Source organism: Streptomyces sp. E-08, assembly GCF_049913095.1.
Classification (GTDB): domain Bacteria; phylum Actinomycetota; class Actinomycetes; order Streptomycetales; family Streptomycetaceae; genus Streptomyces.
This window is the reverse complement of the sequence record NZ_CP183971.1, coordinates 6,739,976-6,853,266: the sequence shown is the minus strand read 5'-3', so window position 1 is coordinate 6,853,266 and position 113,291 is coordinate 6,739,976. Positions and strand designations below refer to the sequence as shown.

The following is a 113,291-nucleotide window of genomic DNA, read 5'->3' as shown; positions in this document are numbered from 1 at the left end:
CCGGCGCGGCGCGGCGGCGGCCCGCTGCTCCGGCGGGGTGCCGTCGTCGGGGGGGCCACGGACACCGCCCGGGCCGTGACGCGCCGGCGGCGGCCTCGCGCGCCACCCGATCGGCGGCCCTCGAATCGGGCGAAACATCGCCAAGGGGTGCGTATAGGCTGTCGGCCGCAGCTGAAGTTGTCGACCTTCCGGAGAGCTCTCGGTGACCATCGCCTTCACCCCGTCCGAGTCCGCGCCCGTCGAGACCGAGCCCGCCGTCGTTCCCGGGCCCGCCGGTTCCGTCGTCGTCCCCGAGCCCTCCGGGCCCCTCATGGCGGAGGAGCCGGAGTTCTGGGAGCCGTCGGCACCCGAATCCGAGGAGGCCTCCGAGCCCCGGGAAGTCTCGGAATCCCGGGAGGCCCCGGATTCCCGGGAGGCCCTGGAATCCCAGGAGACATCCGAGGCCCAGGAGACCTCCGACCCCCAGGAGGACCACCCGCACGACCCCGTCGTCGTCCGTGACGCCCTGGACTTCGGGGTGTACGCGCGGACCGGTGGCTGGGCGTTCGCCCTGAAGGTGGCCCGGAGCGTCCGGCCCGGCGGGCAGGCCGCCGAGGGCACGGCCCGCACGAAGGTCTCGGCGAAGGCCTTCGCCGAGCTCGCCGGGTGCTCGCCCGAGCGGGTCATGCGCTACTACAAGGCCTGGGACATGGCGGCCGACGACGGTCTGGTCCCGCAGTTCGAGGTGCTGGTCCCCGGCGAGGACATCGAGCTCCCGGACGCGGACGTCTGGCTGTCGTACTACACCTCCCGCAACAGCGCGTCCTCCGTGCGCGGCCAGGCGATCAGCGCTGCGGCCGAGGCGGAGGGCATCCGGCCGACGAAGGCCCTGGAGGTCGCGGAGAACCCCACGGCGCTGCGGGCGGCGATCCTCGCCGACCCCGGGACGGCGGAGGCCGCGCGCGGGGCGCTGCTCGACCGGATGAAGGAGGACCCGGCCCTCCAGACCGAGATGGCCCGGGCCTTCGCCCGCACGGACGACCTGAAGAAGGCGGTGGCGAGCGAGGCGAAGGCGGCCGACCGCATCGGGTACGTCCGGCAGATCGTCGAGAACGGCCAGATCAAGACCCCCGCCGGGCAGACCGTGGAGGCGCCGGCCGAGCTGCGGGCCGAGGCCGAGCGGCATCTTTCGCTCCTCGACGAGCTGGACGACTCGGAGGAGGCGGGCGAGTGGGCCGGCGAGGCCTACGACACGGTGAAGGGCCTGGTCGCCAAGGCGGTCGAGGAGGATCCGGCGCTGCGCGTCCAGGAGCGGCGGACGAAGTTCTACAACAGCCTGCAGAAGGCCACGAAGGTCTTCGAGGAGCTGACCCTCGACGAGGTGATGGAGGAGGACATCTACGAGGCGGACATGCTCCAGCGCCTCGAAGCCCTCCAGGAGGCGATCGGCACCTGCATCAGCGCGCTGCGCAAGGCGACGACCACCTCCTGAGCACGGCCGGTCAGTCCTGGTGGCCGAGCTGCAGGTCGCGCTCGGTGCGGCCGCCGCCGGCCACCTGGAGGACGGTGGCGACGGGCGGGTACCCGGCGGCGATGACCGTGTACTCGCCGGAGGACAGGTCGATGAAGCGGAAGCTGCCGTCGGCGCCGGTGGTGAGGGTGTCGACGACGTTGCCCGCGGCGTCGAGGAGGGTGACCCGGGCGTCCTCCACGCAGCGCCCTCCCCCGGCCCGTACGGTGCCGCGCAGCACCGCGCCGCCGGCCAGTTCGATGTCCTGGCGGGTCTCGCGGGAGGACTGGACGCTGACGGGCAGCGCGGCGGGCCGGAAGGCGGGGGCGCTGGCGGCGAGCGTGTACTCGCCCGCGACGAGCTCCCCGATGACGTACCCGCCCTCGCGTCCGCTGCGGGTGGAGGCGACGACCTCGCCGCGCACGTCGGTGAGGGTGACGGCCGCGTCCCGTACGGGCGTGCCGTCGGCGGTGACGACGCTGCCCGCGAGCCGCCCGGCGCCGCCGAGGACGACGTCGAGCTCCACCGGCCGGTCGCCGACGGTGACGGAGACGGCCTGCGGCTGGTGTCCGCCGGCCGCGGCGATCAGGACGTACGCGCCGCCGCCGGGGACGCTCAGGGCGTACCGGCCGTCCTCGCCGCTCGCGCCACGGCCGATCTGCCGGCCCTGGACGTCGATGAGGGTGAGCGCGGCCCGGGGGACGCGGCTGCCGTCGTGGTGCTGGACGGTGCCGCACACCGGCACCCCGGAGTGCGGAGGCGGGGTGGCCCCGGCGGGGGCGGGGGCCGCGTGGCGGGCGTGCGGGAACGCCTGCGCGGCGCCCAGGTCGATGGCCTCGGTGGCCTCGGTGAGGGGGCTGTGGTGGGACACCAGCGGTTTCTCCTTGAGGAAGAAGGCGAGGACGAGGCCGAGTACGAGGACCGGCACGAGGTAGAGGAAGATCCGCGGCATCGCGTCCGCGTACGCCTGGATGTACGCGTCGCGCAGGGCCGGCGGCAGGGTGTGGACGGTCCCCGGTGTGATCGACTCGGCCGGCGGCGGGGACGCGGGGCCACCCTGCGCGAGGACGCCGGCGAGGCGGTCGCCGAGTGCGTCGTCGAGGCGGGAGGCGAAGAGGGTGCCGAAGACGGCGGCGCCGACGCTGCCGCCGATCTGGCGGAAGTAGGTGTGGGCGCTGGTGGCGGTGCCGAGGTCGGCGGGGCGGACGGAGTTCTGCACGGCGAGGACGAGCACCGGCATGACGAGGCCGATGCCGGCGCCGAGGACGGCCTGCCACAGGCTGAGCTGGAGGCGCGGGGTGTCGGTGCCCATGCGGGAGAGCAGCCACATGCCGAGGACGGAGACGGCCCCGCCGATCACCGGGTAGATCTTGTAGTGGCCGGTACGGCTGATGAGCTGGCCGGAGACGACGGAGGCGATGACGATGCCGCCCATGAGAGGCAGCATCAGGAGGCCGGACTCCGTGGCGCTGGCGCCCTCGACCATCTGCAGGAAGCTGGGGAGGTAGCTGGCGGCGCCGAAGAGCGCGATGCCGACGACGGCGCCGACGAGGGCGGTCACGGTGAAGACGGAGTCGCGGAACAGCCGCAGCGGGATGAGCGGTTCGGGCGCGAAGTGTTCGACGGTCAGGAAGAGCAGGGTCGTTCCGGCGGCTCCGCAGGCCAGGGCGAGGATGACCCGGGAGTCCCAGGCGTACTCGGTGCCGCCCCAGCTGGTGAGCAGGACCAGGCAGGTGGAGGCGGCGGCGAGGAGCAGGGCGCCGAGGACGTCGAAGCGCGCGCGTGCCGTGGGCTTCGGGAGCTTGAGGACGGTGGCGACCACGGCGAGGGTGACGAGCCCGAAGGGCACGTTGAAGTAGAAGCACCAGCGCCAGGAGACGTGGTCGGTGAAGAAGCCGCCGAGCAGCGGTCCCGCGACGGACGCGAGGCCGAAGGCGGCGCCGATGAGCCCCATGTAGCGGCCGCGTTCCCGGGCCGGGACGATGTCGGCGATGATCGCCTGGACGCCGATCATGAGGCCGCCGGCGCCGGCGCCCTGGACCGCGCGGAAGGCGATGAGTTCGTCCATGGTCCGGGACCAGCCGGCGAGGCCGGAGCCGATGACGAAGACGACGATCGCGAAGAGGAAGACGCCCTTGCGGCCGAGGAGGTCGCCGAGCTTTCCGTAGACGGGCAGACCGATGGTGGAGGTCAGCAGGTAGGCGGTGATCGCCCAGGACATCCGGTCCAGGCCCTGGAGTTCGCCGACGATCTTCGGCAGGGCGGTGGCGACGATCATCTGCTCGAGCGCGGCGAGGAGCAGCGCGAGCATGAGGCCGCAGAAGACGAGCCGTACGCGGCGGGGGTCGAGGGCGGCGGGCCCCGGTCCGGCCGGTGGGGCGGGGTCGGTGGGCGGAGCGTCCAGGGGTTCCGCTTCCCCCGTGGCGCCCTCGACGCCTTTCACGATCGTGATCGCACCCACGTACCTGCTCCCCTCGTCGCGGCGTCTGCGCCGCGCCATTCTTCGCATTGCACGCGAAGGGGGAGCAAGTCGGGCGGTACGGGAGGGAGGTGGCGCTCCAGGGGGTGAACGTCCCTGCACTACGGCGCACTTGGGTCGCTCATCAGCGCGTTTACGAGAAGGCCCGCGCCCCCCGGTGCGCGGGAGCGCCGGTACGGGGGGTGCGGGCGATCCACTCGAATCGGTGAACGCTCCGGGCGTTACTTCTCGACCTCGTCCGCCAGCTTGGCGAGGACGGCGTCGTAGATGCGGCCGAGACCCTTGGGCGCGAACGTCTTCTCGAAGAAGCCGCCGATGCCGCCTGCGCCGTTCCAGACGGTGGTCACGACGGCGCGGGACTTGCCCTCACCGGCGGGGGTCACGGTCCAGGTGGTGACCATGGAGGAGTTGCGGTCCTTCTCGACGAGCTGCCCCTCGGTGGGCTCCGTGACCTCCAGGAGGCAGTCGCGGACGCGCTTGCTCGTGGCCTGGAGCTTCCAGTGGACGAGGGTGCCCTCGCCGTCGCCGCCCTCGCGCACCTCGTACTCGCTGAAGTGCTCGGGGAGCACCTTCGCGCGCGTACCGCTGTAGTCGGCCAGCGCGTCGAACACCGTCTCCGCGTCCGCGGCGATGATCCGTTCCGTGGTGGCCTCGACCTGCGCCATTGACTTCCTCCAGCTCGTGATTCCTCGGGGGTGTGGCCCAAGCGAACCACGTGGGCTCCGGGGGGCGAAATCCGGGTTGCAACGATCAAGGGAACAGGTGTTCTATTCTGGGCGAACGGTCGAGGCAGAGCCACCGAGGAGGCGTCCATGCGCTGGGACAATCTGGGCGACACCCCCACCGCCCCCGCCGACATCCCCCTGTTCGGCACGGACGCGGTCACGACGCGGACCTTCGACACCCCCGAGTTCCGGGGCATCACCTTCCACGAGGTCCGGGCCCGCTCGATCCTGAACCGGGTGCCCGGCGCCTCCCGGATGCCGTTCGAGTGGACGGTCAACCCGTACCGCGGCTGCACGCACGCGTGTGTGTACTGCTTCGCCCGCAAGACCCACAGCTATCTCGACCTCGACACCGGCCTCGGCTTCGACTCCCAGATCGTCGTCAAGATCAACGCCGCGGAGCTGCTCGCCCGGCAGCTCGCCTCCGCCCGCTGGCAGGGCGCGCACGTCGCCATGGGCACCAACGTCGACTGCTACCAGCGCGCCGAGGGCCGCTACCGGCTGATGCCCGGCATCCTCACGGCGCTGCGGGACCGGGCCAACCCGTTCTCGATCCTCACCAAGGGCACCCTGATCCTCCGCGACCTGGAGCTCCTCACCCAGGCCGCCCGGGTCACCGAGGTCGGCATCTCCGTCTCCGTCGGCTTCACGGACCAGGAGCTCTGGCGGACGATCGAGCCCGGCACCCCCTCACCGCAGCGCCGCCTCGACGTCGTCCGCACCCTCGGGGAGCACGGCATCGACTGCGGGGTCCTGATGGCGCCCGTGGTGCCCTTCCTCGGCGACCGGCCCGAGCAGCTGCGCGCGACGGTCCGCGCGATCGCCGAGGCCGGCGCGAGCTCGGTCACCCCGCTCGTCCTGCACCTGCGGCCGGGCGCCCGCGAGTGGTTCATGACCTGGCTGCGCGCGCACCACCCGGGCCTGGTGGGACGGTACGAGCGGATGTACGCGGACGGGGCCTACGCGCCGACCTGGTACCAGCGCCGGATCACCCGTCAGGTGCACGAGCTGGCGGCCGAGTTCGGCATCGGGCCCGCACACCGGGGCGCGGGCCGCCGGATCCCCGTGCCGGAGGAGCCCTCCCTCGCCGCGGCCCCCGAGCAGCTCACGCTGCTGTGAGGCGCCCCCTCTGAGCCCCCTGAGCCCCCTGAGTCCCCTGAGTCCGAGTCCGAGTCCCCCGAGTTCCCCTCCGATCATCGGACCGGTCACCTGACACGCCGTCGGATCCGCCTCCGTTCGGGTCAACTCTCGACGAAACAGGACCTCTCCGCGCCGGTTCGGGACACAAACGCCCTATGACCCCACGCGCAGGAATGCTGATCGCCGCTGGAGCGCTGGTCGCCGGGACGGTCACCGTCCTGCCCGCCGCCCCCGCGGACGCCGGTGAACCGACCCCCCGACCGCTCCCCCCGCTCGCCTGGACCGAGTGCGCCACGAAGGCGTACCCCCGGCTCCAGTGCGCCACCCTGAAGCTGCCGCTCAACCACGACGACCCCGCCGGGCGGAAGATCACCCTCGCCCTCACCCGGGTCCCGCACACCGCGAAGACCTCCCAGGGCCCGCTGCTCGTGAACCCGGGCGGACCCGGCGGCAGCGGGCGCGGGATGGCCGGGTACGTCGCGGCCTCGCTGCCCCCGAAGGTGGCCGCCGAGTACGACGTGATCGGCTTCGACCCGCGCGGGGTCGGCAAGAGCGAGCCCGCGCTGGACTGCGAGCCCGGCCACTTCGCGCCCGTGCGGGCCGACTCGGTGCCGGCCTCGGCCGCGGCCGAGCGGGCCGCCGTCGAGCGGGCGCAGACCTTCGCCCGGGCCTGCGGCAAGAAGTACGCGGACGTACTGCCGTACATCGACACCGTGAGCACCGCACGGGACCTGGACGCGATCCGCCACGCGATCGGCGCGCCGAAGATCAACTACCTCGGCTACTCGTACGGGACCTACCTGGGCGCCGTGTACGCGCGCCTGTACCCGGACCGGGTGCGGCGGATGGCGCTCGACTCCGTGGTGAACCCGCACGGCGTCTGGTACGAGGACAACCTCGCGCAGGACTACGCGTTCGACGCCCGCCACAAGGACTTCATGGCCTGGGTGGCCCGGCAGAACGCCGTGTACAAGCTGGGCACCGACCCGGCGGCGGTCGAGGCCGCCTGGTACCGGATGCGCGACGCGCTGCGCGCCACCCCCGCCGGCGGGAAGGTCGGCCCCGGCGAGCTGGAGGACACCTTCCTGCCGGGCGGGTACTACAACGGCTACTGGCCCCGCCTCGCGAGCGCCTTCGCGGCCTACGTCAACAACGCGGACCCGAAGCCGCTGACGGAGGCGTACGAGCGGTACGGCGAGGCCGACGCGGCGGCCGACAACGGCTACTCGGTCTACACGAGCGTGCAGTGCCGGGACGCGGGCTGGCCCCGCGACTGGAACGTGTGGCGCAAGGACAGCTGGGACGTGCACGCGAAGGCGCCGTTCTCGACCTGGAACAACGCCTGGTACAACGCGCCCTGCGCCTTCTGGCCGGTGGACTCCCTCACCCCGCCGGACCTCACCAACGACCAGCTGCCGCCGGTCCTCATCCTCCAGGCCACGGACGACGCGGCCACGCCGTACGAGGGCGGGGCCGCCCTGCACCGGCTGACGCGCGGCTCCAGCCTCGTCGTCGAGGAGGGCGGCGGGAACCACGGGGTGACGCTCGGCGGGAACGACTGCCTCGACGAGCACCTCGCCGCCTACCTCGCCACGGGCAAGGTCCCGCGCGGTGAGGGCGACACCGAGGTGGACGCGGTGTGCGCCGCGCTCCCCGAGCCCGAGCCCGAGCCGGTGACCGCGGCGGCCCCGACGACCCCGGACGCCTCCGGCAAGCGGGCCGGCACCCTGCGCGCGGAGCCGGCCGGCGTCGCCCTCCACGGCCTCCTGGGCCACGTCCGCTGAAGCCGGTACCGAAGGGGCTCCTGGTGGGCCACGTCCACTGACACCAGTACCGGCCGGCCCCCTGGGCCACGTCCACTGACACCAGTACCGGCGGGCCCCTGGGCCACGTCCGCTGACACCACTCCCGGCCGGCCTCACCACCGCCACCGTGCCCGCGCCCCGCAAGGGGTCGCGGGCACTGTCAGTGGCGTGCGCGAGGATGTGGGGCATGACGAGCCACCTCACCCACGTGCCCGCCCCCGACGGCCTCGCACCCAGCCCCCAGTACAGCCACGTCGTGTGGGGCACGGGCCGGTTCGTGGCGATATCCGGGCAGTGCGCCTTCGACGCCTCCGGGGCGGTGGTCGGTGAGGGCGACGCGGCCGCCCAGGCCCATCAGGTCTTCGCGAACCTGGAGCGCTGCCTCGCGGCGGCCGGCGCGGGCTTCGGGGACGTGGTGAAGCTGACGTACTTCGTCACGGACGTGGCCCACCTCCCGGCCGTGCGGGACGCCCGGGACGCGCACTTCGCGGGAGCGCCGCTGCCGGCGAGCTCGGCGGTGCAGGTCTCCGCGCTGGTCCGCCCGGAACTGCTCGTGGAGATCGAGGCGTTCGCGCTGGTCCCGGAACAGGCCGGGACGGCACCCGGCGAGGCCGGGGCGGAGCTCCGTTTGCTACGTTGACGCGCATGTTCCTCTTCCGTGCGTAGGAGTCGGCGATCCGACGACCGTGCCCACCCGGCGCGGTGTCCCGCCGACCCCGCACGCCCCGACGCCGCAGGCCCTGGAGGGTGTCTCGTCGAGACACCCTCCCGCCCGGCGTCCTCCGACGAGGAACTCCGTCATGACCGTGATCTCCCCTGCCCACCCGCCCGCGCCCACGTACGCGGCGGTGCTGCGGGCTCCGTACGCCCGCCGCACCTTCGGCGCGGGCCTGCTGGGACGGCTGTCCAACGGCACCGCCCCGCTCTCCCTCATCCTCTCCGTCAAGGACGGCACCGGTTCGTACGCCGTGGCCGGCACGGTCATGGCCGTGTTCGGACTGACCGGTGTCCTGCTCTCCCCCGCGCGGGCGGCCCTGGTCGACCGCTTCGGGCCGCGCCGCGCCCTGGTGCCCCTGGCCGCCGCGTACGCGCTGCTGCTCGTCGCGCTCGCGGTGGCGACGGCCCGGCCCGGCACCCCCGCGGCCTCCCTGATGGTCCTGGCCGCCGCCGCGGGGGCGCTGCCGCCGCCGCTCGGCCCGGTGACGCGCGCGATGCTGAGCGCGACGCTGACCGACCGGGACCTGCTGCGGCGCGCGTACAGCCTGGACACGGTGGCGGAGGAACTCCTCTTCGTCACGGGTCCGTTGCTGGTGGGGCTGCTCACGCGGTTCGCGTCGGCGCCGGCCGGCCTCGCCGTGAGCGCCGGGCTCGTGCTGACCGGCACCCTCGCCCTCGTCGCCTCGCCGGCGGTCCGGCGCGGCGCCGGGGAGCGCGGGTCCGGTGCTCCGGGGCGGACGCCGGGCGTCCCCGATGTCCCCGGTCCCGGGCTGCTCAGGGCGGTGGCCGTGGCGGCGGCGGTCGGCATGTGCCTGGGCGCCGTCGAGCTGCTGGTGATCGCGTTCGCCGACGGGCACCACAGCCCCGGTGCGGTGCCGTGGGCGATGGCGGCCCTGTCCGCGGGCAGCGCGATCGGCGGGCTGGTGTACGGCGCCGTGCCGTGGCGGGTCCCCACCGGTGTACGCCTGTCGGTGCTGGCCCTCGGCCTCGGTGCGGTGCTGGCGTCGGCGGGACTCTCCCCGCATCCGTACGCGATGGTCGGCTGGGTGGCGCTCGGCGGTCTCTTCCTGGCGCCGGCGATCACCAGCGCCTACCTCCTGGCCGACGAGTCCGTCGGGGAGGGGCGGCGCACCCGGGCCGGTGCCTGGGTCAGCACCGGGTTCAACGCGGGCACGACGGTGGCGACGGCCGGCGCGGGCCTCCTGGTGGGGCGGCTGCCGATGCCGCTGTGCTTCGCGCTGGCGGCGCTCCCGGCGGTTCTCACGGCGGTCGTGACCCTGCTGCCGGCCGGGGCGCGCTCGCGCCCCGGATCAGCCGGCCGGGTCGAGGCGGGTCAGTGACCGCCGGGCCGCTTCCCCGAGCCGGGGGTGCGGGAGCGCGGCCTCCAGGGCGGGGCGGGCCCGCGGGTCGCCGAGGGTGCCCAGGCCCTCGACGCAGGCGAGGCCGACCCGCCAGTGGGGGTCGTCGGCCCGGAGGCGCCGTTCCAGGACGGTGATCAGGGCCGGCGCGGATTCCGGCGCCCGGAGCTCGGCGAGCAGCCGCACGGGCAGCAGGGCGTAGGCGACGCGGAGTTCGTTGGTGGCGAGGGCGGCGGCCGCGCGCGCGGTGCGCGGGTCGCCGAGCCGGGCCAGGGCGTGGGCCGCGGTGACGCAGCGCTCCGGGTCGCGGTGGTTGAGGAGGAGGACGAGGGCCTCGAAGGCGCGCGGGTCGCCGGCGACGCCGAGGCCGTAGGCGGCGATCTCGCGGGCCCAGAGGGGCTGTCCGGGAGCGGTGAGGAGGCGGTGCAGTTCCTCGGGATCCTCCGTCGCGGCGAGTTCGTCGAATGCCGCCGGGACTTCTCCGGTGTCATTCCCGATCTCTTCCCGCAATCGATCGATCATCGAGCAGAATTCCGGGTCCTCGGACATTTCCATGAATCCGACCCTATCCGCGATCCAGATCACACTTTCCCAACTTCCCGGGACTGGCGCGCTCGTTACCGGCCGGTTAGTCTCAGGTGAGCGGGCACCACCCGCACTTCTCACAACGGCCTGGTGACGCAGCCGTTGTGTTCGCTAGTCGGTTCGGCAGTTTCGACGTGGCTCCGGGACAGAGTCCGTCGCCCCTTTCTCCAGGGCACCGCCCTGCTTTCCGGGCATCGCCCTCGCACTTTCCCGCGCCTTTCGTGCGCGCACTGCCCTCAGTCGTCACTCTTCCTCTGGAGTCCCCTGATGGACACCCCTCTCTCCACCATCGCCGTCGTCGGTCTCGGCACCATGGGCGCGGGCATCGCCGACGTCCTCGTCCGGGCCGGCCGCGAGGTCATCGGCATCGACATCAGCGACGCCGCCGCCGCCCAGGCCGTCGCCGCCCTGGAGGCCTCCACCGCCCGGGCCGTGGCCCGCGAGCGGATCACCGAGGAGGAGCGGCAGGACGTCCTGGCCCGCTTCCGTACCTTCTCCGACCTCCAGGCGGCCGCCGAGGCCGACCTCGTGATCGAGGTCGTCCCCGAGTCGTACGAGGCGAAGCAGGAGGTCTTCCGGACCCTCGACGGCATCGTGCGGCCCGACGCGATCCTGGCCACCGGCACCAACGCCCTCTCCGTGACCCGGCTCGCCGCCGACTCGGCGCACCCCGAGCGGGTTCTCGGTCTGCACTTCTTCGCCCCGGTCCAGGCCATGAAGCTGGTCGAGGTGGTCTCGTCCGTCCTGACCGACCCGCGGGCCGTCGACGCCGTCACCCGGCTCGCCCAGGACCTCGGCAAGGAGCCGGTGGCGGTCGGCGACCGGGCCGGCTTCATCGCGGACGGCCTGCTCTTCGGTTACCTGAACCAGGCCGCCGCCATGTACGAGGCCAAGTACGCCTCCCGCGAGGACATCGACGCGGCGATGAAGCTGGGCTGTGGCCTGCCGATGGGCCCGCTGGCGCTGCTCGACCTGATCGGCGTCGACACGGCCCGTACGGTCCTTGAGGCCATGTACGCGGCCTCGCACGACCGGCTGCACGCGCCCGCCCCGATCCTCAAGCAGCTCAGCGAGGCCGGTCTGACGGGCCGCAAGGCCGGCCGCGGCTTCTACACGTACGAGGCGCCGGGCTCCGGTGAGGTCGTGCGCGACGCCCTGACCCCGCTGACCTCCGCCGGGAGCGGCACCGGCCGCGAGGTCGCCTCGGTCGGCGTCGCCGGCTCGGGCACCATGGCCTCCGGCATCGCCGAGGTCTTCGCCAAGGCCGGGTACACGGTCGTGCTGGCCGCCCGCTCCCAGGAGAAGGCCGACACCGCCAAGGCCCGGATCGCCAAGTCGCTGGCCCGCTCGGTCGACAAGGGCCGGATGACGGCCGAGGCCCGCGACACGACGCTGAGCCTGATCACCCCGGCCGGCTCGCTCGACGCCTTCGCCGAGGTCGACCTGGCCGTCGAGGCGGTCGCCGAGGACCTGGCGGTCAAGCAGGAGCTGTTCGCGCGGCTCGACAAGATCTGCAAGCCGGGCGCGGTGCTCGCCACCACGACCTCCTCGCTGCCGGTCATCGCCTGCGCCCGGGCCACCACGCGCCCGCAGGACGTCATCGGGATGCACTTCTTCAACCCGGCGCCGGCGATGAAGCTGGTCGAGATCGTCCGTACGGTCCTGACCGGCGACGACGTCCACGCGACCGTCCGCGAGGTCACCGCGAAGATCAGGAAGCACCCGGTGGACTGCGGCGACCGCGCCGGCTTCATCGTGAACGCGCTGCTCTTCCCGTACCTGAACAACGCGATCAAGATGGTCCAGGAGCACTACGCCACCCTGGACGACATCGACGCGGCCATGAAGCTGGGCGGCGGCTACCCGATGGGCCCGTTCGAGCTGCTCGACGTGGTCGGCCTGGACGTCTCGCTCGCGATCGAGCAGGTGCTGCACCGCGAGTTCCGGGACCCGGGCCTCGCCCCGGCCCCGCTCCTGGAGCACCTGGTGGCGGCCGGCTGCCTGGGCCGCAAGACGGGTCGCGGCTTCCGCGAATATGCCCGACGCTGAGCCCCGCACCGCCGGCTGGGGCGGTCTTCTCAGTTCCCCGGGCACCGTCGGTGTCCCGGGGGCCTCCCCGCCCCCACCTGGGCACACTCCCACTCCGATGCAGTACGTTCGGACCATGCCCAAGGCCGCGAAGACACCCCGTGCCACGTCCCCGTCCGACGCTCCGGAGAGCACGGCCGGCACTCGTGCCGCCGCGCAGCGGCTCAAGATGCGCCGGGAGCTCGCTGCCGCGGCGATGGAGCTCTTCGCGACCAAGGGGTACGAGGCGACGACCGTCGACGAGATCGCGGCCACGGCCGGGGTCGCGCGGCGGACGTTCTTCCGGCACTTCCGGTCCAAGGAAGAGGCGATCTTCCCCGACCACGACGACACCCTCGTACGGGCGGAGGCGGTGCTGAACGCGGCACCGCCGCACGAGCACCCGCTCGACACGGTGTGCCGCGGCATCAAGGAAGTCATGAAGATGTACGCGGGGTCCCCCGCGGTCTCCGTGGAGCGCTACCGGCTCACCCGCGAGGTGCCGACCCTGCGCGAGCGGGAGATCGCCTCGGTGGCCCGCTACGAGCGGCTCTTCACCCGCTATCTCCTCGGGCACTTCGACGAGCGGGACCACCACGACGGCAACGACGACCCGCTGCTCGCCGAGGTGGCGGCGTCGGCGGTCGTCACCGCCCACAACCACGTGCTGCGCCGCTGGCTGCGGGCGGGCGGCCAGGGCGACGTGGAGGCCCAGCTCGACCACGCCTTCGCGATCGTCCGGGAGACCTTCGGCACGGGCATAGGCGGCCGGCCCGCCCCCGCCTCCGCGCAGACCGGTCAGGCCGGCCAGGGGGCGCAGACCGCGGCGGACACCTCCGCCGAGGCGCCCGTGGCGCGGGTCTCCACCACCGGTGACGTGGTGGTCGCCGTGGCTCGCACGGACGCTCCGCTCGACGAGGTCATGCGCACGATCCAGCAGGCGCTCAAGGAGGCCTGAGCACCGCCGGCACCGCTTCGCGAAGGAGGGCCGCCCCCGGATTCCGGGGGCGGCCCTCCTTCGCGTTCCCGCAGCTCACGGGCCGTTTCGATCGATCATCGCTCATCCGTGACGGGCAGATTGCATCTGAGTGAAATTGTTGGCACGCAGTGCCTTGTCAGGTGACACGGCGTGCCATACGTTGATGTTGTCCGGGCGGTCGGCGCGCAGAGAACACACCTCGTGCGCCGGCTGTCCCCACCGACCGACGGCCGGTGTGCCCGGACGCCTGCGTCACAGGCACCCTCGCGCTCCACCACACAGCGCCGCCACCGCACCACCCAGCCGAACCGACGGCACACCTCCACAGCAGCACGTTCCGCCGTAACCCTCAGGCGTCCCTCCCTCAGGACGCTCACCGCCGGAGGCAACCCGTGAAGGAAATCCTGGACGCGATCCAGTCCCCGGACTCCACGTCCGCCGACTTCGCGAACATCAAGCTGCCCGAGTCGTACCGGGCCGTCACCGTCCACAAGGACGAGGCGGAGATGTTCGCCGGTGTCGCCAGCCGCGACAAGGACCCGCGCAAGTCGCTCCACCTCGACGACGTCGCGCTCCCCGAGCTCGGCCCGGGCGAGGCGCTCGTGGCCGTCATGGCGAGCTCCGTCAACTACAACTCGGTCTGGACCTCGATCTTCGAGCCCGTCTCGACCTTCGGCTTCCTGGAGCGCTACGGCCGGCTCTCCGAGCTCACCAAGCGCCACGACCTGCCGTACCACGTCATCGGCTCCGACCTCGCGGGCGTCGTCCTGCGCACCGGCCCGGGCGTCAACGCCTGGCAGCCCGGCGACGAGGTCGTCGCCCACTGCCTCTCGGTCGAGCTGGAGTCCTCGGACGGCCACAACGACACGATGCTCGACCCCGAGCAGCGCATCTGGGGCTTCGAGACCAACTTCGGCGGCCTCGCCGAGGTCGCCCTCGTCAAGTCCAACCAGCTCATGCCGAAGCCCGGCCACCTGAGCTGGGAGGAGGCGGCGGCCCCCGGCCTCGTCAACTCCACCGCCTACCGCCAGCTGGTCTCCAACAACGGCGCCGGCATGAAGCAGGGCGACAACGTCCTCATCTGGGGCGCGAGCGGCGGACTCGGCTCGTACGCCACGCAGTTCGCGCTGGCCGGTGGCGCCAACCCGATCTGTGTCGTCTCCTCCCCCGAGAAGGCCGACATCTGCCGGTCCATGGGCGCCGAGGCGGTCATCGACCGCAACGCCGAGGGCTACAAGTTCTGGAAGGACGAGAACACCCAGGACCCGCGCGAGTGGAAGCGCTTCGGCTCCAAGATCCGCGAGCTGACCGGCGGCGAGGACATCGACATCGTCTTCGAGCACCCGGGCCGCGAGACCTTCGGCGCCTCCGTGTACGTCACCCGCAAGGGCGGCACCATCACCACCTGCGCCTCCACCTCGGGCTACATGCACCAGTACGACAACCGCTACCTGTGGATGTCGCTGAAGCGGATCATCGGCTCGCACTTCGCCAACTACCGCGAGGCGTGGGAGGCCAACCGCCTGATCGCCAAGGGCAAGATCCACCCCACCCTGTCGAAGGTCTACTCCCTGGAGGAGACCGGCCAGGCCGCGTACGACGTCCACCGCAACCTGCACCAGGGCAAGGTCGGCGTCCTCGCGCTCGCGCCGCAGGAGGGCCTGGGCGTCAGCAACCCCGAGCTCCGCGCCCAGCACATCGACGCCATCAACCGCTTCCGGAACATCTGAGGTCCCGAAGATGACTGAGCGCCAGAAGGACCGGCCGTGGCTCATGCGGACGTATGCCGGTCACTCGACCGCCGAGGCGTCCAACGAGCTGTACCGGCGCAACCTCGCCAAGGGTCAGACCGGCCTCTCGGTCGCGTTCGACCTGCCGACGCAGACCGGGTACGACCCCGACCACATCCTCGCCCGCGGCGAGGTCGGCCGGGTCGGTGTCCCCGTCTCGCACCTCGGTGACATGCGCCGGCTGTTCCAGGACATCCCCCTGGAGCAGATGAACACCTCGATGACCATCAACGCCACCGCCATGTGGCTTCTGGCGCTCTATCAGGTGGCCGCCGAGGAGCAGGGCGCGGACATCACCAAGCTCCAGGGCACCACCCAGAACGACATCGTGAAGGAGTACCTGTCGCGCGGGACGCACGTCTTCCCGCCCGGCCCCTCGCTCCGCCTCACGACGGACATGATCGCGTACACGGTCAACCACATCCCGAAGTGGAACCCGATCAACATCTGCAGCTACCACCTGCAGGAGGCCGGGGCCACGCCGGTCCAGGAGATCTCGTACGCGATGGCCACCGCGATCGCGGTCCTCGACTCGGTCCGGGACTCCGGCCAGGTCCCCGAGGAGCGCTTCGGCGAGGTCGTCGCCCGCATCTCCTTCTTCGTGAACGCGGGCGTCCGCTTCGTCGAGGAGATGTGCAAGATGCGCGCCTTCGGCCGCATCTGGGACAAGATCACGCTGGAGCGGTACGGCATCGAGAACCCCAAGCAGCGCCGCTTCCGCTACGGCGTCCAGGTCAACTCGCTCGGCCTGACCGAGGCGCAGCCGGAGAACAACGTCCAGCGGATCGTCCTGGAGATGCTGGCCGTCACCCTCTCCAAGGACGCCCGCGCGCGTGCCGTGCAGCTCCCGGCCTGGAACGAGGCCCTCGGCCTCCCCCGGCCCTGGGACCAGCAGTGGTCGCTCCGCATCCAGCAGGTGCTCGCCCACGAGTCCGACCTGCTGGAGTACGAGGACATCTTCGCCGGCTCGCACGTGATCGAGGCCAAGGTGCAGGCCCTCGTCGAGGAGTGCCTGGCCGAGATCGACCGGATCCAGGAGATGGGCGGCGCGATGGCCGCCGTCGAGTCCGGCTACCTCAAGTCGCAGCTGGTCTCCTCGCACGCCGAGCGGCGCGCCCGGATCGAGGCCGGCGACGACAAGATCGTCGGCGTCAACATCTTCCAGTCGACCGAGGAGAACCCCCTCACCGCCGACCTGGACACCGCCATCATGACGGTGGACCCGGCGGTCGAGGCCCGGGTCGTCGGCTCGATGAAGACCTGGCGCGACAACCGCTACCAGCCGCCCTTCAACCACCCGCGGCCCTGCAAGGCCCTGGAGCGCCTGAAGGAGGCCGCCAAGGGCACGGACAACCTCATGGAGGCCACCCTGGAGTGCGCCCGCGCCGGGGTCACCACCGGCGAGTGGGCCGGGGCCCTGCGCGAGGTGTTCGGCGAGTTCCGCGCCCCGACGGGCGTCTCCTCCGCCCCGGTCGCCGTGACGGCCGAGGCGGGCACCCCGCTCGCGCTCGTCCGGGAGAAGGTGGCCCGCACCGCCGAGGAGCTGAACGTCGGACGGCTGCGCCTCCTGGTCGGCAAGCCGGGCCTGGACGGGCACTCCAACGGTGCCGAGCAGATCGCCGTACGCGCGCGTGACGCCGGTTTCGAGGTGGTCTACCAGGGCATCCGGCTGACCCCCGAGCAGATCGTCGACGCCGCCCTGGCGGAGGACGTGCACTGCGTGGGCCTGTCGATCCTCTCCGGCTCGCACTCCGCGCTGGTCCCCGACGTCCTCGACCGCCTCCGCGAGGCCGGCGCCCTGGACATCCCGGTCATCGTCGGCGGCATCATCCCCAACGCCGACGCCGCGGAACTGAAGCGTGCGGGTGTCGCCGCCGTCTTCACACCGAAGGACTTCGGCATCACGGAGATCATCGGCCGTATCGTCGACGAGATCCGCACAGCTCACAAGCTCAGCCCCCTTGAAAGTACGGAGGTCCTCGCATGACCAGCCCTGTGAACCGGCTCCGCCCCCGCCGCTCCTGCCTCGCGGTCCCCGGCTCCAACCCGCGCTTCCTGGAGAAGGCCCAGGGCCTCGCGGCCGACCAGGTCTTCCTGGACCTGGAGGACGCGTGCGCCCCGCTGGCCAAGCCCGAGGCCCGGCACACCATCGTGAAGTTCCTGAACGAGGGCGACTGGACCGGCAAGACCCGCGTGGTCCGCGTCAACGACTGGACGACCCACTGGACCTACCGTGACGTCGTCACGGTCGTCGAGGGCGCCGGCCAGAACCTCGACTGCATCATGCTGCCGAAGGTCCAGGACGCCCAGCAGATCGTCGCCCTCGACCTGCTGCTCACGCAGATCGAGAAGACCATGGGCTTCGAGGTCGGCAAGATCGGCATCGAGGCGCAGATCGAGAACGCCCAGGGCCTGACCAACGTCAACGCGATCGCGCAGGCCTCCCAGCGCGTCGAGACGATCATCTTCGGCCCGGCCGACTTCATGGCCTCCATCAACATGAAGTCCCTCGTCGTGGGCGAGCAGCCGCCCGGCTACCCGGCGGACGCGTACCACCACATCCTGATGAGCATCCTGATGGCGGCCCGCGCCAACAACCTCCAGGCGATCGACGGCCCCTACCTGCAGATCCGCAACCAGGAGGGCTACAAGGCGGTCGCGCGGCGCGCCGCGGCCCTGGGCTTCGACGGCAAGTGGGTGCTGCACCCGGACCAGGTCGCCGCCGCGAACGAGATCTTCTCGCCCTCGCAGGAGGACTACGACCACGCCGAGCTGATCCTCGACGCGTACGACTACTACACGTCCGAGGCCGGCGGGAAGAAGGGCTCCGCGATGCTCGGCGACGAGATGATCGACGAGGCCTCCCGCAAGATGGCCCTGGTCATCTCCGGCAAGGGCCGCGCCGCCGGCATGCAGCGCACCAGCAAGTTCGAGATCCCGGAGGCCTGAGAGCGATGCAGTTCGGCCGCACCTATGAAGAGTTCGAAGTCGGTGCCGTCTACAAGCACTGGCCCGGAAAGACGGTCACCGAGTACGACGACCACCTTTTCTGTCTGCTGACGATGAACCACCATCCGCTGCACATGGATGTGAATTACGCCGAGAACACGACGGACTTCGGCAAGAACGTCGTCGTCGGCAACTACATCTACTCGCTGCTGCTCGGCATGTCCGTGCCCGACGTCTCCGGCAAGGCCATCGCCAATCTGGAGATCGAGTCGCTGCGGCACGTGGCGCCGACCTTCCACGGCGACACGATCTACGGCGAGACCACGGTGCTCGACAAGACCCCGTCGAAGTCGAAGAACGACCGCGGCATCGTCTACGTCGAGACCAAGGGCTACAAGCAGGACGGCACCCTCGTGTGCGTCTTCCGCCGCAAGGTGATGGTCCCCACCGAGACGTACATCAAGGAGCGCGGCGGCGAGCAGCCCGGCCGCCCCGAGCTCAAGGAACAGGGGAAGTAGTCATGGCGCGACTCGCCCAGACCCACGGTCTGACCGATGTCCAGCAGGAGATCCTCGCCACCGTCCGGGACTTCGTCGACAAGGAGATCATCCCGGTCGCGACGGAGCTGGAGCACCGCGACGAGTACCCGCAGCAGATCGTCGACGGGCTCAAGGAGCTCGGCGTCTTCGGCCTGATGATCCCCGAGGAGTACGGGGGCCTGGGCGAGTCGCTGCTGACCTACGCGCTGTGCGTGGAGGAGATCGCCCGCGGCTGGATGTCGGTCTCCGGCATCATCAACACGCACTTCATCGTGGCGTACATGCTCAAGCAGCACGGCACCCAGGAGCAGAAGGAGTACTTCCTTCCGCGGATGGCGGCCGGCGAGACGCGCGGCGCCTTCTCGATGTCGGAGCCGGGCCTCGGCTCGGACGTGTCCGCGATCACGTCGAAGGCGGTCAAGGACGGCGACGAGTACGTCCTCAACGGCCAGAAGATGTGGCTGACGAACGGCGGCACGTCCACGCTGGTGGCCGTTCTCGTCCGAAGTGACGAAGGACACCCGGAGGGCACGGCCCCCCACAAGTCGATGACGACCTTCCTCGTCGAGAAGGAGCCCGGCTTCGGAGAGGTCCGCCCCGGCCTCACGATCCCCGGGAAGATCGACAAGATGGGTTACAAGGGCGTCGACACGACCGAACTCATCATGGACGGACTGCGCATTCCGGCCAATCGCGTCCTCGGCGGGGTCACCGGCCGAGGGTTTTACCAAATGATGGACGGCGTCGAGGTCGGCCGCGTCAACGTGGCGGCCCGTGGCTGTGGCGTCGCGCAGCGTGCTTTCGAACTGGGTGTCTCTTATGCCCAGCAACGTCACACTTTCGGCAAGGCGATCGCCCAGCACCAGGCGATTCAGTTCAAGCTGGCCGAGATGGCTACCAAGGTCGAGGCCGCGCATGCCATGATGGTGAACGCAGCACGCAAAAAGGACTCCGGGGAACGAAACGACCTCGAAGCAGGGATGGCGAAGTACCTCGCCTCCGAGTACTGCAAGGAGGTCGTCGAGGATGCCTTCCGCATCCACGGTGGATACGGGTTCTCGAAGGAGTACGAGATCGAGCGCCTCTACAGGGAGGCCCCGATGCTGCTCATCGGTGAAGGTACCGCCGAGATCCAGAAAATGATCATTGGTCGGCGACTGCTCGAGGAGTACCGATTCCAGGGCTGATTGTCGGGTTTGGGTCGATTGGGCCGCGAAGAAGATCACACCCTGTGTTCGTCTTCCGGCCGTCGACTCTGTTCCTGGCTTGCCCAGTTGCGGCCCGCAACCGATAGCATCGCCGGAAAGCCGCCGTCCCCCTGTTGCCAGTGCGGCATCATCCGCTACGAAGGTCATCCATGCCCCACAGCCAAACCTCTGCACACCGCGACAGCCCCAAGGGCGTACGCATCGCACGCGGAGCATCGCCGTGGCTTCTGCCGACCGTCGCCACCGCGGCGCTCAGCCTCGTGCGCGCCCGGAAGTCGAAGCGCGCCGCGGCCATCGCCGTGCCGACCACCGCGCTCGCGGCCGGCATGCTGTGGTTCTTCCGCGACCCCGAGCGCGAGATCGCTCAGGGCCGGGTCATCTCCCCCGCCGACGGTGTGGTGCAGAGCATCATGCCGTGGAAGGACGGACGCACCCGGGTCGCCATCTTCATGAGCCCGCTGAACGTCCACGTCAACCGCGCGCCGCTGGCCGGCACGGTGACGTCGGTGGAGCACATCCCCGGCGGGTTCGTTCCGGCGTTCAACAAGGAGAGCGAGAACAACGAGCGCGTTGTCTGGCACTTCGACACCGAGCTCGGCGACATCGAGATGGTCCAGATCGCGGGCGCCGTCGCCCGGCGGATCGTCCCGTACATCCCGCAGGGGACGAAGGTCGAGCAGGGTGACCGTATCGGTCTGATCCGCTTCGGCTCGCGCGTCGACATCTACCTCCCCGAGGGTGTCGAGGTCGCGGTCGAGGTCGGCCAGGCCACCACAGCGGGGGTGACTCGCATTGACCGTGATTGATCCCGACACACGGGCCGCCGACTGGGTCGCCGACGGCGAGTCGGAGACGGCGGAGGACGCCGAGGAGATGCCGCTGTCGTTGAGGCTGTCCATAGCGGACGCCCTCACTCTCGGTAACGCCACGTGCGGCTTCATGGCGGTGTACTTCACCACCACCGGCATCCTCATCCCGCACCTGACGGGCAGCAGCGAGACCGGCATGGCGCGCAACAGCGCCGCCACCGCCGTGATCCTGATGCTGGCCGCGGCGATCTTCGACCTCTTCGACGGCATCGTGGCGCGCAAGCTCCGCAGCTCGCCGATGGGCGCCGAGCTCGACAACCTGTCGGACCTGATCAGCTTCGGTCTCGCCCCGGCCTACTTCGTACTCGTGTACGGCATGGTCGCGGACGACGCGCAGCAGAAGGTCTCGGCGGTGGCCGCGATCGTGGTCCTGCTGGCCGTGGTGCTGAGGCTCGCGAGATTCTCGTGCGTGACCATGAAGGACGGCATGTTCCAGGGCATGCCGAGCCCGTTCGGCGCGCTGACGGTCGTCTCGATCGTGCTCTTGGAGCTGCCCTTCATCCCGACGCTGCTCGCGATCATCGGAGTGGCGTGGCTGATGGTCAGCCGGGTCGAGTACCCGAAGCCGAGGGGCGTCCTCGCGGTGGCGATGCTCAGCTGGATCGTCGGCGCGATGGCCATGCTGGCGGCCTGGGCGTTCGACGCCCCGGGCGGGGCGTTCCTGCTCCAGACCGGCTGCGCGCTCCAGGTCGTGCTGGGCGCCGTGATCCCCCTCTTCGCGACGGCCCGCCGGGTGAACACCTTCCGCGGCAACCGGCGTGAGAGCCGGGAGGCGCGGGCGGCACAGCTGCCGTAGCGGAAGACGTACGAAAGGGCCCCGGGAGGCGACGAGCCTCCCGGGGCCCTTTCGCGTGCCCGGGGCAGGACACCTAGGGCAGGCGCTTGTAGTAGAGCGTGGTGGCACGCAGGGTGCCGGACGGGTCGGCGGCGAAGTCCGGGATCGTCCCGGCGGGGGTCCAGCCCGCCCCCCGGTAGAGGCGCTCGGCCGGGCTGTCGGTCTGGGTGTCCAGGACGAGCAGGCGGAGGCCGGTGGCGGCGGCGTGGGCCTCGGCCGTGGCGAGCAGCCGGCGCCCGAGACCCCGGCCGCGGGCGGAGCGGTGGACGAGAAGCCGGGCGATCTCGCCGCGGTGCCGGCCGTTGGCCGCGCCGACGCGGACGAGGGTGACGACTCCGGTGAGGCGCCCGTCGGGCCCGTGGGCGGCCCAGACGTCCCGTACGCCCCTCGCCGCCTCCTCGGCGACCCCGGTCCACCAGGAGGCCGCCTCGGCCGGGTCCAGGGGCCCCGGGAAGCCGACGGAGGCCCCGCCGTCCACGGCGTCCACGAGGAGCTCGGCGAGTCCGGCCGGGGCGTGGGCGCGTACGGCCTCCGGCGAGAGCCGCTCGACCATGTCGAGCGGGCGCTCCAGGCAGAGCAGGTCCGGGCGGTCGTCCCAGGAGGCGACGGTCTCGAAGCCGAGGCTCCGGTAGAGGGCGAGCGGCTCCTCCCGCCAGTTCCAGACGGTGAGGCGTACGGCGGAGGCACCGGATGCCGCGGCCCGGCGCAGCGCCTCGGCCATGAGGGCCTTCGCGAGCCCCTTCCGGCGTGCCCCGGGCTCCACCCAGAGCCGCTTGATCTCGGGCGCGCGGCCCTCGCGGGGGGCCTTGAGGACGACACAGCCGGCCGGCTCGTCCGCGCCGGGCGCAGTGGCGAGCAGGACGGCGTCGGCGGCGAACGCGGCGGCCGGGTCCTCGGCCTCGGCCCGGTATACGGCCGGGAGCTCGCCGACGGACGCCACGACCGTGCCCTTCTCGGCCTGGTTGCCCAGGTGGTAGGCGCCGAGCAGGGCGGGGAGGCGGGGGTGGGAGCGGTTCTCCTCGATGTGTGGGGCAGTCATCATGGGGAGAGCCTCACACCGCGGTGTTTCCGGCAGGTGACGATCTCCCCACCGCCGCCGTTGGCTGCGCCCCACCCCGTCGTGGGCTGCGCCCCGCCCCCCGTTGTGGGCAGGCGTTCCGCAAGGGGCGATGGGGGTCCCCCCTGCTCGAGCGAAGCCGAGAGCTTGGGGGAGGGTGGGCACAACGGAACGGCGCCCTTGCCGGCGCCAGAGGCTTACGCGCCCGGACCCGCACCCCGTGCACCGTCACTGAGGTGCGGGTCCAGGCCCAGGGAGCGGAGGCGCCGCAAAGGGCGCCGTCCCGTGTGCCCACCCGTCCCGCCCCAGCGGGACGATTGCCCACACGGCGGTGGGCGACGGCCCCACACGGCAGCTGGCGCGGGCCGCACACGGGGCGCGTCGGGGCGCCGTCCCACCGGACGCGGGCGCACGCGGGCGCGGGCGCGCCGCGCAACCCCCGCGCGGGCCCGCGTGGGGGCGGGTTACGACAGGAAGTCGCGGGCCAGGTTCGATGCCGCTTCTTCGAGCAGCGGGCCCGCGTTCGCCATGGACTTCGCAGGGTCCGGCTCCAGGTCCGCGAGGGCGTACGCGCGGCGGATGCCCGCCGTGCCCAGGGCCTCGGGCGGCAGGGCGAGGCGGCCGCAGACCGCGACGACCTCCTTGCCGGCGGCGCGGGCGGCGGCGGCGACGCCGGCCGGGGCCTTGCCGTGGAGGGTCTGTTCGTCGAGCGAGCCCTCGCCGGTGATGACGAGCGTGGCCCGCTCCAGGGCGGGCGCGAAGCCGAGGACCTCCAGCATCAGCTCGATGCCGGGCCGGAAGCTCGCTCCGAGGATGAGCGCGCCGTATCCGATGCCGCCCGCACCGCCCGCGCCGGGCGCGACGGCGGCCTCGGCGGCCCGGGGGCCGACGGCCTTCTCCAGGACGGTGGCGAAGTGGGCGAGGGCCGCGTCGAGGGTGCGGACGTCGTCCGGGGTGGCGCCCTTCTGGGGGCCGTAGACCGCGGGGGCGCCCTTGGGGCCGGTCAGCGGGTTGTCGACGTCGCTCGCGAGGATGAGGTCGACGGAGGCGAAGCGCGGGTCGAGGCCGCTGAGGTCGGCCGTGGCGAGGTCCGCGAGGGGCGCGCCGCCGGGGCCCACGGGCTCACCGGCCGCGTCGAGGAAGCGGGCGCCGAGCGCGGCGAGCATGCCGGAGCCGCCGTCGGTGGTGGCGCTGCCGCCGACACCGAAGACGAGCGTGGTCGCACCGGCGTCGAGGGCGGCGCGGAGCAGCTCGCCGGAGCCGTACGTCGTCGCCGTCAGCGGGGCGAACACACCGGGCGGGAGGAGCTGGAGGCCCGAGGCCTCCGCCATCTCGACGACCGCGGTGGTGCCGCGCAGCGCGTACGCCGCGGTGACCGGCTCGCCGAGCGGGCCCGTCACCAGGACCTCGCGCCGCTCGAAACCGGCCGCGACGGCCGCCGCGACGGTGCCGTCGCCGCCGTCCGCCACGGGGAGGGTCTCCACCGTGAGCTCGGGGACGACCCGTCGCAGTCCTGCTGTGACCCGCTCCGCGACCTGCACGGCCGTGAGCGAGCCCTTGAACTTGTCGGCCGCCACGAGCACGTGAGCGACCTGAGTTGCTGCTCCGTCCGTCACCTTGCATCCCTTGCTTTCGAACGTGCAGTCGCGCCGAGGGGGAGCCTATCCGTACCGCCAGACGGCGTGCCACCCCCTGATGAGGCGATATTCCGCACCATAGTGGGGTCGCATGAGCGCGGAAGAGATCATTCCTGATGGCGGGCCCGGCAGCGGGCACGACGGCAGGCCCGACGGCACGGTCATCGGGATCGGCATCGCGGCGGTCGTCGCCGTCGTCGGCTGGGCGGCGCTGGGCGAGGACTCCTTCGACAGCGCGTCCTCCTCCGCCCTGAAGTGGGTGCTGGCGAACTTCGCCTGGCTGTTCGTGGTCGCCGCGGACACCTTCCTGGTGCTGTGCCTGGTGATCGCGCTGAGCCGCTTCGGCCGGATCAGGCTGGGTGCGGACGACTCGGAGCCGGAGTTCACGAACGTCGCGTGGATCGCGATGATGTTCAGCGCGGGGATGGGCATCGGCCTGATGTTCTACGGGGTCGGGGAGCCGCTGACGCACTTCCTGTTCCCTCCCCCGGCCAGCGGGGTCGCGCCGGGGACGGGCGCGGCGGCCCGGACGGCCCTGGAGTACTCGTTCTTCCACTGGACGCTGACCCCGTGGGCGATCTACGGCATCGCGGGCCTCGCGCTCGCGTACGCCGGCTTCCGCAAGGGCCGGGGGAACCGGCTCAGCTCGGCCTTCGTGCCCTTGATGGGGGCGCGCCGGGCGGCCTCCTGGCCGGGCAGGGCGATCGACCTGCTCGCCGTGTTCGCGACGGTGTTCGGCACGGCGACGAGTCTGGGCCTGGGCGCCCTCCAGGTCGCCGAGGGGCTGAACCTGACGATGGACGTGGAGAACACCACGGCCACGCAGCTGATCATCATCGTGGCGCTCTCGGCGGCCTTCGTCCTCTCGGCCTTCTCCGGGCTCCACAAGGGCGTGAAGTGGCTGTCCACGCTGAACATCGTCCTCGCGGCCTGCCTGATGCTGTTCGTGTTCCTGCTCGGCCCGACCGTGTACATCCTGGACACGATCCCGGCGTCCGTCGGCGGCTATCTGGACCAGCTGCTGCCGATGGCGAGCCGGACCGGCGCGTTCACCGACCGTGAGTGGGCGGGGGCGTGGACGATCTTCTACTGGGCGTGGTGGCTGTCCTGGGCGCCGTTCGTCGGCACGTTCATCGCCCGGATCTCGCGCGGACGGACCATCCGGGAGTTCCTGGTGGGGGTGCTGCTGGTGCCGTCGGGGGCGACGGTGCTGTGGTTCTGCGTGATGGGCGGGACCGCGATCCGGCTGCAGTCGACCGGCGCGGCGGACCTGGCGACGGCGCTGAAGGACGGCGCCGAGGCCTCGCTGTTCACGATGCTGGACGCGCTGCCGATCGGGACGGTCACGTCGGTGATCGCGATGCTGCTCGTGATGACGTACTTCATCACGAGCGCGGACTCGGCCTCGCTGGTGATGGGTTCGCTGACGAGCCGTGGCTCGCTCCACCCGCCGACGTGGCTCGTGGTGACCTGGGGCGTCCTGATGGCCGCCGTGGCGGCGGTGCTGCTCGTGGCGGGCGGCCTGTCCTCGCTGCAGACGGCGACGATCCTGGTGGCGCTCCCGTTCGTGGTCGTGATGCTGGTGCTGTGCTTCGCGCTCCTGAAGGAGCTGCGGGAGGACCCGGGGGCGGGCCCGGCCCGGCACCACGCCCTGCACGGGCTGCGGGACGCGGTGCGGACGCTGGTCGGTGAGGCGATGACGGAGCGGGGCGGAGACCTTGACGACCGGCTGCGGCGGGCGCCAGTGGCAGGTGCCGACGGAGAGCCTCCCGAGGGAGGGCGCTGAGTCCCGGCGCGCGCTCCCACGCCCGGTTCGGTACACCGGAGGTATGGCCTTCGCGCACGGAGAACTCCGGGACCGGATCCTGGGCGGCTGGACGGGCCGGATCGCCGGGAACATGCTCGGCAAGCCCGTGGAGCGCGGCGACCACTGGACCCGGGAGCGCATCGACGCGTACCTGCGGCTCACCGGGGCCCTCCCGCTGACGGACTACCTCCCTCCCCCGCCGCCCGGGGCGGAGGGCTTCGAGCTGCGGCCCGAGTGGGAGCGGTGCGTGCGGGGCGGGATCGACGGAAGCTGCCGGGACGACGACGTCGACTGGTCGGTCCTGGGCCTGCACCTCCTGGAGACGTACGGCTCCGCGTTCACCACCGAGCAGGTCGGCGAGGAGTGGCTGCTGCGGCTGCCGTACCTGCAGACGTTCACGGCGGAGCGGGTCGCCTACCGGAACCTCGCCGACGGGCTGCGGCCGCCGCTGACGGCCACGTACGACAATCCGTACCAGGAGTGGATCGGAGCGCTGATCCGCGCCGACGTCTACGGCTGGACCTGCCCGGCCGACCCGCGCCGGGCGGCCTCGCTCGCCCGCCGGGACGCGGTCCTCTCGCACACCGGGAACGGCGTGTACGGGTCGATGTGGGCGGCGGCGCTGATCGCGGCGGCCTTCACCGCGCCGGACGTGCGCTCGGCCCTGGAGACGAGTCTGGAGCGGGTGCCGGCGGGCAGCCGGCTCGCCCGGACCGTACGGGGCACGATCGCGCTGTACGAGTCGGGGCTCGGCTGGGCGGAGACCCTCGACGAGCTCGCGGAGCGGACGGCGGGCCTCGGCTGGATCCACGCCGTCCCGAACGCGGGCGTGCTGACGGCCGGACTCCTTCACGGGGAGGGCGACTTCACTCGCACGATCGCCCTGACCGTCCGCGGCGGCCTGGACACCGACTCCAACGGGGCGACGGCGGGCTCGGTCGCCGGGGTCCGCTGCGGCGCGGCCGCGATCCCTCCGCAGTGGTCGGAGCCGCTGCGGGACCGGGTGCGCAGTGCCGTCTTCGGCTTCGACGGCGTACGGATCAGCGAACTGGCGGAACGGACGCTGGCGTTGGCCGAGCGGGCGGGGTGACGGACGGCTCCGGGTCCACGGGGCGGTCGCCGGTCAGCCCTGCGGGGGCTCCGGCGGGACGATCTCGCCGGTGCGCTGCGGTTCGTCGCGGCTGACGGCCCGCGCCTCGGTGCGGTGGCCGCGGGCGATGTAGTCGCGGACCACTGCCTCGACGGCGTCCTGCGGGTTGCCGATGCCGGCGAGAACCATGACTTCCACGACGAGTTCGGCGTCAAGACCGATGTTCACCTTGGCCATGGCGGGAACCTAGCACCGGGAAACCCGCTCGCGGGAGCGGTTCCGCGGTGCCTAGGGTCTCCGCATGACGATGGTCGCGATCTTCACCGGTGCCGGCATCTCCACGGACTCGGGCATCCCCGACTACCGGGGCCCGAACGGCGTGTGGCGGCAGGACCCCGAGGCCGAGCGGCTCGTCACGTACGGGCCGTACATGGCCGACCCCGAGATCCGCCGCCTCTCGTGGCGGATGCGGCTCGACGGTCCGGTGCTGGGCGCCGAGCCGAACGGGGCGCACCGTGCGATCGCCGCGTACGAGCGGACGAGCGGCAACGCGCTGCGGGTGATCACGCAGAACGTGGACGGGCTGCACCAGGCCTCGGGGGTGTCCGCCCGGAAGGTCCTCGAACTCCACGGCTCGGCGCGGTCGGTGGTGTGCACGGCCTGTCACGCGCGGTCGTCGATGGAGGAGGCGCTCGACCGGGTGCGGGCCGGTGAGGACGACCCCGCGTGCCGGGCGTGCGGCGGGATCCTGAAGGCCGCGACGGTGATGTTCGGGCAGCGGCTCGATCCGGTGGTGCTCGGCACCGCCCTGTCGATCGCCAAGGCGACCGAGGTGTTCGTCGTGGTCGGCAGCAGCCTCCAGGTGAATCCGGCGGCCTCCCTCGCGGGGATCGCGGCCGAGCACGGCGCCCGCCTGATCATCGTGAACGCCGAACCCACCCCGTACGATCCCGTCGCCGACGAGGTCGTGCGCGAGCCGATCGGGACGGCGCTGCCCGCGCTGCTCGACCGGCTCCGCTAGGGGGCGTCTCGTCGATCACGCCGCGAGCCCGGCCTGATCGACAGGGCCCCCTAGAACAGGGCGTCCGGTTCCGCCGTACCCGATTCGAAGGCGAGGAGCCGCTGCTTGCGGTCCAGGCCGCCGCCGTAGCCGGTGAGGCCGCCGCTCGCCCCGATCACCCGGTGGCAGGGGACGATGATGCCGACGGGGTTCTTGCCGTTGGCGAGGCCGACGGCCCGGGACGCGCCGGGGCTGCCGAGCTCCTCGGCGAGTTCACCGTACGTCCGGGTCTCCCCGTACGGGATGCGGAGCAGCTGCTCCCAGACCCGCAGCTGGAACGGCGTACCGATCAGGTTCAACGGCAGTTCGAACGCGGTGAGTTCGCCGGCGAAGTAGGCGTCGAGCTGGCGGATCACCTCGCCGAAGGGGCGCGGGTCGGGTTCGCCGAAGGTCTCCTCGGGCGGGCGGTGGCGCTGTCCGGTCATGTGGAGGCGGCTGAGGACCCCGTCGACGGCCACGAGGGTCAGGGGGTCGTACGGGCTGTCCACGACGGTGTGCTGGATGGCGGGCATGGAGCGGGGTCCTAACGGTCCGTTACGCGGGCAGGAGGTTGATCGGGTGGTCGTCGGTCGCCCAGAGGTACTGGACGGCGTAGGCGCGCCAGGGCCGCCAGTGCGCGGCGCGGGCGGTGAGCGCGGCCGGGGTGCCGGGCAGGCCGAGCCCTTCGGCGGCGCGGCGGACGCCGAGGTCGCCGGGGAGGAAGGCGTCGGGGTCGCCGAGGGCCCGCATGGTGATGATCTCGGTGGTCCAGGGGCCGAAGCCGGGCAGGGCGAGCAGCCGGGCGCGGGCCTCCTCGCGGTCGTCGGCGGGGCCGAGCGGCAGCGAGCCGTCGGCGAGGGCCCGGACGAGGGTGAGGAGGGTGGTGCGGCGGCTGCGCGGCAGGGCGAGGGTCTCGGGGTCGAGGGCGGCGAGCGCGTCGGGGCCGGGGAAGAGGTGGGTGAGTCCGCCCTCGGGGTCGTCGACGGGGACGCCGTGCGCGGTGACGAGGCGGGCGGCGTGGGTGCGGGCGGCGGCGGTGGAGACCTGCTGGCCGAGGACGGCCCGGACGGCGAACTCGGCGGGGTCGACGGTCCCGGGCACCCGGCGGCCGGGTGCCTTGTCGACGATCGGGGCGAGCAGCGGGTCGGCGCGGAGCCGTTCGTCGACGGCGACGGGGTCGGAGTCGAGGTCGAGGAGCCGGCGGCAGCGGCTGATCGCGTGGGTGAAGTCGCGCGGATCGGTCAGGGAGAGCCGGCAGGCGATGTGGCCGTCGCGGGGGGCGAGGGCGACGATGCCGTGTCCGTACGGGAGGCTCAGGGTCCGCCGGTAGGCGCCGTCGCGCCACTCCTCCACGCCGGGGACGGCGGTCGCGGCGAGGTGGCCGAAGAGGTTGGAGGGTTCCAGGGGGGCACGGAACGGCAGCCGGAGGTTGGTGACGCAGAGGGCGCCGGCCGGCTGGGCCGGTGGGCGGCGGGAGGCGCGGGCGCGGAGCTCGCCGGGGGTGACGGCGAAGACCTCGCGGACGGTGTCGTTGAAGGTGCGGATGGAGGAGAAGCCGGCGGCGAAGGCGATCTCGCCGAAGGGCATCGGCGTGGTCTCGATGAGCAGCCGGGCGGTCTGGGCGCGCTGGGCGCGGGCCAGGGCGAGCGGTCCGGCGCCCAGTTCGGCGAGGAGCTGGCGTTCGATCTGGCGGGTGGACCAGCCGAGCCGCCGGGCCAGGCCGGGGACGCCCTCGCGGTCGACGACACCGTCCTGGATGAGCCGTACGGCGCGGGCGACGGCGTCGGCCCGGACGTTCCACTCGGGCGAGCCGGGGGTGGTGTCGGGCCGGCAGCGCTTGCAGGCCCGGTAGCCGGCGCGCTGACAGGAGGCGGCGCTGGGGTGGAACTCCATGTTCTCGGGCTTGGGCGGGACGGCCGGGCAGCTGGGGCGGCAGTAGATCCGGGTGGTGCGGACGGCGGTGAAGAACACGCCGTCGAAGCGGGCCTCCTTCGACTGGACGGCCCGTACGCAGCGCTCGGTGTCGGTGTGCATGGTTCCAGGATCGGGGACGGACGGCGCACGGGCTGGCGAGAAAACGACATGGACGTCCGCCCCCGGTCGTCGCGTGGTCAGGCGGTGACGGTCCGGTAGTGGGTGGTAAGACGGCCGTCCTCGCCGAGGACGTGGAAGGCGAGGGCGGGCGGCAGGTCGAGGTGGACGTGCGGGTTCTCGCGGCCCGGGTGCTCCCAGGGCAGCCGGAGGGCGGAGACGACCCCGGGGGCGACGAGCAGCGGGCGCCCGGCGAAGGTCGTGGCGGCGGCCGTGTGGGCGTGGCCCGCGAGGAACGCCGTCAGGTGGGGGTGGCGGCCGGCGAGGGCGGCGAGCCGCTCCTCGCCGAACTGCCGGATCCCGTCCACGTACGGGGTGTGCAGCGGGACCGGCGGGTGGTGGAAGGCCACCAGGACGGGCACCTCGTGCGGGGTGGAGGCGAGGACGCCGTCGAGCCACTCCAGCGTCTCGTCCTCCAGGAGGCCCTGGTCCTCGCCCGGTACCGAGGAGTCGCAGAGGGCGATGACGAAGCCCTCGCCGCGGAGCACCTGGTTGACGGGGGCGTGTCCTCGTACCGGCGTCTCCTGCGCGAGGAGGCCCTTGCGGAAGGCGGCGCGGTCGTCGTGGTTGCCGGGACAGACGAGCAGCGGGTGGCGCGAGGTCAGCAGCTCCCGCGCCACCGCGTACTCGTCCGGGGTCCCGTGGTCGGCGACGTCCCCGGTGACGAGGACGGCCGCCAGGTCGTACGGCAGCTCCTCCAGGTAGCGCAGGACGGCGCGGGTGCGGTCCTGGCTGCGCCGCTCGCCGTCGATGTGGACGTCGCTGACGTGGGCGATGACGATCATGCGGAAGGGCCTCCGTGGGTGCGCGGGAACGGGCGTTCACGCGACCGTACGGTGATCACGAGGCGGCCGGGAAGGGCCGCTTCGGGACGGGTGGACCGCTCACGACCGGCCGTCTCCCGCGACCGCTCGTCCGGCGTCTACTCGAAGCGGGTGGTGTCGCCTGCGCCCCGGCGGACGATCTCGGGCTCGCCGCTGGAGAAGTCGACGACGGTGGTGGGTTCGGTGCCGCAGTCGCCGGAGTCGAGGACCGCGTCGACCTGGTGGTCGAGCCGCTCCTTGATCTCCCAGCCCTGGGTCAGCGGTTCGGCCTCGTCGGGCAGGAGCAGGGTGCTGGAGAGCAGCGGTTCGCCGAGTTCGGCGAGGAGCGCCTGGGTGACGACGTGGTCGGGGATGCGGACGCCGACGGTCTTCTTCTTGGGGTGGAGGAGCTGGCGCGGCACCTCCTTCGTCGCCGGGAGGATGAAGGTGTACGCGCCGGGCGTGGACGCCTTGACCGCGCGGAAGACGTCGTTGTCGATGTGCACGAGCTGGCCCAGCTGGGCGAAGTTCGCGCACATCAGCGTGAAGTGGTGCCGGTCGTCGAGGTCGCGGATGGAGCGGATGCGGCTGATGCCGTCGCGGCTGCCGAGCCGGGTGCCCAGCGCGTAGCAGGAGTCGGTCGGGTACGCGACGAGCGCCCCGTTCCGGATGGAGTCGGCCACCGCGCCGATGGTGCGGGGCTGGGGATTGTCGGGGTGCACGTCGAAGTACTTGGCCATGGGGGGCAGTCTATTTTCGCAGGCTCCGCCATACGGCCTTCGCCGCGTTGTGCCCGGACATGCCGTGCACGCCGGGACCGGGCGGGGTCGCGGAGGAGCAGAGGAAGACCGCCGGGTGCGGGGTGGCGTAGGGGCGCAGGGAGAGCGTGGGGCGCAGCAGGAGCTGGAGTCCCCGGGCGGCGCCGCAGGCGATGTCGCCGCCGACGTAGTTGGCGTTGCGCTCGGCGAGTTCGGCCGGGCCGGAGGTGGCGCGGGCGAGGACGCGGTCGCGGAAGCCGGGGGCGAAGCGCTCGATCTGACGCTCGATCGCCTCGGTGAGGTCGCCGCGCCAGCCGTTCGGGACGTGGCCGTACGCCCAGAAGACGTGCTTGCCCTCGGGGGCGCGGGAGGGGTCGACGAGGCTGGGCTGGGAGGTGATGAGGAAGGGCGCGTCGGGGGCGGTGCCGGAGGAGGCCTCGCGCAGGGCGGTGCCGATCTCGCCGGCGGTGGGGCCGACCTGGACGGTGCCGGCCCGGCGCGCCTCCTCGGCGGTCCAGGGCACGGGCCCGTCGAGCGCGTAGTCGATCTTGAAGACGGCGGCGCCGTACTTGTAGTGGTCGTAGTGCCCGCCGAAGCCGGCGATGCGGGCGAGGGCGGTGGGCGAGGTGTCGAAGACGTAGGCGCGGGCCGGCGGCAGGTCGTCGAGCCGCTTGACCTCGAAGTCGGTGTGGACGGCGCCGCCGAGGTCCTTCAGGTACGCGGCGAGGGCGTCGGAGATGGACTGCGAGCCGCCCCGGGGCATCGGCCAGCCGCCCGCGTGCGCGGCGAGCGCGAAGACCAGGCCGACGGCGCCGGTCGCGAACCCGCTGAGCGGGGCGATGACGTGGCCCACCAGTCCGGCGAGGAGCGCGCGGGCCTTCTCGTCCTGGAACCTTCGCATCAGCCATGTGGACGGCGGGAGTCCGGCGAGACCGAAACGGGCGAGGGTGACCGGATCGCGGGGCAGCGCGGTGAGCGGCAGCTGCATGAAGTCGCTCGCCAGGGTGTCCCACTTGCCGAGGAACGGGGCGACGAGCCTGCGGTACGTCCCGGCGTCACGGGGGCCGAAGGAGGCGGCGGTCTCGGCGACGGAGCGGGCGAGCACGGCGGCGGTGCCGTCGTCCCACGGATGGGCCATGGGCAGTTCGGGGTGGAGCCACTCCAGGCCGTACCGGTCGAGCGGCATCGTCTTGAAGACGGGCGAGCCGGCGCCGAGCGGGTGCACGGCGGAGCACGGGTCGTGACGGAAGCCGGGGAGCGTGAGCTCCTCGGTCCTGGCGCCGCCGCCGATGGTGGACTTGGCCTCGAAAACGGCCACGGAGAGGCCGCGCCGGGCCAGTTCGACGGCGGCCGTCAGTCCGTTGGGCCCCGCCCCCACGACGACGGCATCGAGCATCGACGTCTCGTTCGTCACCTTCGGACTCCTTCGTCAGCCGATGGCCAAGGATTCCAGGATAGGCGGGTGGCGGGACGCTCCTCACGCGCCCCCGAGGAGCGTCCTGATCCGTTCGGCGGTCGCCGCGTCCCGGGCCGTCGTGAACGGCAGCGCGTTCCCCCCGGCGATGCGGAACGGCTCCCCCGCGACCGTCGTGGTCGCGCCACCCGCCTCGGCGACCAGGAGCAGTCCTGCGGCGTGGTCCCAGGCGTACTCCCAGCTGAAGGCGGTGCCGTCCAGCGCCCCGCGCGCGATGGCGAGGTACTCCAGACCGGCCGAGCCGCAGGGGCGCGGACGGACACCGTCGACGGCGAGGCCGAGCAGGGCCCGCTTCTGGTCCGGGGTGGTGTAGTCGGGGTGCGAGGTGGCGACCTCGATGACGGCGCCGGGCGCCGGGGAACCGGACCGTATCGCCCGGCCGTTGAGCGTGGCGCCGCGGCCGCGCACGGCGACGGCGAACTCCTCCAGGGCGGGGGCGAAGGTCCAGGAGGCGAGGATCTCGCCGTGGTGGGCGAGGGCGACGAGGGTGCAGAAGGCGGGGTCGCCGTGGACGAACTGACGGGTGCCGTCGACCGGGTCCACGATCCACACGGGGGCGTCGCCGCGCAGCGCCTCGTACACGGCGGGATCGGCGTGGACGGCCTCCTCACCGACGACCACGGAACCGGGCAGCAGGGCGGTGAGGGACGCGGTGAGGTGGGCCTCGGCGGCCCGGTCGGCGACGGTGACCAGGTCGTGCGGCCCGTTCTTCTCGACGATGTCGTCGGCGGTGAGCTGCCGGAACCGCGGCATGATCTCGGCGGCGGCCGCCTTGCGGACGGCCTCCTCCACCTCGGTCGTACGGCCGCCGAGCACGTGTTCAAGGAAGTCTTCGATCATGCGCCCAGCTAAGCACGGGGCGCTGACAACCGGAATGCCGCACTTGTCACCCTCCGTTTCCCGGGGGAGTACCCTTTGGCCGAGTTCACCCCTTACACGCAGGGAGGGTTCCGTGCACGGCGCGTACCACGGCGAGTACAAGGTCCCCGGCGGAAAACTGGTGGTCGTCGACCTCGACACCGAGGACGGGGTCCTGCGGAACGTCCGGGTCGCGGGCGACTTCTTCCTGGAACCGGACGAGGCGATCCTCACGATCGACGGCGCCCTCGAAGGCGCGCCGGCCGACACGGACGCCCCGGGGCTCGCGGCGCGCATCGACGCGGCACTCCCGCCGGGCACGCACATGTTCGGCCTCACCACGGAGGGCGTCGGCATCGCGGTACGGCGCGCCCTCGCGCACGCCACGGACTGGACCGACTACGACTGGCAGCTGATCCACGAACCGCCGCAGTCCCCCGCGCTGCACATGGCGCTCGACGAGGTCCTGACCGCCGAGGTGGCGGCCGGCCGCCGCCCGCCGACCCTGCGGGTCTGGGAGTGGGGCGCGCCGGCGGTGGTGATCGGCAGCTTCCAGTCCCTGCGCAACGAGGTCGACCCGGAGGCGGCTCATCGGCACGGCATCCAGGTGGTGCGCCGGATCAGCGGCGGCGGGGCGATGTTCATCGAGCCCGGCAACACGATCACCTACTCGCTCTCCGTCCCCGACGCCCTGGTCCAGGGACTGTCCTTCACGGACAGCTACGCCTACCTCGACGACTGGGTGCTCGGCGCGCTCGGCGACATGGGGATCTGCGCCTGGTACCAGCCGCTCAACGACATCGCCACGGACGCGGGCAAGATCGCGGGAGCGGCGCAGAAGCGGCTCGTGGCGGGCGAGGGCGCGGTGCTGCACCACGTGACGATGGCGTACGACATCGACGCGGACAAGATGACGGAGGTACTGCGCATCGGCCGCGAGAAGCTCTCCGACAAGGGCACGAAGAGCGCGAAGAAGCGCGTGGACCCGCTCCGCCGCCAGACCGGTCTCCCGCGCGAGACGGTGATCGAGCGGATGATCGCCTCCTTCCGGAACCGCTACGGCCTTACGGAGGGGCGCGTCACGGAGGACGAACTGACCCGCGCGAAGCACCTGGCGGAGTCGAAGTTCGGCACACCGGAATGGACGTCCCGGGTGCCGTAGCCGCGTAGGCCCGCGCGGGGCGGGGCGGTGCCCCGCTGCCGAGTGGGCCCGTTGCCCACCGCCGTGTGGGCAATCGTCCCGCTGGGGCGGGACGGGTGGGCACACGGGACGGCGCCCTGTGCGGGCGCCTCCGCTCCCTGTGCCTGGACCCGCACCCATTGCTCGGTGCGCAACGGGTGCGGGTCCAGGCACGTAAGCCTCTGGCGCCGGCAAGGGCGCCGTCCGTTGTGCCCACCCTCCCCCAAGCTCTCGGCTTCGCTCGAGCAGGGGGGACCCCCATCGCCCCGGCGGAACGCCTGCCCACAACGGGGGGCGGCGCATCGGTCGCGTCGGGCCCGTGACCCCCTCGGCGTCGCCTCGTTGATGCCCACGCGGGCCCCGGCGGACGTGCGGAAACGTCTCCGCACAGCATCTGCACGGCCCGGTCACGGTTGTCGGCGGTGCGGAGGTCAGGTGCGACGGATGAGGAAGCTCTTGGTGGCGGTCGCTGGGGCGGTCATGGCCGTCTGTCCCCCCGGCATCGCGCCTCCCGCACACGCGGTCGTCGGCGGTCAGGAGGCGCGGCCCCATCAGTACCCCTTCATGGTGGGGCTCGTGGATCTGGACGAGCGGCGGGTCATGTGCGGCGGCGCGCTGGTCGGCGAGCGGTACGTGCTCACCGCCGCGCACTGTCTCACCGGCTCGTACAGCAGCACCGCGCGCGTGGGAGTGCTCCTCGGCGACCACGACCTGACCCGCGCGGACGACAGCCCGAACGCCGTGCTCGCGACACCGGCGGCCTTCCTCCCCCACCCCGGCTACGACCCGGCCACCCAGCGCGACGACATCGCGCTGATCCGGCTGGCCGCGCCGGTCGCGTTCAACCGCGACGTACGGCCGGTCGCCCTGCCTTCCCGGTACGCCCACGGCACCTTCGACCACACGCAGGTCGAGGCCCCCGGCTGGGGCACCACCTCCTTCGGGGGCCGCACCTCCGACGTCCTGCGGTCCGTGGTCCTCTCCACCATGAGCAGCCCGACGTGCGAGGCCCGGGGCATGTCCCAGGTCACCGCCGCCCAGCTGTGCACGTACGCGCCGGGGCGGGACACCTGCCAGTTCGACTCCGGCGGTCCCCTGGTTCACACGGTCGCGGGGACGCCGTACGTCGTCGGTCTGGTCTCGTACGGGAAGGGGTGCGCGACCGACACCCCCGCCGTGAACACCCGGGTCTGGTCCTACCTCAGCTGGATCGGGAGGACGGCCGGGAAGCTCCCCCGCGCCTCATGAGGACGGTGTACAGGAGGAGCGCGGCGACGAGGCCCACGGCCCAGCCGTAGTCCGCCAGCGGCTTGAGGAAGGGGATCAGTCCGTCCTCCGGGAACGGGCCGGTGCCCGGCGCCGAGTGCGAGCCGCCCACGGCGAGGACGCCGCCGACCACGAAGGCGAGGACGGCCGCCGGGTTCCAACCGCCCCGGTACCAGTAGGGGCCGTCTGCCCGGTAGAGGCCATCGAGGTCGAGGACGGTCCGGCGGACGAGCCAGTAGTCGGCGATGAGGATGCCCGCGACGGTGCCGAGGAGGCCGCCGACCAGACCGAGCCAGGTGAAGATGTACAGCTCGGGGGTGGCGGTGAGCTTCCACGGCATGATGACCACGCCGACGACGCCCGTGATCAGCGCGCCCGTACGGAAGTCGACGATCCTCGGTGCCAGGTTCGCCAGGTCGTACGCCGGTGAGACCACGTTCGCCGCGAGGTTCACCGAGAGGGTGGCGACGAGCACCGTCACCAGGGCGAACAACAGCCCGAAGACGTTGTCGGTCTTCGCCGCGAGCGCCACCGGGTCCCAGACGGGCGCCCCGTACACGGCCTGCGACCCGGAGGTGACGAGCACCGAGAGCAGCGCGAACAGGGTCATGGTGGTGGGGAGTCCGAGGCTCTGCCCCCACACCTGGGCGCGCTGACCCGCGCCGAAGCGCGTGAAGTCGGGGATGTTGAGGCTCAGGGTCGCCCAGAAGGCGATCATGCCCATGAGGGCGGGGAAGAACACGGCCCAGAAGTCGGCTCCCCAGCCCAGCTTCGACGGCTGGTCGAGGAGCGGACCGAGGCCGCCCGCCTCGACCGTGATCCAGACGAGCAGGGCGAGCGCGCCGACGATCACGAAGGGCGCGGCCCAGTTCTCGAAGCGGCGCAGGGCCTCCATCCCCCGGTAGATGATGGCGAGTTCGAGCGCCCAGAAGAGGACGAAGCAGAGCCACAGGGTCCACGGCTGGCCGCCGACCTTCGACGCCTCCGCCCAGCCGCCACCGAAGGCCTTGTCGAGCAGCACGAAGACGCCCTGGCCGCCGATCCAGGTCTGGATGCCGAACCAGGCGCAGGCGACGCCGGCCCGGACGAGGGCGGGCAGGTTCGCCCCGCGCAGTCCGAAGGAAGCACGGGCGAGGACGGGGAAGGGGATGCCGTACTTCGGCCCGGCGTGCCCGGTGAGCAGCATCGGGACGAGGACGACGACATTGGCCAGGGCGATGGTGAGGACGGCCTGCTTCCAGTCCATGCCGAGGGCGACGAGACCGGAGGCGAGCATCCAGGAGGGGATGTTGTGGGCCATGCCGACCCAGAGGGCGGCGAAGTTGTACGTGGTCCAGCGGCGCCCGGCCACGGGGACGGGCAGCAGGTCGTCGTTGACGAAGCGGGGGTCGGCGGGGGCCGTGCCGGGCGCGAGCTCGACACGGCCTTCGGCGACGGCGGGAACGCCGGGTCTGCCGGAGGGCGCGGTTGCGGTCATGGACGGAACCCTTCGTTCGGGGACGGAACGAGGCCGTGCGGGGCGTGGGGTTCTTGACCGTGCGGAGTCTTGTCCTGCGGGGCAGGGGCGTCAAGGGAGTCGGAAGGGCCGGTTAGCCCGTTCAGCGGGCTCCTTCGTCCGCCGAGGGTGTCCCGCCACCACACGCCGTGCGCCCGAACGACCCGCTGGCGGTGGCACGTTGGACGTGGCGGCCGTGCACGGCGAGGGTGCAGCTCGCCGTGCCGCCCTTCTCGCCGAGGGTTACCTGGACGATCGGAGCGGCGCCGGCGGGGACGCTCACCGTCTTCTTCCACGGAAGCGCCACGTTCGCGACCACGGCCGTCCCCTCGCCGCCCGACCCCCGGTAGGAGATGTCGGCGGTGCCCTCGCCGAGCACCTCGTACGTCACTTCGGCGGCGGCGACGGTCCGCGCGGATGCGTCCTGCGCGGAAGCGGCGGAGCTGTCGCGGGAATCGACGAGCCGGTACGTGGCGAACGCCCCGCAGACGAGGAGCAGTACGGCCCCGACGGCGATGCCCCGGCGGCGGCGCGAGACGGGCGAGACCTCGGGCCCCTCCACCTCCTCGGGCCCCTCCACCTCCTCAAGCCCTTCCCGCTCTGCCGGTTCTTCCAGTTGCTCCGTCGTGGACATGGCCGCACTTTCGGTCGAGGCGAATTCGGCCTGGGTTATACACCATCGGAATCCGTGAATGCCAGGCGAACGACAAGTCCGGCAAGGCGCGCGCACCTTCGCAACTCGACCCCTTGAAATGCCCTAATTGCGTGTGCACTTGACGGGCCGTCGGCTCCGTGATGAACAATCCCCCCGCCGTGACCCGATCACCTTCGGCAAGGCCGTTTCCCGCACGCGGGAGGTGGTCTGCTTTGGCATGCCCTGGGGCATGCGGGGCGACATCGGGTCCACCACGTCAAGGTAGGGATCTGAGTGAAAATGAAATACGGGCGGGCGATAGCCTGCCTCGTGGTTTCGGCCATTGCCGGAACCATGCTCCCACAAGTCGCTTATGCGGCACCAGTTTCGAGAGAAGACGACGAGGGTATTGTCGATGCCCTCTCTGGCTGGTTCTCCGACGGCGACGACCGGGCCGAGCCGGCCCGGCCGGCCGAACCGTCCACCGGCGGAACCCCGGTCCTTCCGAGCCGGGAGAAGCTGCCGAGGGGCAAGGCGGCGGCGAAGGCGAAGCGTGTCGCGGAGCTGACGGGGAAGCGGACGGCGAACGCCCGCTACTGGCAGTTGTCGGACGGGCGGGTGCAGGCCGAGGTGTCGGCGGTGCCGACCGGGTACCGGGCGGGCAGGTCCTGGAAGGACATCGACCCGACGGTCGTCCCGTCGGGCGCCGAGGGCTTCGCGTTCTCCAACACGACGAACGCGGCGTCCAGTTGGTTCGGCGCGGACGCGGAGCGGCTGCTGCGTTTCCAGGCCGCCGGGCACACGGTGACCCTGGGTCTGAAGGGTGCGGGGAAGCTCACGCCGGTCGCCGAGGGTGACACGGTCACGTACAAGGACGCGGTGTCGGGTGCGGATCTTTCGTACGTGGTCGGTCCGGGGCGGGTGAAGGAGAACATCGTCCTGGACGCGAAGCCGTCCGGTCCGGTGTCGTTCACGTTCACGCTGGATGCGGGCGGGCTGACGCCGAAGCAGAACAAGGACGGCTCGCTCTCCTTCTTCGGTGAGGGCGCGGATCCGGTCCTGGTGATCCCGGCGGCGTTCATGACGGACGCGAGGAAGGACGCGAAGGCCGCGTACGGTTCCGCGTACAGCGGGAACGTGACCCAGAAGCTGACGCGGGCGGGCAAGGGCTGGGACCTCACGGTCACGCCGGACGCGTCGTGGCTGGCGGCGCCCGGGCGGCAGTATCCGGTGACGATCGATCCGACGCTGTCGATCGCGCCGACGCCGACGACGGCGCAGGACGTGATGATCTCGTCGGACGGTGCGACGACGAACTACGACGACAACTGGCGTCTGTCGGTCGGCAACACCTCCACCGGTACGTCGCGTGCGCTGATCCGGTTCCCCGTCGGCAGTATTCCGGCGGGCACGAAGCTGGACTCGGCCGATCTGAAGCTGTACTTCGACCAGACGCACACCACGGGTGACTCCGAGGTGCAGCTGGAGGCGCACCGCGCGACGCAGGCGTGGACGGAGTCCGGGGCGACCTGGAGCAATGCCAGCGCCATCACCGGTGAGCTGTCGGGCACGGCGGTCGTGGTGGACAACGCCGAGGCGGGTCGTACGGCGGCGGTGGGTGCGTGGCCGGCGTCGGGGAACACGGCGTATACGCAGTACGCGGTGAACCAGACGTACATGTACAACAAGGATGCGGTCGCGGGTGACTCGTACACCTGGCAGCCGAGTCTTCCCGAGGACGGCGTCTACCAGGTCGAGACGCATAACGTTCCGGCCTCGGATCGTGCGACGAACGCGCCGTTCACCGTCACCTACGACGGTGGGACGAAGCAGTACCTCGTCGACCAGCAGGCCGGTACGGCCGGTGTGTGGAAGACGCTGGGCTCGCATCCGTTCAAGGCGGGCACGCTCGGGAAGATCGTCCTGGGTGACGGGCCCGCGTCGGCGACGACTTCGGTGATCGCGGACGCGGTGCGGTTCACCAGGGGCGGTGTGGTCACCAAGCAGCCCGGTGAGCTGAACACCTGGCACTCCTTCCCCGTCACCAAGACGGTGCAGTCGTGGATCGACGGCACGAACGTCAACAACGGTTTCGTGATCAAGGCCGGTGACGAGTCCGCCAACGGCCCCAAGGGCGGACCCCGTTACGAGGGCAGCGAGTTCGGGTACGGCGGCGAGACCGCCAACTACCCGCGTCTGGTGCTGACGTTCGGCCGTCAGGGCGTCGACCTCGCCGCCCCGACGACCATCCACGACACCGGCGCGGAGCTGTCCTGGTCCGCGTACCAGGACAAGGACCCGGTCGCCACCGGCGACGACCTCGTCGAGTACCAGGTCCACCGCTCCGTCAGCCAGACCTTCACGCCTTCGGCCGCCACGCTCGTCGCGCCGGTCGCGCCGGGTACGACGTCGTACACGGACACCTCGGCGACGCCGACGAAGGCGGACGACGCCGACCCGTTCGGCCGGGCGTACTACTACATGGTCGCGGTCAAGACGAAGGACGGGCAGGTCGTCGCCGCCCCCACCCAGCTCGTCCGCCTGCCCAAGGCCGGCCGCACGACGAAGGTGTTCACCGCGACCCAGGACACCACCCTGTCCTCGGCCCAGACGACGCTTCCGCACGACACGATCGACGACAGCGGCGCGAAGAACTGGCTGAGCGTCGGCAACAACTCCGCCACCTACGGCGACACCCGCGCCCTGCTGAAGTTCCCGGCCCTCGGCATCCCCGCCACCGCCCGGGTCCTGGACGCCAACGTGCGCCTGTGGTCCACGCAGACCGCCCAGGACACCACCGGCGCGCTCTACGAACTCCGCCCGCTGAACCGTGACTTCGACGAGGCCACGGCGACCTGGGTCAAGGCCGACGCGGCCACGAACTGGACGACGGCCGGCGGTGACTTCGGCGCCTCCGTCGCCGACACCGGCGCGATGACGAACGACCCGGCCCGTCACGACTGGAACGTCACCTCGCTGGCACAGTCCTGGGTGAGCACCCCGGCCTCCCAGAAGGGCGTCGTCCTGAAGATGGCCGACGAGGCCGCCTCGCAGGAGCGCACCCTGTTCCTGTCGTCCGAGGGCACCGAACCGCGGCTCGCGCCCAGGATCGTGGTCACCTATGTCGACTCCACGACGGAGTCGACGTACTACGCGCCGCAGACCCCGGCGCGCATGACGCCGAACAGTGACTACACGGTCGACTTCACCCTGACGAACACCACCGCCTCCTCCTGGACGTCGGCGGACAACGTCCTGACCTACAAGTGGGCGCTGCCCGACGGTTCGGACGTCACCACCGGCGGCAACCAGGTCCAGACGGCGCTGCCGACGAACGTCGCCCCGGGCGGCTCGGTCAGCCTGCAGGCGCAGGTGAAGACGCCGATCAACTCGGACAACGGCAACAAGCGCACCGACTACGTGCTGACCTGGGACGTCTACAACAAGACGACCGGCACCTGGACCTCGGGCACCTCCGGCATCCCCGGCCTGAGCCAGAACATCGCGGTGGAGGACCCCACCTCCAACCAGCTCGGCATGGAGAAGTTCTACGTCTACACAGGCAAGAACACCGGTGCCGGCTCGACCCTGATGAACAACCTGGCGTCGGGCAACACCGTCTGGCAGTACAACGCGTTCACCAACCCCGGCCGTGGTGTCACGACCTTCGCCCGGTTCGCGTACAACAGCCAGGACACGTCCGACACCGTCTCCGGCTCCGGCTGGTCGTTCCAGGCCTCGGGCCCGATCCGGCTGGGCGCGCCGCTGGAGTTCCACCCCAAGCCGCATCCGACGGAGATCCGTCTCCCGGACGGTGACGGTACGACCCACGTCTTCCGTGAGCAGCCGGACGGTTCGTGGAAGGCCCCCGCGGGTGTCCACTACAAGCTGGCCGCCAAGCCCGGTCTGGACTGCACCCCGCTGAAGGACCCGGTCCCGGACGCCTGGACGATGACGCGTCCGGACGGCACCCGCTTCGTGTTCGGCTGCGACGGCTACATGACGTCGATGGTCGAGAAGAACGGGAACACCCAGACGTACACCTACGAGGAACGGAAGTCGAACAACAAGCCGACCAAGTTCCTCAAGTACGTCACCGACCCCGCCGGCCGGCAGTCGCTGACCGTCGACTACTACTCCAAGGCCGACGGCAACAACCCGAAGATCATCGACCACATCAAGTCGATGACCGACATCTCGGGCCGCAAGGTCGCCTTCGAGTACTCCGACAAGGGCCTGCTCACCAAGATCACCGACGGCGTGGGCTCGACCCAGCCGAAGGTGTTCGGCTTCGAGTACGACGCCACCCAGGGCAACAAGAACGTCAAGCTCGTCAAGGCGACCGACCCCCGGGGCAACGCCAGCTCCCTGGCGTACAACTACCCGCAGACCGGGGACGACCCGAAGTACCACTGGTGGACCAAGTCGATCACCGACCGGCTCCAGGGCACCACGGGCTTCATCTACGCGGTGGACGGGTCCAACCCCAAGTTCACGGCCACCAGGGTCACCGACGCCGAGTCGCGCGCCTCCGACTACGTGACCGACGACTTCGGCCGGGCCGTGCTGTCGACGAACGCCAAGTCGCAGTCGATGAAGCTCGCGTGGGACGCGGACAACAACGTCACGTACACGGAGGAGAGCAACGGCGCCAAGACCGCGTACTGCTACGACCAGAAGACGGGCTACCCGCTCTGGAAGCGCGACGCGGAGAACAACAAGGCGGGCGTGCCGGCGCAGAGCGAGTGCGCCCCGGGCGTCTACCCGGCGAACTCCACGCAGTACGTGTACCAGACGCGTGCCGACGGCTACTCGGCCGACATCTTCACCAAGTCCTCCCCGGAGGGCCGGAAGTGGCAGTTCGGCTACGACACCTTCGGCAACCTGAAGACGGTCACCGACCCGAAGGGCGTCGCGACCGCGACGGCGGGTGACTACACCACGTCGTACGAGTACGACGCGTACGGGCAGCTGGTCCGGGCGGTCGACGCCAACGGCAACGCGGACACGAACAGCGGCTTCGGGCCCACGGGCTTCCCGACGACGATGACGGACGCGCTGAACAACGCGTCGACGTTCGTCTACGACGAGCGCGGCAAGGTCACGCAGGTCACGGACGCGCTGGGCAAGAAGATCACGCAGACGTACGACGTCTACGGCCGCCCGCTGGTCAAGACCGAGCCCAAGGACCAGGCCGCCGGTGACCTCATCACCGCCCCGGCCCCGGTCTACGACGCCAACGACAACGTCACCACGTCGACGGCGCCCAACGGCGCGGTGTCCACGGCGGTGTACGACGCGGCCGACCAGATCACCTCGGCGACCGAGCCGAAGTACACGCCGACGTCGGACGAGCGGCGGACGACGTACACCTACGACAAGGTCGGCAACCTCAGGACGACGACCGAGCCGAAGGGCACGCTGACCACGGCGGACGCGACGGACTTCGTCACGACCAACTACTACAACGAGATCTACCAGCTGACCTCCATCGCCGACGCGAACGGCAACAAGGTCAGTTACGAGTACGACGGCGTCGGCAACACCGTCAAGGTCATCGACCCGAAGAAGAACGCCACGGCCGACACGACCGACTACACCAGCCTGTCGGCCTACGACCTGAACCACCGGGCCACCTCGGTCACGGACGCCGCCGGCAAGACCACGAGGAAGGCGTACGACAAGGACAACCTGGTCGTCTCGACGACGGACGCCGAGAACAACACCACGCTGATCAGCTACGACGAGCGCGGCAAGCAGACCGAGGTCAAGGTCCCGCGCAGCGGCACCTCGCCGATCGTCTACCGCACGACCCGGTACGAGTACGACCAGGTCGGCAACGCCACCAAGGTGATCAGTCCGCGTGCCGTCGAGGCGGGCACGACCACGGCGTTCACCTCGCGTACCGAGTTCGACGCGCTGAACCGGCCGAAGCGCCAGTACCAGCCGTACGACCCGGCGGACCCGCGCCACAACAAGGCGGACGTCTACACCGAGACCGAGTACGACGCCGTCGGCCGGGTGTCGAAGACCTCGATGCCGCCCTCGGAGGGGCAGACGGTCCGCAACGTCGCGAAGACCGACTACTTCGACAACGGCTGGACGAAGAGCTCCACGGACCCGTGGGACATCTCCACCACCTACGACTACAACGCCCTCGGTCAGCAGACGGCCAGGACCCTGACGTCGGCGGGCGGTTCGTCCAACCGCACGATGACGTGGTCGTTCTACCCGGACGGCAAGGTCAAGTCCCGTTCCGACGACGGTGTTCCGGTCGGAAAGTCGGTCGTCCTGCTGGACAACTCCGACACCCAGGCCGTGTCCACCACGGGCACCTGGGCCACCGGGAACCTCACCGGACAGCAGGGCTACGACCACCGCACCCACGCGGCCGGCGCGGGCACGGACGCCTTCACGTGGTCCCTCGACGTCCCCAAGGACGGCACGTACACCGCGTACGTGAAGTACCCGAAGGTGACCGGGGCGGCCACGACCGCGAAGTACACCCTCACCCACGGCACGACCACCGAACCGGCGGTCACCAAGGACCAGAACGCCGGCACCGGCGCCTGGGTCGCCCTCGGCACCTACGCGCTCAAGCAGGCCGATGCCACCACGCTGAAGCTGGACCAGAACAGCGGCGGTGTCGTGGTCGCGGACGGGGTCAAGCTCGTCCGTGACAACGCGGCGGAGACCGACAACGAGAAGCGGACCTTCACCTACTCCTACGACGTCAACGGCAACCTGACGACGATCGGCGACACCTCGCCGGGGTCGAAGGTCGATGCCTACGCCATCACCTACACGGGCCTCAACCAGGTCCAGAAGGTGACGGAGTCGCTGTCCGGCGTGGAGAAGAAGGCGACGTCGTACACGTACGACGCCAACGGACAGTCGGATTCGGTCACCCACCCCAGCCAGTACTCCAAGTACACCTACGACCTGCGCGAGAAGGTCAAGTCGGTGTCCGTCGGCAAGTCCGCCACGGACGCCGACCCCAAGGTCACCTCGTACACGTACACCGACCGCGGCCAGAAGCTGAAGGAGACCAAGGACAACGGCAACACCGTCGACTACGCCTACTACCTCGACGCCGCGCTGAAGTCGACGACGGAGAAGAAGGCGGACGGCACCACGCTGGTCGCCTCCCACACCTACGCGTACGACGCCAACGGCAACAAGTCGCAGGACGTCGCGAAGAAGATGAACGCCGACAACCGCGCGGCGTACCTCGACTCCACGACCGACCTCACCTACGACCCGGCCGACCGGCTCACCAAGTCGGTCAAGACGGGCAACGGCGCCGGCACGGAGACGTACCTCCACGACGACAACGCCAACGTCGTCAGCCAGACCGTCAGGGGCGCGACCACCACGTTCCAGTACGACCGGAACAGGCTGCTGAGCACGTCGACGGCGGGCGTGGGCGCGAGCTACACCTACGACCCGTTCGGCCGCCAGCAGTCGGTGAGCTCCGGCGGCAAGGTCATCGAGCGGAGCGTGTACGACGGCTTCGACCACGTCGTGGAGTCCCAGAAGCTGGACGCCGGCGGCGCGATGAAGTCGACGACGTACACCTTCGACCCGCTGGACCGCACCGCCTCGAAGACGGCGGACGGCAAGACCACCGACTTCGAGTACCTCGGCCTGTCCGGCGAGGTACTCGACGAGAAGGTCGCCGGCGCGCTGACGAAGTCGTTCCAGTACAGCCCGTGGGGCGAGCGTCTCTCGCAGACCAAGCACAACACGGACGGCACGACGGAGGACGGCTACTACGGCTACAACAGCCACACCGACGTCGAGACCGTCACCGACAAGAACGGCGACACCAAGGCCACCTACGGCTACACCGCCTACGGCAACAACGACGCCACCGAGTTCACCGGCATCGACAAGCCCGAGGCCGGCCAGCCGGACAAGGAGGAGTACAACCCCTACCGGTACAACGCCAAGCGCTGGGACGCCCAGTCCGGCACGTACGACATGGGCTTCCGCGACTACAACCCGGGGCTCAACCGCTTCACCACCCGGGACATGTACAACGGCGCCCTCGCCGACATGAAGCTCGGCGTGGATCCGTACACCAGTAACCGGTACGCCTTCGGAGGCGGCAACCCCACCAGCCTCGTCGAGCTGGACGGCCACTTCCTCTTCGCGATCCCGGCCATCTACTGGGCGGGGGCCGCACTCGTCACCGCCCTGTACGCGGCGACGCCGCAGGGCCAGCAGAACCTGGCGGACGCGGGCACGGCCCTGGGCAGCATGCTGATGCCGTCCGCGGACGACACCGATTCCGGCGACTCGGCCGACAACGAACCGCGCCCGGGTCCCACCCCGTCGCCGTCGCCGGGCCCCCAGCCCCGGCCCGCGCCGCGGACCACGGACACCAACAACCCGACGTGCGACCCGATGCCGCTGATCGACGGCGGACGGGTCTACGGCGGCCTGGAGGAGTACACCGACCACCAGGGCAACAAGGGCTGCCGGGCGACCGGAGCCTGGGCCTATCTCGACCAGAGTGACCGCAGGTCGCGCACCGGGGCGGGCGGTCTGCCGAAGTGCCCCGAATGCGAACCGTCCGTCCAGCCGGACGGAATGGGAGAAATTGCGGCAGGAGGCGGAAAGCCGCAGGCCGGCCACCTGATAGGTTACTGGGGCGGTGGCACCGGCCAGGACGTCCGGAACCTCGTCGCTCTGCACGGCAGGGCGAATGCGAGGATGGCCAGCAAGGTGGAGTCCTTCGGGTGGAAGCACTTGACCGGTGACAACAAACTGATCATGTCGGTCGTGCCCATCTACGGGGATCCGCATTCGGCCGTTCCTACGCTCGTCCAGGTGGGAATGACCGCGTACGGACCCCAGGGAGACATCGTGGACACGTTCTCGTGCACGGCGATCAACTCCCAGAGCGGCATCGGTTCGACGTGCTAGAAGGGGTCTAGAGGTGGCAACGCTTTCGGAGATTCGCGCCTTGCTGGGTGAACCCAGGTTCAACTGGTCGGATCCGGCGCCGTGGACCGAACTGGAGCAGGAATTCGGTGTCGAATTCCCTGCGGACTTCCGCGAGATCGTGGACGCCTACGGTTCGGTCACGGTCAACGGCCAGTTGTATCTGGAGCACCCCGCCGGTCATCTTCTGCACAGTCTCGGAAAAACCATCAAGGGAGATCTCGAGTTCTGGAGCGAGGAGGACATGGCGGAGTTCCTGCCGAGTCCGGTAGGGGCGAAACCAGGTGAGTTGATGCCGGTGGCGTCGGCCGTGACGGGGGAGTACATCTTCCTTCGCGTTCCCGACGACGCCTCGTCGCCCTGGCGCGTCGTGGTCCAGGAGATGGACAGTCCGTCGTGGACGCTCTACGAGATGACGTTCAGTGAATGGCTGCTGGCGTATCTCAAGGGCAGGGACGTGACGTTGTGCGTGCGCGACCGCGCGCCCGACGGACCGTTCTTCGAGTTCCTGCCCTGATCCCTCCCGTGATCGACGGAGCCCCGCCACTGTGTGGCGGGGCTCCTGTCGTTCCACGGGCGGCGGCGGGGGTGCTCGCCGGGGCCCGGAGGCCCCGGCGAACCGGATCAGCCGGTCTGCGTGGAGAGGCTGACCCCGCTGAAGCCCTGCGCGGCGGCGAGGGTGAAGTACACCCAGCCGGAGGGCGGGTTGTCGATGGTCAGGGTCTCGCCGTTCCCGGCGTTGACGGACTTCGCCTGGTAGCTGCTGGTGGTGGCCCAGCTGCCGCCGCCGTAGTACAGGTCGGCGTTGCCGGTGCCGCCGCTGCTGGTGATCGTCAGCCGCTTGACGCCGGCCGGCAGGTACACGAAGTGGTAGCTGTAGTTGCCGGTGGCGGCGGCGAGGTCGTCCCGGCGGCAGTTCTGGTCGAACTGACGGGGGTCGGCGAGGGTGCAGAGCGGGGTGGTGGCGGCGGTCGGGGCGTCCGGCAGCGCACCGCAGTCGTTCGTCGCGCAGTCGGTCGTCAGCCAGGTCGTGAAGTCGGCGTCGTAGCGGGTGCCGACGGTCTGCTTCAGGAAGGTGCGGGCCCCGGTCCAGTCACCGGTGCGGTACTTGCCGAGCACGGTCTGGACGTCGGCGGGGTGCTTCTGGAGCATGTAGCGGACCGCGAGCCAGCCCCAGCGGTAGACCCGGTTCGAGTTGACCTCGGGGTCCTCCTCCTGGCCGTAGACGGTGTCGAACAGGTCGCTCAGCCTGTACGTCTTCCGGGCGGCCTCGGCGATCGCGTCGGCGTTGCGCTCGCCCCGGTAGCCGTACGAGATGTTCTCTGCGATGCCCTCGACCCACCAGATGGTCGGCGTGGTCATGCCCGCCTCGAAGTCGCCGTACATGTTGGCGCGGCCGTCGAGGTAGTGGGTGTACTCGTGGTTGAGGTTCCAGATCTGGAAGTCGGGGCGCAGCCAGCTGGCCTCGTGGGCGATGAAGCGGGCCTGGTTGCCGGGGACGGCCGGGTCGCCCTCCTCGTACATGCCGCCGTTGTCGACGTCGATGTTGTAGATGGCCCAGGCGTACAGCGCGTACTGGGTGTAGTCGTCGAAGGCGACGACCTCCAGGTCGGTGTTCACGTCACCGGGGATCGCGCCCTTGTCGCCGATGACCCGGTGGAAGTAGGCGTCCTGGCCGGCCAGGCTCGTGCAGGTGCTCGCCAGCTGGCCGGGCGACATGTCCTGGGCGCGGATCTTCAGGCCCGGGGTGCAGGTGTGCTGGATCGGCAGGACCGCGGGCAGGACGCGTGCGCCCAGGTCGCAGATGGCGTAGGCGGCGCAGTTGCCCCGGTCGTACTGGCGCGTGTACCAGCCCAGGTTCATGGTGAGCGGCGCGGTGGGGCCGACGTTCGGGTAGCGGTTGATCAGGTCCTTGAGGAGCGGCCGGACCCTGTCCTTGAGCTCGGGGACGTCGAGGGCGTAGCCGAGGTAGCGGCCGACGTTGCTGACGACGTCGAGGCGGTTCAGCTGGGCGCCGTTGCGGGTGATGAAGCCGGCCCAGGTGTCGAGGACGGCGGGGTCCGCCTTGAGGGCGGCGCGCCAGCCGCGGTCGTCGTTCTTGGCCTTGAAGCCGTTCTCGACGACCCACTCGACGTGCTGCATGGCGAGGTTCATCTGCCCGGGCCAGGTGCCGTCGTAGCTGCCGAGCATCCACTTCACGACGCCGGCGTAGCGGCCCGCCTCATGGGTGCTGTCGATCAGCGTGACGACCTCGTTGAGGATCTCTCCGTTGGCGTCGGTGACGTCCCTGCTGCGCGGGGAGGCGTAGAAGGCGTCGAGGGCGCCGCGGGCGGCGCCCTCCAGTGCGGTGCCGTAGTCGCCGACGGCGTCGGCGTGGTTGTCCTGCACGTAGTAGCCGGCGCGCAGGAACATCACCAGCTGCCCGACGGAGGTGCTGTTGTTGCCCGCGTACGAGGCGGAGGCGTCGCGCAGCGCGTTGGCGACGGTCACCATCTGGGGCTCGCGGAAGGCCTTCCGCGCGTCCTCGCCGGTGAGGTTGAACAGCGGGTACGTACAGGTGATCTGGGGAAGCGCCTTGAGCTGCTGGACCAGCGCGGTCCCCGTGGAGTTGATGACGCCGGAGAGGTCGCCGCAGGCGTCCGCGGCGGCCGGCGACGAGAACTTGCTCGCCTTGGTGGTGGCGGGCGCGGGCCGCGGGGCGGATTCCTCGGCGCCGTCCTGCGAGGAGAGCCGGAACCGGGGGTTGTCGGCGATCGCATGGGGCGACTTGGGGACGGGGATCGCCCGCGGCGCGGGCGCGGCGGCCGCACCGGCCGGCGCCGTGGAGCCGGTGGCGGCCTGGCTCTGGGGCGAGAACAGTCCGAGCGTGAGGAAGACGGCCGCGCCGAGGACGGGAAGTCTTCGGGCGCGGGTCTTCGATATCGGGGAGGGGCGCATCTGTGGGGGCCTCCGGGGCCGTTGGGGCCGCGTGTGGGGACACACGGGTGACTGACACGTGACGTGTAAAATTTCACATGTCGCATTGTTCTGGAAGACCCCTGACAGGATTCGTCGCATGACGTGGCATCACAAAAGGCCGGTTGCCGTCATCTGGTGGTCCAGATGACGGCAACCGGCCTCGTGGTGGGAGGGTCGGCAGCGCCTCTCAGCCGAGCGCCGGGATGATCTCGGAGCCGTACGCGTCGATCGTTCCCTCGCGGTTGTCGTGCATGTTGTAGACGGCGAACTGGTCGACGCCCAGGTCCTTCAGGTGGCGGAGCTTGGCGATGTGGGCCTCGGCCGGGCCGAGGAGGCAGAAGCGGTCGACGATCTCGTCGGGGACGAAGGCGGTGTCGGGGTTCCCGGCGCGGCCGTGGTGGGAGTAGTCGTAGCCGTGCCGGTCCTTGATGTACGCGGTGAGCTCCTCCGGGACCATGCCGGAGTGCTCGCCGTACTTGGACACCAGGTCGGCGACGTGGTTGCCGACCATCCCGCCGAACCAGCGGCACTGGTCCCGGGCGTGGGCCAGGTCGTCGCCCACGTAGGCGGGGGCGGCGACGCAGATCGTGAGGGCGTCGGGGTCGCGGCCGGCGTCGGCGGCGGCCTGCCGGACGGCCTTGACCATCCACTCCGTGAGGAACGGGTCGGCGAGCTGGAGGATGAACCCGTCAGCCTTCTGCCCGGCCAGGGCCAGGGCCTTGGGGCCGTACGCCGCCATCCACACGGGCAGCCTGCCGTTCTTGATCCACGGGATCTGGATCGCGTTGCCGTCGACCGTCGCCTCGCGGCCCTCCGCCAGGTCGCGGATGACGTCGATCGCCTCGCCCAGGCGGGCCAGGGTGTTCGGCCTGCGGCCCGCGACCCGCATGGCGGAGTCGCCGCGGCCGATGCCGCAGACGGTCCGGTTGCCGTACATGTCGTTGAGGGTGGCGAAGGTGGAGGCCGTCACCTCCCACGTACGGGTGCCGGGGTTGGTCACCATCGGACCCACGTGGAGCTTGGTGGTGTTGGCGAGGATCTGGCTGTAGATGACGAAGGGTTCCTGCCACAGCACGGCGGAGTCGAAGGTCCAGCCGTAGCGGAAGCCGTTGCGTTCCGCCCGGCGCATCAGGCCCACGACCTGCGAGGCGGGTGGGTCGGTCTGCAGGACGAGTCCGAAGTCCAACGTCGTTCTCCTAGTTCAGGTACTGACAGAGACCGCGCGGCACGAACACCCCGTGACCCGCGTGGCCCACGTACTTCCGCCGGTCCACGATCACTTCGCCGCGCGAGAGGACGGTCTCGACCTGGCCGGTGACCGTCCTCCCCTCGTACGCCGAGTAGTCGACGTTCATGTGATGGGTCTCGGCGGACAGCGTCTGCGTCGCGTGCGGGTCGTAGATGACGATGTCCGCGTCCGTGCCCGGCGCGATCGTCCCCTTCTGCGGGTAGAGGCCGAACATCCGTGCCGGTGTCGCGCAGGCGATCTCGATCCAGCGGCGCCGCGAGATGTGCCCGTCCACCACCGCCTGGTGGAGCAGGTCCATGCGGTTCTCCACCCCCGGCAGTCCGTTGGGGATCTTCGAGAAGTCGCCCCGGCCCAGCTCCTTCTGGCCGACGAAGCAGAACGGGCAGTGGTCCGTCGACACCACCTGGAGGTCGTTCGTCCGCAGCCCCCGCCACAGCGCCGCCTGGTGCTCCTTCGGCCGGAGCGGGGTCGAGCACACGTACTTGGCGCCCTCGAAGTCCGGCTCGGCGAGGTTGTCGGTGGAGAGGAACAGGTACTGGGGGCAGGTCTCCCCGAACACGGGAAGCCCCTTGTCCCGGGCCGCCGCCAGCTCCGCCACGGCCTCCTCCGCCGACACGTGCACGACGTACAGCGGCGAGCCCGCGACCCGCGCGAGCTGGATCGCCCGGTGGGTGGCCTCCGCCTCCAGGAGGGCCTTCCTCACCTCCCCGTGGTAGCGGGGATCCGTCTCGCCCCGGGCGAGCGCCTGCTCCACGAGCACGTCGATCGCGATGCCGTTCTCCGCGTGCATCATGATCAGGCCGCCTGTGTCGCCGGCCTTCTGCATCGCCCGCAGGATCTGCCCGTCGTCCGAGTAAAAAACCCCCGGATACGCCATGAACAGCTTGAACGAGGAGACGCCGTGCTGGATGAGCTTCGGCATCTCCTTCAGCGTCGACTCGTTCACGTCCGACATGATCATGTGGAAGGCGTAGTCGATCGCGCACTTCCCGTCCGCCTTCTCGTGCCAGGCGTCCAGGCCGGCCCGGAGCGACTCGCCCCTCGACTGCACCGCGAAGTCGACGATCGTCGTCGTCCCGCCCCACGCCGCCGCCCGCGTCCCGGTCTCGAAGGTGTCCGAGGCGAAGGTGCCGCCGAACGGCAGCTCCATGTGCGTGTGCGCGTCGACGCCCCCCGGGATGACGTACTTCTGCGAGGCGTCGATCACCTGGTCCGCGGTCCACTGCTGGCTTCCCGGCGCCGCCAGGGCGACCACCCGGCCGTGCTCGATCAGCACGTCCGCGTGGATTTCGTCGGAGGCGGTGACGACGAGACCGCCGCGGATGAGGGTACGGGTACTCACGGTGCTTCTCCCCTGCCGGCTAGATGGTTCGGAGGGCCTGTTCGAGGATGGCGGCGCCCTCCTCGGCCTCGGCGACGGTGAGCGAGAGCGGCGGGGCGATGCGCAGGGTGCTGGTGTTGTGGCCGCCGCCCTTGCCGATGAGCAGGCCGCCCTCGCGGGCGGCCTCCAGGACGGCGCCGGCCGCGGCCGGGTTCGCCCGGTCGGTGCCCGGTTCGGTGAGCTCGATGCCGATCATCAGGCCGCGGCCGCGGACCTCCCGTACCGCCTCGACCCCGGCGGCCGCCGCACGGACGCGTTCGATGAGGAGGCCGCCCACGCGGCGGGCGTTGCCCTGGAGGTCGTGCTCCAGGAGGTACGAGAGGTTGGCGAGTCCGGCGGCCATCGTGATCGGGGAACCGCCGAAGGTCGAGATCGAGCTGGCGTCGATGCAGTTCATGACCTCGGCGCGGGCGACGACACCGCCGACGGACATGCCGTTGCCGATGCCCTTGGCGAAGGTGAGGATGTCGGGCGGCCCTGCCTGGCCGTGCGCCTGCCAGCCCCAGAAGTGGTCGCCGGTGCGTCCCCAGCCGGTCTGCACCTCGTCGGAGATCCAGAGGATGCCGTGCCGGTCGAGGACGCGGCGGAAGGCGGCGTACAGCCCGTCGGGCGGCGAGGTGAAGCCGCCCACGCCCTGGATCGGCTCGGCGATGAGGGCGGCGACGTCCCGGGTGTGCCCGAGGAGGTCCTCGAGGTCGGCGACGCAGGCCTCGATGAACCGCTCGTCGGTGTACTGGGCGTACGGGCCGCGGGTGCGGACGCCGCCGTGCACGTACAGGGTCTGGAGCGGGGAGAGGCCGGTGGGCGACCAGGTCCGGTTGCCGGTGATGCCGACGGTGGAGAAGGAGCGGCCGTGGTAGCTGTTGCGCATCGCCAGGATCTGGTTCGAGCGGCGGTACGCGGTGGCGAGGAGGAGGGCCGTGTCGTTGGCCTCGGTGCCGGAGGTGGTGAAGAAGACCCGGGCGTCGGGGATGCCGGAGAGTCCGGCGACGCGCTCGGCGAGCTCCACCATGGGGCGGTTGAGGTAGAGCGTCGAGGAGTGGATGATCCGCCCGGCCTGGTCGGCGACGGCCTTGGTGACCTCGGGCAGGGCGTGGGCGGTCATGGTGGTGAGGATGCCGCCGAAGAAGTCGAGGTACCTGCGCCCCTCGGCGTCCCAGACGTGGCGGCCGTCGCCGTGGGTGATCTCGAGGGGGTCGCCGTAGTAGAGCGCGACCCAGTCGGGGATGACGGCCTTGTGCCGGTCGTACAGGCTGGTCACGGGCGCACCAGCCCGTCGTACGCGTCGGGGCGGCGGTCCCGGTAGAAGGCCCACTGCTGGCGGACCTCGTCGATGAGGCCGAAGTCGAGGTCGCGGACGACGAGTTCCTCTGCCTTGTCGGAGGCGGTCTCCCCCACGAACTGCCCGCGCGGGTCGACGAAGTAGCTGGTGCCGTAGAAGTCGTTGTCGCCGTACTCCTCCTGGCCGACGCGGTTGATGGCGGCGACGAAGTACTCGTTGGCGACGGCGGCGGCGGGCTGCTCCAGCTGCCACAGGTAGGAGGAGAGTCCGCGCGAGGTGGCGGAGGGGTTGTAGACCAACTGCGCTCCGTTGAGGCCGAGTTGGCGCCATCCCTCGGGGAAGTGGCGGTCGTAGCAGATGTAGACGCCGACCTTGCCCACGGCGGTGTCGAAGACCGGCCAGCCGGCGTTCCCCGGGCGGAAGTAGTACTTCTCCCAGAAGCCCCTGACCTGCGGGATGTGGTGCTTGCGGTACTTGCCGAGGTAGGAGCCGTCGGCGTCGATGACGGCCGCGGTGTTGTAGTAGAAGCCGGAGTCCTCGATCTCGAAGACGGGGACGACGATCACCATGCCGGTCTCGCGGGCGAGGTCCTGCATCCGGCGGACGGTCGGCCCGTCGGGGACGGGCTCCGCCCAGCGGTAGTGCTCGGGCTCCTGGACCTGGCAGAAGTAGGGGGCGTTGAACACCTCCTGGAAGCCGATCACCTTGGCGCCCTGCCGGGCGGCCTCCCGGGCGTGCTCCTCGTGTTTGGCGATCATGGATTCGGTGTCGCCGGTCCAGGTCGCCTGGACGAGCGCGGCGCGTACGACGTCGGTCATGAGCTGCTCCTTCGGCACGGCGTCAGAGAGCCTCTACGCACGTAGACGCGGTGCGTAGGAGGAGAACGTAAGCCCCGTCACACCCCGGAGCAAGACCGCCGCCGTGAAGCGGCCGGGTCGATCATGTTTCATACCCGAGTGGTCCACGTCGGACACGTACCGACACGTACGGACCCGTACTGGCCCGTACGGAAACGGGGCCCCGGCAGCCCCGTCCCCCCGGCCGCGCCCGCGCCCCTCAGACCCCGGCCAGGCCCGCCACCCGCAGGGCGTGGAGCAGGTCCCGCTCCCGGGACGCGGAGACGGCGCGGGCCGCGGCGAGCAGTTGGGGGACGAGCCCGTGCGGGTCTTCGCCCGCGAGCCGGGCGGCGTCCTCGGGGGCGCGGACCCGGACGAACGCGGTGAGCAGCGCGTGGGCCTCGCGGTGGTGGTCCTCGGCGCGCAGCGCGGCGCACGCCCCGGCGAGCTCCTCGACCGGGCGGGCCACGCCCTGCCGGAGCAGCTGCTCGCAGTCGGCCGCCCGGCCCGCGTCGGCGAGCACTCCGGCGACGGCGGCGAGCCGCCCGGGCGGCAGCGAGGCCGCCTCCCAGAGCAGGGTGGACCAGTCGGCGCCGAGCCCGGCCCGGTGCAGCTCCGCCGCGAGGGCCGGCAGCCGGGCGGGCGGGCCCGCGAGCGCCTCGCACAGCAGGGCGTGGGCCTCGCCGCTGCGGCCCTGGACGCGCAGGCGCCGGAGGGCGTAGACCGCGTTGGCCGCGGCGCGGACCGCCTCCGCGGGATCCTCGGCGGGGCCCCCGGAAGCGGCGACGGGGGCGGCGGCGCCGAACCGGGCCCCCCGGGGCGCCGCTCCCCCGGCCGGGAGCGCGGGCGACGGGACCGGCGCCTCCTCCACCGCCTCGGCGGCCTCCTCGTCGAGCCAGGCGTACCGGGCACCCCGGGGTCGCCGCCTGACCTTGGCGGGTCCGGCGACGGGCGCGGCGCCCTCGCGCTCACGCACGGCACCCGTGGAAGGCCCGTCCGCCGGGACGGCGGCGACGGCGGCGACCGCCGCCGCGCCGGGAGCGGGCCCGTCCGGCGCGTCCGCTCCCAGGCGGGCCAGTCGGCCGGTCAGTTCCCTCACGCGGGCGGTGGCCCTGGCGTGGTCGTCGCGGGTCCAGGCGAGGTCGCGCTCCAGGCGGGCGGCCTCCCCCGGGTCGGGGGTCGCGCGGAGCCGTTCGCCGAGGTCACGGGTGCGGGACTCGGCGTAGCGGCGTTCGCGCTCCATCAGGTCGCGGCGTTCGGCGAGGGCCTCGGCTCCGCCGGGCCGCCGGTCGTGGGCGCCGGCGGCCGACGCGTACAGCCTCCGGCCCCGGGCGGCGAACGGTCCGCCGGTGGTCTCTCCGGCGTCCTGGAGGAAGGATTCGACGATGTCCCAGGGCAGGATCTCGGCCCCGTCGAAGCAGGCGCGCAGCCCCTCCGGGTCGCGGGCGGCGAAGACTCCGTACCAGCCGCCCTCCGGCCGGACCCGGCTGACGAGATCCGTCAGCCAGTGTCTGAACGCAGCGATCTCCACCGGGAGTTGATACACCGTCATGCGTCACGCACCTGCCCCGCCGTCGACTGGAACCTTCCGGTCCGCGGGTATTGGACCGCAGTCGTGTTACGGGACGACTACGGACCGTTTTCGGCTGGGTGCGCGTACTCCGGGGCACCGGGCCGTCAGAGCGTCACGACGATCCCGATGTGCGGGCGCTTCCCGCGCCGGAAGATCATGGCGGGCACGTCGGTGAGCCAGTACTGCCAGGTGTACTTGCGGTAGAGCAGCCGCCGGATCCGGTCCAGCTCCTCCCCCTCCACCAGCCGGCCCGTCCCCGCGTACCGCTCGGCGCCCTCGGCGACGTTGCCGCGCACGTCGCAGACGGCGACCTCGACCCGGGGGTCGTTGCGCAGGCGCTTGACCTTCCACGCGTCGTCGCGGCTCACCACGTACAGCTCGCCGCCCTCCACCGCGTGCCAGACGGGCGTCGGGACCCCGGTGCCGTTCTTCCGGAAGGTGGTCAGGCTGACGTAGCGGCTGCGCCGCACCTCTTCGGGCATCATGCCCCGCAGCCTATGCCGGGGTCGCACGCTCGTACGCGGTGCGGGCCTCGGCGATCTCGGGCGCGTGGGTCCGCGCCCAGTCGCAGGCCGTGTCGAGCGGTGCGATGAGGGACCGGCCGAGGGCGGTGAGGGCGTACTCGACGCGGGGCGGGTTCTCGTCGTGGACGGTGCGGGCGAGGAAGCCGTCACGCTCCATGGCCCGGAGGGTCTCGGTGAGGACCTTCGGGGTGATCCAGTGCAGGGGGACGCGGAGTTCGGAGAAGCGGCGGGGCGTGCCGTCCTCCAGGCAGCGCAGCACCATCGCCGTCCACTTGCCGCCGACGCGGATGGGCCGGGCGGGGCTCCCGCCGCAGTCGGGGTCGTGGAAGAGCGTGGGACTCAACGGCTCCCGGGACGACGGCTCCCCGGACGACGGCTCGATCATGCGGCCGACGCTAGCCCAGTACCGTTGAAGTAACCAGGGGTGCCGGTTCTACGGTCCAGCCATGGACAACGACAGCAGTGTCAACACCGGCAGGAACATCGTCATCTTCGGGGCCGGCGGCCGGGTCGGCCGGGCGGCCGTGGCGGAGGCGGTGACCCGGGGGCACCGGGTGACCGCCGTGGTCCGCGACCCGGCCGCGTACCGCGACCTGGAGGGAGCGGGGGTCGCGCTCGTACGGGGGGACGCGACGGACGCGGCCTCGGTGGCGGCGCTCGCGGCGGGCCACGACGCGGCGGTGAACGCGGCGGCCCGTCTCGACGTGCCCTCGGTCGACTTCTTCACGGCCGCGGCGAAGGCGATGGTCGCCGGTCTCACCGAGGCGGGCGTCGGGCGGCTGATCACCCTGGGGATCGCCACGACCCTGGAGACCGCCCCCGGGGTGCGCGTCATGGACGCGCCCGGGTTCCCGGAGCAGTACCGGACGTTCTCCCAGGGGCACGTGGCCGAGTTCGAGCTTCTCACGGCGGAGGCCGGGCCGGACCTTGACTGGCTGATGGTGGTCCCGGGCATGGACCTGAACGCCCAGGCGGAGCGGACCGGCGGCTACCGGACGGCGGTGGGAACGGTGATCGACGGCCCGGGCCGCATCGCCCACGCCGATCTGGCGCTCGCCCTCCTGGACGAGATCGAGCGCCCGCGCCACAGCCGCGTACAGCTGGCGGTCTCCGTCTGAGGGCGCTCAGGCGGGCGCCGGGGTGCAGTGCACCACGAGCTCGTCCATGGAGAGGCCGAGGACCCCGGCCAGGGCCGCGACGGTGAAGAAGGCCGGCGTCGGGGCCCGGCCGGTCTCGATCTTGCGGAGGGTCTCGGCGGAGAGACCGGCGGCCGCGGCGATCTCGACCATGGACCGCCCGCCGCGCGCCGAGCGCAGGAGCAGGCCCAGGCGCTCGCCGCGCTCGCGCTCTTCGGGGGTCAGGGGTGTGCGCACCATGCCGCCATTCTAATACCGGTATAGTAATTGGTCATGGTGGAGATCAAGACGAACGAATCCCTGGCGGCCATGCGTGAGTCCGGCCGGGTGGTGGCCCGTGCCCTGGCGGCCGTACGGGAGAAGGCGGCGCCCGGCGTGGCGCTCACCGAACTGGACCTGGCCGCGCGCGAGGTGCTCGACGAGGCGGGCGCCGGCTCGCCCTTCCTCGACTACCACCCGGAGTGGGCTCCGGTGCCGTTCCCCGCGGTCGTGTGCGTCTCGGTGAACGACGCGATCGTGCACGGCATCCCGGACGGGACCCGGCTGGCCCCGGGCGACCTGGTCTCCGTGGACTGCGGGGCCACCCTGGGCGGCTGGGCCGGCGACTCGGCGGTCAGTTTCACGGTCGGCCCGGCGCGGCCCGAGGACGCCCGGCTGATCGCCGCGGCGGAGGAGGCCCTGGCGGCCGGCATCGCGGCGGCCGTCGTCGGCAACCGCATCGGCGACATCGCCCACGCGATCGGCCGGGTCTGCCGGGCCGCGGGGTACGGCATCCCCGACGGCTTCGGCGGCCACGGCATCGGCCGTGCCATGCACGAGGACCCGGGCGTCCCCAACGAGGGACGCCCGGGCCGCGGCATGAAGCTCCGCCACGGGATGGTGCTCGCGATCGAGCCGATGCTCATCGGCGGCGGCACGGACGAGCACTACACGGCACGCGACGGCTGGACGATCCGTACGTCCGACGGCTCGCGCGCCTCCCACGCCGAGCACACGGTGGCGATCACAAACGAGGGTCCGCGGGTCCTGACGGCGCTCTAGGGGGTGCCGGGCATCGCGAGCCCGCCCTGAGCCACACGACTCCTCCTGGCCCGCGTCGGGCCGACAGGACTCCTCCTAGCCCGCGTCGGGCCGCACGACCATCGCCGAGCCGCCACCCCGGCGGACCGTCTCCGCGGCCGCCACCCAGCGGCCGTCGGGGAGGCGCTGGACGCCGGTCGCCGCGCCGATCTCCGGGTTCTGCCGGAAGCCGTGCCCGATGCCCTCCAGTTCCGTCCTCAGCGGGCTGTTCCACAGGGCGGGTTCGAGTTCGGTGGTGGTCTGGTTGCGCTGGCTGGCACGCGGCGCGGCGATCGCGTCGACGAGGGGCAGGCCCCGGTCCAGGACGCCCGTCAGGGTCTGGAGCACCGTGGTGATGATGGTCGCGCCGCCCGGGGAGCCGAGCGCGAGGACGGGCCGGTCGTGCCGGTCGAGGACGATCGTCGGCGAGATCGAGGAGCGCGGCCGCTTGCCGGGGCCGGGCAGGTTCGGGTCGTGGACGGCCGGGTTCGCCGGGGCGAAGGAGAAGTCGGTCAGCTCGTTGTTGAGCAGGAAGCCCCGGCCGGGCACGGTGATGCCGCTGCCGCCGGTGGACTCGATGGTGAGGGTGTAGGCGACGATGTTGCCCCACTTGTCGGCCACCGTCAGATGGGTGGTGTTCTCGCCCTCGTACGTGGTCGGGGCGGCGGTGCCGCCGGTCGCGCACGGCACCGGGCTGCTGGGGTCGCCCGGGGCGAGCGGGCTGGTGAGGGCGGCGTCGTCGCGGATCAGGCAGGCCCGGGAGTCGGCGAACCGCTGGGAGAGGAGCCCGCGCGTCGGCACGGACTCGAACGCCGGGTCGCCGACCCAGCGGCCCCGGTCGGCGAAGGCGATGCGGCTGGCCTCGATGAAGCGGTGCAGGTACTGGGCCTGGGAGGCCGCCGAGAGGTCGGTGCCCTCCAGGATGTTGAGCGCCTCGCCGACGCTGGTGCCGCCGGAGGAGGACGGGGCCATGCCGTAGACGTCGAGGCCCCGGTACGAGACCTTCGTGGGCCTGCGGGACTCGGTGCGGTACGCGGCGAGGTCGGCCTCCGTCAGGTCGCCGGGGCGGACGGTCCGGGTGGCGCCCTCGCGGAGAGGGGGCTTGCGGACGGTGTTCACGATGTCCCGGGCCAGCGGCCCCCGGTAGAGGGCGCCGACGCCTTCGCGGCCGAGCTTCTCGTACGTACGGGCGAGGTCGGGGTTCTTGAAGACGGAGCCGACCACGGGCAGCTGCCCGCCGGGCAGGAAGAGCGCGGAGGTGGCCGGGAAGTCACGGAACCGGGCCTCGTTGCCCGCGGTCTGGGAGCGGAAGGTGGGGTCGACGGTGAAGCCCTCGCGGGCGAGCCGCTCGGCGGGTTCGAGCAGGGTGCCGAGCCGTTTGGTGCCCCAGGCGTCCAGAGCGGCCTTCCAGGTGGCGGGGGTGCCGGGGACGCCGACGCCGAGGCCGCTGGTCTGGCCCTCCTCGAAGGGGATGGGCGTGCCGTTCTCCACGAACAGGCCGGCGCCGGCGGAGCGGGGCGCGGTCTCGCGGCCGTCGACGGTCCGCACGGTGCGGCTCTTCACGTCGTAGTACACGAAGTAGCCGCCGCCCCCGATGCCCGCCGAGTACGGCTCGGTGACGCCGAGGGCGGCCGCGACGGCGACGGCGGCGTCGACCGCGTTGCCGCCCTTGCGGAGCACTTCGATGCCGGCCGCAGAGGCGTCGGCGTCGACGCTGGCCACGGCGCCGCCGTAACCGACGGCGATGGGTTCCTTGACGGGTGGGCCGACGACGGGCGGGGCCTTCGGTGGTGCGGCGGCGCCCATCGAGAGCACCGTCGCCGCGACGGCGAGAAGTGAGACCCTGCCAGCGGCGGAGCGACGCATTCCTACCTCCAGTCAACAACCGTCCGCGCAGCGTAACTTCCCGCGCGGCCTCCCGTCAGGACCGCCTCGAACTGGAGGCCGGATCGCCGCTAGCATGCGCGCCCATGAACGAAGACGTGCGCAACGTGGTGCTCGGTGTCCTGGCCACCGGCGTCAGCGGCTCCCTCGGGTGGCTGACCCGCACCTACTTCTGGCGACGGCGGATGCGCCGCAAGCAGGCCTTCTTCGGACTGCCGTCCGGTTCGGAGTGTCTGCTCGTGGTGAACCGTCTGGCCGGCAGCGAGCGCGGGGTGCACGCCACCGACGTGTCGGCGCTGCTCGAACTCTCGGCGCTGATCAAGGACTGCGGGGCGCGGCCGCGTGTCGTCCAGCACGACACGGCCCGTCAGGGCCTCGGGGAGATAGCCGAGTTCTGCATCGGCGGCCCCTACTCCAACCGGCGCATGGCGGCCCATCTGCCGAACCTCCTGCCGGGGCTCACGATGAACGTCGAGCAGGAGCCGCGCGAGGACCGGGGGATGATCACCGTGGCGGGCACGTCCTACCGCCCGGAGTGGGGGGTCGACGAGTACGTCGTCCTCGCGCGCGTCACGCGCGGCGAGGGCGCCCGGCCGGTGTTCCTGATCTGCGGCCAGGCCGCGGTCACCAATCAGGCCGCGGCGCGGCATCTGGCCCGCCACCACAAGGCGCTGACCGGCAAGTACGGGCCGGACGGCTCGTTCGTGCTGCTCCTCAAGGTGGTCAACTCGCAGGCGTACGGCCCCGATGTGGTGGAGCTGGTGGCCGACGTCACGAGCGCGGCGCGGACGGCCCCCGTGGTCGAACCGGCAGCGTCTTGATCCCGTTGATGAAGTTGGAGACGAGGCGCCGGGGCGGCCCGGCGAGTTCGAGCCCGCCGCAGGCCGCGCGCACCTCCTCGTAGAACACCCGGAGCTGGAGCCGGGCGAAGTGGGCGCCGAGGCAGACGTGCGGTCCGTCGCCGAAGGAGACGTGCGGGTTCGGGGTCCGGCCGAGGTCCAGGCGGTGCGGATCGGGGAAGACCCGCTCGTCGTGGTTGGCGGAGGCGTGGAAGACGACGACCTTGTCGCCCGCCCGGATCCTGCGCCCGGCCAGCTCGGTGTCGCGGACGGCGGTGCGGCGGAAGGAGAGCACGGGCGGGTGGACGCGCAGGAGTTCGTCCACCGCGGTGTCCAGGGAGACGTCCCCCCGCCACAACCTCGCCTGCTCCTCGGGGTGTTCGGCGAGGGCGAGGATTCCGCCCGGGGCCGCGCCGCGGACGGTGTCGTTCCCCGCGACGGTCAGCAGGAAGAAGAACATCTCCAGTTCGGCGTCGGCGAGTTCGGAGGCGGCGAGCACGCTCATGACGTCGTCCGCCGGGTGCCTCCTCTTGTACGCGGCGAGCTCCTGGGCGTAGCCGAACATCTCGGCGAGCATGGCGGGCGAGCGGGGGTTGACCGGCCGCCCCCCGGCGTCGAGGACGGGCGGTTCGTCGGGGTCCTGGTAGGCGATGACCCGTTCGGTCCAGGTGTGCAGGAGCCCCCGGTCGCTCGCCGGCACGCCCAGCAGGTCGGTGAGGTTGAGCAGTGCGTAGTCGTCGGTGACCGCGCGCACGAGGTCCACCTCGCCGCCGTCGGCGAACGCGGCGGCGAGCAGGTCGCGGGCCCGGTCGCGGGCGGTCGCGGAGAAGCGCTCGATCCGCCCGGGCGTGAAGGCCCGGCTGACGAGACGCCTCAATCTCCCGTGCTCCGGCGGGTCCTGATTGAGCATCATGCGCCGGATGAACGGCAGGTCGGCGGGGTCGGGATCGCGGATCTGGGTGGCGCCGAGGTGCGAGGAGTACGCCCCCGAGTCCTTCAGCACCCGGACGACGTCGGCATGCCGGGTGACGGCCCAGAAGCCGGGTCCGGCGGGCCAGCCGAGGAGCTCCGGCTCCTCCTGCCAGGAGACGGGCGCCCGGTCGCGCAGGACCCGGAAGCGGTCGTGCGGGACGCCGGCGGCGTAGATCCGGGGATCGAACACGTCGGGTGCGACGATCCTGCTCTGCACCGGCCCTCCCATCGGAGTGAAGACGTCACCATCATGACAGGTCAGGGGCGGTTTTCGTAGGACGGAACGCACAGTTCGAGAGCCTTGTCCGGGCTGTCCCCCGACTCCCAGAATCTCCGTCGTGCATCACACGGAGAACAGGGGGCACATGGGGAACACGCGGAAGTACGACGAGGACGCGGTACTGCGGGCGCGGGTGCTGCTGCTCGGATCGGGGCGGCTGGACCTCCGGGAGGAGCTGGGCGCGTACCGGGTGCTGGCTGAGGTGAGTCCGCGGGCCTACCTGCCGAAGCTGGTGGGCGCGCTGCTGCTGACGGGCCACCGCACCACCGTGCCGGGGGCGGAACTGCCGCTGTACGCCGAAGCGGTGGACACCGCACGCCGGATCGAGGCCGGCGCTCCGAACCGGGTGGAGCTGCTGCGCCGCGCCCTCGGAGTGTACGAGCGCGAGCTCTTCGCCCTCGGGCGGCGGGCGGAGGGACGGGCGGTGTGCGAGGAGATGCACGCCCTGGACGGGACCGGTCGCCTGGCGTACGTCCTCGCCGAGGAGGGGCGCCATCGGGAGGCCGCGGAGATCCACCGGCGCCGGCCGGCCGCGGGGCCGGGCTTCCCGGCGTGGGACGTGTACGAACTGGCTGCCGAACTGTCCGCCGCCGGACGCCACGAAGAGGCGGCGGAGGCCTTCTCCCGGACCGTGAGGGCCGGGCGCCGACGGGCCGCCGAGACGGGGACGCCGCCCCCGGACCTGGCGTGGGAGCTGGTCCACCACGCGCGGCTCCTGGAGGACGCCGGACGGCCGGGCGAGGGGGCGGCCACCCGCCGGGAAGCGCTGGACGTGGTCGCGCGACTGGCGGAGCGGGGCGAGTCCGGCGACCCCATGGACGCCCTGTGGGCCGTGCTGTTCGTGCTGTCGGGCCGCTCCGGCGAGCCGACTGCGTCCCCCGGGGCCCCGATGCCGCCCTTCGGCGTCCACGGTGTCCACTGGTCGCCGGACGTGCGGGAGGCCTACCGCGCGGGCATCCCCGCCCTCGAGGCGGAGACCGCCCGCCTCGCCGCCGCCGGAGCGCTCCCCCGGCTGTACGCCGTCCACCGCAGGCTGACCCTCCGGACGGCACACTTCGGGCACTCCCACGGGACCGCGGGGTCCCTGCGGCCGCGGTTCGACGAGGGGGTCGCGCTCGCCCGCCGGATGGAGGACGCCGCGACCGCGCTCCCCCAGGCCCTCACCGACCGGGCGATGTTCCTCGTGGCGACCGGGCGGCACGCGGAGGCCCACGCCGACCTGGCGGAGGCCACCGCCCTCCTGGGCGATCCGCCAATCGTTACCCGCACGTAACTTACCGACCGGTTACCACGGGTAAAGGGCTGCGGTTACCGTCGGGTCACTTTCACTGCCCCCCAACAGTGCCCCCCAGTGAGGAGTGCCCCGTGCGCGCATCCCTGGTCCTCGCCGTCTCGGCCGCCCTCGTGGCCGGGACGGCCCTCGGGTCCGCCCCCGTCGCCCAGGCCGCCGAGACCGCCGGATCCATCCGCTTCGTCGACATCGCCGGAGAGGGCGGCACCGTCCTCAAGGCGAACGTCGTCACGCCCGCCGGAGCCGGCGCGGCCTCCCGCCACCCCCTGATCGTGCTGCCCACCAGCTGGGCCATGCCCCAGGTCGAGTACCTCGCCCAGGCCCAGAAGCTCGCCGACTCCGGTTACGTCGTGGTGAGTTACAACTCGCGCGGCTTCTGGCAGTCCGGCGGGGAGATCGAGACCGCGGGCCCGAAGGACATAGCCGACGCCTCCAAGGTGATCGACTGGGCCCTCGCGAACACCCCGGCCGACCCCGGCCACGTGGGCATGGCGGGCGTCTCGTACGGCGCGGGGATCAGCCTGCTCGCCGCCGCCAACGACCCCCGGATCAAGGCCGTCGCCGCGCTCAGCGGCTGGGCCGACCTGATCGAGTCCATCTACAGCGGCCGCACCCAGCACCTCCAGGCCGCCGCACTGCTCGGCGGCGCCGGCTACCTGACCGGCCGCCCCGGCCCCGAACTCCAGGAGATCCTGGGCGACTTCCTCTCCTCCAACCTGGACAAGGAGGAGGACATGATCGCCTGGGGCCGCAAGCGCTCCGCCGTCGAGCAGCTCGACCGGATCAACGCCAACGGCGCCGCGATCATGCTCGGCAACGCCTGGGGCGACACCATCTTCCCGCCCAACCAGTACGCGAGCTTCTATGAGAAGCTCACGGGCCCCAAGCGTCTCGAGTTCCGGCCGGGCGACCACGCCACCGCCGAGGCCACCGGCCTCCTCGGTCTGCCCAACGACACCTGGACCAGCGCCCACCGCTGGTTCGACCACTACCTCAAGGGCGACGACAACGGCATCGACCGCGAGCAGCCCGTCCGGCTCAAGCCCCGCTCCGACGCCTCCTACGAGGGCTATCCCGACTGGAAGTCCCTGGACGCGAACCGGCGGAGGTTCGACCTCGGCGGCACGCAGCGGATCTGGGCGAACGTCGACTCCGGCGCCAACGGCGGCATCGTCATGCTCTCCAACCTCCTGGACCAGTTCTTCCAGGCCCCGCCCGTCGCCTCGGTGCCCCTCCTCCCCCGCGCCTTCGCCGGCGTCTGGCAGTCCGAGCGATACGACACCCCGCAGCGGGTGCGCGGCACGGTGCGGGTGCACACGACGGTCAGCTCCACCAGGGAGAGCGGCACGCTCGTCGCGTACCTCTACGACGTGGGTCCGCTCGGTCTCGGGAAGCTGGTCAGCAACGCCCCGTACACCTTCCACGACCGGACCCCCGGGCAGCCGTTCGGCGTCGACCTGGATCTCTTCTCGACGGCCTACGACGTCCCGGCCGGGCACCGGCTCGCGCTGGTCGTCGACACCGTCGACCCGCTCTACATCGAGCACAACCCGACCGGCGCGCAGCTGACCTTCTCCTCCCCGGCGGCCGACCCCTCGTACGTGTCGGTCCCGCTGCGGGGGGAGTGATCACCGGCTGCTGCCGGGCGGGTGCGGCTCCGTGCCCGCTACTGCTGTCCCGGCAGCAGCGTCCCCGGGTCGGCCGGCGCGACGTCCAGGGCGGGTGCGCTGCATGGTTCCCACCCCGCTCAGCGCTTGTTCGATCAGCGGATCGGCGACGGCCATGCGCTGCCCTGCCCCATTTCTCAGCGGTGTCGCGGTCAGCGCAAACTATCCACGAGAAGAAGGGACTTCCCGCCCGACACGCATGAAACGGGAATTAGCCGTATTTACCGCAAAGGGTGGCGTATCCGTGGTGCGGGAGCGTCGTGAGGGACGCCGGGTCTCAGTGCTCGGAGGCCTCCGCGTACACCTGGGAGAGCTGCGGGGCGCCCGACATCGCCCAGTCGAGACCGGCCTCGACGACCTGGATCTCCCGGCCGGAGGCCAGCCGCACGACGGGCCCGCCACCGGGCCACACCTGCCACCGGGCGCCCGGCACGTTCCGGACGATCACGGTGCCGAGGTAGAGACCGGCGTCGTTCCCGAACCAGGGGAGCTCTTCCGGATCGTTTCGCCAGCGGGGCGGCAGCTGGTCGAGCTCCTGGAGGGAGCTCGGGGTGTCGTCCAGGGCCACCCCGGCCTCCCCGACACGGGAACGCAGCAGCTCGCACTCCGAGAGGAGCTCGGCCACTCCCTCCGGGTCGCGGTCGAAGGCCGCGACCAGGGGGGAGTCCGCGGGCTCGGGCTCATGCCGCTTTCGCCAGTGGTCCAGAAAGGGGATGTTCATCGGAACAGCCTCGCACCGTCACCTGCCGGTCGACCACCCGGCGCGCGGAAATGATCTCCGCCGCCGGGCCGGAAGGACCGGTCAGACGTCGAGGTCGACGACGACGGGAGCGTGGTCCGACGCGCCCTTGCCCTTGCGCTCCTCGCGGTCCACGAAGCTGTCGGAGACCGCCTCGGCGAACGGCTTGTTCCCGTAGACCAGGTCGATGCGCATGCCCTTGTTCTTCGGGAAGCAGAGCTGGCGGTAGTCCCAGTACGTGAACGGGTGGTCGTACTTGAGGGGGCGCGGGACCACATCGGAGAGGCCGGTCTCGCGGAGCCCGGCGAGCGCGGCCCGCTCCGGCTCCGTCACGTGCGTGGCACCGTCGAAGACGGCGATGTCCCAGACGTCCTCGTCGGCCGGCGCGATGTTGTAGTCGCCGAGGACCGCGAACGGGCGCTCCCCCGCCGCGTCCTCCGCGACGGCCGCCTTGAGGGCCTCCAGCCAGCGGAGCTTGTAGGCGTAGTGCTCGTGGGCGACCTCGCGGCCGTTCGGCACGTACACCGACCAGACGCGGACCGGGCCGCAGGTCGCCGAGATCGCCCGGGGCTCCTCCACCCCGTCGTACTCCGGGCCGCCGGGCAGTCCGGTGACCACGTCGGCGAGGCCGACGCGGGAGACGAGGGCCACGCCGTTCCACCGCCCGGTGGCGTTGACCACGGACTCGTAGCCCAGGGCGCGCAGCTCCTCGGTGGGGAACTGCTCGGCGGTGCACTTGGTCTCCTGGATGCACAGCACGTCGGTGCCGCTGCTCTCCAGCCAGGCCAGGAGCCGGGGCAGCCGGGCGGTGATCGAATTGACGTTCCAGGTGGCGATGCGCATGGGCGCAAGCCTACTGGCGGGGTGTGACAGTCGGCCTTCCCGCCGCTCAGAGCTCGGCGGACGCGCCGGACGCGAGGCGGGCGTGCTCGGTGCCGCCGAGTGCTCCGATCTGACGGTCGTAGATGGGCCGGGCGAGGTCGGTGAGCAGGGCGTCGTGGATGTCGTACGCCCGGCGCGGCCGGACCTCGCGCACGTAGTCGATGACCTCGGAGATCTTGTTCCAGGGGGCCATGACGGGCAGCAGCAGCGTGTCGACGGGGTGGTCGGGCACGGTGAGCGCGTCGCCGGGGTGGAAGACGGCGCCGTCGACGAGGTAGCCGACGTTGGTGATGCGCGGGATGTCCGGGTGGATCACCGCGTGCAGCTCGCCGTGGACCTGGACGTCGAAGCCGGCGGCCGTGAAGGTGTCGCCGTGCCCGACGGTGTGCACCCGCCCCGGGAAGGCCGCCGAGAGCCGGTCGGCGACGCTGCGCAGCGTCCAGATCTCGGCGGCCGCGTTCGCGTCCAGGGCGGCGCGCAGGCGGGCCTCGTCGAAGTGGTCGGGGTGCTCGTGGGTGACGAGCAGCGCGTCGGCTCCGAGGACGGCGTCCTCCTCGGTGAACATGCCGGGGTCGAGGACGAGCGTGCGGCCGTCCTTCTCCAGCCGCACGCAGGCGTGGGACTTCTTCGTCAGCTTCACGGGGCCCAGGCTACGCCGGGGGCGTCGTCTCCTCCGCGGTGACCCGGGTGACGACCCGCAGCGCGGTCTCGGCGGCCGGGAGCCCGCAGTACGCGCCCGTGTGGAGGACGATCTCGCGGAGCTCCTCGGGCGACAGACCGTTGCGGAGGGCGGCGCGGGTGTGGTCGGCGAGTGCCTCCCGGTGACCTCCGGCGATGAGGGCGGTGAGGGTGACGACGCTGCGGGTGCGCCGGTCGAGGCCCTCGCGGCTCCACACCTCGCCCCAGGCGTACCGGGTGACGAGCTCCTGGAAGGCCCCGTCGGGGTCGTCGGCGAGGGCCTGGTCGACATGGGCGTCGCCGAGGACCTCGCGGCGCAGTCCGAGTCCCTTCTCGTACGGGTCGGGCCGGCCGGTCGCGGCGGGCTCGGCGTCCGGGGCGGCCGGGGCGGGCTCGGCGGCGGGGACCGGCGGCGGGGGCGGCGGCGGCACGGCGAGGGTGCCGCTGGGCTCCTGGGCGGTGCCGGAGAAGTGCTCGGTGAGCAGGTCGGTGACGGCGGCGGGCTGCTCGACGGGGGCGAGGTGCGAGGCGCCGGGGACGACGGCGAGCCGGGCGTCGGCGATGCCGGCGACCAGGGTGCGGGCCTCGGCCGGTCCGGTGACCTGGTCCTCGGAGCCGACGAGGACCAGGGCGGGGATCCCGATGCTGCCGAGGGCCTCACGGACGTCGAAGACGGCCAGGGCCTCGCAGGCGGCGATGTAGCAGGCGGGGTCGGTCGTCCGGACCATCTGGACGGCCCAGTCGACGATGGCGGGCTGCGCGCCGGCGAAGAAGGGCGTGAACCACTGCTCGGGGGCGGTGCGGGCCATCGGCTCCAGGCCGTTGGCGCGGACGATGACACCGCGCTGGCGGAACTCGTCGGCGGTGCCGAACCGGGGCGAGGTGGCGACCAGGGCGAGGGAGGCGACCCGGTGGGGCGCGCGGAGGGCGAGGTCGAGGCCGACGGCGCCGCCGAACGAGCAGCCCGCGTATCCGAAGCGCTGGACGCCGATCTCGTCCAGGGTGGCGAGGAGCCGGTCGCCGAGCTCGGCGACGGAGGTGAAGGGCTCCGCGGGCGCGCCCCCGTGTCCCGGGAGGTCGAAGCGGACGACCCGCCACTCGCGGGTGAGGTCCGGTATCTGCCGGTCCCACATGTGGAAGGTCGTGCCGAGGGACGGTCCCAGGACCAGGACCGGGGCGTCCTCTCGCCCGTCGACACGGTATTGCAGGGTGTTCGTCGGTGTCTCACTCACGTCCTGCACGCTCTCACATCCGGCCGTCCCCCACCGGGAGGGGGTCGGATTGTCCTGGTTCGCTTGACTCAGCCGTCGTGGAGGTCCGTGCCGAGGTAGCGGTCGAGCGGGGGCTCCTGGGCGAGGACCGCTCCGATGGTGACGGCGAAGGTGAGGGCGGCGCAGACCACGATCAGCCAGGACAGCATGGTCAGGACCATGCCCAGTGAGCCGTACTCGGCCAGCGCGCGGTCGAGGGCGCCCGGCATGTAGAGCCGTGCGGTGAGGCCGAGGACGGTCGTCGCGGTGCCCGCCAGGAGGGCGCCGGGCAGCAGGGGCAGCCAGCGGATCCGCTTGGCGAGCAGGAGGTGCTGGGTCCACAGCCACACGCACGTGCTGACCAGGAAGTACAGCGGCAGGCCCAGCCAGGCGCCGGCTCCGAAGCCGTCACGGAGGGGGGCCTGGAGCAGGACCACCACGACCAGGGCGAGCAGCCACACGGTCCATCGCCAGGCCCCGATCCGGGTCCCGGCCTTGGGCAGCCGCCAGGCCCGTTCGCAGACCCTGGCCATGGCGCGGCTGAAGCTCGTGGCCGACACCAGGGCGACGAGGGCACCCACGACGCCGGTGGTGTCCCGCAGGGCGTCGTCTTCCTTGTCGCTGCTGTTGCCGTTCAGGACCTGCTGGAGCTGCTGGTCGGAGGAGCCGGTGAGTCCGAAGATGGCGCGGAGGGACTCCAGCATCTGGTGCCGCACGCCGCTCGGGGCGAAGGCCGCGAGGGCGAACAGCAGGGGTACGGCGGCCAGGAAGGCCTGGGCCGCGAGCCGGGTCGCCGCGTCCAGGAGGTTCCCGCTGACCAGTCTGGCGGTCAGTTCCGTGAGGACGGGAAAGCGTCTCTCGGCTCCGGCGCGGATGTTCCGCACCCGGGTCGCCCACGACATCCCGCCTCCCGACCCCGCCCGGCCCGTCCCGCCATTGGACGTGACGGCGCGTCCGCGCGCGAGCCGGGGGCTTCCTCCGGGGGAGGTCCGGGCGTCAGGGGCTCGTGGTGGAGACCGCGTACACGCGGGGGAAGGCGGGGTCGGTGAGGTCGACGGTGATGTCGCTGTGCGGGCGGGGTGCCTCGCGGGTGACCGTGGTGCCCGCCCAGGTCATGCCGTCGGCGAAGGCCCAGCCGGCGATTTCGGCGTCGCGCTCGCCGACGGTGATCCGGCCCGGGGTGAGCGCGGAGCGGGAGGTCCCGGACTCGGCGAGGAAGGCGTCGAGCCCGCCGGCGGTCGTCGTGAACTGGACGTACAGCCGGCTCGTCTTCCAGTTGCTGGTCTCGTAGTAGGCGACGCCCCAGGCCCCGGCGGGGATCGGGACCTCGAAGACCCGGCGCTTCATCAGCGAGGGCCAGTTGTCCTGGAGGCCGGCCGCCGACGACTCGCGCTCCTTGTCCCGGCCGCTGTCGCGGCTCTGGCCCGCGGAGATGACGAGGTAGCCGGCCGGGATGCCGACGAGCAGCACGATGATGACGGCCGTCAGCCAGCGGCGGCGGATCATGTGCCGCCGGTCCTCGGGCAGCTTCTCCTGCGGGGGGCGGGACGCGGTGGACTGGTGGGGCACGGTCATGAAGGCGGGTCCTCGGGGGTACGTGCGGTCCGGCCCGAGGTCCCGTTGCGCAGGGCCTGGGCGTAGCGCTCGTACCGTTCGTACCGCTCGACGCGGCGGCGGTTGGCGCGGCGGAAGCGGCGGGCGACGAGCCGGGCGAGGTCGGCGGCACCGACCATGCCGGCCTCGGGGCCGAGCTGGGCGCGGGTGATGCGGGCCTCGGGACGGTAGCCGCGGCCGGTGAGGTGGCGGCGGAAGGCGTCCCTGGCGGGGCCGATGAGCAGGTCGTCGGCGGCGGAGACGCCGCCGCCGATGACGAAGCAGGAGGGGTCGAGGGCGGCGGCGAGGTTGGCGATGCCGACGCCGAGCCACTGGCCGATGTCCTGGAGGAGCTCGACGCACATGGCGTCGCCCTCGCGGGCGAGCTCGGTGATGAGCGGGCCGGTGATCTCGGGGATGTTCCCCTTGACCCGCTCGATGATCTCGTACGCGACCGGGGAGTCGGCCGCGGCGAGTTCGCGGGCCTCGCGGACCAGCGCGTTCCCGGAGCTGTACTGCTCCCAGCAGCCGCGGTTGCCGCAGGGGCAGCGGTGGCCGCCGGGGACGACCTGCATGTGGCCGAACTCGCCCGCGACGCCATACTTGCCCCGCTTGACCTGGCCGTCCTCCAGGATGGCGCCGCCGATGCCGGTGCCGAGGGTGATCATGACGAGGTGGTCCTCGCCGCGTCCGGCGCCGAAGCGCCACTCGGCCCAGGCGGCGGTGTTGGCGTCGTTGTCGACCATGACGGGGACGGCGAGGCGGCCCTGGAGGGCGTCGCGGAGGGGTTCGTTGCGCCAGGCGAGGTGCGGGGCGAAGAGGACCCTGGCCCGGTCGGCGTCCACCCAGCCGGCCGCGCCGATGCCGACGGCGTGCACGTCGTGCCGGTCGGAGAGGTCCAGGACCAGTTCGACGATGGTGTCCTCGACGACCTTGGGGCTCTTGGACTTGTCCGGGGTCTCCGTGCGGAGCTTCTCCAGGATGTTGCCGTCGGCGTCGACGACGCCGGCCATCACCTTCGTACCGCCGATGTCGATGCCGACGGTCGGCACCCGGGGCGCCGTCAGGTGGGAGCGCCGCTCCCGGGTCCCGACGGTGCGCAGCACGGTCCCGCGGGCGGCTCCCCGGTGGGCGAGGTCACGGTAGGTACTCATCGGCTCCGATTCTGCCAGGTGGGGTGTGAAGGGGTCGTCACGTCGCCCGGCGCCGGTCACGTGCCGTTCGGCCGCTCCAGCTCGTGGCGCAGGTCCTCCAGCTCGCTGCCGCCCGCCATCTGCCGGGTCAACTCGTCGAGGGTGACGGAGTCCTTGGTGTGGCTCGCCGCCATGACGCCCCGCTGGAGCAGGACGAAACGGTCGCCGACGAGGTAGGCGTGGTGCGGGTTGTGCGTGATGAGGACCACGCCGAGGCCCTCGTCGCGGGCGGCGGCGACGTACTTGAGGACGACCCCGGACTGCTTGACGCCGAGGGCGGCGGTCGGCTCGTCGAGGACGAGGACCTTGGCGCCGAAGTGGACGGCGCGGGCGATGGCCACGCACTGGCGCTCGCCGCCGGAGAGGGTCCCGATCGGCTGGTCGACGTCACGGAGGTCGATGCCCATGCGGAGCAGCGCCTCGCGCGTGGTGGAGCGCATCAGGCCGACGTCGAGCCGCTTGAAGGGGCCGGATCCCCTCGTCGGCTCGGAGCCGAGGAAGAAGTTCCGCCAGACCGGCATGAGGGGGACGACGGCGAGGTCCTGGTAGACCGTGGCGATCCCCCGGTCGAGGGCCTCGCGCGGGTTGGCGAGGGTGACCTCCTCGCCCTCGATGCGGAAGGTGCCGGCGTCGTGCCGGTGCAGGCCGGCGACGATCTTGATGAGGGTGGACTTGCCGGCTCCGTTGTCGCCGAGGACGCAGGAGATCTCGCCCGCGCGGACCTCCAGGGAGACGCCTTCGAGGGCGCGGATGTTGCCGTAGTACTTGCTGACGCCGGTCAGCTCGACGAGCGGGGTCGGCTCCGTGGTCACTTGGTCGCCTCCACGCGCTTGCGGATCCAGGCGTTCAGCAGGGTCGCCAGGAGGAGCATCGCTCCCAGGAAGAACTTGAACCAGTCGGGGTTCCATTCGGCGTACACGATGCCCTTGCTGGTCATGCCGAAGATGAGGGCGCCGACGGCCGAGCCGATGGCCGAGCCGTATCCGCCGGTGATCAGGCAGCCGCCGATGACGGCCGCGATGATGTAGATCAGCTCGTTGCCGACGCCTTCGCCGGACTGGACGACGTCGAAGGAGAAGAGCAGGTGCTGGCCGGAGATCCAGGCGCAGAAGGCCACGCCCATGTAGAGGCCGATCTTCGTGCGGTAGACGGGGACGCCGACCGCGCGGGCCGCGTCGGCGCCGCCGCCCACGGCGAAGATCCAGTTGCCGAAGCGGGTGCGGAGCAGGATCCAGGTGGCGAGGGCGACGAGGCCGAACCACCACAGGATGGTGACCTTGAACTCGACGCCGCCGATCGTGACCTCCGAGGCGAAGAGCTTCCGCGCGGAGGCGAAGCCCTCCATGTCGGCGATGGTCTTGGTGGAGACGGTGCCGCTGATCAGTTTGGTGAGGCCCAGGTTCAGGCCGGTCAGCATGAGGAAGGTGCCGAGCGTGATGATGAAGCTGGGCAGCTTGGTGCGGGTCAGCATGAAGCCGTTGAAGACGCCGATCGCCAGGGTGACGAGCAGCGAGACGCCGACGCCGACCCAGACGTTCGCCGTCATCTGGTAGCTGAACATCGACGAGACGAGCGCGGAGCTGGTGACCAGGACACCGGCGGAGAGGTCGAACTCGCCGCCGATCATCAGCAGGGCGACCGGCACGGCCATGATGCCGATGGTGGAGGCCGCGTAGAGGACGGTGCCGAGGCTGGCGGGTTCGAGGAAGCTGTCGGCGACCACCGCGAAGAAGACGAAGACGGCGATCGCGCCGACGACCGAGCCGAGCTCGGGGCGGCCCATCAGCTTCTTCAGGGGGGTGGTGCGGAGCAGCCGTTCGTCGACGTGGTCGACACCGTCCGACCGCGGGGCGGTGGAGCTCATCGGGTGCCCCGATCCGCGTACTGCTTCAGCGCGGCGGCCTGGTCCTTGGTGATGATCTGGGGGCCGGTCAGGACCGGCTTGCCGCCGCCGAGGACGTCGGCGTTGTAGCGGTAGAGCCAGAGCAGGTCGACGGCCTCGTAGCCCTGGAGGTAGGGCTGCTGGTCGACGGCGAAGCCGAGGGTGCCGGCCTCCAGGGACGTCGCGACCTTGGCGTTGAGGTCGAAGGTGTCGACCTCGGCCTTGCTGCCCGCGCTCTTCGCAGCCTGGACGGCGGTGTCGGCGAAGGGGGCGCCGAGGGTGACGACGGCGTCGACGGCTTTGTCGGACTGGAGCTTGGCCTCGATGGAGGCCTTGACGTCGGGCATGTTGGTGCCGTCGACGTACAGGTTCACGAGCTCGCCGTCGAAGGTCTTCTTCACACCTGCGCAGCGCTGCTCGTGGCCGACGTTGCCCTGCTCGTGCAGGACGCAGAGGGCCTTCTTCTTCCCTCGCTTGTCGAGCTCCTCGCCGACGGCCTCGCCGGCGACGGTCTCGTCCTGGCCGATGTGGGTGAGCGCCCCGTAGGCCTTGGACACCTCGGCGCCCGAGTTCACGGTGATCACCGGGATGCCGGCCTTGACGGCCTTCTCGACGGCGGCCTTCATGGCGTCGGGCTTGGCGAGGGTGACGATCAGCCCGTCGACGCCCTTGGCGACGTACGAGTCGATCAGCTGCGCCTGCTGCTGGGCCTCGTCGCTGTGGGCGTAGAGGAAGTTGATGTTGTCCTTGGCGGCGGCCTGCTTGGCGCCCTTCTGGACGATGTCCCAGAAGGTGTCGCCGTCGCCCGAGTGGGTCACCATGGCGAAGGTCCACCGGGGGGTGTCGACGGCCGCCCTGCCCTGGGCCTCGGCGGCCTTGCGTGCGTCCTCCGCCCGCTTTCCGCCGGTGCTGCTGCACCCGGCGAGCGCCGCGGTGAGTGCGAGGGCGAGCACGGCGCCGACTGCGGCGCGTACCCCTCCTGTCCGAAGCCTGGTCACGAGACCGTGCCCTCCTTTGTGTCCTTCTGCGTGCATTGCAGTATCGGTCATGCGGGTCGCGGCACTGGTGAGGGGCCCCCTGGAGTGGCTACGGACGGACCATCAGCTGGAACTCGAAGGAGTAGCGGGCGGCCCGGTAGAGGTGGGAGCCGTACTCGACGGCGCGTCCGGTGTCGTCGAAGGTGACGCGCTCCATGGTGAGCAGCGGGGCGCCCTCCGGCTCGTCGAGGAGCGCGGCCTCCTCGGCGGTCGCCGCGCGGGCGCCGACGGCCTGCCGGGCGCTGTGCAGGGTGAGGGCGGCGGAGCGGAGCAGGCGGTAGAGGCCGGTGGTCTCCAGGAGCCCGGTGTCCGGGTCGACGATCCCGGCGGGCAGGTGGTTGCGGAGGTACGCCATGGGTTCGCCGTGCGCGGTGCGGAGCCGTTCCAGGTAGCGGACCTCGGTGCCCTCCGGTACGCCGAGGGCCGCGGCGACCGGTCCCGCGGCGGGTTCGAGGCGGTTGGCCAGGACCCGGGTGGCGGGGCGCTGCCCGGCGGCGGCGAGGTCGTCGTAAAGGCTGCTGAGCTCCATCGGGCGCCGGACCCTGCTGTGCACGACCTGGGTGCCGACGCCCCGGCGGCGGACCAGGAGGCCTTTGTCGACGAGGGTCTGGATGGCCTGGCGGACGGTGGGCCGGGAGAGGCCCAGGCGGGAGGCGAGGTCGATCTCGTTGCCGAGGAGGGTGCCCGGGGACAGCGTCCCGTTCTCCACGGCGCTCTCCAGCTGCTGGGCGAGCTGGAAGTAGAGCGGGACCGGACTGGTGCGGTCCACGGCGAGCGGGGGCAGGGGGGAGCCGGACTGCTTGGGCACGGGGGGAGCGTAGCCCGGGGTCACTGATGACAGGAAGCAGATGACGGGAAGCCATGACATCCGGTTGTCCTGACACATCCTTGACACTGGGTGCGCCCGGCTCCACGGTGGGGCCATGCGCATCGGACTCATCGGTACGGGACGGATCGGGAGCTTCCACGCGGGTGTGCTGGCCCGGCACCCGGAGGTCGAGTCGCTGGTCGTGGCCGACGCGGACGCCGTCCGGGCGGCCGGGGTCGCGGGGGCGCTCGGGGCGGAGGCGGCGCCGGACGTGGACGCGCTGCTCGGGCACGCCCTGGACGCCGTCGTGATCGCCTCGGCGACGGCGGCGCACGCGGAGCTGATCTCCCGCGCCGCCGGGGCGGGCCTGCCGGTCTTCTGCGAGAAGCCGATCGCCCTGGACGTGCCGGGGACGCTGGCCGCGCTCGACGCGGTGGCGGAGGCGGGCACGGTGCTCCAGCTGGGGTTCATGCGCCGCTTCGACGCGGGGTACCGGGCGGCGCGCGAGGCGGTGCGGTCGGGGCGGCTCGGCCGGCTGCACACCGTGCGGGCCGTGACCTCCGACCCGGAGCCTCCGCCCGCCGCGTACCTGCCGCTCTCCGGCGGTCTCTTCCGCGACTGTCTCGTGCACGACTTCGACATCGTCCGCTGGGTGACCGGGCGGGAGGTCGTCGAGGTGTACGCGACGGGCTCGGACGCGGGCCCCGCGATGTTCCGTGCGGCGGGCGACGTGGACACGGCGGCGGCCGTGCTCACCCTGGACGACGGCACACTGGTGACGGCGACCGCGACCCGGTGCAACGGCGCCGGGTACGACGTCCGCATGGAGCTGGCGGGCGAGCGGGACCAGATCGTGGTGGGCCTGGACGACCGGAGCCCGCTCGCCTCGGTGGAGCCGCAGGGCCCGCCCGCCCCGGGAAAGCCCTGGCCGGGTTTCCTGGAGCGGTTCGCCCCCGCGTACGAGGCGGAGCTGGACGCCTTCGTCCGCCTGGTGCGCGGCGAGGCGCCCAACGCCTGCGACGGCCGGGAGGCCCTGGCGGCCCTCAGGATCGCCGAGGCGTGCGAGCGCTCGCGGCGGGAGCGGGGTCCGGTGCGGCTGGACAGCCGCTAGGGGGCGTCTTGTCGATCACGCCGCGAGCCCGGCCTGATCGGCAAGACACCCCCTAGCCGTGTCTCACCATCGGACCGGCAGCTGCCGGACGCCGCGCATCAGGAGGCCCGGCAGCCACTCCCAGGGCGCGCCCTCGGGGTCGAGTTCGAGCCGGGGGAAGCGGTCCAGGAGGGTGCGAAGGGCGATCCTGCCCTCCAGGCGGGCGAGCGGGGCGCCCAGGCAGTAGTGGATGCCGTGGCCGAAGGCGAGGTGGCCCCTGGTGTCGCGGCGGATGTCGAAGCGGTCGGGCTCGGGGAAGCGGGCCGGGTCCCGGTCGAGCGCGCCGATGCCCACCAGGACGCTCTGCCCGGCGGGGATCACGGTGTCGCCGATGGTGACGGGCTCCCCGGTGAAGCGGAAGGTGCCGGTCTCCACCGGCCCGTCGTACCGCAGGGATTCCTCGATGGCTCCGTCGAGGAGGGACGGGTCCGCGCGCAGGGCGGCGAGCTGCTCGGGGTGGGTGAGCAGGTTGCGGACGGTGTTGGAGATCAGGTTGACGGTGGTCTCGTGCCCGGCGATGAGCAACAGGTAGGCCATGGCGCGGAGTTCGGGGCCGGAGAGCCGGTCGCCGTCCTCGGCGCGGGCGGCGATGAGGCCGGAGAGCAGGTCGTCGGCGGGGCCGGCGGCGCGCTTGTCCTCGATGAGGCCGTCGAGGTAGCCGCCGAAGCCCTCCAGCGCGTCGAGGATGCCCCGCTCGCCGGTCGGGGTGACGAGCTCGTTGGACCAGCCGCGGAAGGTCTCGCGGTCCGCGGCGGGGACGCCGAGGAGTTCGCAGATGACGGTGATCGGCAGCGGGAACGCGTAGGCGTCGACGAGGTCGGCGCGGCCGGCCGGTTCCATGGCGTCGGCGAGCTCGTGGGTGAGCCGCTCGATGCGGGGCCGCAGGCTCTCGACGCGGCGGCCGGTGAACTCCGCGGTGACCAGGCGGCGCAGCCGGGTGTGGTCGGGGGCGTCCGCCGAGAGGAGGTGGACGCCGATGACGTCCTCCTCCGGCGGCCGGACGCCGATGACGGACGGGGACTTGGCGAGCCGGGGATCGGCCAGCGCCGCGCGCCCTTCCTCGTGGCCGACGACCAGCCAGAACTGGAAGCCGTCGGGCATCCGGATCTCGTGGACGGGACCTGCTTCGCGGAGCTTCGCGTAGAAGGGGTACGGGTTCGCGGTGAAGTCCGCGCCGTACTCCCCCAGTTCGATGACGGACATCGAGGCAGACTATCCGACTAGTCGTTCTCCTCCTCGTCGACGAGGCCCGCGTCGTGGACCAGGAGCGCGATCTGGACACGGTTGTTGAGGCCGAGCTTGGCGAGGATCCGGGAGACGTGGGCCTTGACCGTGGGGACGCTCATGTACAGCTCGGCGGCGATCTCCGCGTTGGACCGGCCGTGCCCGACGGCGACGGCCACCTCCCGCTCGCGGTCGGCGAGTTCGGCGAGCCGGCCGGCGGCCGTGGCGCGGCGGGGCCGGTCGGACCGGTCCTGCTCCACCGCCACGTGGGTCATGAGCTGGCGGGTGACGGCCGGCGAGAGGACGGGGTCGCCGGCGACGACCCGGCGGACGGCGGCGACGATCTCGGCGGGAGGCGTGTCCTTGAGGAGGAACCCGGCGGCGCCGGCCCGCAGGGCGCGCAGCACCTGTTCGTCGGCGTGGAAGGTGGTGAGGACGACGACCTCGGGGGCACCGGGCTGGGCGCGCAGGCGTTCGGTGGCGGTCAGACCGTCCACGTGGGGCATGCGGATGTCCATGAGGACGACGTCCGGGGCGTGCCGGGCGACGAGTTCGGGGACCTCGCGGCCGTCGGCGCCCTCGCCGACGATCTCGAGGTCGTCGGCGCCGCCGAGCATGAAGGTGAGGCCCGCGCGGACCATGGGGTCGTCGTCGACGAGAAGCAGCCGGATGGTCATGGGGGCCACGGTAGCCAGGCGTGCAGGGCGAACCCGCCGTCGGGGGCCCGGCCGTGTTCCATCCGGCCGCCGGCGAGGGCGGCGCGTTCGGTGAGGCCGATGAGGCCCTGGCCCGAGCCGGGGACGTGCGGGACCGGGCCCGCGGGGGCCGGGTTGTGGACGTCGACGGTGAGGCCTTCGCCGGGGCGGCCCCGGACGGTGACGGTCACCGTGGTGCCGGGGGCGTGCTTGCGGGCGTTGGTGAGGCCTTCCTGCGCGATGCGGTAGACGGTGCGGCCGGTGGCGGCCGGTACCGCGGCCGGGTCGTCGACGGTGCTGTCGAGGACGACCTCCGTACCGGCCTCGCGGGACTCGCCGACCAGCGCTTCGAGGGTGGCGAGGGTGGGCTGGGGCCGGTCGCCCTCGCCGTTCTCGCCGGGCGCGCGCAGGACGCCGATGATCTCGCGGAGGTCCTGGAGGGCTTCGTGGGCGCTGTCCCGGATGACCCCGGCGGCGCGGGCGATCTGCTCGGGCGGGGCGTCCGGCCGGAACTCCAGGGCTCCGGCGTGCACGCTCAGCAGGGTGAGCCGGTGGGCGAGCACGTCGTGCATCTCCCGGGCGATGGCCTCGCGGGCGAGGCGCTGGGCCTGGGCGGCGCGCAGTTCGGCCTCGGCCTCGGCGCGGCGGGCGCGTTCCCTGAGGGCTTCGACGAGCTGGCGGCGGGCGCGGACGAGCATGCCCCAGGCGGTGACGAGCAGGATGAGGAGGAAGCCGAGGGCGATGGAGAGCCAGAAGTCGGTGGTGGGGTCGGGGCGGACGAAGACCTGGATCGTGGAGGTGACGGCGGCGAACGCCACGATCCAGCCGACCTCGCGGAACGGCCGGCGCACGGCCACGCTGAAGAGGCTCGCGAGGAGGGCGCCCGCGGCGACCGGGGCCACCGTGTTCGCCACGGACAGGGCGACGGCGAGCCCGACCGGCCAGCGGCGGCGCCCCCAGAGGGCGCAGCAGGCGGCGGCTCCGGCGAGCTGGTCGAAGAGGCTGACGGGCTCGCTGGTGTACTGCGCGCTGGTGTCGGCGGCGATGAGGCCGACGAAGGCGGCGAGGAGGAAGAGGGAGGTGTCCACGATCCAGTCGCGGACGGTACGGCGGGGCCGGGCCGCCCCGCCCCCGCCCGGTTCGACCAGGTGGGAGGGGAGCAGCCAGCGCTGCCGGTCCGTGCGAGTCATGTCCGCAAATGTACGCAGGCCGGGGGCGGTCCACCGGCCGTGCGGGCCGTCGGGCTACCGGAGTCACCCAGGTCGATACTTTGGTATCGGTCGCCGTAGACGAGCGGCGGACGCGGCCGTCGGGCCCGCCCGGCCATCATCGGATCATGAAGAAATTCCTTGAGGGCCTCGGAGCGATCCTGCTCGTGGCCGGTGTGGCAGGAGTGATCCGCGAGATGACCGGCGGCTGGTTCCACTTCCTGGGTCTGACCCGGTTCCTCACGGAGAACGTGGGGTTCCTGGAGGGCCGGGAGCTGTTCGCGAACATCGTCGTCGCGATCCTCGGCCTGGCCCTCGCGATAGGGGCGAGCCGCATGGCTCAGGACTGAGACGGTGGTTTCCGGCGTGCTTCCGGATCCGGCTCAGGCGCTCGCCCGGTCGAGGCGGTTGACCTCGGCGAGGTGCTCGGCCATGCGGTGGGAGACGGCGCCGCTCGTGAAGAGGACCGCACCGACGACGGCGAAGGGGACGGAGCCGCCGAGCACGGCGAGAGTCCCGGGCCAGTCGCGGGACGCGACGCAGTCCTTCTCGTGGACGTAGTCGCTGCTGAGGAGGGCGGGGCAGGGGCTGCCGCCGCCGTCGGCGTCGTCGTACGGGGTGAGGAGGAGGACGCCGAACCAGACCCAGAGCAGGCCTGCCACGGCGAGCAGGCCCAGACCCCAGCCCTGGGTGCGCCGGGCCCGGGCGCGGAAGCTGTTGTCGTACACGAGTGAACTCATGATCGAGGAACCTACCGGGCGTCGCCGTCGGCCGTGCGGCGGCCCCAACTGGTGCCCGCGAGAACGAGGATCGCGCCCGCGATCCCGAGGACGCCGGGGCGGTCGCCGGCGAGGGCGATGCCCGCTGCGGCGGCCCAGAGCGGCTCCGTGCCGAGCAGGAGGCTGACCCGGGACGGCGAGGTGCGGCGGACGGCCCACATCTGCACGAAGAAGGCGAAGAGCGTGCAGAAGACGGAGAGGAAGAGGAGCCCCGCCCACTCGCGGGGGCCGAAGTCGAGGGCCACGGCCCAGGGCGAGGCGCCGGTGCCGGGGAAGGCGGCGATGACGGCGAACACGGCGACGGCGGAGCCGAGCTGGACGGTGGTGAGGGAGAGCGAGTCGGCCGAACGGACCGCCTTGATCCGGGACATGGCCAGGACGTGGACGGTACGGGCGAGGGCGGCGAGCAGCATGAGCAGATCACCGAGGGAGGGGGCGGTGAATCCGCCGGACTGGGTCAGCAGGACGACACCGGCGACGGAGAGCGCGGCGGCGGCGAGGAAGGCCCGGGGCGGTCTGACGCGGGTGACGGCGGCCTCGGCGAGCGGGGTGAAGATCATGGTGAGGCTGATGATCAGGCCCGCGTTGGTCGCGGAGGTGTGGACGACGCCGTACGTCTCCAGGAGGAAGATCCCGCTGAGGATCAGTCCGAGCGTCGCCGCGCCGCGCCACTGGGCCGCGCTCAGGGCGCGCAGCCTGCGCCGGCCCGCGGCGACGAGGACGGGCAGCACCACGGCGAACCGCAGCACGAGGACCGCGATGACGGTGTGGCCGGTGGTGATGCCCTTGGCCGCGAGATAGCTGGTGCCCCAGACGACGGCGACGAGCAGGACGGGCAGGTCGGTGAGCCAGGCCCGGCGCGGGGCGCCCAGGGACAGGGGTGCGGCAATCGACGACGAAGCTGACATTGCGGCCGAATCTCCAACTCTTGGGGCGTGGTGGAGACTTCGACGGCTCGCACGTGGAGCGATCACCGTACCCGCAGGGGCCCGTGGCGGCTACACCTTTCCCGCCGCCTCCGGCTCAGTAGCTGCCGTACGTGGGGCGGCCGGCCAGTTCGTACGTGTGGAGGGCGACACCCGTGCTGCTGGTGCGCGCGTCGGTGAGGCGGAAGGCCGTGGGGCGGACGCCTTCGGTGAACAGGCGGCGGCCGGTGCCCAGGACCACGGGAAAGACGTGCAGATGGAGGGTGTCGATGAGGTCGTGGTCGAGGAGGGTGCGGGCCAGGCCCGCGCTGCCGTGCATCTGGATCTCGCCGTCGATCCGCTCCTTGAGGGCGGCGACCTCTTCGACGACGTCACCGCGGAGCAGGGTGGTGTTCTCCCAGTCCGCCGAGGTGAGGGTGGTGGTGGCGACGTACTTGGGGAGGCCGTTGAGCTTGGAGGCGACGGGGTCCGCGGGGTCGGTGTGCTTCGGCCAGTAGCCCGCGAAGATGTCGTAGGTGTGGCGGCCGAGGAGGAAGGCGGTCGGCCGCTCGAAGATCTCGGTGATGCGCTGCCCGAAGTCCTCGTCGCCGAAGGGAACGGACCAGCCGCCGTGCCCGAATCCGCTGCTGCGGTCCTCCTCGGGGCCTCCGGGTGCCTGGATGACGCCGTCGAGGGTGAGGAACTGGGTGAGGCTGAGGGTGGCCATGGTGGGTGCCCTTTCTGTTCTCCGGACCATCGTGTCTCACCCCTTCCGACTCCGCGGCCCGGCGGAACTCATCGGTGATCGGGTCGGAGTCCGATTCCCGCCAGCTTCGGGGCACCCCACCGACTTTCATTGAACCCGCAACCACTTGGTTCTTCTCACGGAGGTTTCGGGATGTCCACGATGAACGGCACGGCGGCGGTCCTGGTGACGGGTGGCAGCCGGGGGATCGGCGCGGCGACGGCGGTACGGCTGGCCCAGGAGGGCGCCGACGTGGCCTTCACCTACGTCCAGGACGAGGCGCGGGCCAAGGAGGTCGCCGCGCGGATCGAGGCGGCCGGCCGCAAGGCGCTGCCCCTGCGGGCCGACGCGGCCGACGCCGGGGACGCTGCGGGCGCGGTGGAGTGGGCGGCGGACGCCCTCGGGCGCCTCGACGTCCTGGTGAACAACGTCGGCGCCGGCGTCCTCGGCCCGCTGGAGTCGCTGTCCCTCGCGGACGTGGACCGGGTGCTCGCGGTGAACGTCCGGGCGGCCTTCCTCGCCTCGCAGGCGGCGGCCGCGCGGTTCTCCGGGGGCGGGCGGATCGTCACGATCGGCACCTGCATGACCCAGCGGGTGCCGGGCCCCGGCGGGACCCTGTACACGACGAGCAAGGCGGCGCTGATCGGCCTGACGAAGGCGCTCGCACGGGAGCTGGGCGGGCGCGGCATCACGGCGAACATCGTCCACCCCGGTCCCGTCGACACCGACATGAACCCGGCGGACGGGCCGTACGCGGAGGGGCAGGCGGCCATGACGGCGCTCGGCCGCTTCGGCACCCCGGACGAGGTGGCGGCGATGGTCGCCTTCCTGGCGGGGCCGGGCGGACGGTACGTGACGGGCGCCGAGTTCTCGGTGGACGGCGGGCACGCGGCGTAACGCCCGGACGGGAGGGAAAGCGCCCCTGAAGAGGGGCGATTGCGCGAGGGCGCACCGGTGCTGTCGGGTCGGTGCGCCCTCGCGGGCCGGGCGGGGTGTCGTACCCGCCCAGTCGGTGGAGGAGCCGGCTAGCCGCCGATCTCCTGGTGGCGGGCGGTCAGCCGCGCCGTACCGGCCTCCGTGAGGGAGCCGAAGAGACGGAGGCGGGAGATGCCGCCGTCCGGGTAGATGTCGATCCGGACGCGGGAGCCGACCGCCGGGGTGTCGAGTACGAACCGGTGGTTGGTGTCGGGCTGGAGGCGGGTCCGGGGCAGGATCTCGGTCCACTCCTCCGAGCCCTCGGCCGCGACGGAGAGGGCGGCCCAGCCCGCGCTGTTGCCCTTGAGGTAGGCGGTGTCGATCTCGACGGCGCGGATCTCGGACTCGGCGACCAGGCCGTAGCGGATCCAGTCGTTGCCCTTGTCGCGGCGGCGGCGGGTCTCCCAGCCGTCGTCCATCTTGCGCGAGCGGCCCGGCTGGATGGTGTTGGTGGCCGGGGAGTAGAAGCGGTCCGAGGCGTCTTCGACCTGACCGCCGTTCTCCAGGGCGGCGAGGTCGAAGGTGCCGAGGACGCCCAGCCAGGCCGGGTCCGGGGCGACCTCGCCGTAGACGCGGAGGCGGGCGATGCCGCCGTCCGGGTGCTGGTTGACGCGCAGGTGCGTGAAGCGCTGCTCGACGTCGACGGCGAAGCCGTTGGCGGCGTGGCCGCCGACCGCGGTGCGCGGGACGAGCGTCGTCCACTTCACGTCGTCGGCGAGCAGCTCCTCGGGCGAGGGCGAGCCGGCCACGGAGGTCGCCTCGACGGAGACGGCCTGCGGGTAGTTGCCGCGGAAGTGGGCGGTGTCGAGGACGATGCCGCGGACGACGCCGGGCGCGCCGAGGCGTACCAGCGCCCAGTCGTGGTCGTCCTCGGTGGGGTGCGGCTGCTGGGCCGAGACACCACGGCGGCGGCGGGTCTCCCAGCCGTCCATGATCTTGCCCTTGTGGCCGAAGTGCTCGGGGTCGAACTCGGCGGCCTCGGGCTTCAGCAGGTTCTCGCGCTCGGCGAAGAACTCGTCGTTGGCCGCGATGACGCCCGCGCCCAGGCGCCGGTCCGCGAGGTCCGCGTACTGGGTGAAGGGGAAGTCGGCCGTCCGGTAGTCGGCGTACGGGTCGCCGCCGCCGTAGGGGCTGGCATCACCGGTGAAGCTGGGTATGGACGACACGTCAGTTGTTCCTTTCGAGGAGGCGGCCGGAGGGTTCGGCGAGGGTGCCGCGGTCGGCGATCTTCTCGCCGCGCAGCCAGGTGGAGGTGACGACGCCGCTGAGGGTCTTGCCCGCGTAAGCGGTGATCCGGTTGCGGTGCTGGAGCTCCGCCGGGTCCACGGTGAAGGCGGCCTCCGGGTCGAGGACCGCGAAGTCGGCGTCCCGGCCGGCCTCGATCGCACCCTTGCGGTCCAGACCCGCGAGGCGGGCCGGGGCCTCGGACATCCAGCGCACCACGTCCGTCAGGTCGAACCCACGACGACGCGCCTCGGTCCAGATCGCGGGCAGACCCAGCTGGAGGGAGGAAATGCCGCCCCAGGCCGAGGCGAAGTCCGGCGTCTTCAGATCGGCCGTGGACGGGGAGTGGTCGGAGACGATGCAGTCGATCGTGCCGTCCGCCAGCCCCTGCCACAACGCGTCCTGGTTGACGGCCTCACGGATCGGCGGGCAGCACTTGAACTCGGTGGCGCCGTCCGGGATCTCCTCCGCGGTCAGCGTGAGGAAGTGCGGACACGACTCCACCGTGACCTTGACGCCCTCCGCCTTCGCCGCGGCGATCAGCGGCAGCGCGTCCGAGGACGACAGGTGCAGCACGTGCACCCGGGCGTCCAGCCGGCGGGCCTGGTTGATCAGGTTCTCGATCGCCGTGTTCTCCGCGTCCCGAGGACGCGAGGCGAGGAAGTCGGCGTACGCGCCGCCCGACCGCTGCGGAGCCGCCTCCAGGTGGTGCGGGTCCTCCGCGTGCACGATCATCAGCCCGCCGAAGCCGGAGATCTCCGCCAGCGAGGTGGCCAGCTGGTCCTGGTCGAGCAGGGGGAACTCCTCCACCCCCGACGGCGACAGGAAGCACTTGAAGCCGAAGACGCCCGCGTCGTGCAGGGGCCGCAGGTCCTTGACGTTGTCCGGCAGGGCACCGCCCCAGAAACCCACGTCGATGTGCGCCTTGCCGCGCGCCACCTCCTGCTTGACCCGCAGGTTGCCCACCGTGGTGGTCGGCGGCAGCGAGTTCAGCGGCATGTCCAGCAGCGTCGTGATGCCACCGGCCGCCGCCGCCCGGGTGGCCGTCCAGAAGCCCTCCCACTCGGTGCGCCCCGGGTCGTTCACGTGCACGTGCGTGTCGACCAGACCGGGCAGGACCACGTCGTCACCGACGTCCTCCAGCCGGGCACCGGCCGGCACCTCCGCGTCGTACGGCAGCACGGCCGCGATCGTCCCACCCGAGACGGCGATCGACGCCGGGCGCGTCCCCTCGGGGGTGATGACGCGTGTCGAGCGCAGGACCAGGTTGACGTCCACCCGTACCCCTTCTTCAAGCACTTCAGCGGGAAATTCAACGAACTGTTGAAAAGGAGTCTTCACTTCCGGGCGACGGGTCGTCAAGGGCACACTTCCAGCATCCGCCGCCGATGGACCCGACTTAGAGGTTTCCACAAAGTGGAATGGAAATTCCGTACAGTAGAACGTAGCTCCGTACATGCGGGCCAGACCCGGACCGCTCCGGGCCGTCACCGACACCGGACAAACACCCCCTGACCGGCGCTGACGCCGACACCGGGACCGTGTGCCCCGGCGGACGGCCCGGTAGGCTGCTGCCTTGCCCGCCTGCCCCGAAAGGACCGTTGCCGTGCCGACGTCCAGCGCCAGCACCACCGACGCCGCCAAGCCCGCCGCCGCGAGCGGAGGCGTCCAGTCCCTCGAGCGCGCCTTCGACCTCCTGGAGCGGATGGCCGACGCCGGGGGCGAGGTCGGGCTGAGCGAGCTCTCCGCCAGCAGCGGACTCCCGCTCCCCACCATCCACCGGCTCATGCGCACGCTCGTCGCCTGCGGCTACGTGCGCCAGCAGCCCAACCGCCGGTACGCGCTCGGCCCCCGGCTCATCCGGCTCGGCGAGTCCGCCTCCCGCCTCCTCGGCACCTGGGCCCGCCCCTACCTGGCGCGGCTCGTCGAGGAGACCGGCGAGACCGCGAACATGGCGCTGCTCGACGGCGACGAGATCGTGTACGTGGCGCAGGTGCCGTCCAAGCACTCGATGCGTATGTTCACCGAGGTCGGCCGCCGGGTCCTGCCGCACTCGACCGGCGTCGGCAAGGCCCTCCTCGCACACACGCCGGCGGAGGAGGTGCGGGCGCTGCTCGCCCGAACCGGCATGCCGGCCGCGACCGAGAAGACCATCACCACCCCGGACGGCTTCCTCGACGCGCTCGTCGCGGTCCGTGAGACGGGCTACGCGGTCGACGACAACGAGCAGGAGATAGGAGTCCGCTGCCTCGCGGTCTCCGTCCCCGACTCCCCCACCGCGGCGGCCATCTCCATCTCGGGCCCGGCGGGCCGGGTCACCGAGGCGGCTACGGAGAAGATCGTCCCGATCCTCCAGGAGGTCGCCCGCGAGCTGTCGGCGGCCCTGGCGAACACCTCGGGCAACGGCCAGGGCTGAGGCCGGCCCCCCAGCTGCGAGAACGGCCGGGCGCACACCACCCGTGGTGGTGCGCGCCCGGCCGTTCTCGTGACCCCGCGGCGGCCCTCAGGCCCGTACCGACTCCGTCAGGCGGCCGTCCTGGACCGTCACCGTGTGGTCCGTGCGGGCCAGGTGCGTGCGGTCGTGGGTGACCAGGACCGTCGCCGTCCCGCGCTCCGCCGTCAGCGTGGCGAGGAGGTCCATGACCGCCGCCCCCCGCTCGTGGTCCAGGGCGCTCGTCGGCTCGTCGACCAGGAGCACGGACGGCTCGTTCATCAGCGCCCGCGCGATGTTCACGCGCTGCCGCTGACCGCCCGACAGCTGGTGCGGCCGCCGGTGCGCCTGGTCCGCGAGGCCGACCGCGCCGAGCAGGTCCATGGCCCGGCCCCGCACCTCCTTCGGCGCGCGCCCGGACAGATGGGCCATCACCTGGAGCTGCTCCACCACGCTCAGCGAGGGCAGCAGGTTCGGCTGCTGGAACACGATCCCGATGTGCTCCCGGCGCAGCTCCGCCTTGGCGGCGGCCGTGAGCCCGCCCGTGTCCGTACCGGCGACGACGACCCGCCCCTCGTCCGGCGTCACCAGGGTGGCGGCGACGGCGAGGAGGCTGGACTTGCCGGAGCCGGACGGGCCGACGACGGCCGTGAGCGTACCGGCGGGGACGGTGAGGGAGACGGCGTCGAGGGCGGTGAGCCGGCCGTCGCCGTCGGGGTAGGTGAGGGTGACGGCGTCGAGGACGAGGCTCATCGGGCGCTCCCGAGGGCGGTGAGGGGGTCGACGGCGGTGATCCGCCGGATGGACAGGGCGGCGCCGAGGACGCCGAGGACGACGATCACGGCGGCCGGTCCGAGGACGGTGAGCGGCTCCAGGACGAAGGGCACGTTCCCGCCGCTGACGAGGGCGCCGATGCCGACCGCGAGCCCGGTGCCGAGCAGGGTCCCGGCGGTGAGCATGAGGACGGCCTGCCCGAGGGCGTCCTTGAGGAGGTACGGGGTGGAGGCGCCGAGCGCCTTGAGGACGGCGACGTCACCGCTGCGCTGGATGGTCCAGACGGTGAAGAACGCTCCTATGACGAGCGCGGAGATGGCGAAGAGGAAGCCGCGCATGAGCTGCAGCGAACCGTTCTCGGCCTGGTAGGACCCTATGGCGGTGAGGGCGCCGTCGAGGGTGCGCGCCTCGGTGCCGGCGGCCTTGTCGCCGGCCGCCCAGTCGACGCCGTCGCCGCTCAGCGCGATGACGGTGGCCTGCTCCTCCGGGGTGGTCCCGCTGTGGCCGAGCCTCTGCCAGTCGTCGAGGGAGGTCCACACCACGGGCGTGTGGCTGTACGAGGCGTCGCCGGAGACCGCGGAGACAGTGACCTCCAGCGAGCCGAGGCGGACGGTGTCGCCGGCGCCCACGGCGAGCTCCTCCGCCGCCGACTCGGACAGGACCGCCCTGCCCGCGCCGACGGCCCCGGGGGCGAGGCCCGCGTGCGGCTCCGAACCGAACGCGGAGACGGCCGCGGTGCGGTCCCCGGCGGCGGCGTTGAGGGTACGGATGCCGAGCGGATCGGCCTCCGTCACCCCGGGCCGGCCGGCCCAACCGCGCCACTGCTCCTCCGTCACCGTCGAGTTGGTGAAGGAGGCCGACTGCCCGGACGGCGGTGCCGCGAACGCCAGCCGGTCGGCGGGCAGACCGGTGATCGCCGAGATGTTCTCTCGCGCGAGTCCGGCGGTCAGCCCGGACAGCAAACCCACCAGCAGGGTGATCAGCACGATCACCGTGCCCATGAGGGTGAAACGCCCCTTGGCGAATCTCAGGTCTCTCCATGCCACGAACATGCTGACCAGAGTGGTCCGCGAGGCGCCCCGCGGGCATCGCGCCACGGATGGCTCCGCAATCAAACTTTCGGTTGAGTCCGGATTGTCTCCCGGTGTCTACGCTGGTGGGACCATGGATCCCCGCTCTCTCACCCCCGCCCTGCGCGCGCTGCGCCTCTGCCTCCACCTCCTCATGGCGGGCCTGCTCGTCCTGGCGGCGGTACGGGCGGACTCGGCCGGCGGGACGGTCGCGGCGGTGCTCATGGGCGCGGTCTACGCGGCCGGCTCGTACCTGCCGTCCGTGCGGGGCTCGCAGCGGGCCGCCGCCGTCTGGCTGGCGGTCCTGGGAGTGTCCTGGCTCGCGCTGCTCTGGCTCACACCGGAGGCCCTCTGGCTGGCGTTCCCGCTGTACTTCCTCCAGCTGCACCTGCTGCCCACCCGCTGGTCGCTGCCGGCCGTGGTCCTGACGGCGGGCGCGGCGATCCTCTCGTACGTGGGACACGGCGCCGCGCTCAACCCGGGGGTGTTCATCGGGCCGCTGCTCGGTGCGGCGGTCGCCGTGGCGACGGTCCTCGGCTACCAGGCCCTGTACCGGGAGAGCGAGCGGCGGCGCCGGCTCATCGAGGAGCTGATCGAGACGCGGGCGGAGCTGGCCGCGGCGGAGCGGCACGCGGGGACGCTCGCCGAGCGGGAGCGGCTCGCCCGGGAGATCCACGACACGCTCGCGCAGGGCCTGTCCTCGATCCAGCTGCTGCTGCGGGCGGCCGAGCGGGTCCTCCCGCCGGACTCCCCCGCCGCGGGGCACATCGGCCGCGCCCGCGAGGCGGCCCAGGACAACCTGGCGGAGGCGCGGCGGTTCGTCCGGGCGCTGTCGCCGCCGGACCTGGAGCACGGCTCCCTCGCCGCGGCCCTGGAGCGGCTCTGCGAGCCGGTCGCCGAAGTTGCCCCGGGGGCGGGGCCGCGGGTGCGGTTCTCGGTGAGCGGGACGCCGGCCGAGCTGCCGACCCCGTACGAGGTGGCGCTCCTCCGCATCGCGCAGTCGGCGCTCGCGAACACGGTGCGGCACGCCTCGGCCTCGCGGGCGGAGATCACCCTGTCGTTCATGGACGCGTCGGTGACCCTGGACGTGGTCGACGACGGCCAGGGCTTCGACCCCGCTTCCGTACGCCCCTCCTCCGACGGCGGTTTCGGGCTTCCGGCGATGCGCTCGCGGGCGGAGTCGCTGGGCGGCACGTTCACCGTCGAGTCGGCGCCCGGCCAGGGCACCGCCGTCGCCGTCTCCCTCCCTCTCCCCGCAGGAGCCTGAAGCATGACCATCCGACTTCTCCTCGCCGACGACCACCCGGTGGTACGGGCGGGCCTGCGCGCGGTCCTCGACACCGAGCCGGACTTCGCCGTGGTCGCGGAGGCCGCCACGGCCGAACGGGCCGTGGAGCTGGCCGCGGCGGGGGACGTGGACGTGGTCCTGATGGACCTCCAGTTCGGGTCCGGGATGCACGGCTCGGAGGCGACGGCGGCGATCACGGCGGCGCCCGGCGGGCCGAAGGTGCTGGTCCTGACGACGTACGACACGGACGCGGACATCCTGGCGGCGGTGGAGGCGGGCGCCTCCGGCTACCTCCTGAAGGACGCGCCGCCGGAGGAACTGGCGGCGGCGGTCCGGACGGCGGCGGCCGGGCAGTCGGCCCTCGCGCCGGCGGTGGCGCACCGGCTGATGGACCGGATGCGGACGCCGGCGGAGGCCCTGACCAAACGCGAGCTGGAGGTCCTCCAGCTGGTGGGCGAGGGCTTGTCGAACCAGCAGATCAGCAAGGCCCTGTTCCTCAGCCAGGCCACGGTGAAGTCCCACCTGGTGCACATCTTCGCGAAGCTGGGCGTGGACTCGCGCACGGCGGCGGTGGCGGCGGCGACGGCGCGGCGGCTGATCAGGCGGTGAGCCCGTCCGTCCGGACCTCGGCCGACGAGGCGGTCCTGGCCCCCATCAGCTCCTGGAGGGACCGCATGCACGGCAGGCAGTGCCGGTCCGTCGGCGTTCCGTCCGCGGCGCGGTCGACGCTCTGACCGCAGAGGCTGCTGAGCGCCTCCTTGGCGATCACGTGCCAGACCGGAAGTCCGCTGGAGTGGTCGGGCGCGATGTGCATCTCGTACATGGCAGGTTCCGTTCTCCGGGGGTCCGGGTCCCACCCAACGCGTGCCGGGCGGCACCGGCACGGCGGCCAGGTCAAGCGGGTGAACTCGAAGCACTCGGGCCCCCGGGTACGCCCGGGGTACTCCCGGCTCACGCGGACTTCTCGGCGGTGCGCCCGGACGAGGCGGACGCGGGCTTCTTGGGGGCGGGCTTCGTGACGGGCGACTTCTTGGCCGGAGCCTTCTTGGCGGGGGGCTCCTTGACCTCGGGCTTCTTGGCCTCGGGCTTCTTGGCCTCGGGCTTCTTGGCCTCGGGCTTCTTCACCTCAGGCTTCTTCACCTCAGGCTTCTTGGCCGGGGGCTTCTTCACCTCAGGCTTCTTCGCCGGGGGCTTCTTCACCTCAGGCTTCTTCGCCGGGGGCTTCTTCGCCTCAGGCTTCTTCGCCGGGGGCTTCTTCACCTCGGCCTTCCTCGCCTCCGCCTTCTTCAGCGCGGGCGCCTCCGGCTTGCCGTCGATCCGCCACTTCAGCTCGATCTCCAGCTCGATCTCGCCGTCCTCGACCTCGAACTCCACCTCGGCGCGGAGCGTCTCGGGGACCTTCAGGCTCAGCACACCCGGCCCCACCCGGAGCTCGGCGTCCTCACCCGCCCTGAGTGCGGCGGCGAGCGATTCGAGCTGGGCCGCGGCCTCGGCCCGGGACATCGAGCTCTTCTGCTCGAACTTCAGGTCGCTCACGACTGCCTCCCCGTGCCGGGGCCGCCCATGGCGTCACCACGGTCGACGCACAGGGCCCAGATGATGAATCCGGACATCGCGATCATGATGACGGACCACCACGGGTAGTACGGCAGCGACAGGAAGTTGGCGATGATGACGAGCGCGGCGATGCCCACGCCGGTGTACCGCGCCCAGGCCGCCGCCCCGAAGAGCCCGAAGCTGACGAGCAGCGCGACGATGCCGAGGCAGAGATGGATCCATCCCCAGCCGGTGAGGTCGAACTGGAAGACGTAGTTGGGCGTGCTGACGAAGACGTCGTCCTTGGCGATGGCCATGATCCCCCGGAAGATGCCGAGCAGGCCGGCGAGGGCGAGCATGACGGCGGCGAACATCCGCAGGCCTCCGGCCCACGCTTGCTTCGCCGATGACACGTGACCGCTGTTGGTGCTGGTCATCTCGGTCTCTCCTTTCGCTTCCCGGGCCCGTCTCACTGACGGGGCGTGGTGGTGCCGGTGTCGGCGGGCTTGGCCGGGGTGCCGTCGTTGAGAACCATGTCCTTGGCCTTGCGGAACTCCTCCTCGGTGATGTCGCCCCGGTTGCGGAGGTCGGAGAGCCGGGAGAGTTCGTCGGCGTGGCTGGGACGGGCTCCGCCGCCGGCGGTCTCGCGGACGTAGGAGTCGAACGCCTCCTGCTTCTTGACCGCGTGCTCGAGCTCCCGGTGGCCCATCTCCTTGCCCCTGGCGATGACGTAGACCAGCACGCCGAGGAAGGGCAGCAGGATGACGAACGCCAGCCATCCGGCCTTGCCCCAGCCACCCATGCTGTGGTCCCGGAAGATGTCGCCGATGATCCGGAAGAGCAGGATGAACCACAGGATCCACAGGAAGAACCACAGCATGGTCCAGAAGGCGCTCAGCAGCGGGTAGTCGTAGGCGAGGTAGATCGGTGTGTCCATGTCCGTGCTCCGTTCCGGGTCCTTCTCGTGCCGGGATCCACGGCGGTCACTCCGGCAGCCGCCGCAGTTCCACCACGTGCAGTCCGAGCGACTGGAAGCGGGCCAGCAGGCCGTACAGGTGAGCCTCGTCCACCAGCGGGCCGTACAGCAGCGTCTGGCCGGAGATCATCACGTGCTCCAGCTCGGGGAACGATCCGATCAGCGTCTCCGACATGAGTCCGTCGACGCGGATCTCGTACTGCATGGCGTGTCCTCCCGGGGTGACGGTCACCTGGTCGGTCGTGCCGTTGCTTCCGGCCGGTCGTGGCCTTGCCTCGATGCTGCACCTCAGCGGCCCCGCCCGCCTCACCCCGCACGGGTGAGTCAGGATCCCGGCTCCGGCGGGGTGGGGTCCGAGGCGTCCCGGTCGCGGCCCTCGCCGCCGGTCCCGCCGGCGCCGGGCAGGCCGCGCGTCACCAGGAAGCTCGCCAGCGTGATGCCCCCGGTCGCGAGGACGGCCGCCTTGAGCCCGTCCAGCTGGGCCGAGGCGTAAGCGTCGGTGACGGCCTCCACCTCGTGCGGCGGGAGCCCCGCGTCCTGCGCCGCCGCGTGGACCTGGTCGGTCGAGACGAAGTTGATCCCCGCCTCCAGGGCGACGCTCGTCTGCTGCCGGGCCGCGTCCGAGAGCCGCGGGTCCTGTTCGACCTGGGTCGTGAAGGCCTGGGCCAGGGCTCCGATCAGCAGCGAGCCGATGAGGGCCGTGCCCAGTGCGGACCCCAGGTTCTGGGCGGTGAACTGCAGGCCGCCGACCTCGCTGCGCTCCTCGTCCCCCGCGCTCGACTGGACGACGTTGCCGAGCTGGGAGGCGAGCAGCCCGATGCCCAGGCCGAGGAGCGCCATGGCCCAGAAGAACTGGGCGTCGTCGAGCTCGGCGTCGATGGTGGCGACGAGCCAGCCGATGGAGACGAGCAGCACCACCAGGGCCAGGCGCACGACCCGCCGCGGGCCCGCCCTGCGCCCGAGCCTCGCGCCGCCCAGGGAGGCCACGAGCATGGTGACGGAGACCGGTAGGAGCCTCAGTCCGGTCTCGAAGGCGTCCAGCCCCTGCACCACCTGCAGGTACAGCGGGATCGTGAAGAACAGCCCCAGCAGGATGAGGTTCTGGCTCAGCAGGCTCATCAGCCCCGAGGTCAGGTCCGGTCTGCGGAACAGGGCCAGATGGACCAGGGGGTCGTCACCGCGGGCCTCCCGCCGCTCCTCCCACACCCGGAAGAAGTACAGGACCACGACGCCGGCGCCGACCACGAACAGCGTGGGGGCGAAGCCGAAGACCGTGAAGGGCGGGTTCCTCGGCTGCACCCATCCCCAGGTGCTGCTCTGGAGCACGCCGAGCACGCCGAGACCCAGGCCGACCGCCGACAGCACGGCGCCGACGGCGTCCAGGCCGGGACGGCGGCCCGCCGGGGGCTGCTTCGGGATCGCCCCCTGGAAGAGGAGCACGGCCAGCACCACCACGACCTCGCCCGCGAAGACGAGGCGCCAGGTGAGGTACGTCGTCACCCAGCCGCCGAGCAGCGGACCGACCGCGATGCCGGCCCCGGCCAGGCCGCCGATGACGCCGTACGCGACGGAGCGGTCGCGGCCCCGGTAGGACTCGGCGACGAGCGCCGCCATGGACGGGAGCACCAGTGCGGCGCCGAGCCCCTCGATGACCGACCATCCCAGGGCCAGGACCCCCAGGGTGGGCGCGACGGCGGTCAGGGCGGAGCCGACGCCGTAGACCGTCATGCCGATCAGGAAGACGCGGCGCCGGCCCAGGATGTCCCCGAACCTGCCTCCGATGAGCATGAAGGCGGCCATGACCAGGGCGTACAGGGTGATGACGGCCTGGATCGCGGTCACCTCGGTGTCGAAGTCCTCGACCAGCTGGCTGATGGAGACGTTCATGACGGAGGTGTCCAGCACCATGAGGAACTGGGCCGTCCCCAGCACGATCAGAGCGCGCCAATGTCTCACGGTCGCCACCTCGCCTGACCTTGACCGCCGGTGTCACCGGCGGTGGAGGGGGTGGGCACTCCCTCCCCCGCCATCACACCGGAAAGGGTCCCGGGCCGCCTCACCCGCCGCGGGTGACGACCGTCTCGGACCGGTGGCCCGTCGGCGGGCGGTCGGTCACAGCAGGCCCAGTTCGCGGGCGCGGCGGACGGCGTCGTTGCGGCGGTGCACCGACAGCTTCCGGTAGACGCTCTTGAGGTGGGTCTTCACCGTGTTCACCGACACGTACAGGTCGGCGGCGATGTCCTCGGTCGACATCGCACGGGCGAGCCGCTCCAGGACGTCGTGCTCCCGCTCGCTGAGCTCCTCCACCGGTGTTCCCGGCCCGGGGCCGCCCGGGATCGGGTCCTGGGGCGCCTGCGGGTCGGGAAGGAGCCATCCGGCCGCGTGCGCCCGCAGCGACGGTTCCGCCAGGAACGCGTCGATCCAGGGGCCGGTGCTCCGGAAGGGGCGCCTGAGCTCCTCGCGGCGGCCCTCGGCGAGGGCCTTCGCGAGCAGTCTGCGGACGGTGGCGCGGTCTCCGTCCAGCGCCGCCGCCCGGGCCCGTACGAGCGCGGCCGGTACGGTCACCCCCGGTCCCGAGCGCCCGTGGGCCGGGAGCCCGTCGAGCAGGCGGAGCGCGGTGCCGGGGTCTCCGGCGGCGAGGTGGGCCCGCGCCAGGGCGATCGTGCACAGCGGCTGGTCCACGGCGGCCTGCCGGAGGGCTTCGACGGCCGCGTCCGGGCGACCCTCGGCCAGGTGGACGTCCGCGACGACCAGGGCGGCGGTGCCCTGTGCCCAGGGCGATGCGTCGGCGGCCGGGACGGGCCGGACCGCGACGGCCAGCGCGGCGCCCGTCCGCCCGCGGGCCAGCAGCACACTGGCGCGGACGGCGCGGACGGCCGCGGCCGCCACCGGGTCCGGCGACCAGGGAGCGGGCGCCCCGGCGAGGAGGGCCTCGGCACGGTCCACGTCGTCCCGGCCGAGCGCCACCGCGGCCAGGACCACCTGTCCGAGCCCGGAGCCCCGGGGCGGGGTCAGGCCGTACCGCTCGGCCTCGGCGGTCATCGCGAGTACCTTGCGCTCCGCAGCGCCCGGGCGCCCGTCGAGGTGGTCGAGGAGCGCCAGGTGTTCGAACGCCTCCATCCGCGGGAGTGCCGTGGCCGCCGTACGGGGGCCACGGGCCACCGCGGTCAGGACGTCCCGCGCCTCGTCGAGGCGTCCGGCCCAGAGCGCGGACGAGCCCGTGTGGGTCAGCAGCAGGGCGTGGAGTTCCGGGTGTCTCTCGAGAAGCCGGGAGGGCGTCCGGGGCATGAGCCGCCGGGCCGACCGGGTGGCCCGTTCGGCCAGGCGCGCCGAGCCGGCCAGACGCCCGGCCAGTGCCTCCAGGAGGGCGCAGGTCAGCCGGGCCTCCGGGGAGTCACGGCCGCCGGACGCCAGCTGTTCCTCGGCGCGGCGCAGGTGCGCCAGGCCCCGGTCGAGGTCGGACCGGGACAGCTCGCAGGCGGCGCGGACGAGGTTCGTGGCCGGGTCGGGCGTCTCCCCGTCCATCCCGGCGAACCAGTCCTCGGGCTCCGCCGGGCCCAGGCCGGTGAAGAGCCGTCCGATCTCCAGATCCTCGACCAGTGCCCGGGCGAGGTACGTCCAGTCCTGCCCGGCGGCGCCGTGGGCCAGCATCTCGGGCAGCGTCCCGGAGCGCCGCAGCCAGCGCGCGGCGCTCCGGTGCAGCTGGGTCTCCAGGCCGGGGGCGCGCCGGCGCAGATGGGCCAGGAGGATCTCCCGGAACAGCGGATGGAGCCGGTACCAGCCGTGCCCGAAGTCCTCCACGAAGGCGTTCCGGCGGTGGAGTTCCGCGAGGATCGTGGCGGCGTCGCGGCGCTGGGTCAGGGCGTCCGCGAGGCCGGGGCAGAAGCGGTCGAGGACGCTGATGCGCAGCAGCAGGTCCTGGGTCTCGGGGGGCTGCCGTTCCAGCACCTCGGCCAGCAGGAAGTCGGCGATCGTGCCCCGTCCCGCCTCGAACTCCTTCAGGTAGAGCTCGGGGTCGGGGCTCGACCGCGCCGCCAGGGCACTCAGCCGGAGGCCGGCCGCCCATCCCCGGGTGCGCTCCACCAGCGCCCGGGCCACCGGGGCGGCCAGCGACAGTCCGTGCAGCTCCAGGAGGTCGACCGCCTCCTCGATGGTGAAGGCCAGGTCCGCGTCGCGGATCTCGGTCATCTCGCCGGCGAGGCGGTAGCGGTGGAGCGGGAGGAGGGGTTCAGTACGGCTGACGAGGACGAGGCGCAGTCCCGGCCGCGCGTGCCGCAGGACGAACTCAAGCTGCCGCGCGACCTCGGGGTCGGTCATCCGGTCGAACTCGTCGATCACCACGGTCACGGGCCGGTCGTGCCCGGCGAGTTCCCAGGCGAGGCGGCTCAGGAGCGTGTGGTGGACCCGGGTCGCGTCGGCGGGGAGGTCGAGGGCGGTGGGTACCGGTACGCCGTGGGCGTTCAGAGCTTGGAGCAGCTGTGCCCAGAACATCCCGGGGCCCTCGACGGCCGCGTCGAGCGTGAGCCAGGTCACCGGCCGCCCGAGGTGCGCGGCCCAGTCGGCGACCAGGAGGGTCTTGCCGGCTCCGGCGGAGCCGTTGACCACGGTCAGCGGGGTCAGCAGCGCCTGCCCGAGGTGCTCGACCAGCCGGTCGCGGCGCAGGAACGTGCCGGGGCGTCCCGGCAGGGCGAATCGCGTCCGCAGGAACGGGTCTCCGAGCGGGTCCGCGCCGCCGGGGACCGGGGCGCCCCTCGGAACGTCGCGATCCGTGGCCGCCACGTCCATCACCGCCTTCCGGCCGGGTCCGCCGAGGCGGAGCCCTTCCCCCCAGGATGGAAGGCTTCTCCCCGGATCGGCCACCGCACAGGGCCGTGCGGACCCCTCCGGGGTACCCGAAGGTCCCGGGCCGGAGATCCCCTGTCAGGGCTGCGGCGGCCCGAAGAGCTCGACGGCGCGCCGGACCCCCGCGAGGCCCTCGGCGAGCGCGCTCACGGAGCCGACGGAGCCCGCGACGAGCAGCAGGGAGCGGCGCAGCCGCCGCACCTCGGGGTCGCCGCTGAGCGCCATGGCGTCCAGGGCGGCGAGCTCGTCCTCGGCGATGCCACGGTCGGTGAACTCGACCCGGTGCGCGGCCAGTTCCCGCCGGAGCCGGGACACGGCGGACCGCAGTTCGGCCACTCTGGGGTCCACGCCCTCGCCGGTCACTCGCCTCTGCCCCACGCTTCGCAACATGGTTCTCCCCCCGCACAGCACTGTGCGCAGAACTCCGTACGACGAACACTCCGAGCACTCCGAGCCGACCCCCCGGGCGGCGGTCGGGCGCCGTGAGTGGGGGTCAGTTAACTCCTTCGCCACCCCGGCGCGCCACCCCCGGTGGAGGGAATTCAGGCGACCGTGTGATTCCGCCTGATGAGGTATGCAGATCCCATGAGAGCTGCTGAAGATCGAACGTCCGTCGTCGCCGGACTCCTGCTCGCCGCCGGGGGCGGGCGCAGGCTCGGAGGGCGGCCGAAGGCTCTGCTCACTCATCGGGGGCGGCCCCTGGTCGAACATGCCGTGGGGGTGCTGCGCGCGGCCGGCTGCGAGGTGGTGCACGTGGTGCTCGGCGCGTCGGCGGAGCTCGTACGGGAGCGGGCGGAGCTGCCCGGGTGCGTCCTGGTGGACAACCCGGAGTGGGCGGAGGGGATGGGTTCCTCTCTGCGGGCGGGGCTCGGCTCGCTGGCCGCCGATCCGCGCGGGGTGGACGCGGCGCTGGTCCTGCTGGTCGACCAGCCGGGGATCGGGGCGGAGGCCGTGGCCCGGGTCCGGGCGGCGTACGACTCGCGGGACGCACTGGCGGCCGCCTCGTACGACGGGGTGCGCGGCCATCCGGTGCTGTTCGGCGCCGGGCACTGGGCGGGCATCGCGGAGGCGGCGGTGGGCGACCGGGGTGCGCGGGACTACCTGGCGGCGCACCGGGATGCGATCACCCCGGTGGACTGTTCGGATGTGGCCGAGCCCTACGACATCGACACGGAGGCGGATCTTTCCCACCTGGAGTGAAGGGCCTGGCACCGAGCGCCATGTTCTGTCGATCCGGAGAATCTCGACATCAACAAACCATTGAACTTCCACCATGAGGAAACTAGTATCCACTGTTCAGAAGCGCCTGCTCGTTCAGAAGGCGCTCGCGGCCGTATCTCGGCGCCTGCGGCACTGCGTGCCGTCCCGCGACGCCCGGCGGCCGCCTGGCACCGCCCGTGAAGTCCGCTGAAGGAAGTGACAGTTCATGTCCGCACCAGCGCCGTCCCCCCTGGCCGTCGTCGATGCCGAGCCCCTCCCGCGTCAGGAGGAGGTGCTCACCGAGGCCGCCCTGGCCTTCGTCGCCGAACTGCACCGGCGGTTCACCCCGCGTAGGGACGAGCTCCTCGCCCGCCGAGCGGAGCGTCGCGCCGAGATCGCCCGTACGTCCACCCTGGACTTCCTTCCGGAGACCGCCGCGATCCGCGCCGACGACTCCTGGAAGGTCGCGCCGGCCCCGGCGGCCCTGAACGACCGCCGTGTCGAGATCACCGGCCCGACCGACCGCAAGATGACGATCAACGCGCTCAACTCCGGCGCGAAGGTCTGGCTCGCCGACTTCGAGGACGCCTCCGCGCCGACCTGGGAGAACGTCGTCACCGGCCAGGTCAACCTGATCGACGCGTACACCCAGAAGATCGACTTCACGGACCCGAGGTCCGGCAAGTCGTACGCGCTCAAGCCGGCCGACCAGCTCGCCACGGTCGTCATGCGGCCGCGCGGCTGGCACCTGGAGGAGCGTCACCTCACCTTCGACGGACGCCCGGTGCCCGGCGCGCTCGTCGACTTCGGTCTCTACTTCTTCCACAACGCCCAGCGTCTGATCGACCTCGGCAAGGGCCCGTACTTCTACCTCCCGAAGACCGAGTCGCACCTGGAGGCCCGCCTCTGGAACGACATCTTCGTCTTCGCCCAGGACTACGTCGGCATCCCGCAGGGCACCGTCCGCGCCACGGTCCTCATCGAGACCATCACGGCCGCGTACGAGATGGAGGAGATCCTCTACGAGCTCCGCGACCACGCCGCCGGACTGAACGCGGGCCGCTGGGACTACCTCTTCTCCATCGTCAAGAACTTCCGTGACGGCGGAGCCAAGTTCGTCCTGCCGGACCGCAACGCGGTCACGATGACGGCCCCGTTCATGCGCGCGTACACCGAACTCCTCGTGCGCACCTGCCACAAGCGCGGCGCGCACGCGATCGGCGGCATGGCGGCGTTCATCCCGTCCCGCAAGGACGCCGAGGTCAACAAGGTGGCCTTCGAGAAGGTCAAGGCCGACAAGGACCGCGAGGCCGGCGACGGCTTCGACGGCTCCTGGGTCGCCCACCCCGACCTGGTCCCGATCGCGATGGCCTCCTTCGACGCCGTCCTCGGCGACAGGCCCAACCAGAAGGACCGGCTCCGCGAGGACGTCTCGGTGGCCCCTGGCGACCTCATCGCGATCGACTCGCTGGACGCGAAGCCCACGTACGACGGCCTCGTGAGCGCCGTCCAGGTCGGCATCCGCTACATCGAGGCGTGGCTGCGCGGCCTCGGCGCCGTCGCCATCTTCAACCTGATGGAGGACGCGGCCACCGCCGAGATCTCCCGCTCCCAGATCTGGCAGTGGATCAACGCCGGGGTCGTCTTCGAGAACGGCGAGACGGCCACCCCCGAGCTCGCCCGCAAGGTCGCCGCCGAGGAACTCGCTGCGATCCGCGCCGAGATCGGCGAGGAGGCCTTCGCGTCCGGAAAGTGGCAGCAGGCCCACGACCTGCTCCTGCACGTCTCCCTGGACGCGGACTACGCGGACTTCCTGACCCTCCCCGCGTACGAGCAGCTGGTCGGCTGACGCACCCCCGTCGGCCGACCGCACAGCGGCCGCACACCTCCTGAACAGGGCTCCGCCCCCGGTGTCGCACAGCACCGGGGGCGGAGCCCTGTCCGTTCCCGGTCGGGGCACAGGTGACGTGACGGAACCGAGATATGCAGCTACCTAGCGGTAACAAGCCGGGCCGTGCGAGATTCCGCCATGCCACCGGCCGGCGGCTGTCCCCCACGTCACTGCGTCACCGCATACCGCAGGAGCACAGCCATGCCTTCGACCCCCCACCGTGCGCTGCGCGCACTCCTGGCACTGTGTACCGCCGCCGGGCTCGCCTCCGTCGCCGCCCCCGCAGCCCATGCCTCCGCCGGCTCCGGCCCCACCGCCGTCGTCGCCATGGGCGACAGCTACATCTCCGGTGAGGCCGGCCGCTGGCAGGGCAACAGCCTCACCAACTCCGGCAGCCGCAACGGCACCGACCGCGCCTGGACCGGCAGCGCCTACGACCCGTCCCGTGTGTACGGCGCCACCGCCGGCGGCTGCCACCGTTCGGACACCTCCGAGGTGAGGAGCGCCGGCCCGATCGCGACCTCCCTGATCAACCTCGCCTGCTCCGGGGCGACGACGAAGAACCTCTTCCGCGCCTCCCAGGGCGGCCAGGCCTACAAGGGCGAGGCGCCCCAGGCCGACCAACTGGCGGCCGTCGCCGCCGCGAACGACGTCGACCTGATCGCCCTGTCCATCGGCGGCAACGACCTCGGCTTCGCCGACATCATCACCACCTGCGCGACCGACTACATCGTCTGGTACTCCTACTGCCACGACGACCAGCAGGCCGAGGTCGACGCCCGGATCGACGGCGTGATGGCCGACGTCGGCCGGTCCGTCGACGAGATCCGGGCGGTCATGGCCACCGCCGGATACTCCTCCTCCGACTACCGGATCGTCCTCCAGTCGTACCCCTCCCCCATCCCGCGCGCCGCCGAGAACCGGTACGCGGAGAGCGGCTGGTCCCGCACCAACACCGGTGGCTGCCCCTTCTGGAACGCGGACTCCGACTGGGCCCGCGACTCCCTGGTCCCCCAGCTCGCCGCGCGTCTCAAGGGCGTCGCCACGGCCAAGGGCGTGCAGTTCCTGGACCTGCGCGACGCGCTTCAGGGCCGTGAGGTCTGCGCGAAGGCGAGCAAGCAGGTGACGGCGACGGTGCCCGCTTCGGCGACGACGAGCGAGTGGGCGCGCTGGATCGACAGCCAGAGCACGCAGGGTCTCGTCCAGGAGTCGATGCACCCCAACGCCTACGGTCAGCAGGCCCTTGGCCGCTGCCTGGCCCTGATGGCCGCCCGCCCGACGGGGAACCAGAGCTGCCGGAACACGGCGGGTTCGGGGCCTTCGGGGATGTACCTCACGGCCGGCTAGGCCCCGTCGTCACGGGAGCGTGATGCCGAGCGGGTGGAGCACCCGCTCGGTCTCGTGGCGGTCCGCCGCCGCCATCGCGCGGACCAGCGCGGCGGAACCGCCCGGCCAGGCCGCCGCCGCCGCGTCGAACGCGGCGCGGCGGGCCTCCAGGGGCCCCTTCTTGGCGGGCAGCGCGTCGAGGACGCTCAGCGCCCGGGCCGAGGTCCGCACCTGGATCGGGTCCGCCTCCTCGCCCCTGTGCCGCAGCGCCTCCAGGGCGTAGGCGCCGATGACCGGGTCGCGGAGGGCGCCGCGCAGGGCCTCGGGCGGTGCGCCGGCCGTGTCCAGGGCGGCGAAGAGCCCGCGCGTGGCGGCCGCCTCCGAGGTGCCGGCGTGGACGGTTCCGAGGGCGGCGAGCAGCCCGGACCAGGCGTCGGAGGTGTCCGCGCGCGCGTGGAGCCAGTCGGCGAGTACGCGCGCGGCGACGGACGAGGACCAGCCCCCGGCGGCGGCGACCACGTCGGACGCGGTCCACGCGGCGGCCTCGGCGGCGTCGGGCGCGGCGACCCCGCGCACGCCGAGCAGGTAGCGGACGACGCCCGCGCCGCGCGGGGTGAGCCCGAAGGCGTCACCGGCGCGGAAGACGAGACCGGTGGCGGCGAGCCGGTCGAGGACCGCGGCGAGGTCGCGGGCCGGTCCTTCGAGCCGCGCCCGGTCGGCCTCGTCCAGCTCCGCCGTACCCAGCAGGCGTACGAGCTCCGGGACGGGCGGGACGGTGTACGGGCCGGGTGCCGCGTCCGGTACCGCCACGGGCAGGTCCTCCAGGGCCGGGTCGACGGACCAGTCCTCGTACTCGGCGGCCTTGCGGGCGACGGAATCGGCCGAGCAGCCACGCTGGTAGACCGCGTACAGCAGGTGCGGCGCCTCGCCGCCGTAGGGCTCGAACTCCTCCTCCGCGAGTTCCTCGACGGCGGCGATGAGGGTGTCGGCGTCCTCCTCGAGGGGTCCCGCCTCGATCGCGGGCGGCGGGGGTTCGGGGGCCGCGGGGTCCCCGTAGTAGTCGAGGTGCTCGTCGAGGAGGGCGTCGGCGAGGACGAGATGGGGGAAGGCGTCGGGTCCGGGGGCGAAGCGCGCGTACGGGCCGGCCAGCTGTTCGGCGAGCCCGGCGGCGGTCCACCGGTCCTGGAGCGCGGAGGCGAGCTGCCCGATGCCGGTCGCGACGGCGTGGTCGGTGAGCAGCGGCCCGGAGGCCGGGGGCGCCTCGGCGTCCCGTACGTACGCGCGGGTGAGCGCCTCGGCGAGCAGGACGTCGGCGAGGGCCGTCCGTCCCATGAGGTGGGCGCGGCGCACCCCGTCGGGGAGCGGTGCGCCGTCGAGGGCGGCGAGCCTGCGCCGTACGTCCTCGGGGTCGGCGAGGTCGGCACCGCAGGTCCGCAGGAGCGAGGCGTACCAGCGGTGCCAGGTGAGGTTGCCGGGGTCGTTCATGGCGCGTTCGAAGTCGGGCGCGGACTCGGCGAGGACCACGGCGATCCCCTCGCGCCGCCCGCCGTCGAACCGTGCGGCGAGGGCGCCGAGGACAGCCGGATAGGCGGCGAGCTCGCCGGGGGGCGCGTAGACGAAGGTCGGCAGGTCCTCCACGAGGAGCTGCCGCACGAGTCCGGGCGTCGGCTCGGGCACCCCGGTCGCCCGGTCGGCGCCGCGCAGTGCGAGCAGTCCCAGGACCGCTTCGGCGGCCCGCGCGAACGCGGGGTCACGATGCTCGGGCGCTCCGTCGAGGAAGCTGTCGAGCCCGGTGTTGGTGAGAACGGTCCCGGCCACGCTTCCCAGGGTAATTCCGGGAGGCCCGTTCCGGCGGGCAAGGACCACGGGTCAGGAGTGTCGGCGCAGTTCGCGGGCGACGTGGGTCAGGTGCTGGATGTGACCGGCGGCGATCCAGAAGTCGGGGTGGCCGGTGTCCGGCAGGCCCCTGCCGTCCGCGCAGGCCCGGAGCCAGCGGTCGCCCTCGCTGTACTCCGCGCCCCTGAAGTGCGGGGAGGCGACGATCTCGCGGGCGAGCGCGCGGACCGTGAGGTGGTGGTCGGACTCGGCCGGGACCTCGCCGACGAGGAAGGTGCGCTCGCCGGTGTAGCGGAGGGCTCCGCGGAACGGGTCGTCACCCGTGTCGGAGACCCGGTCGGCGCTCGCCGCGTCGTGGGCCCCGTAGTCGCCGTGGACGGGTCGCGGGCCCGGTCCGCCGTCGGTGTGGCGGAGCAGCTCGGGCAGGAGTCTGTCGGCGCGCCCGATCTCGGCCACGGGTGTCCCGTACGCCGGGGGCCGGGTGCGGGGGAAGGCGCCGGCCAGGAGCACGACGGTGCGCCAGGGGTGGAGCGGGCGGAGGAGGTTGAGGGCCCGGAGCGCCGCGCGGTCCGCCCCCCGGTCCTCGTCGACCTCGCCCAGGTCGACGAGGAGGTCGACCCGGCAGCGGGCGGACGCGATCCGTCGCAGAAGGCGGTGGAGTGCCTCCGCCGTCCGCTCGCCGGTGTGCGGGCGCACCCGGATGCCGAGGCCGGTGCCGCGGGCGCGCGCCGCCTCGGCGCAGGCCGTCTGTTGCGCGGGGTCGCGTTCGACGCCGGTGACGGGCCTCAGTGGGGCGGGGAGCGTGCCGAGGCCGGGGAAGCCCGGCTCGCGCTCGATGTGGCAGGTGTCGACCCAGGCGGGCCGGCCTCGCTGGACCCGTGCGATGTCGGCCAGGGCGCGGTGCGCGTGGTCGCGGAGCGCGGCGGGGTCGGGGTCGAGGGGGTGGGGCGGCGGGCAGCCGGGGGTCCGCTCACGGCCGACGCGGGGCGGCACCGTCCAGAGCGGTGCCACGCACGCGCGTACGTCCGGCGCCAGACAGGCGTAAGCACCGAGGGCACTCGTCCGCGCGGGCAGCGCGGGTACGTAGATGGGCTCGGGCGTCGGATCGGGCGTCGGTTCGGGCGTCGGTTCGGACCTCTGCCCGGACTTCGGCTTGGACGTCGGTTCTGACTTCGGCTTGGACGTCGGTTCTGACTTCGGCTTGGACGTCGGTTCTGACTTCGGCTCGGACGTGGATTCGGACTTCGGCTCGGTCATCGGCTCGGTCATCGGCGCCCCCCACGGCCCGTCGCATCCCCTGGTCGCAGGGTGAGGGGCGGTTCTTCCCGGCGAAAGGGTGCGATTCCGGCCAGGTCGTTCCGGGTCGTTTCCAGGCCGTTCCAGGTCGTTCCAGCTCGTGGGGAGTTCAGCGGACGACCACCGTCCTCGGCGCCGAGAAGTCGCCCCAGGTGCCGTCCGGGAGCTGGGCGCGGAGGGTGACGGTGTAGCGGGTGCCCGGGGGGTCCTGGACCGGGAAGGTGTAGGTGGCGCGGCCGGGGGGCGGGGTGGTGCCCCAGATGATGGTGGTGGTGAAGCGGCCGTTGAGGTGGAGTTCGTGGTGGGTGACCGGGGCGCCCGTCCTCGGCGGGGTCCAGGTCAGGGTGATCTCGCCCTTGCCGGCCGTGGCGGTGAGGTCGCGGGGGGCGGTGTTCGGCGGGGCGCCGGGGGACGGGGCGGTGGTGAGGTCGGCCGGGGCGCTGTCCGGGGAGGAGTTCTCGGCGGCGTCGCGGGCCCGGACCGTGAACGCGTAGGCGGTGCCGGGGCGCAGGCCGGTGAGGCGGGCGGTGGTGGCGGTGCCGGGGACGGTGTGGATGCGGACGTCGGCCTGGTAGACGTCGTACGCGGTGACCCGGGTGTCGTCGCGGGCCGGGGACCAGCGGAGGGCGGCGGCCCGGCTGCCGTCGGCGCTGACGCGGAGGGCGGTCGGGGCGGTGGGGGCCGTGCGGTCCTCGGCGACGGCGGGGAGGGTGGTCGCGGTGACGGTGGCGCTGGGGGGTGAGACGTTGCCGGCGGCGTCGCGGGCGCGGACGGTGAAGCGGTGGGGGGTCGCGGGGGTCAGGCCGACGACGTCGGTCATGAGGGTGGTGGCGGGGAGGTCCCTGACCTTCCGGCCCTCACGGTAGACGGCGTAGCCGGTGACGGCGCGGTCGTCGGTGGCCGCGCTCCACATGACGTGGACGGTGCTCGCGCTGCCGGCGGCGGCGGTGACTCCGGTCGGGGCGGTGGGCGCCACGGTGTCCTTCGGCGCGGGGGCGGCGGCGCCTTCGCAGGCGGTGAGAGTGAGCGTCGTCGCGAGTGCGAGTGCGGTCAACAGGCTTGCGGCGAGCAGGCGTTGCACGGGCCGGCCTCCGTCCGTCGAAAAGGTCCAGACCTATATCGCACAGTCGGGGCGGACGCGGCAAGGGGGCGTTGTCAGTGGGGTGCGCTTCACTGGAATCGTCACGCTCCGTAGTCGACTCAGGGGGAAATCATGACGGACCGTACGACCTATGTGGCGCTCGCCGGGATGCGGCGGCGCGGCTGGAGCGACGCGATGGTGCGGGACCTGCTCGGCACGCCCGACGTGCAGGGGCGCGATCCGCGCCGCTGGTCGCTCGCGCCGATGCGGCTCTACCTCCTGGCCCGGGTGGAGACGGTGGAGCGGACACCCGAGTTCACCGAGGCGGCGGCGCTCTGCCGGACCCGCGCCGCTGCCTCCGGCGTGCACGCCGAGCGGCGCCGGGCCGCCGTCCTGGCCGCGATCCGCGCGGAGCCCATCGAGGTGCCCCTGCTGCCCGGGCCCGAGCTGGAGCGGCGGGCCGTGCGGCACCGGCACCTGCTGGGGGCCCGGAGCCCCGGGCCGCGGCGGGAGGACGCACCGCCGGAGAAGGCCGCGGCCGGACCCGCGCCCGTGCCCCCGCCCTCCGGGGCGCTGGTGCGGTGGCAGGTGAGCTATCTGCGGCACGCCCTCGCGCGGTACGAGGCGCTGCTCGACGGTCTGTACGGGGAGACCGGCCGGGGCGAGGCCGAGCGGCTCCTGAGGCGCCGGCTGTACGAGGCGATCGCCGCCGCGTACCCGCCCCTGGCCCGGGAGTGCCGCCGACGGATCGAGGTGGAACGGTGAGGAGCGCGGGGCCGGGGGCCCACCCGGCGAGCGCCCGCGGCCCGTGGGGGCGCCTTCAGTCCGTGGGGCGTCCTCGGCCCGTGGGGCCGGCGGTCTGCCGGATCGCCGGGAGCCGGGTGAGCGCGCGGCAGGCTGCCGGGATGGGGGCGACGACCCGGACCGCGCAGCGGGCCCGGAGTTCCTCGGCGGCCTCGCCGAGCGGGCCGCCGCCGATGACGACCGCGCGGGCCCCGTCCCGTTCGGCGCAGGCGCGGACGGCGCGCTCCAGCCGGTCGAGGAGGAGGACCGGGTCGGCGGAGAGGCGTTCGGGGGTGCCGGCGGTGAGCCGGAGGCCGGTGTACCGGTCGGCGAGACCGAGGGCCGTCACCCGCGCGTGGATGGCGTCGGCGAGGAGCGGGGTGATGGTGGCGATGCCGAAGGGGGTCCCGGCGGCGGCCGCCTCCAGGAGCGCGGCCTCGCCGAGGCCGACCACGGGGACGGGGGCCGCCGCGCGGAGTGCCGCCAGGCCCGGGTCGCCGAAGGCGCCGACCAGGAGGGCGACGCAGTCGCCCTCGTCCATGGCGCGGAGACCCGCGGCGAGGACCTCGGGGGCGGCGGCCCGCAGTGCCTCGGGGTCGGTGAGCATGCGCGGGCCCCGGGCGGCGGTCACGCCCCGGACGGGGAGGGCGGGTCCCAGGGCGCGGCGGGCGATGGCGGCCATCGTCGCGGTCGTGGCGGCGGAGGTGTTGGGATTGATCAGCACCACGGCCCCGGGCCCCGTGCGGTCGGCACGCACCACGGCCCCGGGACCCGCGGCGTGCGCGGGGCCCGGGGCGGGCGGTGGGACGAGGAGCGGACTCAGTGGACGTGCGCCGCCTTCGCCGTGGCGCTGCCGGAGATCTCGTCGCCGGGCTCCATGGGCGCGGTGACCTCGTCGGCGTCGCGGCCCCGGCCCAGGTGGTTGAAGACCACGTTGAGCAGGACGGCGGCGACGCAGCCTGTGGAGATGCCGGAGTCCAGGATGATCTGCGCGGTCTCCGGGAAGGCGTGGTAGAAGTCCGGCTTGGTGATCGGGATGATGCCGACGGCCAGCGAGACCGCCACGATCAGCACGTTGTTGTCCTTCTCCAGCCCGGCCTTGACCAGGGTCTGGATGCCGCTCGCGGCGACCGAGCCGAAGAGGACCACACCGGCACCGCCGAGGACGGGGCGGGGCACGACCGAGATGAGCGAGGCGGCGACCGGCGAGAGGCCCATCAGGACCAGGAAGCCACCGCCGGCGGCGACGACGAAGCGGCTGCGGATCCTGGTCATGGCGACCAGTCCGATGTTCTGCGCGAAGGCGCTGCACATGAAGCCGTTGAAGAGCGGGCTGATCGCGGAGCCGAGGGTGTCGGCGCGGAGTCCCGCCGCGATGGTCTTCTCGTCGGCGGGCCGCTCGACGATCTCGCCGAGCGCCAGCATGTCGGCGGTCGACTCGGTCATGGAGACCAGCATGACCACGCACATGGAGATGATCGCGGCGAGGGCGAACTGCGGGGCGCCGAAGTGGAAGGGGGACGGGAAGCCGACGATGTCGGCCTCCTGCACCGGGCTGAAGTCGGTGACCCCGAACGGTATGGCGATGAGCGTGCCGAGGACGAGGCCGACGAGGACCGCGACCTGCTTGAGGAAGCCGCGGGTGAAGCGGCGGAGCAGCAGGACCACGACGAGCGTGGTGCCGGCGAGCGAGAGGTACGTGGTCGAACCGTAGTCCTTGGCCGCGGGGTTGGGCCCCTGCGCCCAGCCGAACGCGACCGGGAGGAGGGAGACACCTATGAGGGTGATCACGGAGCCGGTGACGACGGGCGGGAAGAACCGCACGAGCCGGGAGAAGAAGGGGGCCGCGGCGAAGCCGAGGAGTCCGGCGACGATGATCGCCCCGAAGATCACGGGGAGGGCGTCGGCCTTGTTCTCGGTGGTGTCGACGATCGCCAGCATCGGCGCGACGCCGGCGAAGGTGACGCCGTTGACGAACGGCAGCTTGGCGCCGATCTTCCAGACTCCGAGGGTCTGCAGGAAGGTGGCGAGGCCGGCGGTGAAGAGGCTGGCGCCGGTGAGGAAGGTGAGCTCGGTACCGGAGAGGCCGACGGCCGCTCCGACGATCAGGGGCGGGGCGACGACGCCCGCGTACATGGCGGCGACGTGCTGGAGGCCGCTGGTGAGCATCTTGAGTGGGGGCAGCGTCTCGTCGACCGGATGCTTCTCTCGGTCTTCGGGAGCGGAGCCTGCTTCTGTTGCATTGCGAACCTGGGGCTTGGCGGCCACGGCGGTTCCTCCGGTCGGTTACACGTCGGCGGTGACGCGGGGTTCATGGAGGTGGTGCGAAGCGGTGCGAAGTGCAGGAGGTGCGGCTCGGTGCGGGGTGAAGAGGGTGCGGCGGGGTGCGTGCGGAGGGGGTGCGACGCGGGGACGGGTGCCCGGTGTGGGGGTGCGGGCACGCTTCACCGTCCCGGGTGGTGCCGTGCGCGTTGCGCGTGCGGCACCACCCGGTCGGGCTGCCGCGGACCCCGCTCGGGTCCGCGGCGACCGACCGAGGGCCGTCCCCCTCGGTCGGACTCCATGGGGAGGGTCAGCCCTGGGCCGTGATCCGGGCCAGGCGCTGGGCCTCCGCGCGCGCGTCGCGCGCGATCTGCTCCTCGTCGGCGAACAGGAGTCGGTTGTTCTCCACGATCTGCTTGCCGTTGACGAAGGAGGCGGTGACCGGGGCCGCCGCGCCGAAGACGATGGCGGAGACCGGGTCGGCGATCGAGGAGTGGCCGAGGCCGTCGATCTTCCAGAGGACGAAGTCGGCGAGCTTGCCGGCCTCGAGGGAGCCGATGTTGTCGGCGCGGCCGAGGACCTGGGCGCCGCCGTAGGTGCCGAGGCGCAGGGCCTGGCGGGCGTTGAGCGCGGCCTCGCGGTGGGCGCCGAGCCGGTTGATGAGGAGCGCGTTGCGCAGCTCGGTGTGGAGCTCGCCGGACTCGTTGGAGGCGGTGCCGTCGACGCCGAGGCCGACGGGGACGCCCGCCTTGAGCATGTCCGGTACGCGGGCGATGCCGGCGGCGAGGCGCGCGTTGGAGGACGGACAGTGGGCCACACCGGTCTTGGTGCGGGCGAAGGCCTCGATGTCGGAGTCGTTCATGTGGACGCAGTGCGCCATCCACACGTCCTCGCCGAGGAAGCCGGTGGACTCGAAGTAGTCCGTCGGGCCCATGCCGAAGAGCTCGTGGCAGAACTTCTCCTCCTCGACGGTTTCGGAGCCGTGGGTGTGCATGCGCACACCGAGACGGCGGCCGAGCGCGGCGCCCTCGCGGAGCAGGTCGGTGGAGATGGAGAAGGGCGAGCAGGGGGCGACGGCGACCTGGGTCATGGCGTCGAAGGAGGCGTCGTGGTACTTCCGGACGGTCTCCTCGGTCGCGGCGAGCGCGCCCTCGGTGGTCTCGACGGCGAAGTCCGGCGGCAGGCCGCCGTCCTTCTCGCTGCGGTCCATGGAGCCGCGGGCCAGGGTGAAGCGGACGCCCATGTCGGAGGCCGCGCCGATGATGGCGCCGGAGAGGTCGCCGGAGCCCTGCGGGTAGACGTAGTGGTGGTCCATGGCGGTGGTGACACCGCCACGGGCCATCATCGCCAGGGAGCCCTGCGCGGCGGCGCGGACCATCGACTCGTCGATGCGCGACCACGTCGGGTAGAGCGCGACCAGCCAGTTGAAGAGGTTGTGGTCGGTGGCCAGACCTCGGGTGATCCACTGGTAGAAGTGGTGGTGGGTGTTGATCAGGCCGGGCGTCACCAGATGACCGGTGGCGTCGATCCGGCGGACCACGTTCTCCAGGCCCTCGGGCGCCTTGCCGGCGCCGATGGACTCGATCCTGTTGCCGGCGACGACGAGGTAGCCGGAGGCGTACTCGGTGTCGTTCGCGTCGACGGTCGCGATCGCCGCGTTCTCGATGACGATGCGCTGGGCTGCCGAAGGTGCTGCCATGGCGGTGCTTCCTTCATTCCTCGGGGATGGTGTGGGCACGGCAGGACCCTAGGAGGATTTGAGTGCCGGAGCCGCGTGACGGCTCCGGGTGCCGAGATGGTGGAAGAACAGATTGAGCAGGACCGCGACGAGCGCGCCCGCGCTGATGCCGGAGCCGAGCACGGTCTGGGCCCAGGCGGGGAACCCGGCGTAGAAGGTGGGCGCGGCGAGCGGGATGATGCCCGCTCCGAGGGCCACGGCCACCAGGATGATGTTGGAGCTGTCGTCGAGTCCGGCCTCGGAGAGGGTGCGGATGCCGCTGACCGCGATCGAGCCGAAGAGGACGATGCCGGCGCCGCCGAGGACGGGCATCGGGACCATGGAGACGACCGCGCCGAGGACGGGGAAGGCGCCGAGGACGAGCAGGGCGCCGCCGGCGACGGCGACCACGTACCGGGAGCGGACCCGGGTGAGCGAGACGACGCCGACGTTCTGTGCGAAGGCGGAGGTCGGGAAGCCGCCGAAGACGGGGCCGAGCAGGGTGGCGATGCCGTCGGTGCGCAGGCCGCGGGTGATGGTCTTCCCGTCGCTGCGGCGCTCGCAGATCTCGCCGAGGGCGAGCATGCCGGCGCTGGACTCGGTCATGAGGACCAGCATCACGATGCACAGGGAGAGGATCGCGGCGGGCTGGAACTCGGGGGCGCCGAAGGCGAAGGGGGCGGGCAGGGCCGCGACGGGCGCCTCGCGCAGGGCGCTGAAGTCCGCCATTCCGAAGGGGATCGCCGCGAGGGTGCCGATGAGCAGGCCGAGCAGCAGGGCGATCTGCTTGACGAAGCCCTTGCCGAAGCGCTGGAAGAGCAGGATGACGACGAGGGTGAAGCCGGCGAGTGCCAGGTACTTCATGGCGCCGAAGTCGGCGGCCGTCTTGTCGCCGCCCTGGGCCCAGCCGACGGGCACGGGCATCAGGGTGACACCGATGAGGGTGATCACGACGCCGGTGACGAGCGGCGGGAAGAAGCGCAGAAGTCTGCCGAAGAAGGGTCCGACGGCGAGGCAGAAGACTCCGGCGACCATCACCGCGCCGTAGATGGCGGGGAGTTGGTGCCCGGGGGCGCTGGTCTCGGCGATGGCGAGCATCGGGGCGATGCCGGCGGACGAGGCGGCGTTGACGAACGGGAGCCGGTTTCCGGCGAAGCGTCCGAGGCCGAGGGTCTGCAGGATGGTCGCGCAGCCGGCGATGAGCAGGCTCGCCGCGATGAGCCGGGTCATGCCGGCGGCGTCCAGCCCGACGGCCTGGCCGATGATGAGCGGAGGGGTGACGACGCCGGCGTACATCGCGGCGATGTGCTGGAGTGCCGCGGGGACGAGCCGCGAGGCGGGGAGCTTCTCGTCCACCGGGTGACACTCGGCCGGAGCCGGGCGGGGGGTGGACGGAGGGGTGGAACACGGGC

General features: G+C 72.2%; 98 protein-coding genes (1 of these 98 cut by a window edge). 37 read left to right on the top strand and 61 right to left on the bottom strand.

Annotation, left to right across the window (positions count from 1 at the left end; translation table 11 throughout):
* Positions 1 to 202: 202 nt before the first annotated feature.
* A complete protein-coding gene (locus ACN9MM_RS31490; protein ID WP_426367106.1) occupies positions 203 to 1,471 on the top strand; it encodes a hypothetical protein in 1,269 nt (422 codons plus the stop codon).
* Positions 1,472 to 1,481: 10 nt separating this feature from the next.
* Here ACN9MM_RS31490 and ACN9MM_RS31485 read toward each other — a convergent pair whose 3' ends face one another.
* Together ACN9MM_RS31485 and ACN9MM_RS31480 are read right to left on the bottom strand one after the other, a co-directional pair.
* Positions 1,482 to 3,950: an MFS transporter gene (locus tag ACN9MM_RS31485; RefSeq protein ID WP_426367105.1), complete on the bottom strand. Its 2,469-nt coding sequence runs from the start codon at positions 3,948 to 3,950 to the stop codon at positions 1,482 to 1,484.
* A gap of 239 nt (positions 3,951 to 4,189) precedes the next feature.
* A complete protein-coding gene (locus ACN9MM_RS31480; protein WP_329853916.1) occupies positions 4,190 to 4,633 on the bottom strand; it encodes an SRPBCC family protein in 444 nt (147 codons plus the stop codon).
* Positions 4,634 to 4,780: 147 nt separating this feature from the next.
* On the opposite strand from ACN9MM_RS31480, the gene ACN9MM_RS31475 reads away from it, so the two are divergent.
* The 4 genes from ACN9MM_RS31475 (at position 4,781) to ACN9MM_RS31460 (ending at position 9,695) form a co-directional block, all read left to right on the top strand.
* On the top strand, positions 4,781 to 5,812 hold the full coding sequence (locus ACN9MM_RS31475) for an Rv2578c family radical SAM protein (protein WP_426367104.1): 1,032 nt from the start codon (positions 4,781 to 4,783) through the stop codon (positions 5,810 to 5,812).
* Positions 5,813 to 5,988: 176 nt separating this feature from the next.
* On the top strand, positions 5,989 to 7,617 hold the full coding sequence (locus ACN9MM_RS31470; protein WP_426367103.1) for an alpha/beta hydrolase: 1,629 nt from the start codon (positions 5,989 to 5,991) through the stop codon (positions 7,615 to 7,617).
* Positions 7,618 to 7,825: 208 nt separating this feature from the next.
* Positions 7,826 to 8,278: a RidA family protein gene (locus tag ACN9MM_RS31465; protein ID WP_426367102.1), complete on the top strand. Its 453-nt coding sequence runs from the start codon at positions 7,826 to 7,828 to the stop codon at positions 8,276 to 8,278.
* Positions 8,279 to 8,438: 160 nt separating this feature from the next.
* Positions 8,439 to 9,695, top strand: coding sequence for an MFS transporter (locus ACN9MM_RS31460; RefSeq protein WP_426367101.1), 1,257 nt, complete (start codon positions 8,439 to 8,441; stop codon positions 9,693 to 9,695).
* Here ACN9MM_RS31460 and ACN9MM_RS31455 read toward each other — a convergent pair.
* Positions 9,666 to 10,268 (bottom strand): HEAT repeat domain-containing protein, encoded by a 603-nt coding sequence (locus ACN9MM_RS31455; protein WP_426367100.1) that lies wholly within the window; start codon positions 10,266 to 10,268, stop codon positions 9,666 to 9,668. The two genes, ACN9MM_RS31460 and ACN9MM_RS31455, sit on opposite strands and share 30 nt — an antisense overlap.
* A gap of 297 nt (positions 10,269 to 10,565) precedes the next feature.
* On the opposite strand from ACN9MM_RS31455, the gene ACN9MM_RS31450 reads away from it, so the two are divergent.
* The 9 genes from ACN9MM_RS31450 to pssA all read left to right on the top strand — a co-directional run bounded on the left by ACN9MM_RS31450 (position 10,566) and on the right by pssA (position 21,495).
* Positions 10,566 to 12,347, top strand: coding sequence for a 3-hydroxyacyl-CoA dehydrogenase family protein (locus tag ACN9MM_RS31450; protein ID WP_426367099.1), 1,782 nt, complete (start codon positions 10,566 to 10,568; stop codon positions 12,345 to 12,347).
* Positions 12,348 to 12,462: 115 nt separating this feature from the next.
* Entirely contained in the window at positions 12,463 to 13,323 is an 861-nt protein-coding gene (locus ACN9MM_RS31445) for a TetR family transcriptional regulator (protein WP_426367098.1), read from the top strand.
* Positions 13,324 to 13,736: 413 nt separating this feature from the next.
* Positions 13,737 to 15,074: a crotonyl-CoA carboxylase/reductase gene (gene ccrA, locus ACN9MM_RS31440; RefSeq protein WP_382867817.1), complete on the top strand. Its 1,338-nt coding sequence runs from the start codon at positions 13,737 to 13,739 to the stop codon at positions 15,072 to 15,074.
* A 10-nt stretch (positions 15,075 to 15,084) separates the two neighbouring features.
* Positions 15,085 to 17,121, top strand: coding sequence for a protein meaA (locus ACN9MM_RS31435; protein WP_426367097.1), 2,037 nt, complete (start codon positions 15,085 to 15,087; stop codon positions 17,119 to 17,121).
* The gene (locus ACN9MM_RS31430; protein ID WP_030686470.1) at positions 17,118 to 18,083 is read left to right on the top strand and encodes an HpcH/HpaI aldolase/citrate lyase family protein; all 966 of its coding nucleotides are present in this window, start codon (positions 17,118 to 17,120) and stop codon (positions 18,081 to 18,083) included. The genes ACN9MM_RS31435 and ACN9MM_RS31430 overlap by 4 nt, the downstream gene beginning before the upstream one ends.
* A 5-nt stretch (positions 18,084 to 18,088) precedes the next feature.
* Entirely contained in the window at positions 18,089 to 18,601 is a 513-nt protein-coding gene (locus ACN9MM_RS31425; RefSeq protein ID WP_015656728.1) for a MaoC family dehydratase, read from the top strand.
* Between the two features lie 2 nt (positions 18,602 to 18,603).
* Positions 18,604 to 19,809, top strand: a complete 1,206-nt coding sequence (locus ACN9MM_RS31420; protein ID WP_017236794.1) for an acyl-CoA dehydrogenase family protein — start codon at positions 18,604 to 18,606, stop codon at positions 19,807 to 19,809.
* Positions 19,810 to 19,979: 170 nt separating this feature from the next.
* The gene (locus tag ACN9MM_RS31415; protein WP_116158044.1) at positions 19,980 to 20,636 is read left to right on the top strand and encodes a phosphatidylserine decarboxylase; all 657 of its coding nucleotides are present in this window, start codon (positions 19,980 to 19,982) and stop codon (positions 20,634 to 20,636) included.
* Entirely contained in the window at positions 20,629 to 21,495 is an 867-nt protein-coding gene (pssA, locus tag ACN9MM_RS31410) for a CDP-diacylglycerol--serine O-phosphatidyltransferase (RefSeq protein WP_426368869.1), read from the top strand. The genes ACN9MM_RS31415 and pssA overlap by 8 nt, the downstream gene beginning before the upstream one ends.
* Before the next feature lie 73 nt (positions 21,496 to 21,568).
* On the opposite strand, the gene ACN9MM_RS31405 is transcribed toward pssA, so the two are convergent.
* Together ACN9MM_RS31405 and ACN9MM_RS31400 are read right to left on the bottom strand one after the other, a co-directional pair.
* A complete protein-coding gene (locus ACN9MM_RS31405; RefSeq protein ID WP_426367096.1) occupies positions 21,569 to 22,576 on the bottom strand; it encodes a GNAT family N-acetyltransferase in 1,008 nt (335 codons plus the stop codon).
* A 479-nt stretch (positions 22,577 to 23,055) separates the two neighbouring features.
* On the bottom strand, positions 23,056 to 24,207 hold the full coding sequence (locus ACN9MM_RS31400) for a glycerate kinase (protein ID WP_426367095.1): 1,152 nt from the start codon (positions 24,205 to 24,207) through the stop codon (positions 23,056 to 23,058).
* A gap of 112 nt (positions 24,208 to 24,319) precedes the next feature.
* On the opposite strand from ACN9MM_RS31400, the gene ACN9MM_RS31395 reads away from it, so the two are divergent.
* Both ACN9MM_RS31395 and ACN9MM_RS31390 read left to right on the top strand, forming a co-directional pair.
* Positions 24,320 to 26,014, top strand: a complete 1,695-nt coding sequence (locus tag ACN9MM_RS31395; RefSeq protein WP_426367094.1) for a BCCT family transporter — start codon at positions 24,320 to 24,322, stop codon at positions 26,012 to 26,014.
* 43 nt (positions 26,015 to 26,057) lie between these two features.
* The gene (locus ACN9MM_RS31390) at positions 26,058 to 27,125 is read left to right on the top strand and encodes an ADP-ribosylglycohydrolase family protein (RefSeq protein ID WP_426367093.1); all 1,068 of its coding nucleotides are present in this window, start codon (positions 26,058 to 26,060) and stop codon (positions 27,123 to 27,125) included.
* Between the two features lie 33 nt (positions 27,126 to 27,158).
* On the opposite strand, the gene ACN9MM_RS31385 is transcribed toward ACN9MM_RS31390, so the two are convergent.
* Positions 27,159 to 27,362 carry a type II toxin-antitoxin system VapB family antitoxin gene (locus ACN9MM_RS31385; RefSeq protein WP_093873280.1) on the bottom strand — a complete coding sequence of 68 codons (204 nt, stop codon included), beginning with the start codon at positions 27,360 to 27,362 and terminating at the stop codon, positions 27,159 to 27,161.
* Positions 27,363 to 27,426: 64 nt separating this feature from the next.
* Between ACN9MM_RS31385 and ACN9MM_RS31380 the strand changes: the two genes are divergently transcribed.
* Positions 27,427 to 28,146, top strand: coding sequence for an SIR2 family NAD-dependent protein deacylase (locus ACN9MM_RS31380; protein WP_426367092.1), 720 nt, complete (start codon positions 27,427 to 27,429; stop codon positions 28,144 to 28,146).
* 50 nt (positions 28,147 to 28,196) lie between these two features.
* Here the strand turns inward: ACN9MM_RS31380 and ACN9MM_RS31375 are convergent, their stop codons facing one another.
* The 6 genes from ACN9MM_RS31375 to ACN9MM_RS31350 form a co-directional block, all read right to left on the bottom strand.
* Positions 28,197 to 28,697, bottom strand: a complete 501-nt coding sequence (locus ACN9MM_RS31375) for a methylated-DNA--[protein]-cysteine S-methyltransferase (RefSeq protein ID WP_426367091.1) — start codon at positions 28,695 to 28,697, stop codon at positions 28,197 to 28,199.
* A 22-nt stretch (positions 28,698 to 28,719) separates the two neighbouring features.
* Complete coding sequence (locus tag ACN9MM_RS31370) at positions 28,720 to 30,198, bottom strand: AlkA N-terminal domain-containing protein (protein WP_426367090.1); 1,479 nt, start codon at positions 30,196 to 30,198, stop codon at positions 28,720 to 28,722.
* A gap of 77 nt (positions 30,199 to 30,275) precedes the next feature.
* Positions 30,276 to 31,040, bottom strand: a complete 765-nt coding sequence (locus ACN9MM_RS31365) for a metallophosphoesterase (RefSeq protein WP_426367089.1) — start codon at positions 31,038 to 31,040, stop codon at positions 30,276 to 30,278.
* Positions 31,041 to 31,177: 137 nt separating this feature from the next.
* Complete coding sequence (locus tag ACN9MM_RS31360) at positions 31,178 to 31,798, bottom strand: L-threonylcarbamoyladenylate synthase (protein ID WP_352022011.1); 621 nt, start codon at positions 31,796 to 31,798, stop codon at positions 31,178 to 31,180.
* Positions 31,799 to 31,808: 10 nt separating this feature from the next.
* Positions 31,809 to 33,212: a phytoene desaturase family protein gene (locus tag ACN9MM_RS31355; RefSeq protein WP_426368868.1), complete on the bottom strand. Its 1,404-nt coding sequence runs from the start codon at positions 33,210 to 33,212 to the stop codon at positions 31,809 to 31,811.
* An 81-nt stretch (positions 33,213 to 33,293) separates the two neighbouring features.
* The gene (locus tag ACN9MM_RS31350) at positions 33,294 to 34,130 is read right to left on the bottom strand and encodes an inositol monophosphatase family protein (RefSeq protein ID WP_426367087.1); all 837 of its coding nucleotides are present in this window, start codon (positions 34,128 to 34,130) and stop codon (positions 33,294 to 33,296) included.
* Between the two features lie 112 nt (positions 34,131 to 34,242).
* Between ACN9MM_RS31350 and ACN9MM_RS31345 the strand changes: the two genes are divergently transcribed.
* Together ACN9MM_RS31345 and ACN9MM_RS31340 are read left to right on the top strand one after the other, a co-directional pair.
* Positions 34,243 to 35,310: a lipoate--protein ligase family protein gene (locus ACN9MM_RS31345; RefSeq protein WP_426367086.1), complete on the top strand. Its 1,068-nt coding sequence runs from the start codon at positions 34,243 to 34,245 to the stop codon at positions 35,308 to 35,310.
* 462 nt (positions 35,311 to 35,772) lie between these two features.
* Positions 35,773 to 36,576, top strand: coding sequence for a serine protease (locus tag ACN9MM_RS31340; RefSeq protein WP_426367085.1), 804 nt, complete (start codon positions 35,773 to 35,775; stop codon positions 36,574 to 36,576).
* Here ACN9MM_RS31340 and ACN9MM_RS31335 read toward each other — a convergent pair.
* Both ACN9MM_RS31335 and ACN9MM_RS31330 read right to left on the bottom strand, forming a co-directional pair.
* The gene (locus ACN9MM_RS31335; RefSeq protein ID WP_426367084.1) at positions 36,530 to 38,071 is read right to left on the bottom strand and encodes an NCS1 family nucleobase:cation symporter-1; all 1,542 of its coding nucleotides are present in this window, start codon (positions 38,069 to 38,071) and stop codon (positions 36,530 to 36,532) included. The genes ACN9MM_RS31340 and ACN9MM_RS31335 overlap by 47 nt on opposite strands.
* A gap of 121 nt (positions 38,072 to 38,192) precedes the next feature.
* Positions 38,193 to 38,723: an MmpS family transport accessory protein gene (locus tag ACN9MM_RS31330; protein WP_426367083.1), complete on the bottom strand. Its 531-nt coding sequence runs from the start codon at positions 38,721 to 38,723 to the stop codon at positions 38,193 to 38,195.
* 354 nt (positions 38,724 to 39,077) lie between these two features.
* Between ACN9MM_RS31330 and ACN9MM_RS31325 the strand changes: the two genes are divergently transcribed.
* The gene (locus ACN9MM_RS31325; protein WP_426367081.1) at positions 39,078 to 47,654 is read left to right on the top strand and encodes a DNRLRE domain-containing protein; all 8,577 of its coding nucleotides are present in this window, start codon (positions 39,078 to 39,080) and stop codon (positions 47,652 to 47,654) included.
* A 13-nt stretch (positions 47,655 to 47,667) separates the two neighbouring features.
* Positions 47,668 to 48,189 carry an SMI1/KNR4 family protein gene (locus tag ACN9MM_RS31320; RefSeq protein ID WP_426367080.1) on the top strand — a complete coding sequence of 174 codons (522 nt, stop codon included), beginning with the start codon at positions 47,668 to 47,670 and terminating at the stop codon, positions 48,187 to 48,189.
* A gap of 107 nt (positions 48,190 to 48,296) precedes the next feature.
* On the opposite strand, the gene ACN9MM_RS31315 is transcribed toward ACN9MM_RS31320, so the two are convergent.
* From ACN9MM_RS31315 to ACN9MM_RS31280, 8 genes are all read right to left on the bottom strand, one after another.
* Positions 48,297 to 50,609: a collagenase gene (locus tag ACN9MM_RS31315; protein WP_426367079.1), complete on the bottom strand. Its 2,313-nt coding sequence runs from the start codon at positions 50,607 to 50,609 to the stop codon at positions 48,297 to 48,299.
* A 208-nt stretch (positions 50,610 to 50,817) separates the two neighbouring features.
* A complete protein-coding gene (locus ACN9MM_RS31310) occupies positions 50,818 to 51,816 on the bottom strand; it encodes a TIGR03842 family LLM class F420-dependent oxidoreductase (RefSeq protein WP_426367078.1) in 999 nt (332 codons plus the stop codon).
* A 10-nt stretch (positions 51,817 to 51,826) separates the two neighbouring features.
* Positions 51,827 to 53,221 carry a dihydropyrimidinase gene (hydA, locus tag ACN9MM_RS31305; RefSeq protein WP_426367076.1) on the bottom strand — a complete coding sequence of 465 codons (1,395 nt, stop codon included), beginning with the start codon at positions 53,219 to 53,221 and terminating at the stop codon, positions 51,827 to 51,829.
* Positions 53,222 to 53,240: 19 nt separating this feature from the next.
* Positions 53,241 to 54,521, bottom strand: a complete 1,281-nt coding sequence (locus ACN9MM_RS31300) for an aspartate aminotransferase family protein (protein ID WP_426367075.1) — start codon at positions 54,519 to 54,521, stop codon at positions 53,241 to 53,243.
* Complete coding sequence (locus tag ACN9MM_RS31295; protein ID WP_382870998.1) at positions 54,518 to 55,360, bottom strand: nitrilase-related carbon-nitrogen hydrolase; 843 nt, start codon at positions 55,358 to 55,360, stop codon at positions 54,518 to 54,520. Before ACN9MM_RS31295 ends, ACN9MM_RS31300 begins: the two co-directional genes overlap by 4 nt.
* Before the next feature lie 238 nt (positions 55,361 to 55,598).
* Complete coding sequence (locus tag ACN9MM_RS31290; RefSeq protein WP_426367073.1) at positions 55,599 to 56,930, bottom strand: UL36 very large tegument protein; 1,332 nt, start codon at positions 56,928 to 56,930, stop codon at positions 55,599 to 55,601.
* A 125-nt stretch (positions 56,931 to 57,055) separates the two neighbouring features.
* A complete protein-coding gene (locus ACN9MM_RS31285) occupies positions 57,056 to 57,436 on the bottom strand; it encodes a PPOX class F420-dependent oxidoreductase (RefSeq protein ID WP_426367072.1) in 381 nt (126 codons plus the stop codon).
* A 10-nt stretch (positions 57,437 to 57,446) separates the two neighbouring features.
* A complete protein-coding gene (locus ACN9MM_RS31280) occupies positions 57,447 to 57,860 on the bottom strand; it encodes a winged helix-turn-helix transcriptional regulator (protein ID WP_426367071.1) in 414 nt (137 codons plus the stop codon).
* 61 nt (positions 57,861 to 57,921) lie between these two features.
* Here ACN9MM_RS31280 and ACN9MM_RS31275 point away from each other — a divergent pair, with 61 nt between their 5' ends.
* Positions 57,922 to 58,593, top strand: a complete 672-nt coding sequence (locus tag ACN9MM_RS31275) for an NAD(P)-dependent oxidoreductase (protein WP_426367070.1) — start codon at positions 57,922 to 57,924, stop codon at positions 58,591 to 58,593.
* A 6-nt stretch (positions 58,594 to 58,599) separates the two neighbouring features.
* Here the strand turns inward: ACN9MM_RS31275 and ACN9MM_RS31270 are convergent, their stop codons facing one another.
* Positions 58,600 to 58,851: a helix-turn-helix domain-containing protein gene (locus ACN9MM_RS31270; protein ID WP_426367069.1), complete on the bottom strand. Its 252-nt coding sequence runs from the start codon at positions 58,849 to 58,851 to the stop codon at positions 58,600 to 58,602.
* 33 nt (positions 58,852 to 58,884) lie between these two features.
* Here ACN9MM_RS31270 and map point away from each other — a divergent pair, with 33 nt between their 5' ends.
* Positions 58,885 to 59,652 carry a type I methionyl aminopeptidase gene (map, locus tag ACN9MM_RS31265; protein WP_426367068.1) on the top strand — a complete coding sequence of 256 codons (768 nt, stop codon included), beginning with the start codon at positions 58,885 to 58,887 and terminating at the stop codon, positions 59,650 to 59,652.
* A 75-nt stretch (positions 59,653 to 59,727) separates the two neighbouring features.
* Here the strand turns inward: map and ggt are convergent, their stop codons facing one another.
* Positions 59,728 to 61,536: a gamma-glutamyltransferase gene (ggt, locus tag ACN9MM_RS31260; protein WP_426367067.1), complete on the bottom strand. Its 1,809-nt coding sequence runs from the start codon at positions 61,534 to 61,536 to the stop codon at positions 59,728 to 59,730.
* A gap of 104 nt (positions 61,537 to 61,640) precedes the next feature.
* Between ggt and ACN9MM_RS31255 the strand changes: the two genes are divergently transcribed.
* A complete protein-coding gene (locus ACN9MM_RS31255; protein ID WP_426367066.1) occupies positions 61,641 to 62,375 on the top strand; it encodes a hypothetical protein in 735 nt (244 codons plus the stop codon).
* On the opposite strand, the gene ACN9MM_RS31250 is transcribed toward ACN9MM_RS31255, so the two are convergent.
* A complete protein-coding gene (locus tag ACN9MM_RS31250; protein WP_426367065.1) occupies positions 62,326 to 63,582 on the bottom strand; it encodes a cytochrome P450 in 1,257 nt (418 codons plus the stop codon). The genes ACN9MM_RS31255 and ACN9MM_RS31250 overlap by 50 nt on opposite strands.
* Positions 63,583 to 63,730: 148 nt before the next feature.
* Between ACN9MM_RS31250 and ACN9MM_RS31245 the strand changes: the two genes are divergently transcribed.
* The gene (locus tag ACN9MM_RS31245) at positions 63,731 to 64,918 is read left to right on the top strand and encodes a hypothetical protein (protein WP_426367064.1); all 1,188 of its coding nucleotides are present in this window, start codon (positions 63,731 to 63,733) and stop codon (positions 64,916 to 64,918) included.
* A gap of 92 nt (positions 64,919 to 65,010) precedes the next feature.
* Complete coding sequence (locus ACN9MM_RS31240; RefSeq protein ID WP_426367062.1) at positions 65,011 to 66,564, top strand: CocE/NonD family hydrolase; 1,554 nt, start codon at positions 65,011 to 65,013, stop codon at positions 66,562 to 66,564.
* A 316-nt stretch (positions 66,565 to 66,880) separates the two neighbouring features.
* Here the strand turns inward: ACN9MM_RS31240 and ACN9MM_RS31235 are convergent, their stop codons facing one another.
* From ACN9MM_RS31235 to ACN9MM_RS31185, 11 genes are all read right to left on the bottom strand, one after another.
* Entirely contained in the window at positions 66,881 to 67,324 is a 444-nt protein-coding gene (locus tag ACN9MM_RS31235; RefSeq protein ID WP_426367060.1) for a DUF6278 family protein, read from the bottom strand.
* Positions 67,325 to 67,405: 81 nt separating this feature from the next.
* On the bottom strand, positions 67,406 to 68,185 hold the full coding sequence (locus ACN9MM_RS31230) for an exodeoxyribonuclease III (RefSeq protein ID WP_426367059.1): 780 nt from the start codon (positions 68,183 to 68,185) through the stop codon (positions 67,406 to 67,408).
* Positions 68,186 to 68,231: 46 nt separating this feature from the next.
* Positions 68,232 to 68,864: an MBL fold metallo-hydrolase gene (locus tag ACN9MM_RS31225; RefSeq protein WP_426367057.1), complete on the bottom strand. Its 633-nt coding sequence runs from the start codon at positions 68,862 to 68,864 to the stop codon at positions 68,232 to 68,234.
* A gap of 10 nt (positions 68,865 to 68,874) precedes the next feature.
* Positions 68,875 to 70,134, bottom strand: a complete 1,260-nt coding sequence (locus ACN9MM_RS31220; protein ID WP_426367056.1) for an alpha/beta fold hydrolase — start codon at positions 70,132 to 70,134, stop codon at positions 68,875 to 68,877.
* A gap of 68 nt (positions 70,135 to 70,202) precedes the next feature.
* A complete protein-coding gene (locus ACN9MM_RS31215) occupies positions 70,203 to 71,054 on the bottom strand; it encodes a YhjD/YihY/BrkB family envelope integrity protein (RefSeq protein ID WP_426367055.1) in 852 nt (283 codons plus the stop codon).
* A 94-nt stretch (positions 71,055 to 71,148) separates the two neighbouring features.
* A complete protein-coding gene (locus tag ACN9MM_RS31210) occupies positions 71,149 to 71,727 on the bottom strand; it encodes a hypothetical protein (protein WP_426367054.1) in 579 nt (192 codons plus the stop codon).
* The gene (locus ACN9MM_RS31205) at positions 71,724 to 72,899 is read right to left on the bottom strand and encodes an ROK family glucokinase (RefSeq protein WP_426367053.1); all 1,176 of its coding nucleotides are present in this window, start codon (positions 72,897 to 72,899) and stop codon (positions 71,724 to 71,726) included. Before ACN9MM_RS31205 ends, ACN9MM_RS31210 begins: the two co-directional genes overlap by 4 nt.
* A gap of 56 nt (positions 72,900 to 72,955) precedes the next feature.
* On the bottom strand, positions 72,956 to 73,750 hold the full coding sequence (locus ACN9MM_RS31200) for an ATP-binding cassette domain-containing protein (protein WP_426367052.1): 795 nt from the start codon (positions 73,748 to 73,750) through the stop codon (positions 72,956 to 72,958).
* Entirely contained in the window at positions 73,747 to 74,802 is a 1,056-nt protein-coding gene (locus ACN9MM_RS31195; protein WP_426367051.1) for an ABC transporter permease, read from the bottom strand. The genes ACN9MM_RS31200 and ACN9MM_RS31195 overlap by 4 nt, the downstream gene beginning before the upstream one ends.
* Positions 74,799 to 75,818, bottom strand: a complete 1,020-nt coding sequence (locus tag ACN9MM_RS31190; protein WP_426367049.1) for a sugar ABC transporter substrate-binding protein — start codon at positions 75,816 to 75,818, stop codon at positions 74,799 to 74,801. The genes ACN9MM_RS31195 and ACN9MM_RS31190 overlap by 4 nt, the downstream gene beginning before the upstream one ends.
* 88 nt (positions 75,819 to 75,906) lie before the next feature.
* Positions 75,907 to 76,626, bottom strand: coding sequence for a GntR family transcriptional regulator (locus tag ACN9MM_RS31185; protein WP_426368867.1), 720 nt, complete (start codon positions 76,624 to 76,626; stop codon positions 75,907 to 75,909).
* Between the two features lie 154 nt (positions 76,627 to 76,780).
* On the opposite strand from ACN9MM_RS31185, the gene ACN9MM_RS31180 reads away from it, so the two are divergent.
* On the top strand, positions 76,781 to 77,776 hold the full coding sequence (locus ACN9MM_RS31180) for a Gfo/Idh/MocA family protein (RefSeq protein ID WP_426367047.1): 996 nt from the start codon (positions 76,781 to 76,783) through the stop codon (positions 77,774 to 77,776).
* Positions 77,777 to 77,839: 63 nt separating this feature from the next.
* Here the strand turns inward: ACN9MM_RS31180 and ACN9MM_RS31175 are convergent, their stop codons facing one another.
* From ACN9MM_RS31175 to ACN9MM_RS31165, 3 genes are read right to left on the bottom strand one after another with little or no spacing between them, the layout of a single operon-like run.
* Entirely contained in the window at positions 77,840 to 79,018 is a 1,179-nt protein-coding gene (locus ACN9MM_RS31175; RefSeq protein ID WP_426367046.1) for a cytochrome P450 family protein, read from the bottom strand.
* Positions 79,019 to 79,035: 17 nt separating this feature from the next.
* Positions 79,036 to 79,716: a response regulator gene (locus tag ACN9MM_RS31170; RefSeq protein WP_426367045.1), complete on the bottom strand. Its 681-nt coding sequence runs from the start codon at positions 79,714 to 79,716 to the stop codon at positions 79,036 to 79,038.
* A complete protein-coding gene (locus tag ACN9MM_RS31165) occupies positions 79,713 to 80,924 on the bottom strand; it encodes a sensor histidine kinase (protein ID WP_426367044.1) in 1,212 nt (403 codons plus the stop codon). Before ACN9MM_RS31165 ends, ACN9MM_RS31170 begins: the two co-directional genes overlap by 4 nt.
* 146 nt (positions 80,925 to 81,070) lie before the next feature.
* Here ACN9MM_RS31165 and ACN9MM_RS31160 point away from each other — a divergent pair, with 146 nt between their 5' ends.
* The gene (locus ACN9MM_RS31160) at positions 81,071 to 81,292 is read left to right on the top strand and encodes a hypothetical protein (RefSeq protein WP_426367043.1); all 222 of its coding nucleotides are present in this window, start codon (positions 81,071 to 81,073) and stop codon (positions 81,290 to 81,292) included.
* A 33-nt stretch (positions 81,293 to 81,325) separates the two neighbouring features.
* Here ACN9MM_RS31160 and ACN9MM_RS31155 read toward each other — a convergent pair whose 3' ends face one another.
* The 3 genes from ACN9MM_RS31155 to ACN9MM_RS31145 form a co-directional block, all read right to left on the bottom strand.
* A complete protein-coding gene (locus ACN9MM_RS31155) occupies positions 81,326 to 81,682 on the bottom strand; it encodes a hypothetical protein (RefSeq protein WP_426367041.1) in 357 nt (118 codons plus the stop codon).
* 11 nt (positions 81,683 to 81,693) lie between these two features.
* Complete coding sequence (locus ACN9MM_RS31150; protein WP_426367039.1) at positions 81,694 to 82,629, bottom strand: DMT family transporter; 936 nt, start codon at positions 82,627 to 82,629, stop codon at positions 81,694 to 81,696.
* A 115-nt stretch (positions 82,630 to 82,744) separates the two neighbouring features.
* Positions 82,745 to 83,353 (bottom strand): dihydrofolate reductase family protein, encoded by a 609-nt coding sequence (locus ACN9MM_RS31145; protein WP_426367038.1) that lies wholly within the window; start codon positions 83,351 to 83,353, stop codon positions 82,745 to 82,747.
* Between the two features lie 171 nt (positions 83,354 to 83,524).
* On the opposite strand from ACN9MM_RS31145, the gene ACN9MM_RS31140 reads away from it, so the two are divergent.
* Complete coding sequence (locus ACN9MM_RS31140; protein ID WP_426367037.1) at positions 83,525 to 84,268, top strand: SDR family NAD(P)-dependent oxidoreductase; 744 nt, start codon at positions 83,525 to 83,527, stop codon at positions 84,266 to 84,268.
* A 128-nt stretch (positions 84,269 to 84,396) separates the two neighbouring features.
* Here ACN9MM_RS31140 and alc read toward each other — a convergent pair whose 3' ends face one another.
* Together alc and allB are read right to left on the bottom strand one after the other, a co-directional pair.
* The gene (gene alc, locus ACN9MM_RS31135; RefSeq protein ID WP_426367036.1) at positions 84,397 to 85,512 is read right to left on the bottom strand and encodes an allantoicase; all 1,116 of its coding nucleotides are present in this window, start codon (positions 85,510 to 85,512) and stop codon (positions 84,397 to 84,399) included.
* A 1-nt stretch (position 85,513) separates the two neighbouring features.
* A complete protein-coding gene (gene allB / locus ACN9MM_RS31130) occupies positions 85,514 to 86,848 on the bottom strand; it encodes an allantoinase AllB (protein WP_426367035.1) in 1,335 nt (444 codons plus the stop codon).
* Between the two features lie 328 nt (positions 86,849 to 87,176).
* Between allB and ACN9MM_RS31125 the strand changes: the two genes are divergently transcribed.
* A complete protein-coding gene (locus tag ACN9MM_RS31125) occupies positions 87,177 to 87,986 on the top strand; it encodes an IclR family transcriptional regulator (protein WP_352022189.1) in 810 nt (269 codons plus the stop codon).
* Between the two features lie 87 nt (positions 87,987 to 88,073).
* Here ACN9MM_RS31125 and ACN9MM_RS31120 read toward each other — a convergent pair whose 3' ends face one another.
* Positions 88,074 to 88,754: an ABC transporter ATP-binding protein gene (locus ACN9MM_RS31120; protein ID WP_426367034.1), complete on the bottom strand. Its 681-nt coding sequence runs from the start codon at positions 88,752 to 88,754 to the stop codon at positions 88,074 to 88,076.
* Positions 88,751 to 89,827, bottom strand: a complete 1,077-nt coding sequence (locus ACN9MM_RS31115; RefSeq protein ID WP_426367033.1) for an ABC transporter permease — start codon at positions 89,825 to 89,827, stop codon at positions 88,751 to 88,753. Before ACN9MM_RS31115 ends, ACN9MM_RS31120 begins: the two co-directional genes overlap by 4 nt.
* Positions 89,828 to 89,939: 112 nt before the next feature.
* On the opposite strand from ACN9MM_RS31115, the gene ACN9MM_RS31110 reads away from it, so the two are divergent.
* On the top strand, positions 89,940 to 91,112 hold the full coding sequence (locus ACN9MM_RS31110) for a histidine kinase (protein WP_426367032.1): 1,173 nt from the start codon (positions 89,940 to 89,942) through the stop codon (positions 91,110 to 91,112).
* A 3-nt stretch (positions 91,113 to 91,115) separates the two neighbouring features.
* Positions 91,116 to 91,742, top strand: a complete 627-nt coding sequence (locus ACN9MM_RS31105; RefSeq protein ID WP_382865596.1) for a response regulator — start codon at positions 91,116 to 91,118, stop codon at positions 91,740 to 91,742.
* Here ACN9MM_RS31105 and ACN9MM_RS31100 read toward each other — a convergent pair.
* The 8 genes from ACN9MM_RS31100 to ACN9MM_RS31065 all read right to left on the bottom strand — a co-directional run bounded on the left by ACN9MM_RS31100 (position 91,732) and on the right by ACN9MM_RS31065 (position 98,877).
* Complete coding sequence (locus tag ACN9MM_RS31100) at positions 91,732 to 91,956, bottom strand: hypothetical protein (protein WP_426367031.1); 225 nt, start codon at positions 91,954 to 91,956, stop codon at positions 91,732 to 91,734. The two genes, ACN9MM_RS31105 and ACN9MM_RS31100, sit on opposite strands and share 11 nt — an antisense overlap.
* A gap of 128 nt (positions 91,957 to 92,084) precedes the next feature.
* Positions 92,085 to 92,669, bottom strand: coding sequence for an amphi-Trp domain-containing protein (locus ACN9MM_RS31095; protein ID WP_426367030.1), 585 nt, complete (start codon positions 92,667 to 92,669; stop codon positions 92,085 to 92,087).
* A complete protein-coding gene (locus ACN9MM_RS31090; protein ID WP_426367029.1) occupies positions 92,666 to 93,106 on the bottom strand; it encodes a DUF7144 family membrane protein in 441 nt (146 codons plus the stop codon). Before ACN9MM_RS31090 ends, ACN9MM_RS31095 begins: the two co-directional genes overlap by 4 nt.
* A gap of 32 nt (positions 93,107 to 93,138) precedes the next feature.
* The gene (locus ACN9MM_RS31085) at positions 93,139 to 93,606 is read right to left on the bottom strand and encodes an SHOCT domain-containing protein (protein ID WP_426367028.1); all 468 of its coding nucleotides are present in this window, start codon (positions 93,604 to 93,606) and stop codon (positions 93,139 to 93,141) included.
* 46 nt (positions 93,607 to 93,652) lie between these two features.
* On the bottom strand, positions 93,653 to 93,850 hold the full coding sequence (locus ACN9MM_RS31080; RefSeq protein WP_382865940.1) for a hypothetical protein: 198 nt from the start codon (positions 93,848 to 93,850) through the stop codon (positions 93,653 to 93,655).
* 119 nt (positions 93,851 to 93,969) lie between these two features.
* Positions 93,970 to 95,601, bottom strand: coding sequence for an MFS transporter (locus ACN9MM_RS31075; RefSeq protein WP_426367027.1), 1,632 nt, complete (start codon positions 95,599 to 95,601; stop codon positions 93,970 to 93,972).
* Positions 95,602 to 95,757: 156 nt separating this feature from the next.
* On the bottom strand, positions 95,758 to 98,430 hold the full coding sequence (locus tag ACN9MM_RS31070) for a LuxR C-terminal-related transcriptional regulator (protein ID WP_426367026.1): 2,673 nt from the start codon (positions 98,428 to 98,430) through the stop codon (positions 95,758 to 95,760).
* 135 nt (positions 98,431 to 98,565) lie between these two features.
* Positions 98,566 to 98,877, bottom strand: a complete 312-nt coding sequence (locus ACN9MM_RS31065; RefSeq protein WP_382865611.1) for a DUF5955 family protein — start codon at positions 98,875 to 98,877, stop codon at positions 98,566 to 98,568.
* Between the two features lie 195 nt (positions 98,878 to 99,072).
* On the opposite strand from ACN9MM_RS31065, the gene ACN9MM_RS31060 reads away from it, so the two are divergent.
* The 3 genes from ACN9MM_RS31060 to ACN9MM_RS31050 all read left to right on the top strand — a co-directional run bounded on the left by ACN9MM_RS31060 (position 99,073) and on the right by ACN9MM_RS31050 (position 102,925).
* A complete protein-coding gene (locus ACN9MM_RS31060) occupies positions 99,073 to 99,687 on the top strand; it encodes a nucleotidyltransferase family protein (RefSeq protein ID WP_426367025.1) in 615 nt (204 codons plus the stop codon).
* Positions 99,688 to 99,913: 226 nt separating this feature from the next.
* On the top strand, positions 99,914 to 101,536 hold the full coding sequence (gene aceB / locus ACN9MM_RS31055; protein ID WP_426367024.1) for a malate synthase A: 1,623 nt from the start codon (positions 99,914 to 99,916) through the stop codon (positions 101,534 to 101,536).
* Between the two features lie 243 nt (positions 101,537 to 101,779).
* On the top strand, positions 101,780 to 102,925 hold the full coding sequence (locus ACN9MM_RS31050; protein WP_426367023.1) for a GDSL-type esterase/lipase family protein: 1,146 nt from the start codon (positions 101,780 to 101,782) through the stop codon (positions 102,923 to 102,925).
* A gap of 9 nt (positions 102,926 to 102,934) precedes the next feature.
* Here the strand turns inward: ACN9MM_RS31050 and ACN9MM_RS31045 are convergent, their stop codons facing one another.
* A complete protein-coding gene (locus ACN9MM_RS31045; RefSeq protein WP_426367022.1) occupies positions 102,935 to 104,722 on the bottom strand; it encodes a hypothetical protein in 1,788 nt (595 codons plus the stop codon).
* A gap of 51 nt (positions 104,723 to 104,773) precedes the next feature.
* Positions 104,774 to 105,814, bottom strand: coding sequence for a beta family protein (locus tag ACN9MM_RS31040; RefSeq protein WP_426368866.1), 1,041 nt, complete (start codon positions 105,812 to 105,814; stop codon positions 104,774 to 104,776).
* A gap of 13 nt (positions 105,815 to 105,827) precedes the next feature.
* Here ACN9MM_RS31040 and ACN9MM_RS31035 point away from each other — a divergent pair, with 13 nt between their 5' ends.
* Positions 105,828 to 106,052 (top strand): hypothetical protein, encoded by a 225-nt coding sequence (locus tag ACN9MM_RS31035; RefSeq protein WP_426368969.1) that lies wholly within the window; start codon positions 105,828 to 105,830, stop codon positions 106,050 to 106,052.
* A 93-nt stretch (positions 106,053 to 106,145) separates the two neighbouring features.
* On the opposite strand, the gene ACN9MM_RS31030 is transcribed toward ACN9MM_RS31035, so the two are convergent.
* The gene (locus ACN9MM_RS31030) at positions 106,146 to 107,117 is read right to left on the bottom strand and encodes a fibronectin type III domain-containing protein (protein WP_426367021.1); all 972 of its coding nucleotides are present in this window, start codon (positions 107,115 to 107,117) and stop codon (positions 106,146 to 106,148) included.
* Positions 107,118 to 107,249: 132 nt separating this feature from the next.
* Between ACN9MM_RS31030 and ACN9MM_RS31025 the strand changes: the two genes are divergently transcribed.
* Positions 107,250 to 107,882: a hypothetical protein gene (locus ACN9MM_RS31025; protein ID WP_426367020.1), complete on the top strand. Its 633-nt coding sequence runs from the start codon at positions 107,250 to 107,252 to the stop codon at positions 107,880 to 107,882.
* 55 nt (positions 107,883 to 107,937) lie between these two features.
* On the opposite strand, the gene ACN9MM_RS31020 is transcribed toward ACN9MM_RS31025, so the two are convergent.
* The 4 genes from ACN9MM_RS31020 to ACN9MM_RS31005 form a co-directional block, all read right to left on the bottom strand.
* Positions 107,938 to 108,627: an aspartate/glutamate racemase family protein gene (locus tag ACN9MM_RS31020; protein ID WP_426367019.1), complete on the bottom strand. Its 690-nt coding sequence runs from the start codon at positions 108,625 to 108,627 to the stop codon at positions 107,938 to 107,940.
* A 92-nt stretch (positions 108,628 to 108,719) separates the two neighbouring features.
* A complete protein-coding gene (locus ACN9MM_RS31015; protein ID WP_426367018.1) occupies positions 108,720 to 110,168 on the bottom strand; it encodes a nucleobase:cation symporter-2 family protein in 1,449 nt (482 codons plus the stop codon).
* A 304-nt stretch (positions 110,169 to 110,472) separates the two neighbouring features.
* Positions 110,473 to 111,861, bottom strand: a complete 1,389-nt coding sequence (locus ACN9MM_RS31010; protein WP_426367017.1) for an 8-oxoguanine deaminase — start codon at positions 111,859 to 111,861, stop codon at positions 110,473 to 110,475.
* Between the two features lie 48 nt (positions 111,862 to 111,909).
* On the bottom strand, positions 111,910 to 113,291 hold the 3' portion of the coding sequence (locus ACN9MM_RS31005) for a nucleobase:cation symporter-2 family protein (protein ID WP_382865644.1). The gene runs 37 nt beyond the window's last position; the window shows 1,382 of its 1,419 coding nt (coding positions 38–1,419); its start codon lies off the right edge, out of view; it ends in the stop codon at positions 111,910 to 111,912.

Bases quoted from the DNA above. Each gene is read 5' to 3' on its own strand.
- ACN9MM_RS31480 (WP_329853916.1), bottom strand. From the start codon at position 4,633: ATGGCGCAGGTCGAGGCCACCACGGAACGGATCATCGCCGCGGACGCG.
- ACN9MM_RS31475 (WP_426367104.1), top strand. From the start codon at position 4,781: ATGCGCTGGGACAATCTGGGCGACACCCCCACCGCCCCCGCCGACATC.
- ACN9MM_RS31470 (WP_426367103.1), top strand. From the start codon at position 5,989: ATGACCCCACGCGCAGGAATGCTGATCGCCGCTGGAGCGCTGGTCGCC.
- ACN9MM_RS31465 (WP_426367102.1), top strand. From the start codon at position 7,826: ATGACGAGCCACCTCACCCACGTGCCCGCCCCCGACGGCCTCGCACCC.
- ACN9MM_RS31460 (WP_426367101.1), top strand. From the start codon at position 8,439: ATGACCGTGATCTCCCCTGCCCACCCGCCCGCGCCCACGTACGCGGCG.
- ACN9MM_RS31455 (WP_426367100.1), bottom strand. From the start codon at position 10,268: ATGGAAATGTCCGAGGACCCGGAATTCTGCTCGATGATCGATCGATTG.
- ACN9MM_RS31450 (WP_426367099.1), top strand. From the start codon at position 10,566: ATGGACACCCCTCTCTCCACCATCGCCGTCGTCGGTCTCGGCACCATG.
- ACN9MM_RS31445 (WP_426367098.1), top strand. From the start codon at position 12,463: ATGCCCAAGGCCGCGAAGACACCCCGTGCCACGTCCCCGTCCGACGCT.
- ACN9MM_RS31435 (WP_426367097.1), top strand. From the start codon at position 15,085: ATGACTGAGCGCCAGAAGGACCGGCCGTGGCTCATGCGGACGTATGCC.
- ACN9MM_RS31430 (WP_030686470.1), top strand. From the start codon at position 17,118: ATGACCAGCCCTGTGAACCGGCTCCGCCCCCGCCGCTCCTGCCTCGCG.
- ACN9MM_RS31425 (WP_015656728.1), top strand. From the start codon at position 18,089: ATGCAGTTCGGCCGCACCTATGAAGAGTTCGAAGTCGGTGCCGTCTAC.
- ACN9MM_RS31420 (WP_017236794.1), top strand. From the start codon at position 18,604: ATGGCGCGACTCGCCCAGACCCACGGTCTGACCGATGTCCAGCAGGAG.
- ACN9MM_RS31415 (WP_116158044.1), top strand. From the start codon at position 19,980: ATGCCCCACAGCCAAACCTCTGCACACCGCGACAGCCCCAAGGGCGTA.
- ACN9MM_RS31405 (WP_426367096.1), bottom strand. From the start codon at position 22,576: ATGATGACTGCCCCACACATCGAGGAGAACCGCTCCCACCCCCGCCTC.
- ACN9MM_RS31395 (WP_426367094.1), top strand. From the start codon at position 24,320: ATGAGCGCGGAAGAGATCATTCCTGATGGCGGGCCCGGCAGCGGGCAC.
- ACN9MM_RS31390 (WP_426367093.1), top strand. From the start codon at position 26,058: ATGGCCTTCGCGCACGGAGAACTCCGGGACCGGATCCTGGGCGGCTGG.
- ACN9MM_RS31385 (WP_093873280.1), bottom strand. From the start codon at position 27,362: ATGGCCAAGGTGAACATCGGTCTTGACGCCGAACTCGTCGTGGAAGTC.
- ACN9MM_RS31380 (WP_426367092.1), top strand. From the start codon at position 27,427: ATGACGATGGTCGCGATCTTCACCGGTGCCGGCATCTCCACGGACTCG.
- ACN9MM_RS31375 (WP_426367091.1), bottom strand. From the start codon at position 28,697: ATGCCCGCCATCCAGCACACCGTCGTGGACAGCCCGTACGACCCCCTG.
- ACN9MM_RS31370 (WP_426367090.1), bottom strand. From the start codon at position 30,198: ATGCACACCGACACCGAGCGCTGCGTACGGGCCGTCCAGTCGAAGGAG.
- ACN9MM_RS31365 (WP_426367089.1), bottom strand. From the start codon at position 31,040: ATGATCGTCATCGCCCACGTCAGCGACGTCCACATCGACGGCGAGCGG.
- ACN9MM_RS31360 (WP_352022011.1), bottom strand. From the start codon at position 31,798: ATGGCCAAGTACTTCGACGTGCACCCCGACAATCCCCAGCCCCGCACC.
- ACN9MM_RS31355 (WP_426368868.1), bottom strand. From the start codon at position 33,212: ATGCTCGATGCCGTCGTCGTGGGGGCGGGGCCCAACGGACTGACGGCC.
- ACN9MM_RS31350 (WP_426367087.1), bottom strand. From the start codon at position 34,130: ATGATCGAAGACTTCCTTGAACACGTGCTCGGCGGCCGTACGACCGAG.
- ACN9MM_RS31340 (WP_426367085.1), top strand. From the start codon at position 35,773: ATGAGGAAGCTCTTGGTGGCGGTCGCTGGGGCGGTCATGGCCGTCTGT.
- ACN9MM_RS31335 (WP_426367084.1), bottom strand. From the start codon at position 38,071: ATGACCGCAACCGCGCCCTCCGGCAGACCCGGCGTTCCCGCCGTCGCC.
- ACN9MM_RS31330 (WP_426367083.1), bottom strand. From the start codon at position 38,723: ATGTCCACGACGGAGCAACTGGAAGAACCGGCAGAGCGGGAAGGGCTT.
- ACN9MM_RS31325 (WP_426367081.1), top strand. From the start codon at position 39,078: ATGCTCCCACAAGTCGCTTATGCGGCACCAGTTTCGAGAGAAGACGAC.
- ACN9MM_RS31315 (WP_426367079.1), bottom strand. From the start codon at position 50,609: ATGCGCCCCTCCCCGATATCGAAGACCCGCGCCCGAAGACTTCCCGTC.
- ACN9MM_RS31295 (WP_382870998.1), bottom strand. From the start codon at position 55,360: ATGACCGACGTCGTACGCGCCGCGCTCGTCCAGGCGACCTGGACCGGC.
- ACN9MM_RS31290 (WP_426367073.1), bottom strand. From the start codon at position 56,930: ATGACGGTGTATCAACTCCCGGTGGAGATCGCTGCGTTCAGACACTGG.
- ACN9MM_RS31285 (WP_426367072.1), bottom strand. From the start codon at position 57,436: ATGATGCCCGAAGAGGTGCGGCGCAGCCGCTACGTCAGCCTGACCACC.
- ACN9MM_RS31280 (WP_426367071.1), bottom strand. From the start codon at position 57,860: ATGATCGAGCCGTCGTCCGGGGAGCCGTCGTCCCGGGAGCCGTTGAGT.
- ACN9MM_RS31275 (WP_426367070.1), top strand. From the start codon at position 57,922: ATGGACAACGACAGCAGTGTCAACACCGGCAGGAACATCGTCATCTTC.
- ACN9MM_RS31270 (WP_426367069.1), bottom strand. From the start codon at position 58,851: ATGGTGCGCACACCCCTGACCCCCGAAGAGCGCGAGCGCGGCGAGCGC.
- map (WP_426367068.1), top strand. From the start codon at position 58,885: ATGGTGGAGATCAAGACGAACGAATCCCTGGCGGCCATGCGTGAGTCC.
- ggt (WP_426367067.1), bottom strand. From the start codon at position 61,536: ATGCGTCGCTCCGCCGCTGGCAGGGTCTCACTTCTCGCCGTCGCGGCG.
- ACN9MM_RS31255 (WP_426367066.1), top strand. From the start codon at position 61,641: ATGAACGAAGACGTGCGCAACGTGGTGCTCGGTGTCCTGGCCACCGGC.
- ACN9MM_RS31245 (WP_426367064.1), top strand. From the start codon at position 63,731: ATGGGGAACACGCGGAAGTACGACGAGGACGCGGTACTGCGGGCGCGG.
- ACN9MM_RS31235 (WP_426367060.1), bottom strand. From the start codon at position 67,324: ATGAACATCCCCTTTCTGGACCACTGGCGAAAGCGGCATGAGCCCGAG.
- ACN9MM_RS31230 (WP_426367059.1), bottom strand. From the start codon at position 68,185: ATGCGCATCGCCACCTGGAACGTCAATTCGATCACCGCCCGGCTGCCC.
- ACN9MM_RS31215 (WP_426367055.1), bottom strand. From the start codon at position 71,054: ATGTCGTGGGCGACCCGGGTGCGGAACATCCGCGCCGGAGCCGAGAGA.
- ACN9MM_RS31210 (WP_426367054.1), bottom strand. From the start codon at position 71,727: ATGACCGTGCCCCACCAGTCCACCGCGTCCCGCCCCCCGCAGGAGAAG.
- ACN9MM_RS31205 (WP_426367053.1), bottom strand. From the start codon at position 72,899: ATGAGTACCTACCGTGACCTCGCCCACCGGGGAGCCGCCCGCGGGACC.
- ACN9MM_RS31195 (WP_426367051.1), bottom strand. From the start codon at position 74,802: ATGAGCTCCACCGCCCCGCGGTCGGACGGTGTCGACCACGTCGACGAA.
- ACN9MM_RS31180 (WP_426367047.1), top strand. From the start codon at position 76,781: ATGCGCATCGGACTCATCGGTACGGGACGGATCGGGAGCTTCCACGCG.
- ACN9MM_RS31175 (WP_426367046.1), bottom strand. From the start codon at position 79,018: ATGTCCGTCATCGAACTGGGGGAGTACGGCGCGGACTTCACCGCGAAC.
- ACN9MM_RS31170 (WP_426367045.1), bottom strand. From the start codon at position 79,716: ATGACCATCCGGCTGCTTCTCGTCGACGACGACCCCATGGTCCGCGCG.
- ACN9MM_RS31165 (WP_426367044.1), bottom strand. From the start codon at position 80,924: ATGACTCGCACGGACCGGCAGCGCTGGCTGCTCCCCTCCCACCTGGTC.
- ACN9MM_RS31160 (WP_426367043.1), top strand. From the start codon at position 81,071: ATGAAGAAATTCCTTGAGGGCCTCGGAGCGATCCTGCTCGTGGCCGGT.
- ACN9MM_RS31155 (WP_426367041.1), bottom strand. From the start codon at position 81,682: ATGAGTTCACTCGTGTACGACAACAGCTTCCGCGCCCGGGCCCGGCGC.
- ACN9MM_RS31150 (WP_426367039.1), bottom strand. From the start codon at position 82,629: ATGTCAGCTTCGTCGTCGATTGCCGCACCCCTGTCCCTGGGCGCCCCG.
- ACN9MM_RS31145 (WP_426367038.1), bottom strand. From the start codon at position 83,353: ATGGCCACCCTCAGCCTCACCCAGTTCCTCACCCTCGACGGCGTCATC.
- ACN9MM_RS31140 (WP_426367037.1), top strand. From the start codon at position 83,525: ATGTCCACGATGAACGGCACGGCGGCGGTCCTGGTGACGGGTGGCAGC.
- ACN9MM_RS31120 (WP_426367034.1), bottom strand. From the start codon at position 88,754: ATGAGCCTCGTCCTCGACGCCGTCACCCTCACCTACCCCGACGGCGAC.
- ACN9MM_RS31115 (WP_426367033.1), bottom strand. From the start codon at position 89,827: ATGTTCGTGGCATGGAGAGACCTGAGATTCGCCAAGGGGCGTTTCACC.
- ACN9MM_RS31110 (WP_426367032.1), top strand. From the start codon at position 89,940: ATGGATCCCCGCTCTCTCACCCCCGCCCTGCGCGCGCTGCGCCTCTGC.
- ACN9MM_RS31105 (WP_382865596.1), top strand. From the start codon at position 91,116: ATGACCATCCGACTTCTCCTCGCCGACGACCACCCGGTGGTACGGGCG.
- ACN9MM_RS31100 (WP_426367031.1), bottom strand. From the start codon at position 91,956: ATGTACGAGATGCACATCGCGCCCGACCACTCCAGCGGACTTCCGGTC.
- ACN9MM_RS31090 (WP_426367029.1), bottom strand. From the start codon at position 93,106: ATGACCAGCACCAACAGCGGTCACGTGTCATCGGCGAAGCAAGCGTGG.
- ACN9MM_RS31085 (WP_426367028.1), bottom strand. From the start codon at position 93,606: ATGGACACACCGATCTACCTCGCCTACGACTACCCGCTGCTGAGCGCC.
- ACN9MM_RS31080 (WP_382865940.1), bottom strand. From the start codon at position 93,850: ATGCAGTACGAGATCCGCGTCGACGGACTCATGTCGGAGACGCTGATC.
- ACN9MM_RS31070 (WP_426367026.1), bottom strand. From the start codon at position 98,430: ATGGACGTGGCGGCCACGGATCGCGACGTTCCGAGGGGCGCCCCGGTC.
- ACN9MM_RS31065 (WP_382865611.1), bottom strand. From the start codon at position 98,877: ATGTTGCGAAGCGTGGGGCAGAGGCGAGTGACCGGCGAGGGCGTGGAC.
- ACN9MM_RS31060 (WP_426367025.1), top strand. From the start codon at position 99,073: ATGAGAGCTGCTGAAGATCGAACGTCCGTCGTCGCCGGACTCCTGCTC.
- aceB (WP_426367024.1), top strand. From the start codon at position 99,914: ATGTCCGCACCAGCGCCGTCCCCCCTGGCCGTCGTCGATGCCGAGCCC.
- ACN9MM_RS31050 (WP_426367023.1), top strand. From the start codon at position 101,780: ATGCCTTCGACCCCCCACCGTGCGCTGCGCGCACTCCTGGCACTGTGT.
- ACN9MM_RS31035 (WP_426368969.1), top strand. From the start codon at position 105,828: ATGGGCTCGGGCGTCGGATCGGGCGTCGGTTCGGGCGTCGGTTCGGAC.
- ACN9MM_RS31025 (WP_426367020.1), top strand. From the start codon at position 107,250: ATGACGGACCGTACGACCTATGTGGCGCTCGCCGGGATGCGGCGGCGC.
- ACN9MM_RS31010 (WP_426367017.1), bottom strand. From the start codon at position 111,861: ATGGCAGCACCTTCGGCAGCCCAGCGCATCGTCATCGAGAACGCGGCG.